This is a genomic window from Alkalimarinus alittae, from assembly GCF_026016465.1.
Taxonomy (GTDB): Bacteria; Pseudomonadota; Gammaproteobacteria; order Pseudomonadales; family Oleiphilaceae; genus Alkalimarinus; species Alkalimarinus alittae.
The window spans coordinates 1,145,343-1,260,685 of the sequence record NZ_CP100390.1 but is presented as its reverse complement, the minus strand read 5'-3'; the positions used below and the strand labels follow the sequence as shown (position 1 = coordinate 1,260,685).

At 42.2% G+C, this 115,343-nt stretch carries 103 protein-coding genes and 1 pseudogene (1 of these 104 only partly in view); 27 read left to right on the top strand and 77 right to left on the bottom strand.

The genetic code is table 11. From position 1 onward, the window contains the following. Window positions 1-175: 175 nt before the first annotated feature. From NKI27_RS05590 to NKI27_RS05570, 5 genes are all read right to left on the bottom strand, one after another. Window positions 176-991 (bottom strand): hypothetical protein, encoded by an 816-nt coding sequence (locus NKI27_RS05590; protein WP_265048701.1) that lies wholly within the window; start codon window positions 989-991, stop codon window positions 176-178. Continuing rightward, window positions 991-2,394: a MotA/TolQ/ExbB proton channel family protein gene (locus tag NKI27_RS05585; protein WP_265048700.1), complete on the bottom strand. Its 1,404-nt coding sequence runs from the start codon at window positions 2,392-2,394 to the stop codon at window positions 991-993. Before NKI27_RS05585 ends, NKI27_RS05590 begins: the two co-directional genes overlap by 1 nt. 8 nt (window positions 2,395-2,402) lie before the next feature. Then, a complete protein-coding gene (locus NKI27_RS05580) occupies window positions 2,403-3,203 on the bottom strand; it encodes a hypothetical protein (RefSeq protein ID WP_265048699.1) in 801 nt (266 codons plus the stop codon). Next, window positions 3,200-4,582: a hypothetical protein gene (locus NKI27_RS05575; protein ID WP_265048698.1), complete on the bottom strand. Its 1,383-nt coding sequence runs from the start codon at window positions 4,580-4,582 to the stop codon at window positions 3,200-3,202. The genes NKI27_RS05580 and NKI27_RS05575 overlap by 4 nt, the downstream gene beginning before the upstream one ends. Window positions 4,583-5,014: 432 nt before the next feature. Next, on the bottom strand, window positions 5,015-5,281 hold the full coding sequence (locus NKI27_RS05570; protein ID WP_265048697.1) for a transposase: 267 nt from the start codon (window positions 5,279-5,281) through the stop codon (window positions 5,015-5,017). A 472-nt stretch (window positions 5,282-5,753) separates the two neighbouring features. Between NKI27_RS05570 and NKI27_RS05565 the strand changes: the two genes are divergently transcribed. From NKI27_RS05565 to tnpC (NKI27_RS05550), 4 genes are all read left to right on the top strand, one after another. Then, window positions 5,754-6,218: a hypothetical protein gene (locus NKI27_RS05565; RefSeq protein WP_265048696.1), complete on the top strand. Its 465-nt coding sequence runs from the start codon at window positions 5,754-5,756 to the stop codon at window positions 6,216-6,218. A 76-nt stretch (window positions 6,219-6,294) separates the two neighbouring features. Continuing rightward, a complete protein-coding gene (gene tnpA / locus NKI27_RS05560) occupies window positions 6,295-6,606 on the top strand; it encodes an IS66 family insertion sequence element accessory protein TnpA (protein ID WP_265048695.1) in 312 nt (103 codons plus the stop codon). Continuing rightward, complete coding sequence (gene tnpB, locus NKI27_RS05555; protein WP_265048694.1) at window positions 6,603-6,962, top strand: IS66 family insertion sequence element accessory protein TnpB; 360 nt, start codon at window positions 6,603-6,605, stop codon at window positions 6,960-6,962. Before tnpA (NKI27_RS05560) ends, tnpB (NKI27_RS05555) begins: the two co-directional genes overlap by 4 nt. 24 nt (window positions 6,963-6,986) lie before the next feature. After that, window positions 6,987-8,582: an IS66 family transposase gene (gene tnpC / locus NKI27_RS05550; RefSeq protein ID WP_265048693.1), complete on the top strand. Its 1,596-nt coding sequence runs from the start codon at window positions 6,987-6,989 to the stop codon at window positions 8,580-8,582. 161 nt (window positions 8,583-8,743) lie between these two features. On the opposite strand, the gene NKI27_RS05545 is transcribed toward tnpC (NKI27_RS05550), so the two are convergent. From NKI27_RS05545 to NKI27_RS05495, 12 genes are all read right to left on the bottom strand, one after another. Further along, complete coding sequence (locus tag NKI27_RS05545) at window positions 8,744-9,235, bottom strand: GNAT family N-acetyltransferase (protein WP_265048692.1); 492 nt, start codon at window positions 9,233-9,235, stop codon at window positions 8,744-8,746. A gap of 105 nt (window positions 9,236-9,340) precedes the next feature. Further along, window positions 9,341-9,658 (bottom strand): hypothetical protein, encoded by a 318-nt coding sequence (locus NKI27_RS05540; RefSeq protein ID WP_265048691.1) that lies wholly within the window; start codon window positions 9,656-9,658, stop codon window positions 9,341-9,343. Between the two features lie 114 nt (window positions 9,659-9,772). Next, complete coding sequence (locus NKI27_RS05535; protein WP_265048654.1) at window positions 9,773-10,048, bottom strand: hypothetical protein; 276 nt, start codon at window positions 10,046-10,048, stop codon at window positions 9,773-9,775. Window positions 10,049-10,158: 110 nt separating this feature from the next. Then, complete coding sequence (locus NKI27_RS05530) at window positions 10,159-10,590, bottom strand: hypothetical protein (protein WP_265048690.1); 432 nt, start codon at window positions 10,588-10,590, stop codon at window positions 10,159-10,161. Between the two features lie 1,172 nt (window positions 10,591-11,762). Then, window positions 11,763-11,972, bottom strand: coding sequence for a hypothetical protein (locus NKI27_RS05525; RefSeq protein WP_265048689.1), 210 nt, complete (start codon window positions 11,970-11,972; stop codon window positions 11,763-11,765). Between the two features lie 3,441 nt (window positions 11,973-15,413). After that, complete coding sequence (locus NKI27_RS19390) at window positions 15,414-15,758, bottom strand: GFA family protein (RefSeq protein WP_455168460.1); 345 nt, start codon at window positions 15,756-15,758, stop codon at window positions 15,414-15,416. 545 nt (window positions 15,759-16,303) lie between these two features. Further along, window positions 16,304-16,705, bottom strand: a complete 402-nt coding sequence (locus NKI27_RS05520; protein WP_265048688.1) for a GFA family protein — start codon at window positions 16,703-16,705, stop codon at window positions 16,304-16,306. A 911-nt stretch (window positions 16,706-17,616) separates the two neighbouring features. Continuing rightward, a complete protein-coding gene (locus NKI27_RS05515) occupies window positions 17,617-18,189 on the bottom strand; it encodes a hypothetical protein (RefSeq protein WP_265048687.1) in 573 nt (190 codons plus the stop codon). A 138-nt stretch (window positions 18,190-18,327) separates the two neighbouring features. Then, the gene (locus tag NKI27_RS05510) at window positions 18,328-18,672 is read right to left on the bottom strand and encodes a hypothetical protein (RefSeq protein ID WP_265048686.1); all 345 of its coding nucleotides are present in this window, start codon (window positions 18,670-18,672) and stop codon (window positions 18,328-18,330) included. 142 nt (window positions 18,673-18,814) lie between these two features. After that, complete coding sequence (locus NKI27_RS05505; RefSeq protein WP_265048661.1) at window positions 18,815-19,180, bottom strand: hypothetical protein; 366 nt, start codon at window positions 19,178-19,180, stop codon at window positions 18,815-18,817. Between the two features lie 459 nt (window positions 19,181-19,639). Then, entirely contained in the window at window positions 19,640-19,975 is a 336-nt protein-coding gene (locus tag NKI27_RS05500; protein ID WP_265048685.1) for a hypothetical protein, read from the bottom strand. 99 nt (window positions 19,976-20,074) lie between these two features. Beyond that, window positions 20,075-20,320, bottom strand: coding sequence for a hypothetical protein (locus tag NKI27_RS05495; RefSeq protein WP_265048684.1), 246 nt, complete (start codon window positions 20,318-20,320; stop codon window positions 20,075-20,077). 157 nt (window positions 20,321-20,477) lie between these two features. Between NKI27_RS05495 and tnpA (NKI27_RS05490) the strand changes: the two genes are divergently transcribed. From tnpA (NKI27_RS05490) to tnpC (NKI27_RS05480), 3 genes are read left to right on the top strand one after another with little or no spacing between them, the layout of a single operon-like run. Continuing rightward, window positions 20,478-20,789: an IS66 family insertion sequence element accessory protein TnpA gene (gene tnpA, locus NKI27_RS05490; RefSeq protein WP_265048683.1), complete on the top strand. Its 312-nt coding sequence runs from the start codon at window positions 20,478-20,480 to the stop codon at window positions 20,787-20,789. After that, window positions 20,786-21,145 (top strand): IS66 family insertion sequence element accessory protein TnpB, encoded by a 360-nt coding sequence (gene tnpB, locus NKI27_RS05485; RefSeq protein ID WP_265048682.1) that lies wholly within the window; start codon window positions 20,786-20,788, stop codon window positions 21,143-21,145. Before tnpA (NKI27_RS05490) ends, tnpB (NKI27_RS05485) begins: the two co-directional genes overlap by 4 nt. Before the next feature lie 24 nt (window positions 21,146-21,169). Beyond that, complete coding sequence (gene tnpC, locus NKI27_RS05480; RefSeq protein WP_265048681.1) at window positions 21,170-22,765, top strand: IS66 family transposase; 1,596 nt, start codon at window positions 21,170-21,172, stop codon at window positions 22,763-22,765. A 1,002-nt stretch (window positions 22,766-23,767) separates the two neighbouring features. Here the strand turns inward: tnpC (NKI27_RS05480) and NKI27_RS05475 are convergent. The 11 genes from NKI27_RS05475 to NKI27_RS05430 form a co-directional block, all read right to left on the bottom strand. Further along, window positions 23,768-24,076, bottom strand: a complete 309-nt coding sequence (locus NKI27_RS05475; protein ID WP_406802932.1) for a DUF6980 family protein — start codon at window positions 24,074-24,076, stop codon at window positions 23,768-23,770. Between the two features lie 153 nt (window positions 24,077-24,229). Beyond that, a complete protein-coding gene (locus NKI27_RS05470; RefSeq protein WP_265048679.1) occupies window positions 24,230-24,958 on the bottom strand; it encodes a hypothetical protein in 729 nt (242 codons plus the stop codon). A gap of 159 nt (window positions 24,959-25,117) precedes the next feature. Further along, window positions 25,118-25,450: a hypothetical protein gene (locus NKI27_RS05465; RefSeq protein WP_265048678.1), complete on the bottom strand. Its 333-nt coding sequence runs from the start codon at window positions 25,448-25,450 to the stop codon at window positions 25,118-25,120. A 519-nt stretch (window positions 25,451-25,969) separates the two neighbouring features. Beyond that, window positions 25,970-26,368, bottom strand: coding sequence for a GFA family protein (locus tag NKI27_RS19385; protein WP_406802929.1), 399 nt, complete (start codon window positions 26,366-26,368; stop codon window positions 25,970-25,972). Between the two features lie 130 nt (window positions 26,369-26,498). Further along, window positions 26,499-26,900: a hypothetical protein gene (locus tag NKI27_RS05460; RefSeq protein ID WP_265048677.1), complete on the bottom strand. Its 402-nt coding sequence runs from the start codon at window positions 26,898-26,900 to the stop codon at window positions 26,499-26,501. 75 nt (window positions 26,901-26,975) lie between these two features. Then, entirely contained in the window at window positions 26,976-27,398 is a 423-nt protein-coding gene (locus tag NKI27_RS05455) for a hypothetical protein (protein ID WP_265048676.1), read from the bottom strand. Between the two features lie 266 nt (window positions 27,399-27,664). Next, a complete protein-coding gene (locus NKI27_RS05450; RefSeq protein WP_265048675.1) occupies window positions 27,665-28,126 on the bottom strand; it encodes a hypothetical protein in 462 nt (153 codons plus the stop codon). A 1,030-nt stretch (window positions 28,127-29,156) separates the two neighbouring features. Further along, on the bottom strand, window positions 29,157-29,594 hold the full coding sequence (locus tag NKI27_RS05445) for a hypothetical protein (protein ID WP_265048674.1): 438 nt from the start codon (window positions 29,592-29,594) through the stop codon (window positions 29,157-29,159). A gap of 102 nt (window positions 29,595-29,696) precedes the next feature. Beyond that, complete coding sequence (locus NKI27_RS05440; protein WP_265048673.1) at window positions 29,697-30,089, bottom strand: hypothetical protein; 393 nt, start codon at window positions 30,087-30,089, stop codon at window positions 29,697-29,699. Window positions 30,090-30,202: 113 nt separating this feature from the next. Beyond that, window positions 30,203-30,703, bottom strand: a complete 501-nt coding sequence (locus tag NKI27_RS05435) for a hypothetical protein (protein WP_265048672.1) — start codon at window positions 30,701-30,703, stop codon at window positions 30,203-30,205. Between the two features lie 891 nt (window positions 30,704-31,594). Beyond that, a complete protein-coding gene (locus tag NKI27_RS05430) occupies window positions 31,595-32,116 on the bottom strand; it encodes an SMI1/KNR4 family protein (protein WP_265048671.1) in 522 nt (173 codons plus the stop codon). 741 nt (window positions 32,117-32,857) lie between these two features. Between NKI27_RS05430 and NKI27_RS05425 the strand changes: the two genes are divergently transcribed. Continuing rightward, complete coding sequence (locus NKI27_RS05425) at window positions 32,858-32,998, top strand: hypothetical protein (RefSeq protein WP_265048670.1); 141 nt, start codon at window positions 32,858-32,860, stop codon at window positions 32,996-32,998. Between the two features lie 8 nt (window positions 32,999-33,006). Here the strand turns inward: NKI27_RS05425 and NKI27_RS05420 are convergent, their stop codons facing one another. From NKI27_RS05420 to NKI27_RS05385, 8 genes are all read right to left on the bottom strand, one after another. Beyond that, on the bottom strand, window positions 33,007-33,378 hold the full coding sequence (locus tag NKI27_RS05420; RefSeq protein WP_265048669.1) for a hypothetical protein: 372 nt from the start codon (window positions 33,376-33,378) through the stop codon (window positions 33,007-33,009). Window positions 33,379-33,516: 138 nt separating this feature from the next. After that, window positions 33,517-33,846, bottom strand: a complete 330-nt coding sequence (locus NKI27_RS05415; protein WP_265048668.1) for a hypothetical protein — start codon at window positions 33,844-33,846, stop codon at window positions 33,517-33,519. Window positions 33,847-34,667: 821 nt separating this feature from the next. Next, window positions 34,668-35,204, bottom strand: a complete 537-nt coding sequence (locus NKI27_RS05410; RefSeq protein ID WP_265048667.1) for a TFIIB-type zinc ribbon-containing protein — start codon at window positions 35,202-35,204, stop codon at window positions 34,668-34,670. 860 nt (window positions 35,205-36,064) lie between these two features. Next, window positions 36,065-36,625, bottom strand: coding sequence for a hypothetical protein (locus NKI27_RS05405; protein WP_265048666.1), 561 nt, complete (start codon window positions 36,623-36,625; stop codon window positions 36,065-36,067). A 120-nt stretch (window positions 36,626-36,745) separates the two neighbouring features. After that, complete coding sequence (locus NKI27_RS05400) at window positions 36,746-37,117, bottom strand: hypothetical protein (protein ID WP_265048665.1); 372 nt, start codon at window positions 37,115-37,117, stop codon at window positions 36,746-36,748. A gap of 123 nt (window positions 37,118-37,240) precedes the next feature. Further along, window positions 37,241-37,630 carry a hypothetical protein gene (locus tag NKI27_RS05395; protein ID WP_265048664.1) on the bottom strand — a complete coding sequence of 130 codons (390 nt, stop codon included), beginning with the start codon at window positions 37,628-37,630 and terminating at the stop codon, window positions 37,241-37,243. A 17-nt stretch (window positions 37,631-37,647) separates the two neighbouring features. Next, the gene (locus tag NKI27_RS05390; RefSeq protein ID WP_265048663.1) at window positions 37,648-37,788 is read right to left on the bottom strand and encodes a hypothetical protein; all 141 of its coding nucleotides are present in this window, start codon (window positions 37,786-37,788) and stop codon (window positions 37,648-37,650) included. Beyond that, window positions 37,781-38,194, bottom strand: a complete 414-nt coding sequence (locus tag NKI27_RS05385; RefSeq protein ID WP_265048662.1) for a hypothetical protein — start codon at window positions 38,192-38,194, stop codon at window positions 37,781-37,783. The genes NKI27_RS05390 and NKI27_RS05385 overlap by 8 nt, the downstream gene beginning before the upstream one ends. Before the next feature lie 602 nt (window positions 38,195-38,796). On the opposite strand from NKI27_RS05385, the pseudogene NKI27_RS05380 reads away from it, so the two are divergent. After that, window positions 38,797-39,955, top strand: a pseudogene (locus tag NKI27_RS05380) (IS3 family transposase). 471 nt (window positions 39,956-40,426) lie between these two features. Here NKI27_RS05380 and NKI27_RS05375 read toward each other — a convergent pair. Continuing rightward, on the bottom strand, window positions 40,427-40,792 hold the full coding sequence (locus tag NKI27_RS05375) for a hypothetical protein (RefSeq protein WP_265048661.1): 366 nt from the start codon (window positions 40,790-40,792) through the stop codon (window positions 40,427-40,429). A gap of 99 nt (window positions 40,793-40,891) precedes the next feature. Beyond that, window positions 40,892-41,164 (bottom strand): DUF4282 domain-containing protein, encoded by a 273-nt coding sequence (locus tag NKI27_RS05370; RefSeq protein WP_265048660.1) that lies wholly within the window; start codon window positions 41,162-41,164, stop codon window positions 40,892-40,894. Between the two features lie 408 nt (window positions 41,165-41,572). On the opposite strand from NKI27_RS05370, the gene NKI27_RS05365 reads away from it, so the two are divergent. After that, complete coding sequence (locus NKI27_RS05365; RefSeq protein WP_265048659.1) at window positions 41,573-41,896, top strand: hypothetical protein; 324 nt, start codon at window positions 41,573-41,575, stop codon at window positions 41,894-41,896. Between the two features lie 1,007 nt (window positions 41,897-42,903). Continuing rightward, window positions 42,904-43,164, top strand: a complete 261-nt coding sequence (locus NKI27_RS05360) for a hypothetical protein (protein WP_265048658.1) — start codon at window positions 42,904-42,906, stop codon at window positions 43,162-43,164. A 281-nt stretch (window positions 43,165-43,445) separates the two neighbouring features. Here the strand turns inward: NKI27_RS05360 and NKI27_RS05355 are convergent, their stop codons facing one another. Next, window positions 43,446-43,811, bottom strand: a complete 366-nt coding sequence (locus NKI27_RS05355) for a VOC family protein (RefSeq protein ID WP_265048657.1) — start codon at window positions 43,809-43,811, stop codon at window positions 43,446-43,448. A gap of 1,509 nt (window positions 43,812-45,320) precedes the next feature. On the opposite strand from NKI27_RS05355, the gene NKI27_RS05350 reads away from it, so the two are divergent. Further along, entirely contained in the window at window positions 45,321-45,674 is a 354-nt protein-coding gene (locus tag NKI27_RS05350) for a hypothetical protein (protein ID WP_265048656.1), read from the top strand. Between the two features lie 465 nt (window positions 45,675-46,139). On the opposite strand, the gene NKI27_RS05345 is transcribed toward NKI27_RS05350, so the two are convergent. From NKI27_RS05345 to NKI27_RS05315, 7 genes are all read right to left on the bottom strand, one after another. After that, entirely contained in the window at window positions 46,140-46,925 is a 786-nt protein-coding gene (locus tag NKI27_RS05345) for a nuclease-related domain-containing protein (RefSeq protein WP_265048655.1), read from the bottom strand. A gap of 118 nt (window positions 46,926-47,043) precedes the next feature. Next, entirely contained in the window at window positions 47,044-47,319 is a 276-nt protein-coding gene (locus NKI27_RS05340) for a hypothetical protein (RefSeq protein WP_265048654.1), read from the bottom strand. A 108-nt stretch (window positions 47,320-47,427) separates the two neighbouring features. After that, window positions 47,428-47,817 (bottom strand): DUF3465 domain-containing protein, encoded by a 390-nt coding sequence (locus tag NKI27_RS05335; protein WP_265048653.1) that lies wholly within the window; start codon window positions 47,815-47,817, stop codon window positions 47,428-47,430. A 144-nt stretch (window positions 47,818-47,961) separates the two neighbouring features. Next, window positions 47,962-48,225 (bottom strand): Txe/YoeB family addiction module toxin, encoded by a 264-nt coding sequence (locus tag NKI27_RS05330; RefSeq protein ID WP_265048652.1) that lies wholly within the window; start codon window positions 48,223-48,225, stop codon window positions 47,962-47,964. After that, complete coding sequence (locus NKI27_RS05325; protein WP_015486388.1) at window positions 48,218-48,472, bottom strand: type II toxin-antitoxin system Phd/YefM family antitoxin; 255 nt, start codon at window positions 48,470-48,472, stop codon at window positions 48,218-48,220. The genes NKI27_RS05330 and NKI27_RS05325 overlap by 8 nt, the downstream gene beginning before the upstream one ends. A gap of 180 nt (window positions 48,473-48,652) precedes the next feature. Then, a complete protein-coding gene (locus NKI27_RS05320) occupies window positions 48,653-49,192 on the bottom strand; it encodes a DUF4124 domain-containing protein (RefSeq protein ID WP_265049473.1) in 540 nt (179 codons plus the stop codon). A gap of 549 nt (window positions 49,193-49,741) precedes the next feature. Continuing rightward, window positions 49,742-50,281: a manganese efflux pump MntP gene (locus NKI27_RS05315; RefSeq protein WP_265048651.1), complete on the bottom strand. Its 540-nt coding sequence runs from the start codon at window positions 50,279-50,281 to the stop codon at window positions 49,742-49,744. Between the two features lie 372 nt (window positions 50,282-50,653). Between NKI27_RS05315 and NKI27_RS05310 the strand changes: the two genes are divergently transcribed. Next, window positions 50,654-51,637, top strand: a complete 984-nt coding sequence (locus NKI27_RS05310) for an integron integrase (RefSeq protein WP_265048650.1) — start codon at window positions 50,654-50,656, stop codon at window positions 51,635-51,637. A 46-nt stretch (window positions 51,638-51,683) separates the two neighbouring features. On the opposite strand, the gene NKI27_RS05305 is transcribed toward NKI27_RS05310, so the two are convergent. Continuing rightward, window positions 51,684-53,459: a sodium:solute symporter family protein gene (locus NKI27_RS05305; RefSeq protein ID WP_265048649.1), complete on the bottom strand. Its 1,776-nt coding sequence runs from the start codon at window positions 53,457-53,459 to the stop codon at window positions 51,684-51,686. Between the two features lie 14 nt (window positions 53,460-53,473). Then, a complete protein-coding gene (locus NKI27_RS05300; RefSeq protein WP_265048648.1) occupies window positions 53,474-53,737 on the bottom strand; it encodes a DUF4212 domain-containing protein in 264 nt (87 codons plus the stop codon). A gap of 267 nt (window positions 53,738-54,004) precedes the next feature. Between NKI27_RS05300 and NKI27_RS05295 the strand changes: the two genes are divergently transcribed. Beyond that, on the top strand, window positions 54,005-57,553 hold the full coding sequence (locus NKI27_RS05295; protein ID WP_265048647.1) for a PAS domain-containing hybrid sensor histidine kinase/response regulator: 3,549 nt from the start codon (window positions 54,005-54,007) through the stop codon (window positions 57,551-57,553). A gap of 17 nt (window positions 57,554-57,570) precedes the next feature. Here NKI27_RS05295 and NKI27_RS05290 read toward each other — a convergent pair whose 3' ends face one another. Together NKI27_RS05290 and NKI27_RS05285 are read right to left on the bottom strand one after the other, a co-directional pair. Continuing rightward, window positions 57,571-58,587: a DUF748 domain-containing protein gene (locus NKI27_RS05290; protein ID WP_265048646.1), complete on the bottom strand. Its 1,017-nt coding sequence runs from the start codon at window positions 58,585-58,587 to the stop codon at window positions 57,571-57,573. Further along, the gene (locus tag NKI27_RS05285) at window positions 58,503-59,015 is read right to left on the bottom strand and encodes a hypothetical protein (protein ID WP_265048645.1); all 513 of its coding nucleotides are present in this window, start codon (window positions 59,013-59,015) and stop codon (window positions 58,503-58,505) included. Before NKI27_RS05285 ends, NKI27_RS05290 begins: the two co-directional genes overlap by 85 nt. Window positions 59,016-59,331: 316 nt before the next feature. On the opposite strand from NKI27_RS05285, the gene NKI27_RS05280 reads away from it, so the two are divergent. After that, complete coding sequence (locus NKI27_RS05280) at window positions 59,332-61,584, top strand: sensor domain-containing phosphodiesterase (protein ID WP_265048644.1); 2,253 nt, start codon at window positions 59,332-59,334, stop codon at window positions 61,582-61,584. A gap of 48 nt (window positions 61,585-61,632) precedes the next feature. Here NKI27_RS05280 and NKI27_RS05275 read toward each other — a convergent pair whose 3' ends face one another. From NKI27_RS05275 to NKI27_RS05250, 6 genes are all read right to left on the bottom strand, one after another. Continuing rightward, entirely contained in the window at window positions 61,633-62,691 is a 1,059-nt protein-coding gene (locus NKI27_RS05275; protein ID WP_265048643.1) for a saccharopine dehydrogenase family protein, read from the bottom strand. A gap of 59 nt (window positions 62,692-62,750) precedes the next feature. Beyond that, window positions 62,751-63,515: an SDR family oxidoreductase gene (locus NKI27_RS05270; RefSeq protein ID WP_265048642.1), complete on the bottom strand. Its 765-nt coding sequence runs from the start codon at window positions 63,513-63,515 to the stop codon at window positions 62,751-62,753. Between the two features lie 125 nt (window positions 63,516-63,640). After that, window positions 63,641-64,333: a histidine phosphatase family protein gene (locus tag NKI27_RS05265; RefSeq protein ID WP_265048641.1), complete on the bottom strand. Its 693-nt coding sequence runs from the start codon at window positions 64,331-64,333 to the stop codon at window positions 63,641-63,643. After that, window positions 64,333-65,397, bottom strand: coding sequence for a phosphotransferase family protein (locus tag NKI27_RS05260; RefSeq protein ID WP_265048640.1), 1,065 nt, complete (start codon window positions 65,395-65,397; stop codon window positions 64,333-64,335). Before NKI27_RS05260 ends, NKI27_RS05265 begins: the two co-directional genes overlap by 1 nt. A gap of 39 nt (window positions 65,398-65,436) precedes the next feature. Continuing rightward, window positions 65,437-66,243, bottom strand: coding sequence for an SDR family oxidoreductase (locus NKI27_RS05255; protein WP_265048639.1), 807 nt, complete (start codon window positions 66,241-66,243; stop codon window positions 65,437-65,439). An 18-nt stretch (window positions 66,244-66,261) separates the two neighbouring features. After that, complete coding sequence (locus NKI27_RS05250) at window positions 66,262-67,482, bottom strand: acyl-CoA dehydrogenase family protein (protein WP_265048638.1); 1,221 nt, start codon at window positions 67,480-67,482, stop codon at window positions 66,262-66,264. Between the two features lie 212 nt (window positions 67,483-67,694). On the opposite strand from NKI27_RS05250, the gene NKI27_RS05245 reads away from it, so the two are divergent. Together NKI27_RS05245 and NKI27_RS05240 are read left to right on the top strand one after the other, a co-directional pair. Further along, window positions 67,695-68,591 carry a LysR family transcriptional regulator gene (locus tag NKI27_RS05245; RefSeq protein ID WP_265048637.1) on the top strand — a complete coding sequence of 299 codons (897 nt, stop codon included), beginning with the start codon at window positions 67,695-67,697 and terminating at the stop codon, window positions 68,589-68,591. Between the two features lie 140 nt (window positions 68,592-68,731). After that, window positions 68,732-69,916 (top strand): GGDEF domain-containing protein, encoded by a 1,185-nt coding sequence (locus NKI27_RS05240; protein WP_265048636.1) that lies wholly within the window; start codon window positions 68,732-68,734, stop codon window positions 69,914-69,916. Here the strand turns inward: NKI27_RS05240 and NKI27_RS05235 are convergent. The 5 genes from NKI27_RS05235 to NKI27_RS05215 form a co-directional block, all read right to left on the bottom strand. Then, window positions 69,877-70,533 carry a response regulator transcription factor gene (locus tag NKI27_RS05235; protein WP_265048635.1) on the bottom strand — a complete coding sequence of 219 codons (657 nt, stop codon included), beginning with the start codon at window positions 70,531-70,533 and terminating at the stop codon, window positions 69,877-69,879. The genes NKI27_RS05240 and NKI27_RS05235 overlap by 40 nt on opposite strands. Before the next feature lies 1 nt (window position 70,534). After that, window positions 70,535-72,481, bottom strand: coding sequence for an acetate--CoA ligase (gene acs / locus NKI27_RS05230; protein ID WP_265048634.1), 1,947 nt, complete (start codon window positions 72,479-72,481; stop codon window positions 70,535-70,537). A 414-nt stretch (window positions 72,482-72,895) separates the two neighbouring features. After that, complete coding sequence (locus NKI27_RS05225) at window positions 72,896-74,479, bottom strand: fatty acyl-CoA reductase (protein WP_265048633.1); 1,584 nt, start codon at window positions 74,477-74,479, stop codon at window positions 72,896-72,898. A 403-nt stretch (window positions 74,480-74,882) separates the two neighbouring features. Beyond that, window positions 74,883-75,755, bottom strand: a complete 873-nt coding sequence (locus NKI27_RS05220; protein WP_265048632.1) for an alpha/beta hydrolase — start codon at window positions 75,753-75,755, stop codon at window positions 74,883-74,885. A 22-nt stretch (window positions 75,756-75,777) separates the two neighbouring features. Continuing rightward, the gene (locus NKI27_RS05215) at window positions 75,778-77,238 is read right to left on the bottom strand and encodes a MinD/ParA family protein (RefSeq protein ID WP_265048631.1); all 1,461 of its coding nucleotides are present in this window, start codon (window positions 77,236-77,238) and stop codon (window positions 75,778-75,780) included. Window positions 77,239-77,765: 527 nt separating this feature from the next. Here NKI27_RS05215 and NKI27_RS05210 point away from each other — a divergent pair. From NKI27_RS05210 to NKI27_RS05195, 4 genes are all read left to right on the top strand, one after another. Beyond that, window positions 77,766-79,883 (top strand): HDOD domain-containing protein, encoded by a 2,118-nt coding sequence (locus NKI27_RS05210; RefSeq protein ID WP_265048630.1) that lies wholly within the window; start codon window positions 77,766-77,768, stop codon window positions 79,881-79,883. A 130-nt stretch (window positions 79,884-80,013) separates the two neighbouring features. After that, complete coding sequence (locus tag NKI27_RS05205) at window positions 80,014-82,185, top strand: EAL domain-containing protein (RefSeq protein WP_265048629.1); 2,172 nt, start codon at window positions 80,014-80,016, stop codon at window positions 82,183-82,185. Between the two features lie 434 nt (window positions 82,186-82,619). Continuing rightward, entirely contained in the window at window positions 82,620-83,273 is a 654-nt protein-coding gene (locus NKI27_RS05200) for a class I SAM-dependent methyltransferase (protein ID WP_265048628.1), read from the top strand. Window positions 83,274-83,347: 74 nt separating this feature from the next. Beyond that, window positions 83,348-84,355: a DUF2156 domain-containing protein gene (locus tag NKI27_RS05195; protein ID WP_265048627.1), complete on the top strand. Its 1,008-nt coding sequence runs from the start codon at window positions 83,348-83,350 to the stop codon at window positions 84,353-84,355. Window positions 84,356-84,478: 123 nt separating this feature from the next. Here NKI27_RS05195 and NKI27_RS05190 read toward each other — a convergent pair whose 3' ends face one another. The 5 genes from NKI27_RS05190 to NKI27_RS05170 form a co-directional block, all read right to left on the bottom strand. Further along, window positions 84,479-85,264: a substrate-binding periplasmic protein gene (locus NKI27_RS05190; RefSeq protein WP_265048626.1), complete on the bottom strand. Its 786-nt coding sequence runs from the start codon at window positions 85,262-85,264 to the stop codon at window positions 84,479-84,481. A 109-nt stretch (window positions 85,265-85,373) separates the two neighbouring features. Continuing rightward, entirely contained in the window at window positions 85,374-86,219 is an 846-nt protein-coding gene (murI, locus tag NKI27_RS05185; protein WP_265048625.1) for a glutamate racemase, read from the bottom strand. After that, the gene (locus tag NKI27_RS05180) at window positions 86,209-88,107 is read right to left on the bottom strand and encodes a GldG family protein (RefSeq protein WP_265048624.1); all 1,899 of its coding nucleotides are present in this window, start codon (window positions 88,105-88,107) and stop codon (window positions 86,209-86,211) included. The genes murI and NKI27_RS05180 overlap by 11 nt, the downstream gene beginning before the upstream one ends. A gap of 17 nt (window positions 88,108-88,124) precedes the next feature. Beyond that, window positions 88,125-88,859, bottom strand: a complete 735-nt coding sequence (locus tag NKI27_RS05175) for an ABC transporter permease (protein WP_265048623.1) — start codon at window positions 88,857-88,859, stop codon at window positions 88,125-88,127. After that, a complete protein-coding gene (locus tag NKI27_RS05170; protein ID WP_265048622.1) occupies window positions 88,856-89,782 on the bottom strand; it encodes an ABC transporter ATP-binding protein in 927 nt (308 codons plus the stop codon). Before NKI27_RS05170 ends, NKI27_RS05175 begins: the two co-directional genes overlap by 4 nt. A 245-nt stretch (window positions 89,783-90,027) precedes the next feature. Between NKI27_RS05170 and plsB the strand changes: the two genes are divergently transcribed. Then, entirely contained in the window at window positions 90,028-92,505 is a 2,478-nt protein-coding gene (plsB, locus tag NKI27_RS05165; RefSeq protein ID WP_265048621.1) for a glycerol-3-phosphate 1-O-acyltransferase PlsB, read from the top strand. A gap of 155 nt (window positions 92,506-92,660) precedes the next feature. Here plsB and NKI27_RS05160 read toward each other — a convergent pair whose 3' ends face one another. From NKI27_RS05160 to ppc, 7 genes are all read right to left on the bottom strand, one after another. Next, window positions 92,661-93,476: a class I SAM-dependent methyltransferase gene (locus NKI27_RS05160; RefSeq protein WP_265048620.1), complete on the bottom strand. Its 816-nt coding sequence runs from the start codon at window positions 93,474-93,476 to the stop codon at window positions 92,661-92,663. Window positions 93,477-93,490: 14 nt separating this feature from the next. After that, window positions 93,491-93,820 carry a hypothetical protein gene (locus NKI27_RS05155; RefSeq protein ID WP_265048619.1) on the bottom strand — a complete coding sequence of 110 codons (330 nt, stop codon included), beginning with the start codon at window positions 93,818-93,820 and terminating at the stop codon, window positions 93,491-93,493. 42 nt (window positions 93,821-93,862) lie between these two features. Then, a complete protein-coding gene (locus NKI27_RS05150) occupies window positions 93,863-94,663 on the bottom strand; it encodes an undecaprenyl-diphosphate phosphatase (RefSeq protein ID WP_265048618.1) in 801 nt (266 codons plus the stop codon). Window positions 94,664-94,839: 176 nt separating this feature from the next. Beyond that, window positions 94,840-95,574 carry a tRNA (adenosine(37)-N6)-threonylcarbamoyltransferase complex dimerization subunit type 1 TsaB gene (gene tsaB, locus NKI27_RS05145; protein ID WP_265048617.1) on the bottom strand — a complete coding sequence of 245 codons (735 nt, stop codon included), beginning with the start codon at window positions 95,572-95,574 and terminating at the stop codon, window positions 94,840-94,842. Between the two features lie 139 nt (window positions 95,575-95,713). After that, window positions 95,714-96,370, bottom strand: coding sequence for an adenylate kinase (adk, locus tag NKI27_RS05140; protein WP_265048616.1), 657 nt, complete (start codon window positions 96,368-96,370; stop codon window positions 95,714-95,716). A gap of 395 nt (window positions 96,371-96,765) precedes the next feature. Beyond that, window positions 96,766-98,163, bottom strand: a complete 1,398-nt coding sequence (locus NKI27_RS05135) for an HDOD domain-containing protein (protein ID WP_265048615.1) — start codon at window positions 98,161-98,163, stop codon at window positions 96,766-96,768. Window positions 98,164-98,291: 128 nt separating this feature from the next. Then, window positions 98,292-100,949, bottom strand: coding sequence for a phosphoenolpyruvate carboxylase (gene ppc / locus NKI27_RS05130; protein WP_265048614.1), 2,658 nt, complete (start codon window positions 100,947-100,949; stop codon window positions 98,292-98,294). Between the two features lie 223 nt (window positions 100,950-101,172). Between ppc and NKI27_RS05125 the strand changes: the two genes are divergently transcribed. The 4 genes from NKI27_RS05125 to NKI27_RS05110 all read left to right on the top strand — a co-directional run bounded on the left by NKI27_RS05125 (window position 101,173) and on the right by NKI27_RS05110 (window position 107,276). Next, a complete protein-coding gene (locus NKI27_RS05125; RefSeq protein WP_265048613.1) occupies window positions 101,173-101,697 on the top strand; it encodes a YfiR family protein in 525 nt (174 codons plus the stop codon). Window positions 101,698-101,708: 11 nt separating this feature from the next. Then, window positions 101,709-103,244 (top strand): ATP-binding protein, encoded by a 1,536-nt coding sequence (locus NKI27_RS05120; RefSeq protein ID WP_265048612.1) that lies wholly within the window; start codon window positions 101,709-101,711, stop codon window positions 103,242-103,244. A gap of 162 nt (window positions 103,245-103,406) precedes the next feature. Continuing rightward, window positions 103,407-105,086 carry an EAL domain-containing protein gene (locus tag NKI27_RS05115; protein ID WP_265048611.1) on the top strand — a complete coding sequence of 560 codons (1,680 nt, stop codon included), beginning with the start codon at window positions 103,407-103,409 and terminating at the stop codon, window positions 105,084-105,086. Between the two features lie 39 nt (window positions 105,087-105,125). Then, window positions 105,126-107,276 (top strand): TonB-dependent receptor plug domain-containing protein, encoded by a 2,151-nt coding sequence (locus NKI27_RS05110; protein WP_265048610.1) that lies wholly within the window; start codon window positions 105,126-105,128, stop codon window positions 107,274-107,276. Window positions 107,277-107,320: 44 nt separating this feature from the next. On the opposite strand, the gene mazG is transcribed toward NKI27_RS05110, so the two are convergent. The 4 genes from mazG to cysM all read right to left on the bottom strand — a co-directional run bounded on the left by mazG (window position 107,321) and on the right by cysM (window position 112,918). After that, on the bottom strand, window positions 107,321-108,226 hold the full coding sequence (mazG, locus tag NKI27_RS05105; RefSeq protein ID WP_265048609.1) for a nucleoside triphosphate pyrophosphohydrolase: 906 nt from the start codon (window positions 108,224-108,226) through the stop codon (window positions 107,321-107,323). Window positions 108,227-108,238: 12 nt separating this feature from the next. Further along, window positions 108,239-110,512, bottom strand: coding sequence for a GTP diphosphokinase (gene relA / locus NKI27_RS05100; RefSeq protein WP_265048608.1), 2,274 nt, complete (start codon window positions 110,510-110,512; stop codon window positions 108,239-108,241). A gap of 34 nt (window positions 110,513-110,546) precedes the next feature. Further along, window positions 110,547-111,884 (bottom strand): 23S rRNA (uracil(1939)-C(5))-methyltransferase RlmD, encoded by a 1,338-nt coding sequence (rlmD, locus tag NKI27_RS05095; RefSeq protein WP_265048607.1) that lies wholly within the window; start codon window positions 111,882-111,884, stop codon window positions 110,547-110,549. A 146-nt stretch (window positions 111,885-112,030) separates the two neighbouring features. After that, complete coding sequence (gene cysM, locus NKI27_RS05090; RefSeq protein WP_265048606.1) at window positions 112,031-112,918, bottom strand: cysteine synthase CysM; 888 nt, start codon at window positions 112,916-112,918, stop codon at window positions 112,031-112,033. Window positions 112,919-113,131: 213 nt separating this feature from the next. Here cysM and NKI27_RS05085 point away from each other — a divergent pair, with 213 nt between their 5' ends. Next, on the top strand, window positions 113,132-115,343 hold the 5' portion of the coding sequence (locus tag NKI27_RS05085) for a response regulator (RefSeq protein WP_265048605.1). The gene runs 656 nt beyond the window's last position; 2,212 of the gene's 2,868 nt are visible here — the first part of the coding sequence; it begins with the start codon at window positions 113,132-113,134; its stop codon lies off the right edge, out of view.

The following is a 115,343-nucleotide window of genomic DNA, read 5'->3' as shown; positions in this document are numbered from 1 at the left end:
TTTACACCAATCTCAATTTTTTCCTTTTTTATCAGACCACAGAGAACGTATCCGTGAAAAAATACTACCTTCAGCAATTGTTTTTTGCTGCTGATCTGTCTGTTTTCGAGCTAACTTATTCACCAGATCATCTGAACAAGTTAGAAAATCTTGTCGCTTGATAGACAAAATATCATCAGAGTCTTTCATATCGCTGTCTACTCAAAAACTTATAGAAATGATTTTCAATTCCGAGCAGGTAAGACTTAAACGCCCTCTTTGAATCAGCATGGTCATATACTTTTACGAAGTGCCGACACTTTGCTGCAATAGATTCCTCATAAAGACCTTGGCTTTTAACCCAAAGATCTTTGTTTAAATTATATACGCCAGGTATAGAGGATATGTTCCGGTTATTAATTGCTTGGGCGTGTCTAGATTCTGGCCAACCAGGATGAAAATGCACATTTTCTTCATTAATAACAACATCAAATAAATACTGTATGTTTCCAGTGATAGGATCAGCCCAGCAAGGCGGGTGATCAAGGCCGTTACCTAATTGTGTGATTTTCTTCCTAAGATTGAGGTTTTGCCCCTTAGTATCTTGGTGCAGCTGGACTATCCTTTCTAGTAATTCCTCAGATGAGCTATCCTCGAATCCTGAGTCCTTACCTACCTGTTCTATTGTTTTAGTCAGAGATTCAAACTCCATTAATTTTTTAGAAGTACTTTCAGCTTTACCTTTCTCTATAGATAGCTCTTTAAATAAAGCAGCTGGGTCAAAGGGTTCTTCTAACCCTGCAAGCTTAGCAGCCTCTTTCATTCCACTTGTTAAATCGCTAAGTTGCATTTCAAGATTTGCTTGAGCAGCGTTTTTCTCATCTAACATTTTGTCAAATTCGGTGAATTTCCATGCCGAGAAAATAAGCAGTATAAAAAAGAATATGAAAGCTAATTCAGTTAAAGATGTTTCTACAATTGGCTGCGAGCGCTCCTCTTGCATGGAAGACATTAAGTTCTCTCACCTAAACTCTTCAGCTGCTCCGCGAGCGAACCATAAACCTTAGCAATATCGGATGCTACTTGATGTGAAGCTTGCTCTGTAGAATTAGCCGAGGACTCTATTTTTATATTTGCTGCCTGGCCTATTTTAATGGTTTCCGTGAGGTGATTATTAAGTTCTCGTATGGTAGAAACTACATTTGTCACGGTCTCGTTCAGTTGCCCTGTTGCTCCAAGGCTTTCACTAAAATCCACTGTAGCCTCTTTAAGTCTAGAGGCACCAGAACTCATATGATTCGCATTGATAGTAACAAGATCTGTAATCTCATCGAAGTTTTGAAGCGAGCTTGATAATGATTCATTCCAGAGGTTTATTGTATCAGTAAACTCCAAAATTTCGCCTTTTAGGCTTTCCAAGTCAGAAGTAACCGAAGATTTCAAATCCATTTTCACATCCTTTACATCTCCCAAGCCACTTAAAATTGATGATGAGATCTCTTCCAAATTCTTTTGATAAGATTTAGATTGGCTATCAACAACCTTTGCAAGTTCAGACTCAAAAGCAGAAATGTGACCGGTGATAATTGTACTAGACTGAGACAACTGTTTTGATAAATCATTGTTCGAGTTTATCATTTTCAGGTTAAGGGCATGATAACTTCCCTTATGTTCTTCAATAGTAGAGACCAAACCAGCTAGAGCGGACTCAAGCGGGCTTGAGATAATATCTGGATCAACCTTAATTTTATTTATCCGTTCAGTGAGGCCATCAAACGCTAATTTAACACTTTCCGCCCCGCCTTCCATAGAGGATTTAAACAACTCAGCAACCTGTGCATTAATGCTCTGATAGTCTGATAGTACACCTTTTAAAGTAGACTCTGTCTCAGAGTGCACTTTTGTTAGAGAGTTTGTTGATATGCTTGTCAATATATCTAACTGCTCAGTAAACTGAGTCAGAGATTTTTCCATTTCTGTCTCTAAGCGCTCTATCCTCACTTTAGTCTCAATTGAAAAAGCAGTAACCCACAAACGAGCAACCAACCCAACAATAGTGGTTCCCAGTGCAGCACCAAAACTACCAATAATTGAGTTCATGTTGATGGAATCACTAGCTGAAAGCGAAAATAAAGAAACAACCAGTGATATTAGTGTGAGAATGAAACCTAAATAGTAATAACTATCCCCTATTGTAGATTTAGGAAGATCAGGCGCTTCGTTATTTACAAGCACGATGTAACCTATCATAACCAGTGGAGGTACGGCCATACTGAAAATAATTGAATTAAACAGAATCCCAAGAACGATACAGAACGCGCCGATTACGACAGCAATAAGAAAAGCATGCTTGACAGAAACCCTTTCTGCGATTAACTTTCTTCTTCCACTTATATAATTATTTTCGTTTTTCATACTATGCTCTAGTTTATAGTTTCTACTTTAATAACTTGTCCGCCCCCATCACTGACATACTCTTCCCAAAAACGGATATGCCCTCTATTTTGGTGCGCCATACTCTTTGATCTTTGAACATAAAAAATAGTGATGCTCACATTTCCTAGGTAAGGCCTAACCTCTGATCCATAGGGTTTTCCCTTTAGAGTTTTAAATACAGGGTTATCTCTGTAATGAGAGAATTTATCATTATGGTGGAGCATATCAGACACTATCACCAGCCTTCTTTGGTCGGAAGGGGAATCAATCATTGTGTTCACGGAAGCAAATTTAATCATTTCCATTATTGGAGATGATGTAGATGTATAGTCGCCGATCAGTTGATCAAGAGATACTTCTATTTTATCAACAAAGCTTTCCTTCCAAGAGCTATATAATTTTCTCTTATTTGCAATAAGTTCACTTTTATCTTGGCCATCACCTGGATTACAAACAGAGAGCTTAGGACTAAAACCACCTACAAGGTCGCTCAATACGTAAACAGTAAAACGTTCGTCAATCTTTGAGTTTTCTACAAGACGCTTGATACGTTTTTTAATTACAAGGGCTTGTGTCTCAGAGAGGCTGTCAGTTGCGTCAAAAACTAAAACAGTTTCTCGAGAAACAACACCATCACTTCGGCACAAACTAATTTCATCTCTAGCAACAAAACTGTCTTTAATAAAATAATATCCAACGAACAGTGAACAAAAAACAGTCGCGCAAACAGTTAAAATTAAGAACCCCTGAAGGTCTTTTGTTTTTTTTCTTCTAGATCGCCGACTCAAAGCTTAGCAACCTCATCTATTTTCTGGTGATACTCTTCTTTAAAGTTAAGCATGTAAGCTTTTTTAGCTGGCAAGCTATCAGCGAGCCCTTCAAGTAAGCGTGCAATCTCATAACGTTTATCATCGTAGTCAGAACTCACTTCATCAAGGTCAAATTCTGCATTGTACTTGCTGTCAAAGTAAGCTGGAGGTGGGGCAGTTCTTTCTGAAGTATTTATATCTCTATATGTGGCAATTATATAATTAAGATTACTTCGAAGGTTTTTTATGTATGATCGATATATGCCCATTTGATATTCAAATGAACTTATGAATCCATTTAAAAGTTTTTGTCGTCTTTGAAGATCAACATATTTGATCTCAATAATTTCCAAATGATATTGGTGCAACTCATCTAGATCATCAATCATCTCTTTTCGCAATTCATCTAAATCACCCAAAAGTCTATTTCTTTTTCTAGACATTTTACCATACCCTGGGTAGGGATCATCCATGCTATAACCTTTATAAACAGCGAGACTGAAGAAAACAATGCCTATCATAAATAGAAGCCATGATTCCACATCAGTTATAGAAAGCAATCCGTCTTGGAACGAAGATACCGCTAGTGTCGCTGCGTGCTCTGGGTCTACCCCTAAAGCTTCTCGGTAATGGGCAACCAATAAATTAAAAACAATAGATACAACCACGGTTGAAATAAACAAGATTGTTGAACAATAAACCCATTTTCTAGATATATGGTTTTTATACCTAAACACCCACCACCCACTTAAATATCCTATAGAGATATTTAGCAATGAAACAATAAGAGCAATACTAACCCCTCCAACAAGGCCAAAATCACTACCTTTTGCAAAGAAAAAGCCATTCAGTAGAGATTCGATCAATAACGCAAAAACCAGAATACCTAAAGTAAGAACATGACTTTCAGGGTAGTCAGCAGACCTTCGTAATTTATTTACTTTTTTAAAATCACTTAAATCATCTTCAGCAGCTATAACATCACCTCTTACAGCTGCCAACTCTGTTAAGAGAGGAGTAAACTCAGCAGACACCTTGTTTTTGAACTCTTTCTCAACATTTTCGACATCAGTTATTTCTTTATTAATACTTGTAGATGTTATATTATTACGGAGGTCTTCAGTTAACTGTTTTACCTTAATGGTCGCTTGGTGAGCATAGGTCTCTATCTTATGATGAAAGTCTAGTTCGTTTGCATCCTCACCTTTGTAATTCATATCAGGTCGATTTTCTCTAGCCGCATTTTTTGCCAATTCGGCCACATTAAATCTATATGTTAGATCTTCATTGTCCAGTACTGGAAATTCAATAGGCTCGTACGGAGCAACTATCGTTTTAGTTTTGATAAAATCAAACATAATAGTGACACTTAAAATTTAGTTTAAACTCTTCGAGTTATATAAAAGCTGGCGCATAAAGGATATTAAAAAGCTTTCTGGTAGGCATTTTACCTATATTTAAACATGGTGAAAGCTCTTTGAGAAAACAAGGGAATTTAATTGTTAATCGATAGAAACAATTAATACTACGTTTATTTCATCTATACCGCTACTTCCCACCAATCACACCCCCATTAAACCTTATACTTCAGTGTTACATCAATATTTTTTATATCTATTAGGAGATACTTAAATTAATAACTTTTAAAGCGGGCTCCCCCCCCCACGCATCACTTCTAACAGATTCAGCAATATAATTTAAAACTGCTGGCTAGCGCTTCAATTACATCACCCCAACAACTCGAACCGTAACCGTTCAAACTGAGACGTGCTACACTCTCAGCGATTCCCCTAGCCAAGATCCTTGATAGGAGCGGCTATCCCGGCCGGGATTTTCCACTGACGACCGCCTTCGGTTTGGACAATAATCGTCTTGCGGTTCATTTTAATGACCGTCCCAAAAATAGGCCCTTTCTGGCTATCAAAATGCACTTGCTGTCCTAAACGTAGATTTTTTAGCGCATCGAGGTCTTGTTGTGCTCGCACTTCTTCAATTCGAGCACAGATCATCTCATTCAGCTCCAGTAATTGGTCCAAGTTCATCTCGTCTATTAACATCCGCTTGCCTTCTTATCGACTACCTTTTTATTGGCTGGCAGGATGCTAACTTACTCTTGAAATTCCAATTGAAGATTAAGCCATGATGAGTCCGAAAGGAGACGCTTGCGTTTTCAAACAAAGGTAAGTATTCGCTCTTGTAGGTATCCCTGAAACTTTAATATTTGACGAATATCTTCTCTCATTAAAGTGACCGGTTCCATTAGACCAGAACATCCATTGTATTTGTTGCTTATGTTGTTACAACGAAAGATCACCTTATTGTCTTTTCTACATCAGGTATTTAAACCCTATATACCATTGACTTATATAGTAATATAAAAATATTCCTGTAAGTTTCCCCCTAACCTAAGAACTCAACCCCTATACATTAAAGTGCATGTTTTTTAAGTAATTAGTAGGGGGTGAATTAAGTGAAGGGCTTGAATAGTATTCGTAAAAAGCTTAATACCAGACATGAAGGGCAGCCAGTATGAATGAAGGCCAGATAAATAAAGTGTTCCATGTTTTCGGTTCTAAATCTAGGGAAATTGTAAATCAGTTCAAGATGAGCAATAAAAGTAGATTTTATTTTGATTACAAATTAGCAGGTGATCGTCATTGTGATTTTATAATCATTGATGCAAGTGAAATAAAAGGTGGGAATATAACCAAGTGGATTGAAGGAATGACGCTGATAACGCGTCCTATTATTTTTATAGTGGATGCCAAACAATATTTCTCGGTCGATTCTTTGCTTACTTTTACTTTGAAATTAGAGGCTAAATTCGGAACACACTGCGTATCCAGTTTAAAAAGCCACAGAGAGCTTGTCAGTGTTCTTGAAGGTGTATATGAACTACTTAATGGTTTTTCTACTGTGTGTTTAGACTTCGCAGATTTCGCTTGTTTTTTATCGAAAGGACAATATTACTGGAGCGAAACAGTTTATTCGTAAGCGCTCAATAATCCCCACCTAACATCTGCGAAGTTATTCAAATACGCTCAAGCTTCATTCATTATGAGGCAAAATCATGAGCAAATCAGCACTCACAAAAAAACAAGCCTACTGGCTCAACCACATACAGCAGTGCGAGCAGAAGAAGCTAACCGCTCCCGCTTACTGTGATCAACATGACCTGAAAGTATCACAGCTTTACAGCTATAAACACGAACTTCGCCGCAAAGGTTTTCTCCAAACGGAATCTACAACGGCTTTTGCAAAAGCCACCGTTAAACCACCACAAAAAACGACGACGGTTAGGGTGCACCCTGTCGCTTTCTCTTTGTCCGTTGCCTGGGGTAAGTTCCGCTTACAAATGACGACGGGTGGTCCGTTGTCATGATGAGGCCTGATGACTTATCGATTACCGTCTACTTGCATAAAGCTCCTGTAGACTTCCGAAAATCGATTAACGGCTTGGCCATCTTGGTCGAAGCGGAGATGGAACTGAACCCTTTCGAGAAAGCGCTATTCGCTTTCTGTAACCGTCAGCGTGATAAAATCAAGGTACTGTATTGGGAGCGCAATGGTTTTTGTCTCTGGTATAAACGCTTAGATAAAGAACGGTTTAAGTGGCCAAATAAACAAGCGTCTGATGTTATTACCCTGACGACTCAGGAACTAAACTGGCTATTGGATGGCTTTGATTTATGGAGTAATAAACCTCACCAAACCCTGAATTATCAGTCGGTTATCTAAGCGTAATCAGGTATAATACAGGCCATGAAAATCAACCCAAACAACCTACCTAACGATGTTGAAAGCCTTAAAGCTTTAGTCCAAAAGCAGCAAAACCTGTTGGATGAAAAGCAAGCTGAGGTCGATAAGAAGCAGGCTCGCGTAGAGCAATTAGAAGAGCAGTGGCGTCTGTTCCTGCATCGTAAATTTGCCTCGCAAAGCGAGAAAGCGCCAGGTCAGGGTGAACTCTTCAATGAAACGGAAGAAACCGCAGAAGACCCCATTCTTGAGTTGGATGCGGAAGCTATACTCAGTCCTGAGACAAAGACCAAAGCCAAGACTCGTGGCCGTAAGCCATTACCGTCTGAGCTACCTCGCGTTAAAGTCATCCATGATCTTCCTGAGTCTGAGCGTCAATGCCCTTGCGGCTGCCAACTCTCGGAAATAGGTGAAGAAACCTCCGAACAGCTGGACATCATTCCTGCCAAAATACGTGTACTTCAGCATATCCAAAAGAAGTATGCCTGCAAGGCCTGCGAAGATAAGGTCAAAACGGCATTCAAACCTGCTCAGCCCATTCCAAAGAGTAATGCCAGTGCGGGTTTGTTAGCTCATATTGCGGTATCGAAGTATCAAGATGCATTACCGCTATACAGACAGGAAGGAATGTTCAAACGCGTAGGCATTCACCTTCCACGGCAAACACTGGCTAACTGGGTGATCCGCTCCAGCGAGTTGCTACAACCGCTTATCAACCTGATGCGTGATCAGCTACTGGCAAGCCCCGTTATTCATTGCGATGAAACGGTCGTTAAGGTGCTGAAAGAGCCCGATAAACCGGCCAGTAGCCAATCCTATATGTGGGTTCAGGTGGCAGGGCCACCGCAACAACGCATTATCTTGTTCGATTATGATCAGGGTCGTTCCGGTCAGGTACCCCTGCGCCTGTTGTCTGGCTATCAAGGCTATCTGCAAACGGATGGTTATGAAGGCTATAACGCGGTGGCATCACAACCAGGCGTTACTCAACTCTGCTGTATGGCTCACGCTCGGCGTAAGTTTATGGAGGCTAAAAAAGCACAACCTAAAGCTAAAGCCAAAACGCGCAGTAAGGTTGATGTCGCTATCGACATGATTGGCAAGCTGTATGGGTTAGAGCGAGCTTATCAAGATGCGACACCAGAAAACCGTTATCAAATGCGGCAAGAGAAGGCGAAACCCGTGCTCGAAAAGCTGAGACACTGGCTGGATAAAACCTTGCCTGCTGTCCCACCAACCACATTATTGGGAAAGGCCCTGAATTATCTGCACAAATACTGGTCACGTCTGACGACTTACTTGGAAGATGGCCGCTTGAATATCGATAACAACATAGCGGAGAATGCTATCCGACCGTTCGTAATCGGTCGTAAGAACTGGTTGTTTAGTGATACACCGAGAGGGGCTCACGCCAGTGCAAGGATCTATAGCGTTATTGAATCAGCTAAAGCTAATGGGCTGGAGCCTTACGCATATCTCAAGCAGTTGTTTACCGAGCTACCGCGCGTGAATAGTGTCGATGACGTAGAGGCGTTGTTGCCTTGGAATCAGAACCTGACAACCTTGCTCATGAATGAAACACTGCCGCAAGATGGGGTTTAATTACCGCTTACGTATCTGGATCAAGTACATCATCCTTAACTAACTCGAAGAACATTAGAGCATGAATAGTGGCTTTAGCTAGATGTTCCATAATCCCCTCTTCGGCATTTAACGCCTACGTAACAGGCGCGAATTTATGAACGTCCTTGTTGACGCACTTGTTATGTTTTTTCTAACCATTTGAACATCACCAATGCATCAACGTAACCTAAATTGGGGTGGTTAAATGCATTGGGTAAACGGCCAACAGTATCAAAGCCTAGTTTGCTCCACAAACGAACTGCACCTTCATTACTTGATGCTACAAAATTAAATTGCATTGCTTTATAGCCAAGCTCAGATGCAACTTTTTGAGAGTGTTCGCACATTGTTGTAGCTAACCCTTTGCCTCGTGCCTTTGATGAAACCATATACCCACAGTTGCAAACATGGCTACCCGGCCCAGCTTGGTTTGTTTTTATATAGTATGTGCCGAATATTTGACCCGCCTCTTCAAAAACATATGTCTTACGGGGTGCATCTAGCCAGATTTTCTCTGCCTGTTCCTTCGTGGTTTCAACATCGTATGCATAAGTTTCTCCGGCTTTAACAATTTCATGAAAAATAGGCCAGATTGCATTCCAATCTTCTCTTATTACTTCTCTAATATTCATGCGAAATTCTCTGTGAAAACATAACGCCGCAATAAAGGGCCGAACGCAGTGAGGTCCAGCCCACGTGTTTTTGTGGGCGATCTTTGATTGCCTTGTTATGCACTTTTACCATTTGTGCCTTGCTGGATCAGTTTTTTCACGAAATTCATCTGTTAGTTTTGAAACTAACTCTTCGTCAGCTAAACCTTCGCCGCGTATAGCTATTAGTTGTATCCAAGCCTTTGAACGACTATGCCCATCGAAGAGCAAACTCATTTGCTTATTTCGGTTTTCGACTAACTTGTAATTGAGTAAATACCTTGAATGAACATGCTCACTTTCATCATCAATGGCCTCTCGAAACTCAGCAAGACAAAGTGAACAAAATTGTTCAATAGCATTCTCTTTTATTTGCTTAAATATTTTCCAATCTGATTCATTCATGCTCTATCTCTAGTGCGCATAACGCTTTGCTAATGGGCAAATGTTTGATGGCGGTTTTTATGCGTGTTTTTGCATAAAAAGTGACAGCGAATATTTGTCCTATTGAGCTTTTTGTTAGGTATTTACTTGCACTACAATTCCGCCCATATAAGCTTCATCTGCATAGCATTTTATTCCATCAATGTAACAGGTGTGAGAATCTCGCCTTTCATTAGTATCAGTGTAAACCGCAACAAAACCTCCATGCATGCCTTCATTAAAAAAGCTTAAGGCTCGGCCGTCTTCATCTGCGACCTTTAAAGCACATCGAGAACAAACATAATTTGGATAACGTGAATAAAAATCCAAATCAGTTTTACAAATTGGGCAACAATAGTCATTTTCACGCATCTTAATATCCTGAATACCTAACGCCTTGCACACAGGCGACTAATAACAGTGGCCGGCTCTTTGGCCGCTTTTATTAATTGTCCTGTGCTGCGTCTGGTTAGCTGTGATTTCTATACCTGCTCTTGGTATATTTCGACATTCCATGATTCTGCTTGCTCTACTTTTTTAAAAACATCCAAAGCTTGGACATGCTCAAAATACTTTTCAAGGCTTGGGTATTCCTCTGCCCATAAACTTGCTTCTAGGTTAGCCAGCATAACAGCAGGCTTGCATGTAAATTCAACATGAAGTTGTTCCATATGTGAATATTCACCATTTTCCTCGATACAAAATTGCCTTACGAAATCAAGATAAAAAAGAGATTCACCCGTAAAATCGAAAACGCCAAATTGCAATAAAACATCATCTTCCATGCACTCAACAGGCAATGAACAAAACTCTTTGAAAGCACCAAACGCAACCAAGGGGAGTGGTTTTTTTACGCTAAACCCGTGCTCAACTAACAACTCATTTAGTTTTTCAATTGATTTTTCAACTTCCATTTGATGTTCTCATTTTACAGCTAACGCCTTGCACATGGGCAACAGCAAAAGTGGCCGGCTCCTTGGCCGTTTTTGTTGTTGTCCTATGCTGCTATTGGTTAGGTGTGGAAGTCACTTCGGACTTTGATGCTTAATCCAAAGTTCCTCATTCCCGTGATCCATACCTTCTAACATTTACTCCACTTCATCCATTTTTCACGAAGACTGAAGCGAAGAATTTTAAACGCTAATTTCAATCGTTAATGTGGGATGCCCCACAACTCAAACGTATTAAAGTACGGTATTTTCAATGCTTAACTTTTGCACTGTTTTTGGATCGAAACCGTACACGCTTTAAAACAAAAACACTATTAATACAGCTTGGTAGCACACCTAACGCCTTGCACATGGGAAATTAATAAACGTGGCCGTCTTTTTGGCCGCTTTTATTAATTTTCCTATGATGCTTATTGTTAGGTGTGGACGTCACTTCGGACTTTGACCTTTATTCCAAAGGCTCTTATTCCCGTGATCCACACCATTAATTTTTACTCCACACTTGCGTGCTTGCACGAAGACCGAAGCGAAGAACTTTTAACGCTTAATCCAATCGTTAATGTGGGATGCCCCACAACTAAAGCCTTTAACTATAAGGCACTTTCAGCACTTAACTTTTGCACTGAATTTGGTGCGAATGCCTACAATCCTTTGAAATATAAACCATAAATACAAGACTTAGCACACCTAACGCCTTGCACATGGGCAACAATGAAAGTGGCCGTCTTTTTGGCCGCTTTTGTTGTTGTCCCTTGCTGCGACTTGTTAGGTGTGGAAGTCACTTCGGACTTTGATATTGGCTCCAAAGTCTCTTATTCCCGTGACTCACACCCTTTAATATTTACTTCACTTCATCCTTTTTGCACGAAGACTGAAGCGAAGACGTTTAAATTCTAAACTCACCGTTGATGCGGGCTGCCCCACAACTCAAGCGTATTAAAGTACGATACTTTCAACGCTTAACTTTTGCACTGTTTTTTGATCGAAACCGCACACTCTTTAAAACAAAAACACTATAAATACAGTCTGGTAGCACACCTAACGCCGCGATAAAGGGCCGGAAAAGCCGTAGGCTTTGGAGGTCCAGCCCACGTATTTTGTGGGCGATCTTTGATTGCCTTGTTATATTTCAAATTCTATTTCTCAAACCATTTTTCGACTTCATCTGGGTTTGATTTTATATACTTATGAATGAAAAAGCCCACAGCTAAATAAAAGCCAGTGAGTATAAGTGACCCGACGAAACTTAGATCGTCAAAGGCACCTTGAAAATATATGCTGATAGTACCTGTAATGCAAAAGCCAATAAAAGTAGACCAAAATGCTATTCTTTGGTTTTTATTCATGTTTTATTTCCCTTTAAAACACTTGTGGCACATAGTTGATATTTAGTTCAACCAAATTATTACACTAATTATTAATACGTAAAAAATAAGCCCTGTTATGTAGGCAGTACTTAATTCTTTATTTCCCTGTTTCTTTTCTTTGTTGAAGACTCCAAAACTAAATATGGGTTTTCTCAATAAACCGAATGAAATAACTCTCAGAATTAATGCGCCCGTAGTATAAAAAATAAACGCGAATATCAAATCCCAGAATAACCAGCCTAATACTTCAAATACGATACCCAATTAATTCACCTTTCCATGGTAATGCGAAAAAAATATAACGCCTTGCACATGGGCAACAGCAAAAGTGGCCGGCTCTTTGGCCGCTTTTGTTGTTGTCCCTTGCTGCGACTTGTTAGGGGTTTAATTCACTTCGGACTTTAATATGTTATTCCGAAGTTTCTCATTCCACTAACACTCTTTTTATTTAACTTCGGATATTGATACTTGCTCCGAAGATTCGTATTCCACTAACACGCTTTAATGCTTATTCCGCTTTATCCATTTTGCACGATGACCTAAGCGAAGAACATTGACTATTAATTTTAATCCTTCAAGTGGGCAGCCCCACAACTAAAGCGTATTAATTTACGGCACTTTCACACATTAACTTTTGCTTTAAACATGGGTTAATTCTAGCCGTTTTGCTTCACTGCGGCGTACTCTTTTTGACGCTTAGGCTGACGTAACTATATGGCTTTAAGACCCCTAACGCCTTGCACATGGGAAATTAATAAACGTGGCCGTCTTTTTGGCCGCTTTTATTAATTTTCCTATGATGCTTATTGTTAGGTGTGGACGTCACTTCGGACTTTGACCTTGATTCCAAAGGCTCTTATTCCCGTGACCCACACCTTTAATTTTTACTCCACTCTAGCGTGCTTGCACGAAGACCGAAGCGAAGAATTTTAAACGCTTAATCCAACCGTTAATGTGGGATGCCCCACAACTAAAGCCTTTAACTATACGGTATTTTCAGTTCTTCACTTTTGCACTGAATTTGGTTAAAACACCTACAACCCTTTGAAATTTACACTACAAATACAAGAATTTAGCACACCTAACGCTTTGCACATGGGCAACAACAAAAACGGCCAGTTTTTTCTCTTTGGCCGCTTTTGTTGTTGTCCTATGCTGCTATTGGTTAGGTGTGGAAGTCACTTCGGACTTTGATATTGGCTCCAAAGTTCCTCACTCCCGTGACTCACACCTTCTAATTTTTATTCCACTTCATCCATCTTGCACGAAGAGTGAAGCGAAGAATTTTGATTTCTATTTTCAATAGCTAGTGTGGGCGGCCCCACAACACAAGCGTATTAATGCACGGTACTTTCAACGCTTAATTTTTGCACTGGTTTTGGATCGATACCGCACACTCTTTAAAACAAAAACACCATAAATACAGCCTGGTAGCACACCTAACGCCTAGCACATGGGCAACAATGAAAGTGGCCGGCTCTTTGGCCGCTTTTGTTGTTGTCCTATGATGTGACTTGTTAGGTGCTGAAATCACTTCGGACTTTGACTCGTTTCTCCGAAGTTTATTATTTTAACCCTAACACTCTTTAATTTTTACTCAGTCCTTTTAATTTTGCACATTGAACTGAGCGAAGAATTTTAATTTATTGATGCAGTTTTTAATGCGAGTTGCCCCACAACCTAAGCGGCTATTTTTACTCGCTACTACGGTGTTTCACTTTTGCTTTGATACTTAACTGCGGCGTACCCTTATTGACGCTCAAGCTACCGTAGCCATAGACCTTTAGAGCACCTAACGCTTTGCACATGGGCAACAACAAAAGTGGCCGGCTTTTTCTTTTTGGCCGCTTTTGTTGTTGTCCTATGCTGCTACTGGTTAGGTGTGGACGACACTTCGGACTTTGACCTTTATTCAAAAGGCTCTTATTCCCGTGACTTACACCCTTAATTTTTACTCCACTTCATCCATCTTGCACGAAGATTGAAGAGAAGAATTTTAAACGCTTAATCTAACCGTTAATGTGGGATGCCCCACAACTAAAGCCTTCAACTATACGCTACTTTCAGCTCTTAACTTTTGCACTGAATTTGGTTAAAACACCTACAACCCTTTGAAACTTAAACTACAAATAGAAGGATTTAGCACACCTAACGCCTTGCACATGGGCAACAATGAAAGTGGCCGTCTTTTTGGCCGCTTTTGTTGTTGTCCTATGCTGCTATTGGTTAGGTGTGGAAGTCACTTCGGACTTTGATACTTACTCCAAAGTCTCTTATTCCCGTGATCCATACCTTTTAATATTGCTCCACTTCATCCTTTTTGCACGAAGACTGAAACGAAGACGTTTAAATTCTAAATTCACCGTTGATGCGGGCTGCCCCACAACTCAAGCGTATTAAAGTACGATACTTTCAACGCTTAACTTTTGCACTGTTTTTTGATCGGAACCGCACACGCTTTAAACCAAAACCGCCATAAATACTGACTGGTAGCACACCTAACGCTCAAATTTATGGCAGGTTTGTGGAACGGCGTAGCCGTGGAGCAAAGCTGTCCTTAACATTTACTTGTTATAGCAATATGCCCTCTATGGCCACTCAATTTAATGGCTACCCTGATTCTTTTAATGCTTTTTCAAGTGTAACCGTAGTAACTATTTTTACTCACAGCACTCACTACGCTTCGACATAGTATTTTAATTAAATACTATTAAGCCAAGTACAAAGATCAGTTGAACAAAAACTAATATCAAATATCTTGCTGTCTGAGACAAACTAAAAAGATTAATTGGTTTTATCAATGGCGTATATATCAATTCGACAATTACTATTGTTAGTAAAAGAGCAACAATAAACCAGTCTTGAAAATAGGACAGCAGCCAAATAAACGCAAATAACGTAAAAGGAAGCATGCCTAGCCCCTTAATATATGTATTATTTACGTTTATGTTCATATTTACCTTAAGCTATAACGCTTTGCACATGGGCAACAACAAAAACGGCCGGCTTTTTCTCTTTGGCCGCTTTTGTTGTTGTCCTATGCTGCTACTGGTTAGGTGTGGACGTCACTTCGGACTTTGATATTGACTTCAAGGGCTCTTATTCCCGTGACTCACACCCTTAATTTTTACTCCACTTCATCCATCTTGCACGATGATTGAAACGAAGAATTTTAAACGCTAAGTACAATCGTAAATGTGGGCTACCCCACAACTCAAGCTTAATAAATTACGGTGCTTTCAGCACTTAACTTTTGCACTGAATTTGGTTCGAATGCCTACAATCCTTTGAAATATACAATACAAATACAAGGATTCAGCACACCTAACGCTTTGCTAATGGGCAAATGTTTGATGGCGGTTTTTATGCGTGTTTTTGCATAAAAAGTGACAGCGAATATTTGTCCTATTGAGCTATTGGTTATGCTTTATTTTGTTCATAGTTTGGTCTTTCAGTATTTGTACTAAACCAGCCTGATTTTGATTCACAATATATTTCGTAGTTTGGCACAGGTATATGACCCTCCGTTACTGTACCAAGCCTTAACCTTATTGTTTCAGGCATGTCAGTTCTTTGGCTATACAACGGACTGCCACAGTTACCACAAAATACACGCTTTTTATTTGGACTTGAGAAGAACGTTTTTAAAGAACTAGAACCATTGGTAAAAGTAAATTTTTCAAGCTCTATTGGAGCATTGGTGACGAACGGTGTTCCCTGTGCTCGCTTACATTGGCTGCAATGGCAAACTGCAACTTCATTGATTCAACCATCGTATCGATACTTAACCTCTTCACAGAGACAACTTCCTTTTATCATACTATCCTCGATTTACTTTTAGAGCATAACGCTTTGCACATGGGCAACAACAAAAACGGCCAGTTTTTTCTCTTTGGCCGCTTTTGTTGTTGTCCTATGCTGCTATTGGTTAGGTGTGGAAGTCACTTCGGACTTTGATATTGGCTCCAAAGTTCCTCACTCCCGTGACTCACACCTTCTAATTTTTATTCCACTTCATCCATCTTGCACGAAGAGTGAAGCGAAGAATTTTGATTTCTATTTTCAATAGCTAGTGTGGGCGGCCCCACAACACAAGCGTATTAATGCACGGTACTTTCAACGCTTAATTTTTGCACTGGTTTTGGATCGATACCGCACACTCTTTAAAACAAAAACACCATAAATACAGCCTGGTAGCACACCTAACGCCTTGCTCTGCGGTTGGGTAAAACTGGCGGCTTTTTTGCCAGCGAAGCGAGGCGAAAAAGGTGCCAGTTTTACCCAATCCGCAGGAGCCACTTGTTATGTGTTTATTCTGGTAGTTGTTCATAAGAAATTACTCTCTCCAGATTTTGTGCCCAGGCAGCTGAACTAGAGGTAAAAATATGAGCTGTTGGCTTTATAGAGATAGCTTGATCTAAACTGCCTGCCGGCACTACAACTAATTGATTATTCATTTGTAAACTTGGTAGTGCCGAACCACAATTTGAGCAAAAACATTTTACATGCCTAGTTGAAGGTAGCTTATAAGTTTTTACTCTGTCTTCGCCCGTTTTCCATATCAACTTTGCAGAAGAAGAAAACAGGTTTGAAGCATGTACTGAGCCTGTATCTTTTTGGCAGCGATTACAATGACATAAATATAGGCTTTCGAATTCTCCACTCACTTCAAAGCTTACTGCACCACATAAACATGATCCTGTAATACTCATTCTATATACCTGCTGCTGTCTGATTCACATAACGCCCTGCTCAACGGTGTAGTATTTTTGGCAGTTTTTATGCGGCTCTTTGCATAAAAAGTGACAAAAATGCGGAATCCGTTGCAGCTAATGGTTAGGTGTGGACGTCACTTCGGACTTTGATATTGACTCCAAAGGATCTTATTCCCGTGACTCACACCCTTTAATTTTTATTCCACTTCATCCATCTTGCACGAAGATTGAAACGAAGAATGTTAACCGCTTAATCCAACCGTTAATGTGGGCTGCCCCACAACTCAAGCGTGTAAATTTGCGGTATTTTCAGCACTTCACTTTTGCACTGAATTTGGTTCGATTACCTACAAACCTTTGAAATATACATCATAAATACAAGGATTTAGCACACCTAACGCCTAGCACACGTGCTTAGTAATTGGAGGGACTTTTGCGTTCCTGTGCAAAAGGCGCGACGATTACTAAGTCCCGTGGTGCTTATGGTTATAAGGCAAACCGTTGAGTTTAAGCGAAGTCACTGACTGAAGCGTAGCGAAAGCGCACTCTTTAATTCACCGATTAAAATATTAACGTTTCAATCCCACGGAGTTTAAACAAACCACCAGAGAACAAAACCCTTTAACTTGAAATTTGTGATGAAGTCTCAAACAAAAAGCCACAAACGAAATCAGTGAAAGTGGTGTTTAGCTGAACTTTATTAAGCCACCTGAACAAAATGTTGAGGTGCCACATACCAATGAAAAACAAACAAACCGATTAAGAAAACTAAGCAGCTTAGACCCACAAAACCAAACAGGAAGCTTTAAGCTTTTGCCGTATAACGCCTGCAGCATGTGCGGCAAAAAGTGTAGTGAGGAACGAACGTAGCTTTTTGACGTCCCATGCCTGCACTGGTTATAAGCCGTTTAGCACTGAGGTTCAAATTTAAATACCTCACCATCGAAAGATGGTTCTTTGAATGTTGTTGTATCTATGAATTCATTAGACACCGCTAAGGCTTCTTCAATTGAATTTGGTTTTGGAAACAAATTATCTCTTCGAATAATAAAATTTGTAAAAGGAACCGTTAAATCAACTGTAATTGGCATGGATGAATTCTCATCGCCACCGTAGTAGCCCGAAAACTCTGCATTGGCCATTAATTTAAGATTGAACAAGTTTCTTTCTACTCGCTTCAACTCGATATGCACATCATTGCACCAATCATGTGTTGTGAGATAGAACGTTGTTTCGTTCATTTCTTTTACAATTTCGTTTTGAAAATCAATTGACTCTAACTCGTGCCAACTCTTACCTTTAAATGGTATCCACTCTGAAGCTAAAGAACATTCCCACTCATTATCCCCATATTTAATTGGCTCGAAGTCAATTTCTATTGATATGAACAGACCCCTTTTCAAACCGACATTCGGGTTTTCAAAAATAAACCCAGAGATTGAGCCTGATTTCGCTTTTAACTCCTGATGTGGAAACTCCATTTCACTTCCTTACGACTTATAACGCCTTGCTAAGCGGTTGTGGTGAATTGGCGGTTTGTTTGCGGTTCTTTGCAAACAAGGTGTCAATTTACCACAATCCGACTTGAGCAACTTGTTATATGGTTTATTGCTTTGAACTTAAAGTCCTTCAGGTGGCTCGAAGGATTTGAAGCCAACAAATCGACGCACAATACCAAGAACAGCCTCTAAGTTAGGAGAAGATTCTCGTGAAGGCCACAAGCTTCGCCATTCTTTCTCGCACTCGTCTCTGACCTCAATTACATATTGCTTTGTGAGACCCTCGTATTTGATATCCCAGTGGTCTGGATGCTCTTCCGCGTCGCTAAGAAGGTTGCGCGCAGCAAACCAGATGGAAACCCAGTGAAGCAATGGATCTTCCGGATGTCGATTTCGCAGAGGGAGAACAATCTGGGGCTCCCACTTGCCTTCTTCGAAAAGATCTTTTTCCGCAATATATTTCATAATAGACTCTTAAAGTTTGGTGCGTTCACTCGGCCATATAACGCTGCGATAAAGGGCCGGAACTGCGTAGCAGTGGAGGTCCAGCCCTGTAAGGGCGATCTTTGATTGCCTGGTTATACGATTATTCATTCCAGAGTTAATATTAGCCTATTAATTTCGGTATAAAAATAATAGGTAAAGCAATGACTATGACGATCAATAGAAGATAGAACAATGCTTTTCCTGTTTTCACAGTTCCAGATTTAAAGCCAAAAAAACGGAAAAAGTATACAGGTACACCTATTATTGGAAATACCGCACAAAAAACTTTATAACCACCAATTTTTCGTAACTCATTTTCCTTAGCATGCCGGCCGCACCAAATAAAAACACAAACAGCAATAAATATTGAGTGGGCCACAGTTATAGCTTGCTGGTCTGAAATACTAAAGCTAAAAATACCTTCTACTATCCCACTCACTAGAAAGCTAATAAGTATAACAATGAGTACAAAATTTGATTTATTCATAATGTTCTTTTACGTATAACGCCTAGCACATGGGCAACAATGAAAGTGGCCGGCTCTTTGGCCGCTTTTGTTGTTGTCCTATGATGTGACTTGTTAGGTGCTGAAATCACTTCGGACTTTGACTCGTTTCTCCGAAGTTTATTATTTTAACCCTAACACTCTTTAATTTTTACTCAGTCCTTTTAATTTTGCACATTGAACTGAGCGAAGAATTTTAATTTATTGATGCAGTTTTTAATGCGAGTTGCCCCACAACCTAAGCGGCTATTTTTACTCGCTACTACGGTGTTTCACTTTTGCTTTGATACTTAACTGCGGCGTACCCTTATTGACGCTCAAGCTACCGTAGCCATAGACCTTTAGAGCACCTAACGCTTACATAAAGGGCCGGAACTGCGTAGCAGTGGAGGTCCAGCCAGCTTGTCTGGCGATCTTTGATGTTCTAGTTAAGAGTTTTATTCATCCGCCGTTTGCCGCGTCTATTGCTGGTAATATTGAATAAAATAGTATGGTAAAACAAATAACTATACTACCTATTGCTACCAGTATTGGAACAAATTTAGTTTGGACTGAACCAACCCTAAAGAGACCAATTACTGATGGAACAAAGCTCAATAAAGCCACAACGAAGAAAAAAACAAGAATGAGAAATAATGCAATAAATGTAAAGCCTGAATCAGCAGGCCCTCTAATAACATTTTCGTTACCAAGGCCAAAATACTGGTAAAAACCAAAGAAAATTAGCAATGACGTTATTACTATTGCTGAGATTAGGGATATTCTGATTGCTTGCATTTATTGACTCTTAACGCCTTTAGCTGCGGCGAGCGATAGCGAGTCCAGCCCCGGGGCTTTTTCCGGGGCGAGGCAGGCTAAACTTGTTAAATGCTTTGATCACTGAACGACAGCCCCATAAAGGAAGAACAAAGCCATAATTACTATTTGATGGTAAATCATGCGCCGACGATAAACCAAACCTTCGGGTTTAAATTTGTTGCGATGAAAAACCATCGCTTGAAGCAAGACTTCCATGCGCGGCCCCTGATAATAAGTGGCCGCCATTGCCCAGCAATAAACATAAGATAGATTAAAGACAATAAATGCTGTTGCGATTAATGTGATTTGCAGTTCCGTTGACACCTTGAGCTTAGCCTTTAGCAATTAATTAGAAATAACCACTACCTGGATTTGACGGAGTGTCATCGTGCCCGCGCTTTGTAAGCGCTCAATAATCCCCACCTAACATCTGCGAAGTTATTCAAATACGCTCAAGCTTCATTCATTATGAGGCAAAATCATGAGCAAATCAGCACTCACAAAAAAACAAGCCTACTGGCTCAACCACATACAGCAGTGCGAGCAGAAGAAGCTAACCGCTCCCGCTTACTGTGATCAACATGACCTGAAAGTATCACAGCTTTACAGCTATAAACACGAACTTCGCCGCAAAGGTTTTCTGCAAACCGAATCTACAACGGCTTTTGCAAAAGCCCTCGTTACACCATCACAAAAAACGGCGACGGTTAGGGCGCACCCTGTCGCTTTCTCTTTGTCCGTTGCCTGGGGTAAGTTCCGCTTACAAATGACGACGGGTGGTCCGTTGTCATGATGAGGCCTGATGACTTATCGATTACCGTCTACCTGCATAAAGACCCCGTGGACTTTAGAAAGTCGATTAACGGCTTGGCCATCCTGGTCGAAGCGGAGATGGAACTGAACCCTTTCGAGAAAGCGCTATTCGCTTTCTGTAACCGTCAGCGTGATAAAATCAAGGTACTGTATTGGGAGCGCAATGGTTTTTGTCTCTGGTATAAACGCTTAGATAAAGAACGGTTTAAGTGGCCAAATAAACAAGCGTCTGATGTTATTACCCTGACGACTCAGGAACTAAACTGGCTATTGGATGGCTTTGATTTATGGAGTAATAAACCTCACCAAACCCTGAATTATCAGTCGGTTATCTAAGCGTAATCAGGTATAATACAGGCCATGAAAATCAACCCAAACAACCTACCTAACGATGTTGAAAGCCTTAAAGCTTTAGTCCAAAAGCAGCAAAACCTGTTGGATGAAAAGCAAGCTGAGGTCGATAAGAAGCAGGCTCGCGTAGAGCAATTAGAAGAGCAGTGGCGTCTGTTCCTGCATCGTAAATTTGCCTCGCAAAGCGAGAAAGCGCCAGGTCAGGGTGAACTCTTCAATGAAACGGAAGAAACCGCAGAAGACCCCATTCTTGAGTTGGATGCGGAAGCTATACTCAGTCCTGAGACAAAGACCAAAGCCAAGACTCGTGGCCGTAAGCCATTACCGTCTGAGCTACCTCGCGTTAAAGTCATCCATGATCTTCCTGAGTCTGAGCGTCAATGCCCTTGCGGCTGCCAACTCTCGGAAATAGGTGAAGAAACCTCCGAACAGCTGGACATCATTCCTGCCAAAATACGTGTACTTCAGCATATCCAAAAGAAGTATGCCTGCAAGGCCTGCGAAGATAAGGTCAAAACGGCATTCAAACCTGCTCAGCCCATTCCAAAGAGTAATGCCAGTGCGGGTTTGTTAGCTCATATTGCGGTATCGAAGTATCAAGATGCATTACCGCTATACAGACAGGAAGGAATGTTCAAACGCGTAGGCATTCACCTTCCACGGCAAACACTGGCTAACTGGGTGATCCGCTCCAGCGAGTTGCTACAACCGCTTATCAACCTGATGCGTGATCAGCTACTGGCAAGCCCCGTTATTCATTGCGATGAAACGGTCGTTAAGGTGCTGAAAGAGCCCGATAAACCGGCCAGTAGCCAATCCTATATGTGGGTTCAAGTGGCAGGGCCGCCGCAACAGCGCATTATTTTGTTTGATTATGATCAGAGTCGTTCCGGTCAGGTACCCCTGCGCCTGCTGTCTGGCTATCAAGGCTATCTGCAAACGGATGGTTATGAAGGCTATAACGCGGTGGCATCACAACCAGGCGTTACTCAACTCTGCTGTATGGCTCACGCTCGGCGTAAGTTTATGGAGGCTAAAAAAGCACAACCTAAAGCTAAAGCCAAAACGCGCAGTAAGGTTGATGTCGCTATCGACATGATTGGCAAGCTGTATGGGTTAGAGCGAGCTTATCAAGATGCGACACCAGAAAACCGTTATCAAATGCGGCAAGAGAAGGCGAAACCCGTGCTCGAAAAGCTGAGACACTGGCTGGATAAAACCTTGCCTGCTGTCCCACCAACCACATTATTGGGAAAGGCCCTGAATTATCTGCACAAATACTGGTCACGTCTGACGACTTACTTGGAAGATGGCCGCTTGAATATCGATAACAACATCGCGGAGAATGCTATCCGACCGTTCGTAATCGGTCGTAAGAACTGGTTGTTTAGTGATACACCGAGAGGGGCTCACGCCAGTGCAAGAATCTATAGCGTTATTGAAACGGCTAAAGCGAATGGGCTGGAGCCTTATGCTTATCTTAAGCAGTTGTTTACCGAACTACCGCGCGTGAGTAGTGTTGATGACGTAGAGGCGTTGCTGCCTTGGAATCAGAACCTGACAACCTTGCTCATGAATGAAACACTGCCGCAAGGTGGGGTTTAATTACCGCTTACCGCGCTTTTTGTAGTGCTTATAGATGAAAACCCCAATAGCAAGAAACATGAGTATAGGGATAACAACTGACTCAATTTTATTGGCTGACTCCATATCACTGAGCACAAACAATAAAATGATGATTAGAGCATTGATTGTCTGTTTCATATTGGCATTTAACGCTTTGCACATGGGCAATAGCAAAGGTGGCCGGCTTTTTCTCTTTGGCCGCTTTTGTTGTTGTCCTATGCTGCTACTGGTTAGGTGTGGACGTCACTTCAGACTTTGACCTTTATTCCAAAGGCTCTTATTCCCGTAATCCAAACCCTTAATTTGTACTCTACTCTAGCGTGCTTGCACGAAGATTGAAGCGAAGAATTTTAAATGCTTATCTCAATCGCTAATGTGGGCTGCCCCACTACTAAAGCCTTTAATTATACGGTACTTTCAGCACTTCACTTTTGCACTGGTTTTGGATCGTAATCACACACTGTTAAAACCAAATACACCATAAATACAGTCTGGTAGCACACCTAACGCCTTGCACATGGGCAACAACAAAAGCGGCCGTCTCTTTGGCCGATTTTGTTGTTGTCCTATGCTGCTTTTGGTTAGGTGTGGAAGTCACTTCGGACTTTGGTACTTGCTCCAAAGTCTCTTATTCCCGTGACCCATACCTTTTAATATTTACTTCGCTCTATCCATTTTTCACGAAGACTGAAGCGAAGACGTTTAGATTCTAAATTCACCGTTGATGTGGCCTGCCCCACAACTCAAGCGTATTCAAATACGATACTTTCAACGCTTAACTTTTGCACTGTTTTTTGATCGAAACCGTACACGCTTTAAAACAAAAACACTATTAATACAGCTTGGTAGCACACCTAACGCCGTGTTAATGGGATTGGGTGAGATGGCGACTTTTTTGAGTGTTTTTTCAAAAAAGGTGACAGCTTGCCCAATTCCCAATTGAACACCTTGTTATGTGATTGTCGCACTTCATAATTGATGCTAGGTGCTTTCATACCAATCTCTGCTATTAAATTGTTCAGGAATTTCTTGTTCTGCTGGGTCATCAAACCCCATACTTTCGAGCGTGTCGAACCACAAGTCTCTTTTTGACTCGGGCATTTTGGTGCCACAAAAAGGACAATATTGGATCAATAGTGAACTATTGCCGCCATCATGGATTATTAACCCGTACTCATCGAATTTATCAGAGTAATTGATTAAGACATCTGGGCAAGAATACTCATCTGTGTGTTGGTCACAATTTAAAGTTAATGAGTTTTCCATATCTGAGCAACAGTGATTATTCATATCTATTTACACACATAACGCCGCGTTAATGGGCAGGCACTGCGGAGGAATTTTTGGTGTAAAATGGCGCGAAGCGACATACACCAAAAAGGCCGCAGTAGTGACTGTCCAAGCCAACTTGTTGGCTGATCATTGAACGCCTTGTTAGCAATTTTATGGTATTGAACCAATATCATTAAAAATAGTTTCTTTAAATTCAATGCTTTGAATGCTTATTTCTTGCTCTTCTTTTGATAAACCATCGATTTTTAGGTTAAATTTTCTATCAGTGGAAGGAGTTGGATGATTAAAGACTAACTCGTAACAACTCCATAGCCCTGTTCTAGCTAATGATATTTTTAGATCTTCGTTAATATCGAGGCTTTGTTCTTCTTGTTTCATTACTGAAAAAACATAACCCTCTTGGACTTTTTCTTTTAATATTTCCTCGCTCCAGTCTTCTGGGAATCCAATATTTTTGTCTGGGAAATAATGGATAGGTCCTTCTATTTTTACTGGGCTTATCGTTTTATCATCTATTCTCAGTTCAATGTTGTTAGGGTAAAGCTGATAGCCTTTAGACTCTGGCATAATTGCTAACAAAATACGGAATTCTTTTTCTCTATTGTATGGTTCGCGCTTTCTGAGATAACTTATTTTTGGTTTATCCTCAAAGCTCAAATATACTGGAATTACGGTAATGAGAAAGTGTTCGTAGGTTTGAACATCATTTAACAGTCGTACATGTAAAGAAAAATCCGGATATTTGATCTGTGAATATGTGATATTTTTACCAGAAGCTCGAACGGGAATATTAACATTATACACTTCGCTTATTGCACATCCCGAGAGAACTAGTGTTAGTACGGTTAAATTGAATAATTTGATAAAATATTTTGTCATAATTTAGTTTGCTAACGCCTTGCTCAACGGAGTAGTATTTTTGGCGCTATTTTTGCGGTTCTTTGCAAAAAAAGTGACAAAAATACGGAATCCGTTGCAGCTACTTGTTATGGCTAGATGTTAGCTACTGGCATTGAATTTAGTTGCTAGCACCATGCTCTAATTTGTTTTTTGGTTTTGTCTGTATTTTTTAACGATCAGCACACTTAATACATATGCGACTAAAATCATTATATACAAAAATACTTTTATCATTATTGGGGTTTCGATAGCACCCCATAACCTTAATGTGTCATTTACGAGCAAAATAGCAATTGCAGTAATAACCATTGTTGTTTTAAAGAAGGCCGTACCTCCTTCCTTTGTACTAAGTGCTGATAGTAGCAATGCAATTAACGATAGCAATAACCCAAATAATGAGACTGCACCTGGCATCAAATTTGGTAACAAAGCTAAAACAGCTATAATCACTATAAACCAACTAATGATCACAATTGACTCCTTTCAATGACCATAACGCTTTGCACATGGGCAACAACAAAAACGGCCGGCTTTTTCTCTTTGGCCGCTTTTGTTGTTGTCCTATGCTGCTACTTGTTAGGTGTGGACGTCACTTCAGACTTTGACCTTTATTCCAAAGGCTCTTATTCCCGTGTTCCACACCTTCTAATTTTTATTCCACTTCATCCATCTTGCACGAAGATTGAAGCGAAGAATCTTAAACACTATTTTCAACCGTTAATGTGGGCTGCCCCACAACTCAAAGGTAGTAAAGTACGGTACTTTCAATGCTTCACTTTTGCACTGGTTTTGGATCGCAATCGCACACTGTTAAAACCAAATACACCATAAATACAGTCTGGTAGCACACCTAACGCCGCGTTAATGGGCAGGCACTGCGGAGGACTTTTTGGTGTAAACTGGCGCGAAGCGACATACACCAAAAAGGCCGCAGTAGTGACTGTCCAGCCCAACTTGTTGGGCGATCATTGAACGCCTTGTTATGTGATTTCATCTCCCTGGTTCCCACTCATCGTAAGTAGGCATTGCTGAGGTGTAGTTTAACCAAGGAACTTCATGTGAAGACCAAATTCTGAGCTCTGGTATTTTACCAGGATCTTCATCAAGAGTTGCCACCCTCAAGACTAGAACTGAACTTCCCTCCTTCTCTTTAATCAAGTGAGTTCCGCACTTTGAACAAAAACACCTTATTTTTCCCGGTGATGATTCAAATTTAGAAAGCAATGATTCACCTTTTAACCATCGGAAATTACTACGTTGAACTCCTGATGCCGTATTGAACGCCGCAGCATGTGCTTTCCTGCACGTATTACAAGAACAATGCTGAATCGGTGAATCTAGTTCACTGACTTCATATTCTATTCCGCCGCAGAGACAACTACCTTTCATGATGTTTCCTCAGTACTTTTCACATAACGCCTGAATTTGCGGCTTGGGTGAATTGGCGGCTTTTGTGCGTATTTTTGCACAAAAGGTGACAGTTTACCCAAGTCCGGCAAGATGCACTGGTTAAGCATTTTTACCACCATTTCGCGAAACTCTCTATGTGGGCTATATATTGATGTATTAGTTCTGGGTCGAAATCTTTCTTGAATTCCATATAACCAGAACCCATTTCGCTATGTATTCGATGAACCGACAATTGGATTTCTTGATTTGTAATTGTAAGCAATAGCTCTCTATCCATATCGTAAAACTCAGCCTTGCTAGCTTGCCCACTTTTAATCTTTTTTAGTTGCGCCAAAAACTCATCAAGTATTGCGCACTCAAACCACATATCAGTTGCAGAGTATGTAAAGCTACCTCGGGGCAACTCTAATTTTAGTTCAACCTCACAACCAAGAGACGGAAGCTTATCTTCAGTTTCTTTGATTTTGATGCCCAGCCAAAATGGGTTTGGGAACTCTATATCGTAGCTCATATTATTTAGTGCTTAACGCTTTGGTAACGGGTGGCAACGGAGCGCAGCGTAGTTGGCATCCCGTTGACCAACTTGTTAACTAAATACACCGAAAAGAACCACAACGACTAGCATAAAATTAAGCCCTATCAGTGTACTTAGTCCAGATTCTAGACGCGAAATCTTACTGTAGAGGGATTTTGGGACCTCATACACATTAGTCGTGAAGTGCCTCGAGGTTACTCCATGCACGAAGAAGTTGACAGCCAACGGTATTGCAAACAAAGCACTTATAACTTCAAAAATAAAAAGGAAGGAGTCGAAGTAGTCTTTATCGGCTTTCTCTTCATCATCAAGAAGATTTTTCGGCGAATCAAACTTCGCGCTGAACTCCAATTCGGACTCACCGTTTTCGATAAGGTCTATAATAAGTGCCTGATTCATCTTAATATGATTTTGAGCAGCCATAATCTGCCCAAACTTCATATTTAGGTCTTTTTCGTCCAGCTCATCAGACATTGTCTTCAGCTGTTGAACCATGACCAAAAGCACTGAAGAACAAAATAACAAAGATATTGATTGAAAAATATATACCCAAGGCTTCAGTGGTTTCCTTGAGAAGAAAGATACAATCAAAATAAAAAGGGGAACAACGTAAAGCCCTATTAATGCGATCGTTTTTATTAGTGCGATTGAGTTCATATTTTTTTAGTTAACGCCCTAATTTTAGGCAGGTTTGTGGAACGGCGAAGCCGTGGAGCAAAGCTGTCCTAAACATTTGCTGGTTAAGGTTGGTTTCTTCTACGAATTTCTTCATAGATTCCATAGATAATAGCAACTTCCATTTCTTTTTCATCATAACTATCGAAGTCATGCCGCTCTAGCCTAGCAAATAGTTCAGGAGTGACACTCTGTTGAAACCAAGCCTCTAAAAACAGCGCAAAGTCTTTTTCTTCATCACTCATTAATGCTGGAGAATAATTATAAGGAAGTAAATTTTGACTACGCATATAGAACAGGGGAAATTTACCAACGTCTGTATGAAGATCACCAATAATCCCAAAACGGAATTCTTCCCCATTAGAGTCTACAAATGAAGCAATTAAAGAGCCTCCATCAGACATAGCCCATACTTCTCCAATCACTACAGGAGGTTTCAATTTTGGGATTGAAGTAACGTAAGAATAAGCACCTAGCAATATAAGCCCTCCGAAGAGGGCTAAAGCTAGAACTGTTTTCTTAATCATATATAAACCTTAAGCCAAGACATGCACTCCGGCTGGAAATACTCCATCTAGATTTGGTAAGAACTTTTTCAATAAATCCCCAATAGCTAAACACGCAACAGCAAGCCCTACCAAGATACAAGAAACTATTGCTAATTCCACCTTACCCTCCGGACATATAACGCCTTGCACATGGGCAACAACAAAGGCGGCCGTCTTTTTGGCCGGTTTTGTTGTTGTCCCTTGCTGCGACTTGTTAGGTGTGGAAGTCACTTCGGACTTTGATATTGGCTCCAAAGTCTCTTACTCCCGTGACTCACACCCTTTAATATTTACTTCACTTCAACCTTTTTGCACGAAGACTGAAGCGAAGACGTTTAAATTCTAAGCTCACCGTTGATGCGGGCTGCCCCACAACTCAAGCGTATTAAAGTACGATACTTTCAACGCTTAACTTTTGCACTGTTTTTGGATCGAAACCGCACACTCTTTAAAACAAAAACACCAAAAATACAGCTTGGTAGCACACCTAACGCTTTGCACATGGGCAACAGCAAAAGTGGCCGGCCTTTTCTTTTAGGCCGCTTTTGTTGTTGTCCTATGATGCTACTTGTTAGGGGTTTATTTCACTTCGGACTTTACTATGTTATTCCGAAGTTACTCATTCCCCCCAACGATTTTTTAATTATCTTCGGACGTTGATACTTACTCCGAAGTCTCGTATTCCACTAACACTTTTTAATGTTTATTCCGCTTTATCCACTTTGCACGATGACCTAAGCGAAGAACATTATTTCTCAACTTCAATCCTTTAAGTGGGTTGCCCCACAACTAAAGCGTATTAGTTTACGTCAAATTCACATGCAAACTTTTGCTTTTAACACGGGCTAACCTTTGCAGCTTTGCTTCACTGCGGCGTACTCTTTTTGACGCTTAGGCTGACGTAACTATATGGCTTTAAGACCCCTAACGCTTAAATTTTGGGCAAATAATGTGGAGTGCCGTAGGCGCGTAGCATTATTTGTCCTAAACATTTTCTGGTTATATTTCTTTACGGTATTTTTGCATCACAATGTGCACATCGACCGGTAAGGTTTGGTGAAAATTTATTACGTAAAGCTGCTTGATTACAGTTAAGACACTTATAGTTTAACAGCCTTGATAGATAATAATTACCTAAGAAATAAACGAAAATTAGAATTGGTGTTGCTAACACGTGATTACCAGTTCCGACTGTTATAAAAAAAATAGAAACAAGGCTAACAACTAAAACAATTACTGCAACATAGTATTTTTTTCTTGTGCTGCGAAATATAGACTCGATATTTTGACTCTGATCATTACTTTTATTTGTATATTCAGCACTGTACTTCCTCAAAGTTATTTCTTCTTTTAAGGTCTCAAAGTTAGCAGGGTATTTTAGCCTATCAATTGAACTAAATGCTTCTGCAAGTTCTTTATCAGAGTACGTTGAATAGTCAGGGCTCAATTATTAACCTCAAATATAACGCCAACATAAAGGGCCGGAACTGCGCAGCAGTGGAGGTCCAGCCAGCTTGTCTGGCGATCTTTGATGTTCTGGTTAGGCACTTTATATTTTTGGCCTGATTTCTGGCTTGGCACCATACCTTAATAATAAATTAGCAACTTCTGAAACTTCGTAAGCAACGGCATAATCATATGCCCGCCAGTTGTTCATCGCCACGCGATTTGGATTGCCACCATGCTTTAAAAGCAAATCAATTATGGTAAGTATGAGACTACCATTTATTGCTTTTTCAACTTGATACTCGTGCAACAGATACAAAAAATAATCAGATAGCGCGTCTTTAGAGTTTGGCTGCGCACCGGCTCTAAGGAGCTTTTCTATTACTTCAAAATCCTTCTTATGAAGGTAATTTTCTAGATAAGAAAAAAGCTCATCTTTCCTTTCCGGAAAGAATTCTATCTCTTCAATAGTGTCTAATAATTCTTGTCGTTCCATGAGTGCCTAACGCCGCGTTAACCGGAGGAGTAATGATGGCAGTTTTTGTGCGTTTTTTTTGCACAAAAGGTGACAGCATTACGGAGTCCGTGTTGAACGCCTGGTTAACCATTTTAATCATAACGTAACCAAGTTGTGCCGACGACAATAGACGTGAATTTAATTCCTTGATCTGTGACTTCCATTTCATATGGTGGGTCAACGGCTGTGCTTGAGACCTTTTTGCCATCTAATGTATATAAGAAACAATCAAGTTCACCTGTTTCAAGAACATAATTATTCTGCCGAGTTAGCGCCCAAAACAGACAAACATGTTCTAGGCCGATAAGCTTACTAGCTATAGTCGAAACTCTTGCGCTAATAGAGCCACACCCTAAAAATAACACTTCTGTTTCTGGAACATAAAGGACATCAAAAAACTCGGCTGAAGAAAATGACTCCCAGAATACGAATATTTTTAGACGATCATTAAAAGTCAGCGTAGTTAATGTATTGTTATCAGAGCTATTAGACTCAATAAATATTTCTTTATCGCGACATAAATTAGGATCAGAACACTTTTCATGTTCGATCTTGATTTCTGCACTCTGATTTGAAACTTTGTTCGATATCATATTAGTGGTTAACGCCGCTAACAATGGCGGAGCAAATTGGCGGGCTTTTTGGAACAAAAAGCGTGACAGTTTGCGGAGTCCATTGCTTAGCCTGGTTAGTGCTGTAGCTCTAGGATGTTGATTGGAACTGCCCTAGCTCTAGGTACTAACGGTTTAAATATTGATGGCTTGAATTAGTTCCAGATAGCCTTCGATACCTTTAATTTTGTACCGCCAGATTATGACGATTTACCCAGCCAAACGAAACGTACATATTTAAAAAATGTCGATTGGCTCAACTTAACTTGCCGCAAGCGTTCGCTTATAAACTGAACCCGAAACACCTGCGGTTTAGCTACCCAAAGCTAGGAAGCTTTAAACAACTGACCACTTAAAAATATGCGGTTTGGAACCACTAACGCCGCTAACAATGGCGGAGCAAACTGGCGGGCTTTTTGGAACAAAAAGCGTGACAGTTTGCGGAGTCCATTGCTTAGCCTGGTTAGTGCTGTAGCCCTAGGATGTTGATTAGAACTGCCCTAGTTCTAGGTACTAACGGTTTAAATATTGATGGCTTGAATTAGTTCCAGTTAGCCATCACTACCTTTAATTTTGTACCGCCAGATTATGACGATTTACCCAGCCAAACGAAACGTACACATTTAAAAAATGCCGATTGGCTCAACTTAACTTACCGCAAGCGTTCGTTTAAGAACTGAATTCAAAACACCTGCGATTTAGCGCCCCAAAACTAGGACGCTTTAAACAACTGACCACTTAAAAATATGCGATTTGGAACCACTAACGCCCAGCTCACCGCGCGTAGTAATGTTGGCGACTTTACTGCGTATTTTTGCAGGAAAGGTGCAAACATTACGGAGTCCGGTGGAGCTGTTTGTTATGTTTTTTGTTTTAATCGAAGGCCTCATCATTAACTAACCCTTTAATGAATTCTTCGAAGCTGCTTGCTAAAAAGGTAATTTTATAATCATCTTCTTGATCTACGTGAACCACCTGTGGTTCTCCATTTTTGCCGCAGGCTCTATAGTCTAGGCAAAACATATCATGACCAGCTGATGGGCAATCGCCGAAGTAAATACCAATATCAGGATATTCCCATTCATCTATCATGAACTTACTGCCAACCTCACCACAAAGAGAATAGGTTTTCTCTCTACCTATTCCCAGAATGCCGTGAATTGCTACGTGATCATCTGCCCAAGACGTAGCCTCATTTGTTGGGAAGCATGTATTTATAGGGATACCGCCATTTTGGCTTTGCATTAACTCGACATAAGAATCAGGGAGTTTGTATCCAAGCTCTTTTTCTATTTCTTTAACCAATTCAGCACTTGGCGTTTCGTTTATATACTCTTCTCTTGCATAGTCACTATCTTTCCAAAAAGTAGATATATCTTTGAAATAATTACTCATATTCCCCCTTTTGGGCGATTAGAAAACATAACGCTTTGCACATGGGCAACAACAAAAACGGCCAGCTTTTTCTCTTTGGCCGCTTTTGTTGTTGTCCTATGCTGCTACTGGTTAGGTGTGGAAGTCACTTCGGACTTTGACCTTTATTCCAAAGGCTCTTATTCCCGTGTTCCACACCTTCTAATTTTTATTCCACTTCATCCATCTTGCACGAAGATTGAAGCGAAGAATTTTAAACACTATTTTCAACCGTTAATGTGGGCTGCCCCACAACTCAAGCAGGTAACTTTACGGTATTCTCAACACTTAAATTTTGCACTGCTTTTAGGACTAAACCGCACACGTTTTAAGAAAAAAACACCATAAATGCAGTCTGGTAGCACACCTAACGCCTGCATTTGCGGCAGTTTTGTGAAGCGGCGAAGCCGCGTAGCAAAGCTGTCCAAGCCACGCAGTGGCTGATGCAACATGCACTGGTTATACAAGCTTAACCCCACAATGAGGACACTTTCCAGTTGTTGCTGATTTATATGATTTTGAAGCTAAATAAACCTGTTTTTTACATTGAGGACAACAAAATTCAGATAGTTTTGAATCTATGTGGAGATTTACTATTAGTGCAACAATTAGAAACGGCACAATCAATGACCATACTTCTAATGCCACAATGGTGAAAAACAATATTGCTAATATAGCACTCCCAACAAAAAGTAGAAGTCTTGCATGTGTAAGATGCTTAGTATGAGTCATATTTTTTCGTATAACGCCGCGTTAATGGGCAGGCACTGCGGAGGAATTTTTGGTGTAAAATGGCGCGAAGCGACATACACCAAAAAGGCCGCAGTAGTGACTGTCCAAGCCAACTTGTTGGCTGATCATTGAACGCCTTGTTAGAGGTTCAATTGTCCGATTATTACGGACACAGAAACCAACCCCAACACTACTGCAATTAAGCTTCGACTAATGAGCTTAATCATATTATCTTGCTTTATTGAGAATGGAGCAGTCCAAATATAGATAGCTTCAATTAGAATTGCCATTACAATATATGTTCCTATAAGGCTATATTCACTGCCACTTTTTATAGTGGTCCATACGTAAAAAATTAGCGTAAAGTGCATTAGTAAATTTAAAAATGAAGCACCAAATTCAACGCTAGATTGCTTTCCACAACTAGTGCAAACAGCACCAATATCAGGTGACGAATCGATTACGTGCAATAATGGAATCGACTTTTCTTCACAATGTGGACACTTTTTCATAATGCTTCCTTTTACCTAAAGACCTCTAACGCCTAGCACAACGGCGTAATAATTTGGCGGGGCTTTTTGCGTTTCTTTGCAAAAACCGCGACAGATTATGGAGTCCGTTGGTGCTTTTGGTTATGAGCATAGTTGCGGTCATTGCACGAGCATTGATGACAAAACACCAATGACAGCTATGCAAATAGCCATACAAATTAATACCCAAATAACCCCATAAGTTAAACGTAAAAACCTAGGCCAGTTTTTAATAAATTTACGATCTAAACCTAAGTTACCTAAACCCTCAGCAGCACAATAAAGAGGTAAGCCCATTAAAACAATACCTACCCAAAATACGGCGGAATAAGTAATAACAGGAAAGAAGTAGGCCCAAACTGAAACCCCAATTACGAAAGAGACTATCAGTAAAACTGTGGCCTTGGTTGACCTTGATGATTTCTCTTCGAAGTTCCACTCTTCATTCATACTTACAGCTCATAACGCCTTGCACATGGGAAATTAATAAACGTGGCCGTCTTTTTGGCCGCTTTTATTAATTTTCCTATGATGCTTATTGTTAGGTGTGGACGCCACTTCGGACTTTGACCTTTATTCCAAAGGCTCTTATTCCCGTGATCCACACCCTTAATTTTTATTCCACTTCATCCATCTTGCACGAAGATTGAAGCGAAGAATTTTGATTTCTATTTTCAATCGCTAATGTGGGCTGCCCCACAACTAAAGCGTAGTAAATTACGGTATTTTCAGCACTTAACTTTTACACTGAATTTGGTTCGAACACCTACAATCCTTTGGAATTTACATCACAAATACAAGGACTTAGCACACATAACGCCTTGCACATGGGCAACAACAAAAGCGGCCGTCTCTTTGGCCGATTTTGTTGTTGTCCTATGCTGCTTTTGGTTAGGTGTGGAAGTCACTTCGGACTTTGGTACTTGCTCCAAAGTCTCTTATTCCCGTGATCCATACCTTTTAATATTTACTTCGCTCTATCCATTTTTCACGAAGACTGAAGCGAAGACGTTTAGATTCTAAATTCACCGTTGATGTGGCCTGCCCCACAACTCAAGCGTATTCAAATACGATACTTTCAACGCTTAACTTTTGCACTGTTTTTTGATCGAAACCGTACACGCTTTAAAACAAAAACACTATTAATACAGCTTGGTAGCACACCTAACGCTTTGCTAAACGGCAAATGTTTGATGGCGGTTTTTATGCGTGTTTTTGCATAAAAAGTGACAGCGAATATTTGTCCGTTTGAGCTTCTGGTTAGAATTTATTTACTCCGAACCTATGAACTGAACAATTGGCACTTTTTTCTCGTGGTTTTTAAGCCAATCTCTTATCTCTACGGCTTTAGCTGTATCACTTTCCCCAACTAGCTTTTTCAACCGCTCAACTTTCATAGTTTCCATTTTTTGCCCTCGTACATTTCTTTGCCATTGGTCTGTAAAAACCTTTGGAAGCTTATGGGCAAGCTCTAAAGACTTTAGTAGCTTCCATTCACTACCGTCCAGCCATGCTTCATCACAGAAACCACAGAGGTCAATACGGTTTTTGTGATCGCTAGATATGGAGTACTTTGTCATTAATTTACTGCACTTTGGGCAAGAAAGTGCTGTTTTAGCATCGCTTTCAACAGTTACATCAGCATCAATTTTATCACTCTGCTCTATTGGCTCATTTCTTTCCGCCCAATCGCGATAGTAGAGTAATGACAGCAAAGAGCCCTCGCACTCAGGGCACCCCATAACGGGAAGCCCTTCTTCCATTTTCGTAGGCTTCAAATCTATATTTCTACATTTTGGGCACTGCATAATGCTTCCTTATTTTAAAATTCTAACGCCTTGCACATGGGAAATTAATAAACGTGGCCGTCTTTTTGGCCGCTTTTATTAATTTTCCTATGATGCTTATTGTTAGGTGTGGACGTCACTTCAGATTTTGACCTTTACTCCAAAGGCTATTATTCCCGTGACTCACACCCTTTAATTTTTACTCCACTCTAGCGTGTTTGCACGAAGACCGAAGCGAAGAATTTTGATTTCTATTTTCAAACGCTAATGTGGGCTGCCCCACAACTCAAGCGTAATAAATTACGGTATTTACAGCACTTAACTTTTGCAATGATTTTGGTTCGAACACCTACAACCCTTCGAAATATTCACTACAAATACAATAATTTAGCACACCTAACGCCTTGCACATGGGCAACAACAAAGGCGGCCGTCTTTTTGGCCGGTTTTGTTGTTGTCCTATGCTGCTTATTGTTAGGTGTGGATGTCACTTAAGACGTTGACCTTTGCACCAAAGGCTCTTATTCCCGTGACCTACACCCTTTAATTTTCACTCCACTCTATCCTGATTGCACGAAGACCGAAGCGAAGAATTTTAAACTCTATTTCCAATCGCTAATGTGGGCTATCCCACGACTCAAACGCATTAACGTACGATACTTTCAATGCTTAACTTTTGCACTGTTTTTGGTTCGCAACCGCACACAATTTAAAGCCAAAAACATCATAAATACAGTCTGGTAGCACACCTAACGCTGCCAACAACGGCAGACTTGTAGTTGTGATTTTTGTGCAATAATGGCGTAGCCATGCACAAAAATCGCGGCTGCAAGGCTGTCCAAACCACGAAGTGGTTGATGTTGCTTGGCCTTGTTAGCTGATTATTCCCATGGGAAAGACTCTAATTCAACCATTTCCTCAATCCAAGCAGCTTGGCCATGAATAACTGGCGCTATAGAGTCACCCGAAAAACTTGCAATTAACTTTACCGTAAGACTAATACTAAATTTTGAGCCATGTAAATTTGAAATGTAAACTAAGCCATTTAACGCTACATCCTTTTTCTGCCCCTCAAGGAATGCCGACTTATTAAGTTCTATATCAAATTTCAATGGAAATGAACTATTTATAGCGATAACTCTTTGGCCCTCAGGTCTAGCTGTAATTTCTTGAGCTTTTTTTCCTGTTGTATTAGTTGATAACGCAAAAAAATAAAGTTGCGACCTTCCTGTATTTTTTATTAGAAGAGTTCCAGTGCTGAATATATATTGCAAATCAATACTTGGAGTTAGATCAATTGCACTTAGTGATTTCTGAATTTTATTGATTATTTTGGTTTCACGATATTGAAAAATGGCAAGTACAAATATCGCCACGGTTGTTAAAGATGAAACCCAATTTGACCAATTTACTTTCGATAATAATTCAATCCATTCGCACATTTATAGAATTTCCATAATTTACAGCTAACGCTTTGCTAATGGGCAAATGTTTGATGGCGGTTTTTGTGCGTGTTTTTGCACAAAAAGTGACAGCGAATATTTGTCCTATTGAGCTACTTGTTATAGGTTTAATTGTCCGATTATTACGGATACAGACAACAACCCCAATACTATTGCAATTAAGCTTCGGCTAATGAGTTTAATCATATTGTCTGGCTTTATTGAAAATGGAGCAGTCCAAATATAAACAGCTTCAATTAGAATTGCCATTACAATATATGTTCCTATAAGGCTGTATTCACTGCCACTTTTTATAGTTGTCCATACGTAAAATATTAGCGTGAAGTGCATTAGTAAATTCAGAAATGAAGCACCAAATTCAACGCTAGATTGCTTTCCACAGCCAGTGCAAACGGCACCAATTTCTGGTGACGAGTCGATTACGTGCAATAATGGAATCGCCTTTTCTTCACAATGTGGACACTTTTTCATATTACTTCCTTTTGCCTAAAGACCAACCTCTAACGCTTAGCTCAACGGCAAAATTTGTTGGCAGTTTTTTTGCGTTTCTTTGCAAAAAAGGTGACAGCACATTTTGTCCGCTGCAGCAACTTGTTAGCTTTTGAACTGCACATTGGCAAGACCTCCATCACACCACTGATCATAATCAAATTTTGATGGATTACTCATAAGTTCTTTAGCATGCTCTACAAACTTTAATAAGTAAACATTACCGGTTTTACTTGCTTGCTTCAGAAAATTACTAACGTCTTCTCTAGTTTCAGTGTGGTAATCAGTTCTTACCGCATCACCTACGATCAAATAAGCACATTTTAGGAAGAAGCGTTGCTTGGGACAGCTGTTATCAGATGCCAACTCTATAATAATATCCGAAAGATATAGTTCGCCTACTGCTAGATCAAAGTCTTGTGTAGGCCAAAGCGAATCAGCATCATATGCCCACTCTCTAAGCTCTTCATTAATTGGATTCCATGGATCTTTCATAAAACTCTCAGAGAAAGCTAACGCTGCCAACAACGGCAGACTTGTAGTTGTGATTTTTGTGCAATAATGGCGAAGCCATGCACAAAAAGCGCGGCTGCAAGGCTGTCCAAGCCACGTAGTGGCTGATGTTGCTTGGCCTTGTTAACTGTTTTATACATTTATTCTCAGCTGCACTGCAAGTTCAGTTGAAATGATTCCAATCGATTCTGAAATTGACAGCAATTCATTAATACAAACAGAATTTTCATTATTTTTTAAATCAAAAATATGAAAGTCATTTGTTTCTGATGAATAATGTATAGGGTTATGAGCAATAAGGTGCCTAATATTAGCTGCCTTTTTCATATGAACTAGGAGTTCGGAAATGGTGTCTCCGTTTTTTAATGACCGCCTTGCAACACCAATTGATTTATCAAAACGGCTTAGATACGCATCTTTGTGATATACCCTATCAGGCAACCACTTCTCATAGAGTCGAATTAATTCATACTCTACACGTGAGCAGGCTAATATCAGTTTACCAATTGCTGCTTCCCATTTTTCAAAGTCTAGTTCGTCGTCCATGCCTACCTACAGTTAACGCCTTGCACATGGGCAACAACAAAAGCGGCCGGCTCTTTGGCCGCTTTTGTTGTTGTCCTATGCTGCTATTGGTTAGGTGTGGAAGTCACTTCGGACTTTGATACTTTCTCCAAAGTCTCTTATTCCCGTGATCCATACCTTCTAATATTTACTCCACTTCATCCTTTTTGCACGAAGACTGAAGCGAAGAATTTTAAACGCTAATTTCAATCGTTAATGTGGGATGCCCCACAACTCAAGCGTATTAAAGTACGGTACTTTCAATGCTTCACTTTTGCACTGGTTTTGGTTCGAAACCGCACACGCTTTAAACCAAAACCGCCATAAATACTGACTGGTAGCACACCTAACGCTTTGCACATGGGCAACAGCAAAAGTGGCCAGCCTTTTCTTTTTGGCCGCTTTTGTTGTTGTCCTATGATGCTACTTGTTAGGGGTTTATTTCACTTCGGACTTTAATATGTTATTCCGAAGTTACTCATTCCCCCAACGCTTTTTTATTTATCTTCGGACATTGATACTTGTTGTGTTTGAATTAACAGGACACTTTAATAATGGAATATAATCCTATTATTGAGGTGAATATGACTAAACGAACAAATAAAAGTTATCCAGACGAGTTTAAACAAGAAGCAGTTGCTTTAGTGCTCGAACAAAATTATACCGTTGTAGAGGCTGCCGCATCATTAGGCGTCACTGACAAAATCTTATATAACTGGGTCGTAAAACACAAAAAGCAGGCTTCAGGTGAAATGCTGTCAGTTGATGAACGAGCAGAACTGATTCAGCTTAGAAAAGATAATAAGCGCTTACAAATGGAGCGTGAGATATTAAAAAAGGCCAGCGCCTTCTTTGCGAAAGAAATGAAATAAAATATTCATTTATCAGTAAGCTTGGTACAAAGTACACCATATCAATAGCGTGCCAAGCAATGCAGGTTAGTTCATCCGCTTATTATGCTTGGTTAAAAAAACCAGGTGAATTAATAAACGATGAAACACTGCGCTTGTATCGACGTACTAAAGTTTTGTTTCAAGCAAGTCGAAACAGCTTGGGTAGTCGAGAGCTTGTTAAGGTATTACGCAAAGAAGGCTTTAAAGTAACGCGTTATCGCGTAATTAAATTAATGAAAAAACTGAAGTTAGTTGTGACCCAGCGTATTGCTTATAAAGTCACAACAAAACGAAAACATAGCGATAGTGTTGCAGACAACCTGCTAAACATGAACTTTAACCCTGTTGGGCCAAATCAAGTATGGGCTGGCGATGTAAGTTACTTAAAGACAGGTGAAGGCTGGCTTTATCTAGCCATTGTGATGGATTTATATTCACGCCGTATTGTTGGCTGGCATATATCTAAGCGCATGACGCGTAATCTAGTGGAGAAAGCACTAACAAAAGCACATCACTTGCGAAAACCTCCAAAAGGGGTGGTATTCCACAGTGATCGCGGCTCTCAATACACAAGTAATGGCTTTGTAGGCGTTTATTGAAAAGGTTAAATTGTCGTGCGAGCATGGGTGATGTTGGAGCGTGCTGGGATAACGCTGTTGTTGAACGTTTTTTCGGTAGTTTAAAACATGATTGGTTGCTTAAAGTGCCGCAACCAACGCGTGAACATATGCAAGAAGACGTAACAAAATACATGAAATATTATAATGTTGATCGACTACATTCAGCTAATGCTGATCAGTCGCCAATTGAGTTTGAGAATTCCTTTAGGAAAGTGTCCGGCTGGAGTTGACCAGAACACACACCTAACGCCTTGCACATGGGAAATTAATAAACGTGGCCGTCTTTTTGGCCGCTTTTATTAATTTTCCTATGATGCTTATTGTTAGGTGTGGACGTCACTTCAGACTTTGACCTTTATTCCAAAGGCTCTTATTCCCGTGATCCACACCCTTAATTTTTACTCCACTTCATCCATCTTGCACTAAGATAGAAGCGAAGAATTTTAAACGCTTAATCCAACCGTTAATGTGGGATGCCCCACAACTAAAGCCTTTAACTTTACGGCACTTTCAACACTTAACTTTTGCAATGAATTTGGTTAAAAAAACCTACACCACTTTGAAATATACACTACAAATACAAGGATTTAGCACACCTAACGCTGCGATAAAGGGCCGGAACTGCGTAGCAGTGGAGGTCCAGCCCTGTAAGGGCGATCTTTGATTGCCTGGTTATACGATTATTCATTCCAGAGTTAATTTTAGCCTATTAATTTCGGTATAAAAATAATAGGTAAAGCAATGACTATGACGATCAATAGAAGATAGAACAATGCTTTTCCTGTTTTCACAGTTCCAGATTTAAAGCCAAAAAAACGGAAAAAGTATACAGGTACACCTATTATTGGAAATACCGCACAAAAAACTTTATAACCACCAATTTTTCGTAACTCATTTTCCTTAGCATGCCGGCCGCACCAAATAAAAACACAAACAGCAATAAATATTGAGTGGGCCACAGTTATAGCTTGCTGGTCTGAAATACTAAAGCTAAAAATACCTTCTACTATCCCACTCACTAGAAAGCTAATAAGTATAACAATGAGTACAAAATTTGATTTATTCATAATGTTCTTTTACGTATAACGCCAAGCACATAGGCGGCCAATATGGAGCACGAAGTGCGTAGTATTGGGCGTCCTATGCTGCTACTGGTTAAGTTGGATTCAACCTTTATCTTGCAAGGTTTCAGATAATTTTAAAGTTTCAACAGTTTTAAGGCTCTCATTAATTCTGAACAATACAATTAATAGTTCGCAGCCAATTCTAATACTGATAAATCCAAAAATGAAAGAAGCAATCCCTGCAAATAAACCAACACCGCCAAACATAGATGCAATTTTAAACGCGCCAATTGCGTTGGCAATCAAACCAAGCCAGTAAAAAATAGGAATGATTTTTGGGGTGATCAGTGTCTTAAAAGTGAACAATGATGTCATTGTATTCTCCTTGTTTGTTAAAACGACTTAAAAAACTTAACGCTTTGCACATGGGCAACAACAAAAACGGCCAGCTTTTTCTCTTTGGCCGCTTTTGTTGTTGTCCTATGCTGCTACTGGTTAGGTGTGGAAGTCACCTCGGACTTTGACCTTTACTCCAAAGTCTCTTATTCCCGTGACTCACACCTTCTAATTTTTATTCCACTTCATCCATCTTGCACGAAGATTGAAACGAAGAATTTTAAACGCTAAGTACAATCGTTAATGAGGGCTACCCCACAACTCAAGCGTGTAACTTTACGGTATACACAACACTTAACTTTTGCACTGTTTTTTGATCGAAACCGCACACGCTTTAAACCAAAAACGCCATAAATACTGACTGGTAGCACACCTAACGCTTTGCACATGGGCAACAACAAAACGGCCAGTTTTTTCTCTTTGGCCGCTTTTGTTGTTGTCCTATGCTGCTACTGGTTAGGTGTGGACGCCACTTCGGACTTTGATATTGACTCCAAAGGCTCTTATTCCCGTGACTCACACCTTCTAATTTTTATTCCACTTCATCCATCTTGCACGATGATTGAACCGAAGAATTTTAAACGCTATTTTCAACCGTTAATGTGGGCTGCCCCACAACTCAAGCGTGTAAATTTACGGCACTTTCAGCACTTAACTTTTGCACTGAATTTGGATCGAAACCGCACATTATTTAAAACAAAAACACCATAAATACAGTCTGGTAGCACACCTAACGCCTTGCACATGGGCAACAACAAAAGCGGCCGGCTCTTTGGCCGCTTTTGTTGTTGTCCTATGCTGCTATTGGTTAGGTGTGGAAGTCACTTCGGACTTTGATACTTTCTCCAAAGTCTCTTATTCCCGTGATCCATACCTTCTAATATTTACTCCACTTCATCCTTTTTGCACGAAGACTGAAGCGAAGAATTTTAAACGCTAATTTCAATCGTTAATGTGGGATGCCCCACAACTCAAGCGTATTAAAGTACGGTACTTTCAATGCTTCACTTTTGCACTGGTTTTGGTTCGAAACCGCACACGCTTTAAACCAAAACCGCCATAAATACTGACTGGTAGCACACCTAACGCCCAGCTAATGGGCAAATGTTTGATGGCGGTTTTTATGCGGCTCTTTGCATAAAAAGTGACAGCGAATATTTGTCCTTTTGAGCTTTTTGTTAGGTGTTCAATTCACTTCGGACTTTGATATTTCCCCGAAGTTCCTCACTCCCCCTAACAACACTTTAATCTTTATTCCGCTCTATCCATTTTGCACGACGAACTGAGCGAAGAATTTTAAACTCAAAATACTAACGTTAATGCGAGAGGCCCCACAACCCAAGTGGATTACTGAGCGGCACTTTCGGTGCTTAACTTTTGCACTAATTATTATGGCAAACGTACACTTTTTTCAATCCGAAACACCGTCGCCACTGAACTTTAAGACACCTAACGCTTTGCACATGGGCAACAATAAAAGTGGCCGGCTCTTTGGCCGCTTTTGTTGTTGTCCTATGATGCTTTTTGTTAGGTGTGGACGCCACTTCGGACTTTGATACTTGCTCCAAAGGCTCTTATTCCCGTGACTCACACCGTTTAATATTTACTCCACTTTATCCATTTTGCACAAAGACTGAAGCGAAGAATTTTGAACTCTATTTTTAATCGCTAATGTGGGCTGCCCCACAACTAAAGCGTAGTAAAGTACGGTACTTTCAATGCTTAACTTTTGCACTGAGTTTGGTTCGAATACCTACAAACATTTAAAATATACACTACAAATACAAGGATTTAGCACACCTAACGCTGCCAACAACGGCAGACTTGTAGTTGTGATTTTTGTGCAACAATGGCGAAGCCATGCACAAAAAGCACGACTGCAAGGCTGTCCAAGCCATGAAATGGCTGATGTTGCTTGGCCTTGTTATATTTCAGTTGAACAACCATTTACCTTCTTTAACGTATATTTCTCAAAATAGTGAAGAATAACAAGACCTACCACCACTATAACTAGGTATACCAAAACTGGTGACCAACTGCTTTCAAAAAATGAATAAATAGCTATTGGTAGAGGTAAATAACGAGCTAGTAATTTGAAAGGAATAGCAATAACTGGGTAAATAAGTGCTATCCATGATGGCTCCCCTTCCTTCAATTTATGCTCCTATTAAAAAATATAACGCTTTGCACATGGGCAACAACAAAAACGGCCGGCTTTTTCTCTTTGGCCGCTTTTGTTGTTGTCCCTTGCTGCTGATTGTTATGTGTTTGATAGTTCATTAAAAAGTAACTTATTAGAACATGGATCGATAACAGTGAAAGTCCGACTGCCCCATGGAGCTAACTCTACTGAAGGCTTGTTGTATTTATACTTTCGGGAAGTTATTTCTTTGAATAGTGAGTCAAAGTCACTGACATTTAAAAAGACTTTGCCTCCTGGTGTGCAATCACCAGAATGCTCACTAAGATGTAATACTAAATTACCTTTTGATACCTGCATATAAATTGGGGCACCTTTTTCAAAGCGATGCTCCCAATCCAAGGTCATGCCAAGAAACTCTAGGTAGAATTCATTAGCCTTTTCTACATCAAATATTCGTAAAACCGGGATCGTTTGGAATTCCATATCTCAATACTCTACTTACACATAACGCTTTGCACATGGGCAACAACAAAAACGGCCAGCTTTTTCTCTTTGGCCGCTTTTGTTGTTGTCCTATGCTGCTACTTGTTAGGTGTGGACGCCACTTCAGACTTTGACCTTTATTCCAAAGGCTCTTATTCCCGTGATCCACACCTTAAATTTTTACTCCACTCTAGCGTGCTTGCACGAAGACCGAAGCGAAGAACTTTAAACGCTTAATCCAACCGTTAATGTGGGTTGCCCCACAACTAAAGCGTAGTAAAGTACGGTACTTTCAATGCTTCACTTTTGCACTGGTTTTGGGTCGCAATCGCACAATGTTAAAACCAAAAACACCATAAATACAGTCTGGTAGCACACCTAACGCCTTGCACATGGGCAACAACAAAAGCGGCCGGCTCTTTGGCCGCTTTTGTTGTTGTCCTATGCTGCTATTGGTTAGGTGTGGAAGTCACTTCGGACTTTGATACTTTCTCCAAAGTCTCTTATTCCCGTGATCCATACCTTCTAATATTTACTCCACTTCATCCTTTTTGCACGAAGACTGAAGCGAAGAATTTTAAACGCTAATTTCAATCGTTAATGTGGGATGCCCCACAACTCAAGCGTATTAAAGTACGGTACTTTCAATGCTTCACTTTTGCACTGGTTTTGGTTCGAAACCGCACACGCTTTAAACCAAAACCGCCATAAATACTGACTGGTAGCACACCTAACGCTTTGCACATGGGCAACAACAAAAACGGCCAGCTTTTTCTCTTTGGCCGCTTTTGTTGTTGTCCTATGCTGCTACTGGTTAGGTGTGGAAGTCACTTCGGGCTTTGACCTTTACTCCAAAGTCTCTTATTCCCGTGACTCACACCTTCTAATTTTTATTCCACTTCATCCATCTTGCACGAAGACTGAAGCGAAGAATTTTAAACGCTATTTTCAACCGTTAATGTGGGATGCCCCACAACTAAAGCCTTTAATTATACGGTACTTTCAGCACTTCACTTTTGCACTGGTTTTGGATCGTAATCGCACACTGTTAAAACCAAATACACCATAAATACAGTCTGGTAGCACACCTAACGCTTTGCACATGGGCAACAGCAAAAGTGGCCGGCCTTTTCTTTTTGGCCGCTTTTGTTGTTGTCCTATGATGCTACTTGTTAGGGGGTTATTTCACTTCGGACTTTACTATGTTATTCCGAAGTTACTCATTCCCCCAACGCTTTTTTATTTATCTTCGGACGTTGATACTTACTCCGAAGTCTCGTATTCCACTCACACGCTTTAATACTTATTCCGCTTTATCCATTTTGCACGATGACCTAAGCGAAGAACATTGGCTTTTAATTTCAATCCTTCAAGTGGGCTGCCCTACAACTAAGGAGATTAATTTACCTTTAAATTCAGAGCTTAACTTTTGCTTTTAACACAGGCTGACCTTTGCAGCGTTGCTACACTGCGGCGTACTCTTTTTGACGCTTAGACTGACGTGACTATATGGCTTTAAGACCCCTAACGCTTTGCACATGGGCAACAACAAAAACGGCCAGCTTTTTCTCTTTGGCCGCTTTTGTTGTTGTCCTATGCTGCTACTGGTTAGGTGTGGAAGTCACTTCGGGCTTTGACCTTTACTCCAAAGTCTCTTATTCCCGTGACTCACACCTTCTAATTTTTATTCCACTTCATCCATCTTGCACGAAGACTGAAGCGAAGAACTTTAAACGCTATTTTCAACCGTTAATGTGGGATGCCCCACAACTAAAGCCTTTAATTATACGGTACTTTCAGCACTTCACTTTTGCACTGGTTTTGGATCGTAATCGCACACTGTTAAAACCAAATACACCATAAATACAGTCTGGTAGCACACCTAACGCCTTGCACATGGGCAACAACAAAAGCGGCCGGCTCTTTGGCCGCTTTTGTTGTTGTCCTATGCTGCTATTGGTTAGGTGTGGAAGTCACTTCGGACTTTGATACTTTCTCCAAAGTCTCTTATTCCCGTGATCCATACCTTCTAATATTTACTCCACTTCATCCTTTTTGCACGAAGACTGAAGCGAAGAATTTTAAACGCTAATTTCAATCGTTAATGTGGGATGCCCCACAACTCAAGCGTATTAAAGTACGGTACTTTCAATGCTTCACTTTTGCACTGGTTTTGGTTCGAAACCGCACACGCTTTAAACCAAAACCGCCATAAATACTGACTGGTAGCACACCTAACGCTTTGCTAAACGGCTAAATTTGATGGCGTTTTATTTGCGTGTTTTTGCAAAAAAAATGACAGCATATTTTGTCCGTTTGAGCTGTTGGTTAGGTGATGTTAACGATTTTTCTACATTTAGGAAATGACGAACAACCCCAAAATTTATTCCCTGCATTAGCTCCTTTTTTTGATTCCCTCAGAATCATTTCAGAACCGCATTTGGGGCAAGAGTTTTCTTGTTCTTTTTTCTCTTTAGAGCTAATAATTTCTTTAACATGAGCAACATGCTCTCTATTTGTTTTTATGCTTCGTTGAAGTCTACCACCTTCAATTTTCTCAACTATTTCAGCGGTTTCTTTTTGTGTTAATACCTCAATATTTTTTGATTTGATGTATTGGACACAACCTCTAGCATAAGTGACATATTCAGGCATTTGAGTTTTAAATGTACTGTCACCAATAAAGACAATAACCGAGTAAAGGTATTCCTGATTAATACCCAAACAGCTTTCGAGAGTTTTAATATGTTTGTAATTTTGATGTATTGGATTTTGAAACTTACTTGAGTGTTTAAATATTTTTTGAGTCCATTGTTTTTGATTAGAAGAACCAAATATCCAGCCTTTCATGTTCTTTGTTTCAATGACAAATACACCATATTTTGAAACCAAAATATGGTGTATTTGTGTAGTTCCATTCTCTGTCGGTAATGTGGCATTTTTTATAAGGTGATAGTTCTCTTTAGGCAAAAATAGTTTTAACAATAAATTAACCTGAAACTCTCCAAGAACACCTTTGAACCACGGTGTTTTGATGACAGTAAGAACAACAAAAAATGGCACCAAGTACCATACAGCACTGTATATTTGATTTAACATTGGAGTGAAATCCATGCTTCGATAGTTCCTTTTTCACCTAACGCTTTGCTAATGGGCAAATGTTTGATGGCGGTTTTTATGCGTGTTTTTGCATAAAAAGTGACAGCGAATATTTGTCCTATTGAGCTTTTTGTTAGGTATTTACTTGCACTACAATTCCGCCCATATAAGCTTCATCTGCATAGCATTTTATTCCATCAATGTAACAGGTGTGAGAATCTCGCCTTTCATTAGTATCAGTGTAAACCGCAACAAAACCTCCATGCATGCCTTCATTAAAAAAGCTTAAGGCTCGTCCGTCTTCATCTGCGACCTTTAAAGCACATCGAGAACAAACATAATTTGGATAACGTGAATAAAAATCCAAATCAGTTTTACAAATTGGGCAACAATAGTCATTTTCACGCATCTTAATATCCTGAATACCTAACGCTTTGCACATGGGCAACAATGAAAGTGGCCGGCATTTTCTTTTGGCCGCTTTTGTTGTTGTCCTATGCTGCTGTTGGTTATAGGGCTATTTGTATACAACCCCATTATGTTTAAGCCAACCACCTTCATGCCGAGCCGCGGGATCATGATGTGTCCAATGAACTACACCACCTTTAGCGTTCCACTCATACTCTCCATAAAATTCAATAGAGTCACCCGTCTTGATTGAGTTTATCTTAGGAGCTAAATCAATATTATGGGCTATTAAAACAGTCTGCCCTGATGGTAGCTTAAGTATAAATTTTTGATGACGGGAACCTTTATCATCATCGGGTAGAACTTTAACGACTATTCCAGTGTTGCTAACTTGTACATTACTAGTTCTGGTTTCGTAAGCAGAGGAAATTGACTGACCACCTGCAAAACCGGCAAGAGAGAAAGTGGATAAAATTAATACTATGAGTAAATGCTTCATATTTAACTATTTCTCATGACCTATAACGCCTAGCTTACCGGTGGAATAATTTGACGCGGCTTTTTGCGTTTCTTTGCAAAAACCGCGATAAATTATGGAATCCGGTAGAGCGCCTTGTTAGCAGTTTTATTTGGTGCATACACATTAGTAATGATACCTGCACGATATTATGGTTAGCGTTTTATCATCAACGGCATAAACTAAACGATTGGAGTCATCAATTCGGCGTGACCAGAAACCTGACAAATTTTCTTTAAGAGGTTCAGGCTTACCAATACCCTCAAATGGTGAACGCTTAGTGTCACTGATTAATTTGTTTATACGCTTTAATGTCTTTTTGTCCTGACCTTGCCAGTAAACGTAATCATTCCAAGCTTCATCAGTCCAACAAAGTAGCCTACTACTCATCGACTATATCTCTTTGCGTAGTTTTACCACTTTTATATTGAGCTATTGATTTGTTTAAATGTTCTGCATTTGCAGGAGACTTTAATAAATGAACTGTTTCCATCAAACTATTGTAATAATCTAATGACATCACTACCGCATCTTCTGAATCTCGACGCGTTATAACAGTGGTGTCTGCATCATTAACGACAGAGTCTAAAACAGCTTTTAATCCATTTCTTGCTTCAGTAAAAGATACAACTCTCATAAATCACCTATATGTACAATTTATTGAACAACTATAACTCAGTTATTTTATATGCACAATATACGGTACATGTATTTTTGCTGCTAACGCCCGGATCACCGAGCAAATTTTTGATGGCGGCTTTTGTGCGTGTTTTTGCACAAAAGGTGACAGCGGAAATTTGTCCGGTGCAGCCGTTGGTTAACCGCTGTATACCATTGCCAGTGATTTAAGAGCTTGAATAGATTCTTTGCACTTGCCCTTAGGGTCTCTTTTATGCTCTTTCCTGAGACCTACCAACATATCATCTAATCCTTTTGTTAACTGTTGCCCCGTATGTTTGAATCGTTTTTGGCCAAGCTGAAGATCATACCCATCTCTGTAGTAAATTTTACCAAGTGCGATACTGTTCTTGGCTTTGCGCTTATAAGTATTCATTGCGTTTATTAATGACTGATTATTTGGGCAAAACTCTAAAGATACACCATATACTTTTGTAAACGCATAAGCTTTTCCAGCATTGGTAACAAGGAATGCTTCTGCTGCTTGCAACATTTTAGGATCGTTAGGATCTAACTTTTTACCGTATGCTTTAGCAAGAATTTCGATTAGTTCTTTTTTATTTGGGGTAGCTGAGGATTCCTGAGATTTTTCCAGTTTAATTTCTTTCATAGTTTCATCCTTTGCACACGGCCTATCTTGGAAAGATACTTGGCCAGCATTATCTGTGCACTTAAACATTGCATGTGCGTTTGTTGTAATAATTGCACTAAGAATAAATAAGGCTACTTTAAAAAGGTTATTTGACTGCATTTTTCTCTCATCTGAAAACGGTTAACGCTTTGCACATGGGCAACAATAAAAGTGGCCGGCTCTTTGGCCGCTTTTGTTGTTGTCCTATGATGCTTTTTGTTAGGTGTGGACGCCACTTCGGACTTTGATACTTGCTCCAAAGGCTCTTATTCCCGTGACTCACACCGTTTAATATTTACTCCACTTTATCCATTTTGCACAAAGACTGAAGCGAAGAATTTTGAACTCTATTTTTAATCGCTAATGTGGGCTGCCCCACAACTAAAGCGTAGTAAAGTACGGTACTTTCAATGCTTAACTTTTGCACTGAGTTTGGTTCGAATACCTACAAACATTTAAAATATACACTACAAATACAAGGATTTAGCACACCTAACGCCCGCAGCACGCGCGGCTTTGTAGTGGAGGCGAAGCCGCAACGAAAAAGCCGTCGCTGTGACTGCGATTGTTATGTGTTTTTGGCTTCACTGCAGAGTCTCAAAATACCAGAAATTTCAACCCAATTAGAATGAGTATTATACCGCCCAAAAGCTCTGCCTTGCTTTCTAGCCATGTCCCACTTCTAGCACCAATAAACACACCAACCAAGCTGAATATAAATGTCGTAACACCAATGATTCCGCAAGCAATTATCGGGTTGACTTCGAGTAGATTTAATGTAAACCCAGCAGCCATTGCATCTATGCTCGTAGCAATAGCTAAAATAAGCATCACTTTATGAGTGATTTGTGCAATATCTTCTTCAACACCCTCGCTAATGGCTTCATAAATCATCTTTCCTCCAACTGTTATAAGAAGGAAGAATGCAATCCAATGTGCATAATTCTCAACCCAGCCGAGCACACCTTTTCCACCAAAGTAGCCTATAAATGGCATTAGCGCTTGGAATAACCCGAAATATATTGCAGCAATTATAGCTAGCGACTTTGTCTTCTTGACCCGCTTTGATCCAAGCCCTATAGAAACCGCAAATGCGTCCATGCTCAGTGCTACTGCCAAAATTAAGACTTCAATCATTAAAATATCTCACAAATATACTCGGGTGTTTATTGCTGACGAAACATAACAGCTAATTCTACGACATTATGTCGTAGATCACTTTGTGGTTATGATATCGTCTAAAAATCAATCATTTCAATACAAATCAGCTCTTTGGCCAAATAATAAATAATTTAATTTCTCAAATTGCGACATAGTGTCGCAAAGTAAAAAGTAGTGACACCTCTAAACAAACTTATTTATTCAACAAATCCAGCTATTTACCCAAGATTCAATCTCAAATTACGACATGATGTCGTATATCCTGAAAGCTGGTCGGTTTAATGTAGATATTTTAGCTGTATTCATGTACAGTAAAATACTTGATTGATTAACACGGAGGTTTAATTAATGCTGGATATACCCGCGCCATTACCTGCTCAGCCTGTGCGTTTTATAGATAAGTTTCGGTTCTATATTCGCAAAAGGGGCTTAGCTTACAAAACTGAAAAAACCTACGTAAGCTGGGTCATCAGATATATACGATTTCATAATAAACAACACCCATCACTGCTTTCTGAAGCGCATATTGAAATGTACCTTGACCATTTAGGGGTTCAGCTCAATGCGGCTAAAAATACACAGAGAACCGCTTTAAATGCTCTTGTGTTTTTATATCGTGAATTTCTAGGCACCGAACTGAAAGACTTGAAATTTTCTCATGCTAAGAAGTCACGTAAGTTACCTGTGGTTTTTTCTCATGATGAAGCTATGCGTGTCATTAGTGAATTACAAGGGCCTTATAAACTTATGGCGCAGTTAATGTTTGGTTCTGGCCTTCGTATCTCTGAATGCATTAGGCTCAGAATTAAAGACCTTGATTTCGGCATGAGTGTTCTTATTGTGCGTGACGGTAAAGGAGGAAAGGATCGTTCAACGGTATTACCTTCAGTGCTACATGCGGCATTAAGAAAGCAAATTACGTTGGTTAATTTAATTCATCAACAAGATGTCGAAGATGGGTTTGGAGAGGTATATATGCCAGATCGATTAGCGTATAAATATCCTACATCAGCATCGTCTCTCGAATGGAAGTACCTTTTCCCCTCAAGTAATTATTCTGTTGATCCTCGTTCAGATAAAACGAGACGACACCACGTTATGGATCGTTCCGTTCAGAGAGCGGTTAAAGCGGCTATTGCTAAAGCAGGCATTCATAAGCATGCAAGCTGCCATACGTTTAGACACAGCTTTGCGACGTCTTTATTACAGCAGGGCTACGATATTAGAACAATTCAGAAACTACTTGGGCACTCTAATGTAGAGACCACCGAAATTTATACCCATGTATTAGGACAGGGTGCAAATGGAGTTATAAGCCCATTAGAACGCTAAGCGAAATGCGCGTCAGTCTCCTGACGCGCTTAATGCTTTCTTATGATTAGTGTTCCGCTACCGGCGCTGCTGCACCGCGAGGTACACGTATATCTTCTACCAAATGCTGAATATGCTCGGGTGGTGGCGGTGTTACTTTAGAGACTGCAAACGATACCGCGAAGTTCAATAACATCCCCAATGTTCCGATGCCTTCTGGTGAGATACCGAAGAACCAGTTATCAGGCGTGTTTGCCGCTGGGTTTACGAACTTAAAGTAGATGATGTATGCAAAGGTGAACACCAAGCCTGACACCATACCGGCTATCGCGCCTTCTTTGTTCATTCTCTTATAGAATATACCCATCAAGATGGCGGGAAAGAAGGAGGATGCGGCGAGTCCGAATGCAAAGGCGACTACTTGGGCCACGAAACCTGGCGGGTTAATGCCAAAGTAACCGGCGACACATATTGCAGCCGCGGCGGCAAAACGTGCGGCGAGAAGTTCTTTTTTCTCATCTATATCGGGCATCAAGTTGCTCTTCAACAAATCGTGCGAGATAGATGTCGAGATCACCAGTAACAGTCCTGCGGCGGTTGAGAGTGCTGCGGCTAAGCCACCAGCAGCCATCAATGCAATAACCCAACCGGGTAGTTGTGCTATTTCAGGGTTGGCCAGTACCATAATATCGCGATCAACATAAAGCTCGTTGGCGTTATCTGTTGGTGTGTTAGTCACTACGCGCTCTTGACTAGCGCCTCGAATGTTATCATCAAAGGTTGGCTTACCCGCAAATGGAGCACCTGCGACATATTGGATTTTTCCATCTGAATTTTTATCTTGCCATGCGAGTAGCCCCGCATTTTCCCAGCTTTCAAACCACTCTGGTAGTTCATCATATTCTGCTTCGCTTACCGTTTCTAGTAAGTTAACACGCGCAAATGAAGCAACCGCTGGCGCTGTTGTATAAAGAATGGCAATAAACAGTAGTGCGTAGCCGGCTGACTTACGTGCGTCGCTTACTTTAGGTACCGTGAAGAAACGAACAATGACGTGAGGTAACCCTGCAGTACCCACCATTAGTGCCATGGTAATAAAGAACATATCAATGGTGGATTTGCTACCGGCGGTATATTGTGCAAACCCCAGCTCCTGAGACAGGCCATCTAGTTTATCGAGCAAGAATACATCGCTGCCACTGAGCGTGCTACCAAACCCTAATTGGGGGATGGGGTTGCCGGTCACTAACATAGATATATATATGGCCGGGATCATATATGCGAAGATCATCACACAGTACTGTGCCACTTGCGTATAGGTAATACCTTTCATGCCGCCTAGTACGGCATAGAAAAATACAATCGCCATGCCGATCAATACGCCAGAATTGATATCAACTTCAAGGTAACGAGAGAACACGATACCAACACCGCGCATCTGGCCTGCGACGTAAGTGAAGGAGATAAAAATTACACAGATAATCGCAACCACACGGGCTGCTTGGGAGTAGTAACGCTCACCAATAAATTCCGGTACGGTAAACTTACCAAACTTTCTTAGATAAGGCGCCAGACACATAGCTAGCAATACATAGCCGCCAGTCCAACCCATCAGATAAACCGCGCCATCACGCCCAACAAAGGAAATAATACCGGCCATAGAAATAAACGAAGCAGCTGACATCCAGTCTGCGCCTGTTGCCATACCATTTGCAATGGGGTGCACACCACCACTTGCTACATAGTATTCACTGGTAGAACCTGCTCGAGACCAGATCGCGATGCCAATGTAGAGCGCAAAAGTGGCGCCTACAAATATATATATGAGTGTTTGGGTATCCATTGTTTGCCTACCTCTTATTCTTCATGAAAATCATATTTACGATCGAGGGTGTTCATTCGAGCCGTATATACGAAAATTAAAACAACGAAGGTATAGATAGACCCCTGCTGAGCAAACCAAAACCCAAGTGGAAATCCACCGATTTTGATTGTATCCAAAGCATCTACAAATAGAATGCCGCATCCATATGAAACTGCAAACCAAATTGCTAAGAGTATTAGCAATAATCTGACGTTTTCTTTCCAATAAGCTTGTGCTGCTTGTTTGTTATCTGACATAAGACTCCTCCACGATTAGACCACTTATTATTTTTTTAGTGGTCTATCAAAGATAGGCGTCAATTGCTTGCGAGGAAATAAGACTTTAGTCTATCGAATTTTTAACCCTAAAAATCAATCGCTTAGTAAATATATATTAATTATTAAGGGGCAGTTGTTGTATATTTTATGTCGAAGGTTATGCTTTATAAATACGCATAATTAACCCCTACAGTCTTAATCGCTGTAATTTTTTTCATTTACATTTTTTCATGCAAGAGGCTAAAGATGGTTCAGGGCTGGATACTGATCGCCTGTTCTTTTATCTATATTAGTGCGCTTTTCGGAATCGCCTATTATGGAGACCGTCATTCATCGCTATATAATAATCGGTTTATTCGCCCTCAAATATACAGTTTGTCGATGGCGGTTTACTTTACCTCTTGGACGTTTTATGGCGCCGTCGGCAGAGCCTCAACAGAGGGCTTGGGCTATTTACCTATTTACTTAGGCCCGCTGCTGACATTCTTCTTTTTTGGCCCGATTATCGACCGAATTATTCGTATTAGTAAAAAACAAAGTACGACGTCAATTGCTGACTTTATTGCTGCACGGTATGGCAAGTCTCAGCTGATTTCTGTTCTGGTTACAGCGATCGCGGTAGTGGGTATTATTCCGTATATTGCACTGCAACTTAAAGCGGTTTCGATGGGATTTAGTATTTTAACCACCGGTGATATGGCCCAAGACACCAGTAGTATTAGCTTATTTAAAGACACTGCGTGGTGGGTTGCTCTCCTGATGGCTCTCTTTACGATTATATTTGGTACACGCCATCTTGATGCGACGGAACATCACCAAGGCATGATGCAAGCCGTTGCATTTGAGTCGGTGATCAAAATGGTCGCATTTGTATTCGTAGGGCTCTTTGTTTGCTACAGCATGTTTAACGGTATTGACGACATATTTACTCGAATAAACCAATCATCAGGGCTTGAGAAGTTTAGTCTCGGCGGATTTAGCAATAGTGATTTTATCGCTCAGACTATCATTTCAATGTGCGCCATTATCTGTCTACCAAGGCAGTTTCATGTCACCGTTGTGGAGAACTACCATCGAAGCGATTTTCAAGTCGCTCGGGTGATGATGCCGCTTTACCTGATTATTGCGAGTGTATTTGTACTCCCGATAGCCGGTGCAGGCTGGCTTATGTTTGAACCGGGTACGGTTAATGCAGACACACTGCTACTCAATTTGCCCATTATTGCCGATCAAAAATGGCTAACTATTTTAGCGTTTTTAGGCGGTGGTTCTGCGGCAACGGCCATGGTCATTGTGTCTTCGGTGACCCTAAGTACCATGGTGTGCAATGAGATTGTTATTCCCTCTATATTTAAATTATTTCAAATTAAGCTCAGCCAACAGCAAAACTTAAGTCGCTTATTCCTCAACATTCGTCGTGTCACCATTGTTTTATTATTGTTACTTGCTTACGGCTTTTACCGACTTACGGCGCGAGACTTCAGCCTCACCTCTTTCGGCTTACTTTCGTTCGTTGCTGTCGCACAGTTTGCCCCTTCTTTAGTGGGCGGAGTCATGTGGCGTAGAGGCAATTTCCACGGTGCGGTCATTGGTTTAACCAGTGGTTTTTTGATTTGGATTTACACCTTATTACTGCCCACTCTCGCTCGTAATAATTGGATCTCTTCAGATATTATTGATAAAGGAATATTTAATAGTGATTGGCTAGTCCCTACTGCCTTATTCGGCAGTGATATGGGATTAATTACTCACGGTATCGTTTGGAGCTTAGGCACCAATATTTTTCTCTATATTGTTGTGTCGCTGTTCACTCGTCAACGAGTCAGAGAAAAAATACAAGCCGCTGCATTCTTTCACGAAGTGGATAGTTCACATCAAGACTCACTCGCAGATCAACGAAAAAGCAACGCCACTATTGATGACCTTAAAGCACTCACTGAACGTTTTATGGGGCCCGAAAAAGCAGACGCGATCTTTATGATTTACGAAACCCGTTACAACGAGAAGTTATCGCCTGGTCGTCATGCTACCCCCAATTTAATGAACTTTATTGAAAAACAGCTCGCGAGTGTTATCGGCTCTTCAACCGCCAAAGTCGTTTTAGACTCAACGATTAAGGGTCGCGACATGCACCTTGATGATGTCGTAAGTATTGTTGATGAAGCCTCGCAGGTCATGCAGTTTAACCGTGATCTATTACAGTCGGCGATCGAGAATATATCACTCGGTGTTAGCGTTATTGATGAGCAGCAGCGAATTGTTGCTTGGAATCAGCGATACCTAAGCCTGTTTAATTACCCAAAAGGGTTTGTAAAAGTCGGGCGACCAATCGCCGACTTAGTGAGGCTAAACCTTATTGCGGCTAATCTACCACCTAAAAAAATCGAAGTATTGATTAAAGATCGCTTGAAACTGATGCAGGACGGTACGCCCCATGAATATGAACGCGAACGCCCCGATGGTTCAGTGCTCCTAATTCAAGGCATCCCTACACCAAGCGGCGGCTTTGTGACCACATTTGCAGATATTACAGACTTAAGAAAAACCACCCAGGCGCTAAAAGAGACCAACACCTATCTTGAGCAACGAGTTGAAGAAAGAACACAAGAGCTCTCGGTGCTCAATGACCAACTATTACAAGCCAAGTCAGTCGCTGAACAAGCCAACCAGAGTAAAACGCGTTTTCTTGCGTCTGCGAGTCATGACTTACTCCAACCCCTTAATGCTGCAAGACTGTTCACCTCTGCCCTGCACCAGCAGCATCAAGAGCAAGATAAAGACCGCTCACTCATTGAGAATATAGACGACTCATTAGCCGCAGCAGAAGAAATCCTCAGCACGTTACTAGATATATCAAAGCTCGATGCAGGTGTGCTCGAGACTCACCTCAGTGACTTTTGTATTCAAGATATTCTTAAACAGTTAAATGCTGAGTTTACCGTCATTGCAGAAGACCAAAACCTAACCCTCAAAACGGTGCCTTGCTATCAAACCGTTCATTCAGACTCTCAACTTCTTCGCAGGGTCATTCAAAACTTCTTATCCAACGCGATTCGCTACACACCTCACGGCAAAATACTTCTGGGTTGTCGTCGGTTAAAAGGATTTGTGCGTATTGAAGTATGGGATACGGGCCCCGGTATTTCTGACAGTGACATTAAGTTAATTTTTGAAGAGTTTAAGCGTCTCCCCCATCACGGGAAAGAGAAGAAAGGATTAGGTTTAGGGCTCGCCATAGTCGACAGAATAAGTCATATGCTTGGCCACCCGATTAAGGTTACGTCTACATTGGGTAAAGGCAGTGTTTTTTCTATTACCGTCCCTATCGGTCAAAGTAAATCCGCACACGTATCAAATGAACGAACGCCAGTTTCAACGCGTAAAGTGGGCGGTCTTGAAGGCTTAAATGTACTCTGCATTGATAACGACCCGATCATTTTAGAGGGTATGGCCACGCTATTAAGAGGTTGGAGCTGCAAGGTTATTGCCGCGCATAGTCTAGAAGACGCGCAGCAAAAGAGTGCGAATAAACGACCTGAAATTATTTTGGCCGATTATCAACTAGACAATGACGAAAACGGGCTTGATACGATGGATGAACTACAATCATTTTTTGCCCCTTTAGCTCCTGGCGGGCGTATTCCCGGCGTGTTAGTAACCGCACAAACAGGGCAAACACTCATAGAAGAAGTACACCAAAGAGGTTATCAAATACTGCATAAGCCTGTTAAACCCGCAGGCTTAAGGGCCATGATGACTAAGCTCATTAAAAGCCAGGCCAAGAATCACCCATAACCCTATTTTAACGCAGACTATGTCGAGAATGTTAAGCTCGGCTTAGCATCTTTGCTTGAGTTAATTTGCGGGGTACAAAGTAGCAGCCTAGATGAACTAATCCCCTCTTCATCAACCATGTAATCTTTAAAGTTCTCGACACGTTGATTTGAGATAGCGTTCAGTTGCTCGATATCGGATGCTTCCGTCATTTTAGTACCTGCAGGCTTATCGATATCGGCGGCGACGGCAACAGCACATAGCTTAAGGCTGACATCCTCTTTATCTTTCATTAAGGCCGAAAACTCCTCCAAAAACACGTCATGTTCGGGTTGCAATGCCACTTCACCTGCGGGGTAAACCAAATCATTAACCCGCACTTTAAGTGCAAACTCACCTGCAACAATCGCCACTTTAACCACGCTAGCGTAAGGTACAAAGGTGGTCATTAAATAATCTTTTGCGGCAGAAAGCGTAGCCTGCTGAATCACCAATGTCATAAACCCGGAAAGACCAAATGACGGACTATTAATATCACCTAAAAGCGGAAGAGATAATTCAACATTACCATCACCATCTTTAAGCAAACCGAGCGCCATATTAAACGGCACCGATGTTTGGTCGTTAATGGAACCCGCTTCGTGATCATCGGCAGCCGTTAGCTCTATCCCTCTTAACAAAACATCGGCTTCGCCATCAATAATGTCTCCTGTTAAGGTCACATCTAAGCCCAAGTCTAATTGACCACTTTGGATTTCATACCGAAGCGCCTCTTTTATATAGGCAGATATCCCCGGCAAACTGACTTCGTGAAAAAAACCATTAAGATGATAAAAGGGCGTTGCTGAAAACGGTTTTGCGCGACCAGAAAAATTAAAACTAGCATATTTGTCGCTTTTCCCCACCACGGTATAAAGGCTTTCATCGTCAGGCCGCTGAGTATCAAACGGGCCCGCATTAAGGGTTGTCACTATAAAGTGCCGTTTATAAGCAGGGCTAACACCATTATCAGTAAAATATATATGCGCATCATTTTTAAGGTTAAACGCGCCCAAAGCAACTGCAAAGGCTTCACGATTCTTTGCAGGTGGTTGCGATATACGTTCAACCGAGGCCAAGCAACCGTAATGCTATCCGCCCCCAACTCAATAACATGTTGCCCGTGATAGCTCGCCTGCCCTTCAAGTTCCGTTATGTTGTCAGGCAAAAAGTGTTTGAATCGAGCTATATCTATTTTGGTTAGCCCCACGTCTACCATGACGTTTCCGGTCCCTGCGTTTAAGTCTGCCTTAATTTCAAGAGAGAGTGATGACTGATTAATCTCGCTATCAATAGCTAACAATAAGCGCTGAGCGGCTAATGTGGCATTAAGATCGCTAATAACAAACGAGTTAAGTTTGAGTTCATGAAGCGCTTCATCAATTGCTAACTCAATGGCCGAGTTTTTCAGCGTCAGGGTGGGTATAACGAATTGAAGCATCACTGGATAACACAAGCTGTTGTTGTTCTAAATAGTCAGACAAGAAATGTCGAATCTCTGTGGGAGATAAAGCCCAAACCAGCAAATATAACAAGATAAAAAATAACAGCGTATAGGTTATTATTTTTTTAAACGTACGCAACATTATGATTCCTCACCTTAAACGTGCTTATTCAGAATAACAGATTGAAAATAATAGCATTCAGGCCAAATAAACACGACCGGCATCCATGACTTCCAGCCCCAATGTTCTATACTCTATTAAGTCATGCTCGTTAAAGACCTAAATATTAATTGAATTAGCAGGAACCTGATTTCAATGAACCAACAACTACTCTCTTCTTTACTAGACGCGCAGCAAAACGTTATAGAAAAGATCGCATTAAGCGCGCCACTAGAAGAGTGTTTAAACAGCATTTGTGAGCAAATCGAAAGTGTTATTGATTCAGCTAACGCGAAAAGCTCAATTCTTATTCTAGACGGAAATCAGCTTCTTCATGGCGCAGCCCCCCATTTGCCTCAAGCCTATTGTGACGCAATTGATGGCGTGACGATTGGGCCTTCAGTGGGTTCATGTGGAACAGCTGTCTACCGAAAAGAACAGGTTATCGTGAATGATATAGAGCATGACCCACTATGGGCCGACTATAAAGACATTGCATTACAACACGGCCTCAAAGCCTGTTGGTCAACCCCTATCATCTCATCCAAACATGAAGTGTTGGGCAGCTTTGCTATCTATTACACCCAAGTAAAAAAGCCAAGCGCCATTCACTTAGAACTTATCGAAAAGTTTTCTCACCTCTCAAGCCTAGCAATCGAAAAAGAAAAAGCTCACCAAAGAGAGCAAGCACTCACATCAGAACTGAAGTTTACTAACGAAAAGCTACAAGCATTAACGAGTGTTATGCCCGATATGGCAATAGTGATTGATGAGAAAGGGATGTATGTTGATGTTTATGGGTCAGAAAGCCAACTACTAATTATCTCGCCTGAAACACTAATAGGTAAGTACATCAACGATGTTATTCCCGATCAGAACGCTCAATCAATGATGACCATTATTGATAAAACGCTTGACTCGGAAGAGATACAAATTTTTGAATACGACCTTGATGTTCAGGGGGGGGCCTGCACATTTGAAGGACGTACTGCCGTTATCAACAACTACCAACCTGACCAGCCGAACAAACGTCACGTTTTATGGATAGCGAGGGATATAACAGCTCGAAAAATAGCAGAAGAGCAGGTGCAACAATTAGCGTTCTTTGATCCGATAACTGCACTACCTAATCGAAGATTTCTCACCGAGCGGCTACAGACGACTATAGAAAGAGTCATACAAAACCGTGAAGTTGGGGCTTTGCTCATTCTTGATTTAGATAACTTTAAACGCATTAATGATTCATTAGGGCACAATGTAGGCGATCAACTTTTAAAAATGGTCGCCGCTAGATTAACCCCTGTTTTAAAAGATGCTGACACCATTGGCCGTATTGCGGGTGACGATTTTATCATTATGTTAGAAGCATTAGATAAAGATAGAAACATTACAGCCAGTAACGCGACCATCGTTGCAGAAAAGCTAATCACCAGTATGTCTCAACCCTTTAAGCTCGATAATGAAGAGTATAAAATCAGGTGTAGTATTGGTATTAGCTTGATTGAAGGCAACGAAATAACCGCTGACGAAGCACTTAAACGTGTTGAAACCGCCATGTACCGCTCTAAAAAGCTTGGGGGTAACAGTTACTCATTTTACGAACCTGCATTACAAGAAATTATTGATCAACGCTTACAAATTGAGCGAGAAATTATCAGTTCCATTAAGAAAGATGAGTTTTCAGCATATTTCCAGCCGCAATTAGACCGCAAGGGAAACATCATTGGCGCTGAAGCGCTCATACGCTGGAACCACCCTGAAAAAGGCCTAATATCCCCGTTCCATTTTATACCCGTGGCAGAACAGTCAGGGCTAATCCATCAACTTCAACATATCGTTTTAAGAGATGCCTGCCTATTATTCAGGAGTTTAGGCAATCGTTACATCAATGATAACCAATTCACGCTGGCTATTAATATCAGCGCGTGCCAGTTTAGAACCGAACTAAACCAGAGTTTGCTCGGCACATTAGAAGAGTACGGACTATCGCCTCAAAAAATTAAGTTAGAAATTACAGAAAGCATGCTAATGATCGATAGAGACCATACCATTGATCAAATAAAACAACTCAAGAAAGAAGGTTTTTGGGTGTCTATTGATGATTTTGGCACAGGCTATTCGTCGTTATCTTACCTCCACTCATTTCCTGTCGATGAATTAAAAATTGACCGAAGTTTTATCGATAATATGCATGATGGTGAAGGTGGAACGGCTATCGTAGACACCATTATCGATCTCGCCGAGAACCTAGGCTTTACCGTAATGGCTGAAGGCGTTGAAACTCAGAAACAAATGGATGTGTTAAATCAACGAAACATTAGAGGGATGCAAGGATTCTTCCTTTCACACCCCCTACCCGCAGATAATTTTACTAAGTGGGTTAATAGTCACACGACAAAGGTGCAATAGAACAATCAACGCTTATTTCTACTTTACTCGTTTCAACGGTGCTCGTTTCTACTGCAGACGAATCTCCGTCGTGTCGGGCAAGGTCGAAACAAAATGACTTCCCATCATTAACGACGGTGTCAAACTCCCTACTTTATCGTTTTTTCCATTTATAAAGTGGTCAACTATAGCGAGCGGCCCCAGTACCGTCACATCGTATCCGTTCGGTGTTTCAAGGTAGGCTGTTTTAACCTGACCTGAACGATTACGGACTTCTCCCCAAACTGAAGAGCGATATTTACGCCTAATAGACTCATCAGGACCGGCTATTTTTTTATCTATCTGCTTTTTCAAGAAATCCTGAATAAAGCTTAATCTCAATGCAGGTCTCAATAGCGCGGCAACCTTAACCATGCGAATAGTCTTTTTAGAGGCAGGTATATAGACTTCGATATTTGGGATACCCGTCGAGTAAAAAGCAGTACTTACATCCCCCCACGCAATGTTCATCGCTTTTCGGGGGCCTTTACCAAAATCAATCGTTCGGGTGTTAACACCCGACGAGACGATGTCACCATCAATACGCACTTTATTGCCATTCGCTAAACCTTCTACTGAGCTTTTTGCCGTACCAGGGCTTAATGCCGAACCACCAGAGAAACCTAACGTTAAGTGCGTTGCATCAGGCATCGCTTCAGAGAGTACCCGAGCAACACAGTCTGTGGGTATCACATCAAAACCAATACCTGGACAAACCACAATCCCGGCGGCTTTTGCGCGCCCATTAACCACATCACTATGTGCATACTCAAATACTTCGATTTCGCCCGTTATATCAAAATAGTGAGTCGAAGACAGAATACAGGCTTCAATCATCTGTTTACTGGTATGAGCAAACGGGCCAGCGCAGTGAATAACCATAGCAACATCAGCCAACTGCTCAGCAACGGTTTGAGGGTTATCAAGGTCAAACACTCGATAGTCGAAATTTAAACGCGTCGCAACGGCTTTAACCTTAGCTTCATTTCTGCCTGCCAAAATGGGCGTTAACCCTCTTTGCTTTGCCTCTTGCGCGATTAACTGCGCACTGTAACCATAGGCCCCATAAATTAACCAAGATTGACTCATTTTTACACCCTTATTTCGTTGTTTCGTACTACCAAGCTTAAACTACGCTGACTAACCGATTAACCTAACAAGTAACCACCATCAACATTCAAGCAGGTACCTGTAGTGTAGCTCGCCGCATCTGAAGCCAAATACAGCGCCGCGCCTGCCATTTCATCTGGGCTAGCAACTCGGTTCATGGGTACATGCTCCATCGCTTTCTTCAAGATCGCAGGATTATTGACAATAGTGGAAGCAAATTTAGTATCTGTCGCACCAGGTAGAATGGCATTCACTCTAATATTCAATGCAGCACACTCTTTAGCGAATGTTTTGGTCATTGAGATAACCGCCGCTTTAGTGATTGAATAAATGCCTTGAAAGGGCCCTGGAATAACGCCGTTAACAGAGGCGACATTTACAATAGCCCCACCGCCACTCTTTTTCATCAGTTTCGCGCCATAAGTCGACATGAAGAAGTAGCCTCTAATATTCACGTCAACTGTTTTTTGAAACGCACTCAAGTCTGTGTCTAACACATGACCAAAGTAAGGGTTGGCGGCTGCATTATTGACCAGAATATCCAACTTACCGTGTTTTTCTTCAATTTGTTTAAAAATAGACTCAACCTGCTCCATATCGCCAATATGACAAGCGATCGCTTCAGCACTTCCGCCAGCCTTTTTAATGTCATCAGCCACCTGCTGACAACCTTCTACCTTGCGGCTCGAGATAATAACGTGAGCACCATTCTCGGCCAACTGCTTAGCAATACTTTCGCCAATACCACGACTTGCGCCAGTGACTAATGCCACTTTACCTGTCAAATCAAATAAATTACTCATCCTATCCTCTCTTTCTTATCTTTATTGGTTCATTAGTCTCAACTAGAAACATTGATATTTTATAACCATAACGATGCGTTCTTTATCATCCACGCAAATGCGGAGATCCATTTTATGCCAACAATCTAACGGTAAGTCACCCAATCACTACCCGCCATTTCGAGGTGACTATGATTATTCAAATACGACATACTGATTCGGTCACCTGAAAACAGTAACTTGGTTACCCCTGTATTCACCAGCATTTCGTTAACCGATAATGTCTCTCGGTCTCCAAGCTTAAGAATCTGCTGCAAGATCACTGAAATCGGCCCGCCCGAGGTAAATATCACAATATTTTTTGCCTCAGGCGACTGTTCAATAATCGTTTTTAACGCATTATTGCACCGGTTTTGAAACTGCCGCCATGTTTCTTCATAGTCAGTATCATGATTACCCGAAACCCAACGAATCACCGCATCTGAGAACGCCTGTTGAAATGCTTTTTGGGGTATCGGTGCTTTTGCAATATCTGTCGCCATGGTATTGAAATCTTTCCACTCAGGCCGATACTTAACGAGTATTTCAACATGATTAAACTCGTTAAAGCCCGAGTGAGTAACCGTGGCTAAATGGCTACCACCAAACCCCGACATAAAATAATTCGCCGTCTGCTCATGTCGTAGTAAATTGCCTGAATAAAAACGATCAGGGTTCGCCGTTTTGCTAAACGCTTGCCCTAATATTTCTGATTGCTCACAACCTTTTTCAGACAGTTTGTCGTAATCAGCTTTGCCAAACGACGCTTGCCCATGCCTCACCAAATAAATCGCACCCATTAGAGTTCACTTTTCTCTATCAGTTTCAAGCAACGCTGCTCTAAATACTGTGCAGCATGAACAAAACCCGCAAACCGCTTATCTTTAGTATGCCCATGATAGTAACGGTTATATATTTGCTGAATAATCGCCGCTAATCGGAACAGGCCATATATTTCATAAAAATCAAATGAGGCAAGTGCTAACCCTGATTTTTTCACGTAATACTCAATCACTTCTTTCCGTGTGAGCATTCCCTTTAGATGAGTCGGTTGACGTCGCATAAACTGAAACTGCGGGTCATCATCAGCTTCTACCCAATATGCAAGGGTGTTACCCAAGTCCATCAACGGGTCACCCAGGGTTGCCATTTCCCAATCGAGCACACCGATAATATCGAATGGGTTATCGGGGTTTAAAACGACATTATCAAAACGATAGTCATTATGAATAATGCAAGTACCCACATCGTCTGGCATATTTTCTTTGAGCCATGCCATTACAGTCTCAAACGAGGTGGCATCATCTGTGATGGCTTTAGTATAACGGTCACTCCAGCCTTCAATTTGACGCTTCACATAACCGCCACCTTTACCAATGCTGTCAAGGCCTGCCTTCTTGTAATCAACCTGATGAAGTTCAACCAACTTATCAATGACATTAAGGCATAGTCGACGGGTATCGTCTTCGTTTAGAGCGACTTCTTTAGGCATCTCTTTACGTGGAATAATGCCCACAAAGCGCTCCATAACGTAGAAGTCACATCCCATCACAGAGTGATCATCGCACTGCGCTAACACACCCGGTACATAGGGGTAGACCGGACGTAACGATTGCATAATATTAGATTCACGAATCATGTCATGAGCTGATTTCGCTATATGACCAAACGGAGGTCTGCGCAAGATCAAATCACGATTATGATACTGTAATAAATAAGTGAGGTTAGACGCTCCACCGGCAAACTGTTTAACCGTCAGCGGTCCTTCTAGGTCTGGTAGTACCTGTTTGAGATATTGATCAACTTTATCCAGATCAAGAGATTCTCCTTCCCTTACTTCAGATGCTTCATCTAATACTGACATTACGCCCCCTATCAACTTGCTGGTGTGATTTGTTCTTGTTTAGTTACGAAATAATTTCTTGGCTTGATGCTGCATGAGCATATTAAACCCTTTAGCTGAGAGACGTTTTACATACCACATTCGACGCTCAAACGGGTGCGTTACCACCCAGAATTCTTCTTTCATATAAGCCTGAAAAATACTGTCTGCAACATCTTCAGCGGTAATCTTTGAGCGGCTCATTAACTTATTAACTTTTGAGTGGACGCCCCCAATATGAGACCGCATCGATTCCGTTAAGTTAGTTTGAAAAAACGCGGGACAAACAACACTGGTGGTAATATTGTGAGTGCAAAGCTCTGCCAGTAGCGTTTCAGACAACGAGACAACACCGGCTTTTGTTGCATTGTAGTTGCTCATCATCGGTGCACTCAACAAGCCTGCCGCTGAGGCGATATTGACAAAGTGACCGCTCCCTTGCTGCTTAAATAGCGGCGTGAAGGTCTTACACCCTCTTACCACGCCCATCAAATTAACATCAATCACCCATTGCCAATCGGCAAGGCTAACATCTTCAATAGCCCCTGCTGTACCGGCTACACCCGCATTATTGACGACTATATCGACACCGCCCCAACGATCTTCTAGTTCAGTACGTACACTTTCAAGATGCTTTACTTTGGTCACATCACAAAATAAGTAGAGTGCATCTGGTGCGATAGCTTTCAGTTCAGTTTCTGCTTCATGGCCACGCTCATCATTCACGTCGCCTATACAGACCTTAAACCCTTCTCGGGCAAAACGCATCGCGATGGCTTTTCCGAGGCCACTTGCACCGCCGGTTATAAATATTCGTTTATCATTCATTATTCGATTGCTCTCAGATTACTTTTTCATCAAATGCTTATATTTCGCCAATTCAAACTTTGAAACCAATAGACGGTGCACTTCGTCTGGTCCGTCTGCTAACCGCAAGCATCGCGCATAGGCGAACAATTGAGTCAATGGAAAGTCTTCACTCATGCCTGCGCCGCCATGAATTTGAATAGCTTGATCAACAATGGTCTGCAATACATTAGGCGCAACCACTTTAATTTGTGAGACATCGCTTATTGCCCCCATGATGCCTTTAGTATCGAGCGTCCATGCGGCTTTAAGCGTTAACAGTCGAGCCTGCTCAATCGACATTCTGGCATTGGCAATAATATCTCGGTTACCCCCTAACTTAGCTAAAGGTTGACCAAATGCTTCTCGGCTTACCGCGCGTTTAATAAGTAACTCCAACGCACGTTCTGATGCACCAATCGCACGCATACAGTGGTGGATACGGCCTGGGCCTAAACGCCCTTGAGCGACTTCAAACCCTCGCCCAGGGCCTGCGATAATGGCACTCTTAGGCAATCTAACATTGGTAAAGCTCACTTCACCATGTCCATAAGGCTCATCTAAATCACCAAAAACAGGCAGCATTCGCTCGACTTTTACACCTGGCGTATTCATGGGTACCAACACCATTGAGTGCCGCTGATGACGATGTGCGTCAGGGTTTGTTACCCCCATAAAGATCAACACCTGGCAATCAGGATGACCTATACCGGTACTCCACCACTTGGTGCCATTCAGAACCACCTCGTCCCCTTCTACCATCGCTGTCGCAGCCATATTAGTGGCATCTGAAGACGCAACATCTGGCTCTGTCATACAAAATGCAGATCGGATCTTTCCTTCCAGTAACGGGGTTAGCCATTGTTCTTTTTGCTGTTCCGAACCATAGTGAACCAACACTTCCATATTGCCGGTGTCAGGCGCATTACAGTTGAAAATTTCAGGCGCAATAAAACTGCGTCCAGTTTGTTCTGCAATTGGGGCATATTCAGCATTGGTTAATGCAGGGCCATACCCCTCCACAGGCAAAAACATATTCCAGAGCCCTTCTGCCTTTGCCTTTTCTTTTAAGGTTTTAATAATCGGCAATACCACCCACGGATTTTCAAGCGATTTCAGCTCTCGAAAATACTCATCCTCAATAGGCAGTATCTCTTTTTCCATAAACGCTTTAACGCGTTTTAAATAATCCTGCGAACGTTCTGACAAGCTGAAATCCATAAAGGCCTCCAAAGGCTTAATCTAATATTAATAGGCTAACGCGTGAATACTATTGTTCACGTAATAATCTAATCCTAGTCTGAGAAAATTAATTAGACAAATGAATAGTTATAATGATTATCTATTAGTTGAATTAATAGTTAAGTATCGCTAACCTATTCGTATCAGCCACACACATACTGTCTATACGGCGACTAGAACCGAGCTATAACATGAGAATAGACCTTAACCTCTTTATTGTATTTGATGCGATCTATACCGAAGGGAACCTCACCCGGGCAGCAAGCGTACTGAACTTAACACAACCTGCGGTTAGTCACTCGCTGGCGCGATTACGAGACCACTTTGATGACCCGCTGTTCGTGCGCCAAAGCAATAAAATGCTCCCCACTGCAGTGGCTAAAAATGTCATATCAGATGTGCGTGAAGCATTGCATCAACTTCAGGTCGCGTTACAGCAGTCTAGACAATTTGACCCATCCACAGCACAAAAACGCTACGCCATTAGCGTGCATGACTCATTAGAAGCATCCTATTTGCCATATTTAATGGAGCATATAAATAAAGAAGCGCCCTCGGTAGACCTTACCAGCACCCGAGTTAGGCGCAGCGAGTTAGAAAACAAGCTAGCCTCTGGGGATATCGATTTTGCCATCGATATTCTGCTACCGGTGAGTGATAACATCTGTCATACCCAGCTCGAGAATGATCAACTGGTTGTGGTAGCGGCCAAAAACCATCCTGCCCTCAGCAACACGCTTGATCTTGACCATTACCTTGAGCAAAAACATGTGCTGGTTTCATCAAGAGTATCAGGGCCAGGCATGGAAGATTTTGAGCTAGGGCGGCTAGGTGTGCAACGCCAAGTCGGGTTGAGATGTCAGCATTTTTTCTCAGCGTGTCGAGTGGTTGAAAGCAGTAACATGTTATTAACCATGCCAGAAACAGCGGCCAAAATGTTTAGTAAAGTGCTGGATATTGCACTCTATTCATTACCTGTAGAGCTACCAGGCATTGATGTTCACCTTTACTGGCATGTTAATGTCGATAAGGACCCTGCCAATCGATGGTTGCGTAATAAAATTCTAATGGCCTCTTCAAGCCATTAATGCATAATCAAGCATAAATTTTGTTAAACACCCCGTCATAGTTATAAAGAATTGACACTGTTCACTATTTATAAGTGTAAAGGTGTTAATATTTTTTAAAAATAAAAACAAGTTGTACAACTATTGGTATGAGCCAGGCCATGAAAGCATATATCAACGAACAATTTATACCCAAAGCAACAAGACAGCTTTATCAAGATTTAGCCGCACGGTCTTACCCTGGCGTCATTTTTTATATGGCTATTTGGGCTGCGCTAATATTTCCTGAATATGACTTTTTCTTCGCCGACTCACGAATTAATACCACAATATTGTGGACATCTATTATTGCTATTTGTGCGTTCATTCGACTCTCTTGCATTTATATTTACCGCGCTCAACACAAAACCAATCCAGGCAGTAATAGCACCATACTGCTGTTAGGTGTCTCCGTCTCTAGTCTTGGTTGGGGGTTTTGTTCCGGTCAGCTGATTTTAGATCCATTATTCCAAGACGCTATCGCGTCAACACTTATTGCTGGAGCGGGTCTCTGCGCTGGAGGGTTGGCTTCACTCGCGCCATCTAGACGGTTCCTAATTCTATTTCTTATACCTATGCTGCTACCTCCTAGCATTACGATTTTGCTCATTGACCACCCATTCTCATCCTCATACTCGGCACTGTGTGTGCTCATGCTGGGCGGTCTTTATGGTATATCCGGCATTCAGCGTAAAGAGTATTTTATTGCACTTAATAGCCAGTATGAGCTCGAAGAAAAATCTAACCAACTGGCAGAGCTCAACACACTTGATCCTTTAACGGAGCTTAAAAACAAACGTTATTTTAATGAAAAAATGGATGAAGAATTTAACAGAGCAATGAGAGAAAAAGGCCCCTTATCCTTGATTGTTATCGATCTTGATAACTTTAAAAAGGTGAATGATATTTACGGGCACTTGATCGGTGACGAATGCTTAAAAGAAATGTCCAAAACGCTCAAAACTGAGTTCAACCGAACAATGGACACACTGGCACGAATTGGAGGTGAAGAGTTTGCCGTTCTGTTACCCACGCTTCATCAAGATCAAGCCATATTGATTGCAGATAAACTGAGACGTCAAATCGAAAAAATATCAATAGAATATGGCGACAGCGATGTAAATTTAACAGCCAGTCTCGGGGTTTCAACGCTGTATCCGACCAACAAAAATAGCTCGCAAGAGCTATTTAAGCAGGCAGACCTCGCGTTATATGAGGCTAAACGATTAGGTAGAAACAGAGTTGAAAGTGCGCCAACCTTGGTCGATTACTCGGGCGCGGCAGGTCGCTCTACTTCTAACTGCTGAACCGCTATTACCGCCTGAGTACGATTACGAACTCCTAGCTTTCTAAATACAGCGGTAATATGCGCTTTTATCGTTGCCTCTGAAACATCTAATTCATAGGCAATCTGCTTATTTAGTAGGCCTTCCATTAACATACCCAACACTCTAAATTGCTGCGGCGTAAGTGTGGCTAACTTTTCTGAAAAGTCACAGGTTTCAGGGTCAACGCCATCAATGCGGTCTTGCACATCAGCGGGCAACCACACATCACCGTTTAGCACAGCTTGAATACCCTCAGCGATCAATTTAAGTGACGTTGACTTAGGAATAAACCCCGACGCTCCATAATCAATCGCCTTACGAATCACCTGAATATCTTCTGTTCCTGAGATCATTACCACTGGCAGCCCCGGATACTGGCCGCGCATAAATACGAGCCCCGAAAAGCCGTGAGCCCCTGGCATATTAAGGTCAAGCAGCACAAGGTCTGCGTCAGAGTGTTCTAACACCGACCGCTGTAGCTCAGCGATCGTGTCAGCCTCAATCACCTCGACATCATCGACTGCCTGCCCTACCGCCTGCTTTAAGGCGGCACGAAACAGTGGATGATCGTCTGCAATAATGATCTTATAACTCATATCAGGTGTTTTCCCGGAATTCTATCAAATCTTCAACAACCGAAGGGTCTGCCAATGTTGAGGTATCACCTAGGCTATCATGCTCATTAGCGGCTATCTTGCGCAGGATTCTCCGCATAATTTTACCTGAGCGAGTTTTAGGTAAGCTAGGTGCCCACTGAATAAGATCAGGTGACGCCACAGGGCCGATTTCTTTACGCACCCACTGTACCAACTCAGTTTTCAATTCATCAGAAGGGTCTGCATCATGGTTTAACGTAACATAAACATAAATACCTTGCCCCTTGATGTCATGAGGATAGCCTACAACTGCCGCTTCTGCGACTAACGGATGAGCTACTAACGCACTCTCAATTTCAGCCGTCCCCATTCGGTGGCCAGACACGTTAAGCACATCATCAACACGCCCGGTGATCCAATAATAGCCATCTTCATCTCGTCGCGCCCCATCCCCTGTAAAGTAGGTTCCCGGATAAGTGCTGAAGTAAGTCAAAATAAAGCGTTCATGATCTCCGTAAACGGTTCTCATCTGCCCTGGCCAGCTATCTAATATAACCAAGTTACCTTCAGTTGCGCCCTCTAGCACATTGCCATCGCCATCCACTAACGCTGGTTGTACGCCAAAGAAAGGTAACGTTGCAGAACCTGGCTTAAGATCAGTCGCACCCGGTAAAGGTGAAATCAGAATACCGCCTGTTTCTGTCTGCCACCAAGTATCAACTACTGGACATCTCTGATCACCCACAACATTGTAATACCACTCCCATGCTTCAGGATTGATCGGCTCACCCACCGTACCCAATAGACGCAGGCTTTCACGCGTACTCTGCTTCATATACTGGTCGCCTTCGGCCATTAACGCACGAATCGCAGTGGGAGCGGTATAGAGAACATTAATCTTGTGCTTATCAACGACCTTACCTATACGGGAGCTGTCAGGGTAATTAGGCACCCCTTCAAACAACACCGTAGTCGCACCGTTCGCTAACGGTCCGTAAAGAATATACGAGTGCCCAGTTATCCAACCAAAATCAGCAGTACACCAATAGATATCACCTTGCTGATAATCAAAGACATACTCATGGGTCATCGAGGCATACACCATATACCCACCCGTAGTGTGCAATACACCTTTTGGTGTGCCAGTTGAGCCAGAGGTATAAAGCATGAATAATGGGTCTTCTGCATTCATTTCTACCGGTTCACATTCAGTGCTCGCATCAGCCATCAGTTCATGAAACCAAACATCGCGCCCTTCATGCCAATCAATATCGCCCGCCGTGTGCTGAACAACAATCACCTTTTCGACAGTTGTCACATCGTCATGCCTTAATGCGGCATCGACATTCTTTTTAAGCGGAACAGGACGACCACCACGCAGACCTTGGTCTGCGGTAATAACCCACTTAGCGCCGCCGTCTTTTACCCGCGCGGCGAGCGCTTCAGGCGAGAAACCACCAAACACAACAGAATGCATAGCCCCTATTCGAGCACATGCCAGCATAGCCACAGCGGTTTCAACAATCATGGGCATATAAATAGTCACGATATCGCCCTTTTTAACACCTTGCGTTTTTAAAACATTGGCAAACTTACATGTCTCTTGGTGGAGTTCTCGATAGGTAATGTGACGAGAGTTATCAGGGTCATCCCCTTCAAAAATAATTGCGGTTTGATCACCTCGCTCAGCTAAGTGACGATCTAGGCAGTTAGCACTGGCGTTAAGTGTCCCGTCTTCAAACCATTTAATGGATAAGTTATTACGGTCATATGAGGAATTTTTAACAGTCGTATAGGGTTTAATCCAGTCCAGCCTTTTGCCATGTTCACCCCAAAAAGCATTCGGATTTTCTACCGACTCTTTATACATTGCCATGTACTGCTCTTTGTCTACCAGTGCTCGGCTTTTTGCGGCCTCTTTTACTGGATACACCTTACCATCACTCATATTTTTATCCTCTTTGTTGATCCATTAACAATGACTGTCAACATATGATTTATTGTTTGTATTGAAATGATAGTTCTATTTCTACGCTTCAACTTGCCAGTTTTAAATTAGACCAAGGTATAGCGTCTCAAAAGACTGGAGATTAAATGCAGAAGCCTTTCATGGTTGGAATTTTATTCTTTTATTGGCGGTTAATGACTTCAATTAAAGCGCTATCCTCATGAAGTATAATCAATTTATTAGAAATAGACATAAAAACTGCAGTCGGCCAAGGGCCGACTCTACAATAGATCAACAAGCACTCCTCCCAGCCTATAGAAGCAATACTTTAGCGCGAAAAGAGTCAATTTAGCACCTGCCCTTGTACTAGTCGTGCCGCTTTTCATCACGCCTACAAGGGCTAGCATTGCCTTTTTATGCGGCTTTACTCTTTTTGTCTTCGACTGCAGGCTTACGCTTATATGGCTTGCGCTCTTTTAACGCATAACGATTTAAACCCGGTATATGAATTTTTCGTATATATCGCGCCCAATCTATTAACCGTGCGTCAACGGGGAATATTGAACGCTCTGTTTCATTGATACGTTGACTCAAGGCGATAAGCTGCGGGTTATGAAATCGATATTTTGGTTCGGAATAAAACGAAAAAACGGTGGATAGATTCATGGCAGTTTCAACATTATCCAAAGTTTTTACATGAATATCCTGCCCAAACCACTTGCCCACTTTATTGAGCATCATCAGTGGGAGTTTTATGGTATTCATCATACCTAAAAATAGATGCTTACTTACCATCACAAACGGGCGTTTGGGCTTGCGATAAAACAGTTTCTTGTATTGTTGATAGTTTTCGTCTGCTTCTTGTTGCACCAATTTAATCATTTCATCAATAGTCACAGGGTTAGTGCCGCTGCTACAGCATTGGTAAACCCTATGCGGAGGGTTGACGCTATTCCCTAGAAACGTTGTATCCGTTTGATCTAGCAACTCTGCAACACCAAGAATGATGCTATTTGCAACAAGGTCTGCAGGTATTATATCAATAATGCCGTTAGGATCTCCGGGGAAAAACGTCACCTTTTCTCGCGCATAAGCCATCAAAATAGCATCTGCGACTTTAACGCCCTCTATCCAGCCAGGAACAGGGCCTATCAATGTACTTTCTACAATCGCCGGGCGTAATAGGGTTAACGCAGTCTCTTGTAACGTTTTCCTTAAAATCTGCTCTCCCATCCACTTGGTAAATGTATAGGTGTCATTCCAACCCAAACGGTTCGCTTCAGCAATACCTAAGTCGATTAGTTTCTCTTGAAGTACACCCTCGGTGTAACTACTTTTAAGTGCCGCCACTTTATCCTGAAGCTCTTCTATCAAGCCTTCGACACGATAGTATCCGCGATGGTCATACGGAATGAGTCCGCTCGCGGGTTCAACATTTTCTTCTGCTAAATCACCTTGGTTAAACCCATTGACATAGCAAGTTGAGACCTGAAGAACAGGGATACGTCCCGCTAAACGTGAAAACTCAGCAATATTATAAAGAGACAACGCATTAATCGAGAGCGCTTGATCAAGCGGTTCTCTAAAATTGACACTGGCAGCAGAGTTCACCACAACATCAACTTTATTAATAAGCAGATTAAACTCTGCGGTATTTAACCCAAAATGTCGTTCCGTTATTTCGCCCGTAATGCAATGTATATTTTGATCACAAAAGCGCTGAAAAGCTTCGGGGTCATCGGCATTCATTTTTTCAAAAACCGAAGCGCTAGCGATTTCGTGCTTAAATCTACCTTGTGCCGTTGGGTACTTTGAATTCCCTCGAATAAGCAAATGAATCCCGCCAATTTCAGGGACGTCACGCATCAACTTTTCGATAATAACTTTGCCAACAAAGCCCGTTGTACCTGTCACAAGAACGTGTTTACCTTTAAGCGCATTAATTACTGATATGCCGGTATTTTTGAGTGCTTTAACACTTAACTTATTCGCAACCATAACTCACCTGTGCCTAAATTATTGTAAGCATTTCCTTATGCGTTATATATTTAACCGAGTTTGATTCGAACTCAGTTAAACAATATTTATGCCTTTCATCTGGACTCAACAACACAGCTCGTTAGCGTTATATTTATTCTTCAGTTTGAACTGATTTAAGCAACATTGTGAGCCCAATCAATACAAACTTCCAGCGCCTTCTAAGATGCGATTGTTATATACAGCTTTACAGATCGTTACACGTGGAATAGTGAACCAGGACTCGTTTTTTAGGATTTCAAGAACGCGCGTGAGGTATCGTGAACAGACTCACAGAGCAGTCAGGACGTACTTTGCAGAACAATTATGGATTGTAGAACAACCGAATTTAGAGGGCGGCTATACTATTGAAAACAACAAACTATCAGAGATGAATATCAAACCATTGCTTGGCAAGATCATGAATTTTATCTTTCTGGTAATCCAAATGGCCGACATGACCGCTGCGGGGAATAATATTGAGTTGTTTTTGTGCGCGAAGTTTTTTGTATAAGAGGCGAGCCGACTTAGGCGGGTCAACCTGATCGTCTTCGCCATGAATAACACACACAGGAATAGTAATTTTATCGACGCGATCAAGCGTATCAATCACCACACTTTCAATAGCGCCAGGTAACGGGTAAGCACTATAGCCCGCCTTAAAATAAGGGTCGTCAAAAAACGTCTGACTAACGTCGGGATTACAAGACACTGGCACCCGAATAGCCATTTCATACAAAGAGAGCTTAATATCCTCTCCTGATATTTTTTGTTTTAATGCGCCAACTTTCGACACAGATTTGAAAAAAGCGACCTCAAGAGGGTTAATCACATTTCTTACTGTCGCATCGAGTGTCACTAACGCGTTTAATCGAGACTGTTGTGCAGCCGCTTCAAGAACTGCAGTTCCGCCTGATGAGAAGCCAAGCGCCCCAATACGGGATGCATCAATTTCAGGATGAGCCGCCAGCACATCGATGGCAGCATTAACGTCAGGCACCCACTCAGCCATCTTAACGTGGTACCTTCCACCCTCACTTTCACCGTGGCCATGCATATCTAGCGCAAGGGTGGCATACCCATTTTCTGCCAGAAACATCGCAAAACCAAAGAAGTGCTCTTTGTAATCAACCGCACCGTGACAAATAATAACGGCGGGTAATAATGCCGCATTGGCTGATTGTTTATTTTCGGGGATAAACAACATGCCCGTTAGGCTGTCGCCCAACGAATTAAATTGTAGCGTTTCCTTTCTCATACTGAGTCCATTCTTAAAAAGTCTATGATTCTACTAGTGATGCATATTTAATTGATTCTAATAAGTGATCTAACGAAACCTGCCCTTTAGAGGCTCTAATCTTTTCAATCAGCCGATCTTGGCTGCCAAACCCTGTTTCATCATACTGGTGTTTTTGTACAGGTGCATCGACCGCGGACGACAAGGTCTCTGTGATCTCCCCATCGTCTGGCTTATTCTCAGGGACCTGCTTCAATCTTGCTAGGTTTTCTATCACTAAGCATCTATCTTCATCACTTAATGTGGCAGGGTCTATAACGTGAAGCAATCCATGTAGTAGATCACTCGCCGCACGCCCTAATTGATCACCATAACTAAAGATACAACTCGATAAAAGAGTGGTGACCTGCTCAGGCGTGGTGTCATCATTTTTCAAAAAATGATTTAGCCTAACTCTCAGGTCAATCCACTGATCTTCAGACGATTGATGCAATGGAAGAACGCTCTCATTCGTCTTATGAGTATCACTTGCTGGGTTTTGGATTAAATGACGATCAATTGCTTTGCTTTCAGCAACCGTAGCATCTTCAGTGCTTACCGGTGCTGAAGACACGCTTGCCCTCTTTTTGCTTGAACGTTCAACGACTTTTTCCCAGTAGGTACTAAACGAAACACGGGGGACTTTTCCACGGTTATATGCGTTGTCTAAACTGTCGGCTAATCGATAAAAGCTTTTACAAGAGGGGTCGCTCTCAGGCAACAATGAAACCGGCCTTTGGAGTGTGACCGATGCACGGATACTTTCATCCATCCAGACATAACCTAAATACTCCGTACCTAAGCCTATGTATTTTTTTACAGCCGCATCAAAACGACGATATAGGCTCTCTGCCTTAACAGCACTTTTAGCCATATTCACCACTACCTGGGGAATTCGCTTATAGCCACGTCTCCGCAGTACCTTCAACAGAGAAAACGCATCTGTTAGTGAGGTTGGTTCAGGTGTAATGACAATCGCAGCCATTTGGGCGGCAGCAACAAAATGCAGTACAGTCGAAGAAATACCCGCGGAGGTATCAATAATTAAATAGTCATACTTGGGCTCGAGATACTGTAACGCTGACACCAATCGCTGTTGTTGTACGCCTTCAAGGTCAACGCATTTAGAAAAACCAGACGCACCAGGGATAATATCCAGACCTGCCGGCCCGGTGACCACAATGTCTTCGATCGATTTTTCATCAGTAAACAAGTGTTCTAGTGTATAGGCAGGAGTAATACCAAGCATGATATTGACGTTAGCCATACCCATGTCTGCATCAAATAGACAGACTTTAGAGCCTGATCGCGCAAGGGCAAGTGCTAGGTTTACAGAAAGACTGGTTTTACCCACGCCACCCTTGCCGCTAGTAAACGCAATAACCCGCGTCTTTTTAGCCTCACACCTTTTAGGTAAAGCCGGTGAGACAGGTACAACTGAAGAAGTATTACTCTTTATAGCCATTAATTAATACTGCCGGGATTTTCATTCTTATTTTTTATTGGGGCTAATTAAAGAACCCTAATCCCTACTCATAGGTTATAACGTATGCCTCATTCTATAACGATTAATGATGATAAAGAACAAAAAATAATGACTACAATCTCATTTTTTATCTTGGCAATCCTATAAATAACCTAAATAAACACCAACAACCCTTTAATTTTTAACGAATATTCTTTAGTATCTAACCATTAAGCTGTTTAATAAATGAACTAAAGATAAAAGTTTTTATACAAAAATTGACCTAAATTATTGTTATATAAGGTTAGAAACCTGACGCTGTACCTATTATTTTTTTGGTTCAAACATGACAAGCAAGGCGTGTTTGTAGCCAAAAAGAGGCTACTTAGTAGGAAAGTAGCATTGTTTTATTAAAAAAAACTGAAGCAGTTAACTGCGAATGTTTACTAAAAATTAAATAATAAAGAGTGTCCTCACCGTTTTAAGTAATGAGTGATCACTTAATAATAATATAAAGAAGTAAATAGATGACAAATAAGCCGGATGCCATTTTTGAGGCACTTAAGGTAAATAAGCTACCTTCTCTGCCTCATATATTGGTCGATATGTTGGTCGCTTGCCAAAGTAGTACCGCCAATTTCCAGCAGGTATCCGATATTATTAGTCGTGACGCTGCAATTTCTGCGCGCGTCATTTCTCTTGCCAATTCATCGTTCTACTCCAGAGGAGGCAACATAAACTCTCTGGAAAGAGCCTTATTAGTACTCGGCACAGAAACTATAAAAACGGTTGTTATCACCGCGTCAGTGCAACAGTTTTTTTCTGGTTTTAATACGACCCATACTCAATATTTGAAACACTTCTGGCGGCGCTCTCTCTCATGCGCCCTATTGGCTAAAGCGCTGGCGACTTTAACGAGCTATCAGCAACCAGAACAAGCTTACCTAACTGGGCTTTTGCATAATATTGGCGAATTAGTGCTTGAGACAAATTACCCCGATCAATACAGCCAGCTGATTCAGAATGAAGCAAATGAACACACCCGCATAGAAATTGAGCACACACTATTTCTAACCCATCATTCTGACGTAGGTGCTTGGCTCATTGATGAATGGAACCTTGGCACATTTGCCTCAGATGCTATTCGCTTCCACCACGCCCCCGTTAATGCAGTGCTCGATGCTCACCACCTCGTCAAACTCATATTTTTATCTAGCCAACTGAGTAAAGAAAACGCACTCGATGAGCCCGAAAGTTTTGAAATAGCAGAAAGCATGTTTGGTCTCTCGGCTGCATTAACGTCAGAGATAGTCGCTCAGATTCAAAACGAAGTGGTTAAAATTGCTAAATCACTCAAGATCGATATTGATAGTCGCCCTGGTAATGACCTTGAATCCGAAACCGATAAGAAGAAACAGGTGGCGTTGGCCGAACAAGTCAGAAATATAGGCTTATTGCAATCGGCCAATAATCATCTTTCACAATCAACATCGCTCCCCCAACTATTTCAAGGCATTCAGGAAGCCGCTGAACTGCTGTTTGGGTATAAGGGTTCGCAAGTATTATTAATTGATCCTACTGATGGTATTCTAAAATATCAGCATTTTTCAGACTTGGATCACTCAGCTTCCGAAACAACGCTTTCAATCTCGCTTCAGCCAGCCAGATGCTTAATCGCCCGTTCCGTCACTAGCAAAACCATTATCCACTCTGCAAACCAAACTCTTTTTCCCGAAGCGCTACCCGCTATTGACCAACACTTCGTTAAGATCACCCAAAACCGTCACATTGTATCTGTCCCCATGACCATTAATGGCTGTGTTATGGGTGTGTTAGTGATGGGAACATCCTCTGAAAAAAGCATCACCCCAAACACCTTACACCTACTTGATTGCTTTTCATCAGAGGTAGCCAATGCGTGCGAACGACTCAATAACACGATTACCGAGTCTTCAACTTCATTAACAGAAGAAGAACTTCAACTAAAAATAAATGATGCAGTACATGAAGCCAGCAATCCGCTCAGCATCGTCAGAAACTACCTTGAAGGGCTTGCCCTAAAGCTCGGTAATGCGCATGAAATACAGTCTGAAATTGATATTCTAAAAGAAGAAATTGACCGCGCGGGCCAAATCATCCTAAGACTACGAGACCTCCAACACACAGAAGCAGATCAAGCGCCAGGTGTAGACATTAACCGGGAAATTATGGATCTCAATAAGCTGTTTCAAGGGTCACTATATTTAAGTCATGCAATCAATTGCCACGTATCATTAGACAACAAATTAAAACGCCAGAAAGGCAACCGAAACCCGATTCGACAAGTACTCACAAACCTGATCAAAAACGCCTCAGAGGCGATGGAGTCAGGGGGTGACATCTACTTAAAAACCTCCCATAACGTGAATGTAAATGGTCGGGACTTCATAGAAATAGTCGTGACTGATAAAGGCCCTGGAATACCTGACGACATACTCAGTAATCTATTCCAACCTGTTACCACCACTAAAGGACAGAGGCATTCAGGGCTTGGTTTAAGTATTACAAAAAACTTAGTCACAGAAATGGGTGGCACTATTAGCTGTAGAAGCAATCAAACGGGTACAAAAATACAAATACTCATACCTGTGAGAAATATCGATTAAATTAAAAAAGGGTGTTAGTTGCTGCTAACCAATAGCGCAACTAGTCTGGCGAAGAGCCAAAGGACATTAATGTAAGTTAAGGAGGACAACTCATGATAATAATGAAACTTGAGTAGGTCATAAGTGCAGTATGAACGCTGATATTAAAGACATTGACCTGTCTATAAATATAAATAAAGCGCGCCTTCTTGTTGTTGACGATGAAGAGCGACTATTAACCAGCCTTAAAGAGCTATTAATTGCTAACCACTATCAGGTGGATACAGCACTTGGCGGCAAAAATGCCTGTTTGCAACTCAGTAAACAACAGTATGATCTTGTATTACTAGACTTGCGCATGGGTGACTTTAGCGGGCATCAGGTCATGGATTTCATGTCTGAAAAGCAAATCAACACAGCCACTATAGTGGTGAGTGGTGAATCTTCCTTTTCAGCTGTCAGCAAAGCGCTTCGTCGTGGAGCTTATGACTACCTTAAAAAACCTTATGTGCCTGAAGAGTTATTAGCAACAGTCGAAAATGCGTTGCAAAAAAAGCTATTAGAAAAAGCGCATAACGCCATGCAAATTCGCCTTAAAAAGTCTGAAGAACTGCATCGATACATCGTAAATAGCTCTCCCGATATCGTTTTTATGCTTGACCGTGAAGGTCGATTTACCTTTATTAATAATAAGGTTGAGTCTGTTCTGGGCTATCAAAAGCAAGAATTACTTGGCCAGCACTATGAACTCATTATAAATAACAAAGATGCTGAGCGTGCAGGCTACATTTTTAAAGATAACGAACAGAGTGGCCGCACTACGAGAACCATTGAGTTACACCTTAAGTCTCGTGGAGATAGTCGAGCTCAACGCTATTTTGAAGTAACGGTATTTCCCATTGAAAGCAGTACATCTAGTGTAAGTAACACACCAGGCAGCAGCCTTAAACAACTAATAGGCACTTATGGTACCGCTCGAGACATCACAGAAAGAAAAGAAGCCGAAGAGTTTATCAATTTTCAGGCTTATCACGACCTTTTAACACGCCTCCCTAACCGAGCCCTTTTTAAAGATCGACTAAGCCTAGCTATCACGCATGCCAAGCGAAACACGCAAAGTCTTGCGGTGATGTTTTTGGATCTTGATCGTTTCAAGGTTGTGAATGACACTCTGGGGCACGCTATGGGCGACCGCTTACTTCAGTCAGTCTCTATGCGCCTCGAAAACTGCTTACGAGAAGGCGATACACTATCCCGCTTTGGTGGAGACGAATTCACACTCCTGCTACCCGATATTTCATCAAAAGAAGACGCTCGCAAAATTGCTCGAAAAGTAATTAACGTACTTAAAGAGCCCTTTATACTGGGCGAGCATGAAGTCTTTGTGGGCGTCAGCGTAGGCATCGCAATGTATAGTGAAGCCGGTAACAGCGTCGAGCAACTTATTCAAAATGCTGACATTGCCATGTATCACGTTAAAGGCAGAGGAAAGGATGGTTACAAGTTTTACTCTGACACAATGAATGTAACGTGTTCAAACCGACTTAAAATTGAACGAGACATGCGTAACGCACTCGATAACAAAGAATTCAGGGTTTATTATCAGCCGCAGATTAATGCAAAAACCGACGAAATTATCGGAGTTGAAGCGCTCATTCGGTGGCATCACCCAGAACGCGGCATTATTTATCCATCAGAATTTATTCCGTTAGCTGAAGAAACCAAGCTCATCGTAGATATCAGCGAATGGGTACTTGCAACAGCCTGTGCTGAAGTTAAAAGTTGGATCGACACAGGCCATAAAGATATACGACTAGCGGTGAACTTTTCGCCATCTCAAGTCGAACACCCTCGCTTTGTAGATATGCTCTTCCAACAACTTGAAGAGCATAATTTTCCACCCGAGAACTTAGAAATTGAGCTCACTGAAAACGTTATCATGAATGACCTCGAGCACATGATTCAAAAACTAAGTAAGTTAGCCGATCATGGGATCACCATCGCTATTGATGATTTCGGAACAGGATACTCATCACTGAACTATCTCCATAAGCTTCCAATTCATACTTTGAAGGTCGATCAATCGTTTGTGCATGATATTCAGAGCTCAGACAATGATGCCTGTATTGTTAATGCGATTGTTGCTATGGCACATGGGTTAAAGCTCAATATCGTTGCTGAGGGCGTCGAAACCGCAAGCCAACTCGAATATCTCAAAAGCTTAGGCTGTCATGAAATACAAGGGTTCTTCTTTGGCAAAGCCAGACCGGCAGATGAAACCATTCAACTAATCAATCATGGTGCTCAATCAAAAGCCAGTTAACCCAATAAGCAAGTAGCAGCAATGGATTCAAGTGTATTGCCAGGGGGGCTAAAGCGTTTACCAAATCATCCATAAGCACCCACCTCCTCTCCTGTTAAAGTAGGAACTAACAAACTCGTCCTTTTCATACCGTATAGGCTCCAAGACTTACACCTACCAGCCTAAAACCCAGTAATAATGCGACTCTAAAGCCGATTTTTAATTGTCTAACAATCCAAAAAATCTTGTCTAACACTCAGATTTTTTCACTGTTTTTTTTGCAATATTTTACGTTTTGTTAAGTTTTGCAAACAAAAATGAGTGTTGCCTCACAGCTTTTGAGAGGTCGCTTCTTTACCATGATTCCATCAAAAGCTGATCAGTTCTAAAGCTGAAAAAGCAACCGACAATAATTTAATGCGACGGACTTGCAGTAAAACAACAAGAGATTGAGCATGAAAGATAAGTATAAGTTTATTGGTCCTGCATACGACCTCCTCAGTAGTATTTATGGCGGAGAGTCTATCCATAACTGTAAAAGAGCAATGCTCGATGCAGAACACGTTAAGCCTGGCGACAAAATTCTGATCGCCGGTGTCGGACATGGTAAGGATGCCATTAAAGCAGCCGAGCTAGGTGCCGATGTAACGGTCGTTGATTTATCAGAAACCATGCTTCGTAAATTTAAAGAGGCCGTTGATAAACACCCTGACAACCTCACCATCAGACAGGTTCACAGCGACATTCTTAAATTTGAAGAGTTTGAGAAGTACGACATGGTCGTTGCTAACTTCTTCTTAAATGTGTTCAGTGAAGAGATGATGCTTGAAATCCTGCGTCACCTAATGAAGTGCGCCAAGCCTAAAGCAAAAGTTGTGATCGGTGACTTTGAATACCCGTCAGGCAACATTATTAACCGTACACTGCAAAAAGCATACTGGTACGGTGCTGTAACGATCTTCTGGGTCGCTGCTAATAATGCAATGCACAATATTTATAACTATCCCGAAATCATGAAAGAACTGGGTCTTACCATTAAAGACCAAAAGCAGTTCAGGTTTTTAGGGCTAAATTGCTACTGGTCCATTATGGGTCAGAAACAAGCCTAATTAAGAAAGCTCAACATAAATAACAAATAAATAACAAAAATAAAAAATAGAAAAACCCGATAGGAGACACTGGAATGAATAATCAAGCATTAGTTCATAACGGATTAAACATTACGAGCGAGAATAGCTTTACGTTCTCTGAAAGGGTTGAGTACCTTAAAAAGTACGGCACCCATTCCCAGTCGTTCTCTACGCTACAGCCTGGCATGCAGTATTTTGACATCCCAAACGTTGGCTACATCGGATATATGAAACAGTGGGGGGCAACCTTTGTGTTGTCTGACCCCGTTTCAGACAAAAAAGATTTCGAGCTTATCGTCACGGCTTTTCACAAAAAGTTCCCTAATGCTAGCTATATCCAGATCAGCAAGCCTGTTGTGGACATTCTTCATGAAAAGTTCGGCCTTTACGGGACACAATTTGGTTCTGAATCAACCATCGATTTAAAGAATTGGTCTCTAAAGGGTAAAAAGAAGCAGGTTCTTCGTACAGCCATTAACCAGGCCGAAAAGAATGGCATCACCGTTAAAGAACGCTTTAGTGATGACCACACACGTGAAATATCAGACGCGTGGATCAAGACACGCAAGTGTAAAAGTAACGAGATTAGCTTTTTGATTCGTCCAATGAAGATGGATTATAAAGAAAACGAGCGACATTTTTATGCGTATGAAGGCGACAAAGCGGTTGGCTTTGTCTACTTTGATCCCATTTATCGCAACAATGAGATCATTAGCTACGTACCCAATATCTCACGTGCAAATGCGGAGTTTAAACAGGGTATTTTTTATACGCTAATGACTCATGCGATGGAAGTATTCAAAGAAGAAGGCGTACCTTACCTTGATCTTGGCCTAATACCGTTGATGCTGGCTGATGAAATAGAACCTCAAGAATCAAAGATATTACGTAGCATTAGTAACCTAGTTTATGAAAAAGGTAACTCGCTCTATAACTTTAAAGGGCTCGTCTTCACTAAAGGGCGTTTTAGAGGCGATATTAAGAAAACTTATTGCGCACACAAAGGTGCATTACCCCTTAGAGCCTTTATCTCAATATTTAAGCTCACTAAGGTTATCTAAATACTTAGAGTAAGTCTTGTACGAGTAGAATTTAGACTAACAATAATAAAAATAGCTAGAACATTAAAGGCGGATTTCTGAAATGATCCGCCTTTTTTTATGATTGCAATAAACCTTAGGCGCTTATACGCCAGGTTCAGATAATACAACGGATACGGGTATCCATTTGCTTATCGTTGACGTTAAAAAACCATTCTCTTTCCAGCGTTCTAATGTGGTATTAAGCTCTTTCTGAAGCGATTCGTTACCCGTTTTTACAGCCCATGCTAAATACTCGTCTGTTAGCGGGGTATAAAGACCAAATAACCGCTCATCGGTCGGGTACGAACTCGTTAGCTGCCAAACCGTTGGTGCGTCATGCACAAAGTAGTCAATGTTATTATTGATCAAACCTTCTATTCCTTCTTGAGTCGTGGCAAAACTCACGTGTTCTGAATTTTTCAGCTTATTGGTCACAAATTGCTGACCCGTTGTATTCAATGAGTAACCGACACGGTGATTGCCAGACATCAACTCGATTGTGGATGATAGGTGCCCAGCGTCATCAGCTCTGATAATCGCCATCTGCCCTGTTTCCATATAAGGCTCAGAGAACATCACCATGCCTTTGCGCTTCTCAGTCATAGATACACCAGACATTACAACATCTACTTCTCCAGAGTCCAAAGCCTCAAGCAGATCTTCCCAAGCATACGTTTTTATATTAATAGAGGCATTAAGCGACTCGCCCAGCGCATTGGCAAAGTCAACTTCCATACCTTGTACTTTTCCATCTTTCTCAAAAGCCAGTGGTGCATAGTTCGTCGCCATACCCACATTAATGACTCTGCCAAAATCGCCAAAACTTGCACAGCCCGCTACAATCAATGCAACCAAGCCTAGCACTGCACCTAAATACCATTTTTTCATTATTATCCCCTAACAATTTTCATTGACGGTTAACATTCAGATCATTCTGGACGTTAGTATTATTGGTAATGCAACTTATGGCTATAAGCGATTTCCACTAAGCAGCACTTTAGTTTATATATTCTTGAATTTCAAAATCCTGAAAACCCAATGACGAAAGCCGCTGATTAAAGTGTTCATTGGCAACCGCCTCACCCGTAAAGCGAACTTGATGGACCGGCTTGACGGAGGCGTCTATTGTTAAGTTTGCTGACTCAAATAGGCCTTTGACACGCTTAGCAATAGCGCTACCTGAGTCTACCCATTCAACCTGCTGAGGCGCACAATTGTTCAACTGCGATTTCAGCAACGGAAAGTGTGTGCAGCCCAACACAATTTTATCCACTGGTTGAGCTAATGTTTCACAAAAAAAGTCCGCTAAAATGCTCGCTAATTCTGCCTCATTAATCTCCTCCCCCCTTAGATAAAGTTCTGCCATTTCAACCAATCGACTGCTTCCCACCCGAATAACATCACAATGAGAAGCAAAGTCGGCGACTAACTGATTAGTATAGTGCCGCTGAACTGTTGCTGAAGTGGCCAGAAGACCAATAGCCCCCGTTTGCGTTGACTCTGCCGCAGGCTTAATAGCGGGCACAACACCGACCACAGGGATGCTTAGCATTGCTCTCAAGTCAGAGAGCACTAAGGTACTCGCTGTGTTACAGGCAATCACCAGCATATCGGGCTGATAGCGTTTACACTGTGCTGACAAAACAGTCGTAATTCTACTTCGAAGATAATCTTCTGATTTAGTGCCATAAGGAAACGACGCATTATCCGCTATATAGATAATGCGAACGCCAGGGCACAAAGAAAGGATTGATTCACAGACGCTTAGACCGCCTACACCTGAATCGAACACCATGACAGTGGGAGACCGCGCTGCGGCCTCCTTTAAAGTGCTAAGCGACACGCTTTCTGATAAACCTCATAAGCACTAACAATAATGTTAGAAGTAATGGAACCAAGAAAATATTGATCATTTTTAACTCTGTACCCAATGATTCAATATCCCTATCCAATTGATGCTGTACATCACGAAGCTCTTTTCTTATTTTGATTTTCTCATCCTGAAAACGTGCAAGCTCTAATGCCTGCTCTTCAGACAAAATCGCGCTGTCGCCGCCTCCGCGTATCTGCTCCATCTCAAGCAGCTTCGCTTCGGTCTGCTCTAACTGCTCTTGTAGCACTTGCTGCTGCGCTAAGAATTGCTCTTCAGCATGTCTTCGTAGTTCCTCGACCTTTGTAAAAGGCCTCGAAAAACGACCGCGGCTACGAATATTTATGAGGTCTTCATTACCGGCTAGGTTTTCAAGTGCGTTGATCAAAAATCCTGCATTATCAGCCCACGGCGACACAACGCGCTGACCAAAAAACTGTTGCACTTGAACCCATAGTCGATCGCTAAGTATATCGGTATCGGCCACTACAATAACGTTTATATTATCGTTTTTGAGCACATCTGGAACCAATAATCGCTTAACCATTACAGGTTCTGCCTCAGGTACACCGGGCTCTTCTTCTACCACCTGCCGTTCTTCTACTTCCACACCTTCAGGAAAAGCCGAATTGGCAGCCCCTGTTATTCTAGCCGCTAATGTATACTGCTTACCCGTTGGCGTAAATGACTCCATTAACGATTCTGGATTTTGTAACGCTTTTAAGCGATCAGCTTCCAGAGGCTGAGACTCAATACTTGACTGTATTAACGGTACAACCTGAGTAGTAGCGCCTTCAACAGTATCTAGAATGCCGACTGATGAAAGATTAATACTTTCTAACCCTGCCATCACCACGTCTTGATCATTAAACGCACCTAAATCAAGACCTAGTAGCCCAATATGACGAACCGGATTACGCCCTCCCCCCATATTCACCACGAGTGAGTTAATAAAATCCCCTACAATATGTGCGTCTTGAAGCGCAATACCCCATTCGGCAAATAGAGGTGATAAATCAGAGCGTCGACTTGCCGTTGCGGCCATCGGCGCGGGTGGTATGTCCGCTTCAGCAAACGGATCAACAAACACCAATGTACGCCCCCCCTTCATCACGAATTGATCAATAGCAAACAGCGTCTGTTCAGAGAGATCTTTAGGGTGTACCAATAATAGAATGTCAACCTCAGCATCAATGGCGTCAATATCTTCTGCCAGTGGTCGCACATCAAACAGGTCTTCCATTTGTTGCATCACCACCCAAGCAGGTTGGCGCTGCTGAGTCATATAATCAAAGCCGCCGTTAATGTTCACACCACTAATAATACCTACGACCGGTAGCTCAGGGTTAGATAAGTTATAAATTAGTTTGGTGAGTTCATACTCTACAAACTGCTCTTTATCGGGCTGAAAGAAGCTAATAACCTCTTCCCCGTCACTGTCATTAGTGCCTACTAGACCAAAGAATATCTCATCCCCTCGAATCCCCACTGGAACCCCCTGAAGACCTGCTGCCGAGGCTTCATCTTCTTCTTCAGAGAATGGGATGGGGTCAACAAACGAAACGGTTAGTTTACCGTCAGCCAAAGTCGCATACTCATCTAGCAGTTCTTTGATTCTATGAGCATACGTTCTTAGCCCTGGCAATTCGGCTGTCGCTTTTTCAGAAAAATAAAGTTTTAACGTGACCGGTGAGTCGAGTTCACTCAGTATTTTTTGTGTTTCATCTGTCAGCGTGTACAGCTGCCCTTCTGTTAAATCAAAACGCACCCCGTTAAACAGTCGAGCGCTCAGTAACGAAAAGACAATAAATATGGCCAGAATAACAATCAGGCCAGTTTTAGAATGCATGATATTTTTCATTAATCTAATTCCCTACCCTAATCTGCTTTTTTAATGTTGATAACAATCGTGGTTGCCGTTAACCAGCACACCGTCATTATTAAGAAATAAAGCAAATCACGAAGGTCAATGACACCTCTTGAAACTGCATCAAAATGGGTTAAAAAGCTTAGCGAAGAGATACCGTCAATCAGCCAGAGTGGCGCCCATTCAGTAAAGGCATCCAAAACCATTGGAAAACCAGCCGCAACAAATACAAAGCAAATAACCAGCGTTAAAATAAACGCGACCACCTGACTTTTAGTCGCTGCTGAAACACATGATCCTATGGCCAAGAAGCCACCCGCCATTAGCCAACTGCCTAAGTAGCTCGCTAATATAACGCCATTGTCTGGCTCGCCAAGATAGTTCACCGTCACCCAAACAGGAAACGTTAACATCAATGCGACACCAATAAATAACCATGCCGCGAGAAACTTCCCTAATACCGCTTGCACAACAGTAATAGGCAATGTCATCAACAATTCTATCGTCCCGCTTTTACGTTCTTCAGACCATAATCGCATCGCGATAGCAGGCACCAGAATAAGGTAGAGCCAAGGTATAAAATTGAAAAATGAGATTAAGTCAGCCTGACCCCGCTCAAAAAATCGCCCCAAATAAAAGGTGAACACACCCGACATCATCAAAAATATGACGATAAATATATATGCTAAAGGTGTCGTGAAATAGCTAGCTAGCTCACGCCTCATAATGATCTGAGTTCCCATCATGCAATCTCCCCTACGGTTACCTGACGAAACACATCATCAAGCCGGCCCTTTTCAACATGAAACTCTTCAACCTCCCAATCTTGTGCGTGGATCAGCTCATTCACCTGTTTAAGCACCGACTTACCGGTTTCAGGAAAGACCGTAATCAGGCCACTTTCATCATCGCATTCAATACCGTAAACGTTAACGAGCGATTCAAGTTTTTGCTTTACTTCGTAAGGGTGGGTGAACTTTACGGTGACAGCATTATGGTATTTTGATTTAGCTGCTAACTCGGCGGGTGTTCCGTCAAACACAATATTGCCTGAAGAAATAATCAAAGCCCGGCTACACACGGCGCTTACTTCTTCAAGAATATGTGTTGATATAATGACTATTTTATCTTTAGACAAGTTCCGAATAAGTTCTCTAACTTGATGCTTTTGGTTAGGGTCGAGCCCATCTGTTGGTTCATCCAGAATCAATACCTGAGGATCATGAATAATGGCTTGAGCAATGCCGACCCGACGCTTAAACCCTTTTGATAAGGTTTCGATACGCTGATTAAGCACCTCTGATAAAGCGACCTGCCCAACCACTTTGTTAATACGTTGATCTAACGCTTCACCACTAAAACCCCGAACCTTGCCAATAAAGCGTAAGAAGTTCAGAACAGTCATATCCCCATAAGAAGGCGCTCCTTCAGGCAAATACCCCATCTGTTTTTGAGCGTTCATTGGGTTTTTAGCAACATTTTGTCCCATTACCGTCACCTGCCCCGAGGTCGGCGCTAAAAAACCGGTAATCATCTTCATGGTAGTTGATTTGCCCGCACCATTAGGGCCTAAAAAGCCTAGTACTTCGCCTAGTTTAACATTAAAGCTGACCTTATTTACGGCTGTAAATGGGCCAAACCTTCGCGTTAATTCTGAAATTTGGATCATGACGAGTGAATAACTCCCTCTTTTCTATTTATATATACGTATCAATGACACTTCTATACGTCTATCTAGCACTCAAAATATATGAACAGTTTATATGCTTTTCAAGCGCTTAAATAGGTGAAATCATAGACAAAAAGAAATATCTCTTATACTTTTTGGTAATGTTATTGAAAGGTTTCGGCTTTACTACCTTGAGCCTTAACAGATAAACTTACCATTACTATTCAACCACGCAAGATGAGACTATGAGCCACTTTTTAGGATTAAGCTCCTTTTTCTTCACTATTTTGAGAAAGATACTTTTTTTCTGGGTTAAAACTGAAGTTGTCGGTAACGATAAAGCGTTTTTGCAATTAGACCCCGATAAGCCTGTTTGCTATGTATTGCAGTACAGTTCATTTTCTAGTCGTCTGGTGCTAGAGCAAGAGTGCCTCGCAGCTGACCTTCCCTCTTCACAAGCACCACTTCCCATTGGCGACAAAGATATTCGCCGCTCATTCTTCTTTCTATATTCACGACAGGGACAATGGTTTCGAAAGCGCCAAAGCCCAACAGTAACAGAACGTTTGAAGCAAATGGTGCACGAAGCGGGCCTCAATCCTGAAATAGATGTTCAAATTGTACCTGTTTCATTGCTATGGGGCCGAGAGCCGGAGAAACAGAAGTCGATGTTTAAAATGCTTTTGTCTGATAGCTGGTCGGTAGCCGGTCGTTTACAAAAGTTTTTAATCATTTTGATTCATGGGCGAAGTACCTTTGTACAATTCAGTAAGCCTATATCATTGCAGGCCATCGTTAATGATAAAAAAAGCGACACTGAAAATAACGAAGAAATCGCTACACGTAAGCTGGCAAGAATATTACGCGTACATTTCCGCCGCACCCGGCAAGCTATTCTTGGCCCTGATTTATCCCACCGTCGCACATTAGTTCAGTCACTCATCCACAGCACGGCCGTTAAAGACGTTATCCGGGAAACCGCTAAAGAAGAAGATATTTCACCTGAGAAGGTAAAAGCGCGAGCCATTAAGTACGGTGACGAAATAGCGTCTAACCTCTCCATGACGGTGATTCGTTTTTTATCTCGAATCCTATCTTGGGTATGGAATAAAATTTACAACGGGGTCAATATTCGAAATATTGAAACGGTTCAGGAGATCGCAAAAGAAAACACGGTAATCTACGTACCCTGTCACAGAAGCCACATCGATTATCTCCTGCTTTCATACGTACTATACAAGCACGGTGTCATGGTGCCTCACATCGCGGCGGGCATTAACCTCAACATGCCTATCATTGGACCATTACTTCGCCGTGGCGGTGCTTTCTTTATGCGCCGAAGCTTTAAAGATAACAAGCTCTATGCCGCAATCTTTAACGAATACCTCTATCAAATGTTTTCAAAAGGCTACTCTGTTGAGTACTTTGTAGAAGGAGGTCGAAGCCGCACCGGTAGAATGTTGCAGCCTCGCCCAGGCATGATCGCCATGACCGTGCGAAGTTACTTGCGAAACAGCAGCAAACCTATCGCCTTTATGCCTGTTTATGTAGGCTATGAAAAAGTACTCGAAGGACGAACGTACTTAGGTGAACTGCGCGGCAAAAAGAAAGAGAAAGAATCCGTTTTTGGGCTATTTAGATCACTTTCAAACCTCCGAAAGTCATTCGGTAAAGTAAATGTGAACTTTGGCGAGCCGATCTATTTAACTGAGTTTTTAAACCAGCAGCAGCCTCAATGGAAAGATCAAGCCTATGATGCAGAGTATCGTCCAAAATGGCTCAACGCGGTTGTAAACGACCTCGCAGATGAGATCACGACTCGTATCAATGATGCGTCATCAATTAACCCAATCAACATGACAGGGTTAATTCTTCTATCGACGGCCAAACAATCGATGGATGAGAAAATTTTAGCAAGCCAGATGGACACATTTAGTAATCTTCTAAAACAGATGCCATACAGCCCTCATATATCGTACCCCGATGGCTGCGGCAAAGATTGGTTAGAATATGCTGAAGAAATGGGCTTGATCTCACGACAGAAGCAAAGTTTAGGTGACATCATCACCTTAGAGGGAAATAACGCAACACTGATGACGTATTACCGAAACAATATTCTTCATTTGTATGCAGTGCCCGCGCTTGTCGCTAGCCTTTTTCAGAACAACCCAATGATGAAAAGGGAAAAAGTCGTATTCTTAGTCAGCTCTATTTATCCCTATATAAAAGCGGAGCTATTCATACACTGGAGCAAAGACGAAATTGATGATGTCATCGAACAATGGATAGACATATTGATCAGCAACGACCTGCTGCACGTTGAAGGTGATAGTCTTTGTCGCCCAAGCACCGGGTCGGCTAACTTTGTATTACTCAGCGTATTGGCGCGCTTTATTATTCAAACCATCGAGCGCTATTACATTAGTATTGCGGTACTGCGTAATCAAGGGCCTGGGGTTATCGATGCAACGGAGCTTGAAGAACAAAGTACTCAGATGGCTCAACGGATGTCGATTCTTTATGGACTCAATGCGCCTGAGTTTTTTGATAAGTCGCTATTCAGACACTTTATTGCGAATTTGAAAGAAAACAACATCATCACCGAAGATGAAGACGGTAAGCTAGTGTACACTGATAAATTAGCCGCCGTTGTAGAAGACGCTAAGCTCGTTTTGAATGCAGAAATGCGACAAAGTGTATTGCAGGTGACGACGCTGAGCTAAGGGTTGTTAAAACCCTGATTCCGCTTCGCTGCATCAAGGCTACAAGGGCTGCGTTAATGGTGTTTGTGTCGCTCTGGTGTTTAGTGTCATCCCCGCGAAGGTGGGGATGACAACAGAGGACAGCCGGCTTTAGGTTACCAATAAACCGTATTTTATTATCCCCCTTTCAGTCCATCTAATGACTTCAACGTATAAACATCATAACGACTGCTTTTACCCTCTAGCTTCAAAGTAGGCTTAATACCTTCAATCTCAGGTGCTTTACGAGGTCGTTTAACCACAACACGGTAGCGCGCTTTTTCTAACGCGGCCTTAAGTAGCTCAGCAGCGTCTAAGTCGCCACCCACCAATGGCTTAAACAGCCGCATTTCTTTTTTAACGAGTGATGATTTGTCACGATCAGGAAACATCGGGTCAAGATAAATAACATCCGCCACAGGCTCTGTTTGAGCCGTTAGCCATTCAATGCTGTCGGCATTAATTAAGGTCATTAACGACGCAATCGGGGCTACATCGTAAGATAAACGGGCACGTTCAAGCCCAGCCGATAAAAGCTCAGCCACTACAGGCGATCGTTCTAAAAGTGTCATCTGGCAGCCTAGACTAGCTAATACAAACGCGTCTCGACCTAGGCCGGCGGTTGCGTCTAACACCTGTGGTGTGATGCCTGACTTTAGGCCTACGGCTTTGGCGATCATCTGACCTTTGCCGCCTCCAAATTTGCGTCTATGATCAACCTTACCTGAAACAAAATCAGCATTAACAGGCCCGGGTGCCCCTTTTCCGGTTTCCACCAAAGAAGGACCCGTTGAGTCATAAATCATCAAAAAAGGAAAACGACGCTCTTTTGAGGGTTTCACCTCACCGAGTACTTCTAACCCTAAGCGTTGTGCAAAATCGTTAGCCGCGGCCTGATCGCCGCCCGCACTTACGGACACCGCTAGAGTTTCTTTGATATCAATTGGATTCATTTGAAGACATTCATCTAAGCAAACAGGTCGATACCGACTAATACGCCACCTTCGAACTCTTGTGCGGCTATTTCTGTTTGCTGGTAAGTATTAAGCGCTTGCTGAGTATTTAAAGATAAAGACTCATTAGATTTAAAGCGACTAACATCAATCGCCTGAGAGGCTTGTTTCTGCTCTACCCTGCGCTGCAATTCAGCAGGGTCAATAGTATCTCGGTTGACGCGATCAGCACGACGCTCTCTTCCTGCTTCAGACACCTCATTCGTTTGAGGCAGCCGAGTATTAACCCCCTCATTAAGAGGACGATTAACATTTACAGGAATAATCGCGTTATTTATATCCAACCTTAACCTACCGTATTTCGCCTATTGATCTAAACCGATGCATCACAGCAATAAATATAGCCCTAAAACCGCACCGAGTAAAAGGCGGTAAATGACAAAAGGTGTAAAGCCAATGCGCTCAAGAAAACTCAGAAACAAATGAATACAGGCATAAGCGCTTAAAAAGGCCGCAACCGTACCCACGCCAATCATGGTCCACTGTGCATCCGTACCGGTTTGAACAAGCTCAACACTTTTTAACAAGCCCGCTGCAGCAATCAACGGAATTGACAGTAAAAATGAGTAACGTGCAGCCGCATCACGACTAAAGCCTATTAACAAAGCAGCGGTCATGGTGATACCTGATCGAGAGGTTCCGGGTATTAGCGCCAACGCTTGAGAGAAACCGATGATGAGGGCGTCTTTCCAATTGATTGCTTTTAACGAACGTTCGCGGCTACCGTTGAAATCTGACCACCATAACACCACTCCAAACAATACAGTCGTAGTGGCAATAACAGCCGCCGATCGTAGATTCTCTTCAATAAAATCATCCAGCAATAGCCCTGCGATTCCTGCGGGGATGGTGGCTAAGACAATCAACCAAGCCAAACGACTTTCATCACTATTTTTGCGTTTAACCACACTGTCGACCCAAGAAAGAGTCAGACTAATAACATCTCGTCTAAAATATAGCACCACTGCAAGTAACGTTCCCACATGAACAGCTACATCAAATGCAAGCCCTTGGTCTTGCCATCCCAGCACTTGTGAAGGCAAAATCAAATGGGCAGAGCTTGATACGGGCAAAAACTCCGTTAGCCCCTGTATTAATGCCAGCGCTAATGTTTGAAACCAATCCATTTTTGTTCCTTGTGCTTATCTGTATGTAAGTCGTTGATGAAGTATGTTGTCATCCTTGCGGAGGCCGATATCTGATTTATAAGGTGCCTAATAGCAATGGATTCCTGCCTTCGCGGGAATGACAGCAACTGCTTTAGTGACAGCTCTTTAGTAACAGTAATGCCTATTGTGATTTTTTATTCCCGCCCTGGCAGTTTTTTCCAAGTCACCGTATCACGTAAATAAACCGGTATAGCGAATTCTGCCGAAACAATATCATCTGAAGCCCCGCCTGATGCGCTAAATTTACTGTCCGCGATTTTAGCAATATATTCTGCTTTCGCCATTAACGCTTCGTCGACTACAGCCACTCTATTTTGCACCGTCTCAGGCATTCGCTGAATAAACGACCAGCCACTCCCTACCCCCGAAAACTGACCAACGCTTGCACTACCAACCCCGTCAAAACGGCCTTCAGCAAGCGCTACCTGCTCTGGTTTAGAAACACACTCGGGTTGAATTGCAATCACCTTATTGTCGGCAATTTCAAACGCCCCCCAATACACTTCATCCATACGGGCATCTATAGCGGTTACCACTTGCTGGTGTCCGCCAACCATAAACGCCTCGAGCGCCATAGCCTCAAGAGTCGATACTGGCACTACTTTAATGCCGAGCCCATAGGCTAAACCTTGAGTCACCCCAGCCGCAATACGCAACCCCGTAAAAGAGCCTGGCCCTCGGCCAAAGGCAATAGCATCAAGCTCGTCTGCTCGGGTGCCACTATCTTTTAGCACTTGCTGAATCATCGGAATAATTTTACGCGTATGGTCACGTGGCACGACTTCGTAGGCGCTGGTCACGTGGCCTTCTTTAATGAGGGCCGCAGAGCAACCTTCAGACGACGTATCGAGCGCCAGTATACAAGCCATTGTTCTATCTCTCAGGTTGACGTAAAAACCAAATATCAGGTCATTTCAAAATAAGGTGTTCAAAAAAAAAGCTGTACCGGTAATCGGATACAGCCCTTTCAGAGGGCATCCCCTCTCATATAACGATCGCTAGTAGGTATTAACCTTCTAAGCCAGCAATAACTTTTGCACGAATATCGTCAACGGTGCCTACACCTTTAACTGCAACATACACTGGCGCATTTTCTGCGTCGTCTTTTGCCCAGCCTTGGTAGTACTCAATTAATGGCGCTGTTTGAGCATGATATACGTCCAAACGCTTACGAACAGTTGCTTCAGAATCGTCTTCACGCTGGATCAATGGCTCGCCCGTTTCATCATCTTTACCTTCAACCTTTGGTGCATTGTGCTGAATATGGTAAATACGGCCGCTCGCTTCATGAACTCGACGCCCACTTAAACGTCCAATAATTTCTTCATCATCAACACTAATCTCTACGACAGAATCAATTTTAATGCCGTTGTTTTTTAGTGCTTCTGCTTGTGGGATCGTACGAGGAAACCCATCAAACAAGAAACCATTTTCGCAATCTTTGTCTTTAATACGCTCTTGAATCAATGCGATGATAGTTTCATCAGACACTAAGCCACCAGATGCCATGACTTCTTTTACTTTGATTCCCAAAGGAGTGCCGGCCTTAACTGCTGCACGCAACATATCACCCGTTGAAATTTGAGGAATATCGTACTTCTCTGAGATAAATTGCGCCTGTGTGCCTTTACCCGCGCCCGGTGCGCCTAATAAAATGACTCGCATTGCTGGATTGCTCCCATAGTTTTATAAATAAAATGTTTAAAATACGTTTTCGTCTTACAGTTTTACGTTAATTGACGTGTGGCCTTATATTTCTGCTATATCACTCGATCCTGATCAAGAAATCAAACCCTCGCAATACGACCTTGTACTGAAAGATTCAAACGGTTTAATCAATCTTGTTTAGCTAATAACCACTACCAAGCCACAACTGTAAGTCATTCCATTAACTGCAACTCCCTTGCTAATTCAATGAATTATCAAATAGTTACGTCAAAAAAGACAGGTATTAGATTTGCTTTTTATCAAGCACCTGCAATGACGAGCCGGACATTATACGAAGTTGAGGTAATAAAAGGCAACAGAAAGGAAAAAGGAGATAGTTCAGAGTTCAAAGATTAAGCTGCCATTTCGGCCGCCATTGCATCTAAATCGCCACAGCACGCCATGACAGCTTCAGTCACTTCATTCGCGTGTTCAACCGTTAACCCAAGCGCTTCTATTAACGGTTCTGGGTCTTGTTCATTGAGTTCATCACCAATGCCAAAAGGTTTAAGTAGGCAATTTGCTAGTTGCACCAACTGCACATAATTTTGGCAGTCACCTTCATAGCCAATCGTCTGGTGCATCGCTGCTGATTTCACCACCTCTTCGGGCAGGTTCCACATTCTCAGAAGAATCCCACCTATGGTGCCATGTCCTAATGCTATTAAGTCTTGCGCGCCCCCCATACCGAATACCTGCTGTTCGACAGCCTCCATCGATTGTTCAGGACTGGCCTCTCTTAACTTATTTAGCATACAGAACTCAGGTGGAAACAAATGCCCTACAAGCAATAAGCCAAAATTATGAAGTAAGCCAACAAGGTACGCTAAACCACGGTCAACACCCGCCTCTGCTGGGAGCTTGGGCGCCAATTGCTGGCATAAGTTTGCGGTATAAAGCGTGTGTTTCCAAAATGCATCAAGGCCTAACGGGCCTTCTTTTGGTATCTCAAATGCTTTAGAGGCCGCCACACCCATCGCGATATGAGCCACACGTTCGAAGCCAAGCACGATATTAACAGCGTCTTGCACGCTTCTGATGTCACCCTGATAGTTAAACAAGGCAGAGCGCGCATAACGCATAATTTGTGCGGCTAGACTGGGGTCACACTCAATGACATCGGCTAACTCTCCAACCGATGAGTCTGGGTCAGTAACAAGATGAAGGATTTTTACCGCTATTGCCGGCATCGGTGGCAGGCGATAAAGCTTTTCTAATTTTTTAGCGACATCATCAATCGAGATATTGCCATTCGTTAACAATGGAGCACTGAGTGTGCCTTCTTTCCATGTTGCAATTGCGCCTTTAGCTGCCCCTGCAATAGCCAGCCTGAATGATCGACCATCCATCTGCAGCATTGTGGTATTACATCCGCTCTGAAGATAAAACAGATCTTGTTCTAATAATGAGTCATCTATAATCATCGGTATGCCGTAAGCGCCGCCCACGGGAGGCTGTGCGCCAGTCTCACAGTCTGTGAATAGTTTATCAGACTGCTCCGACGTCAACGGTTGAAGGTTTCGCCCCAATACTTGATTAACGGCATCAATATTTAAATCAGTAGGGAAAGGGCAAACAGCCATTACAACCCCCTTAACATCAATCAGCAAAACTGACTTTAAGGTGGCCTCAGGCGTTACATGGGCTTTACTGATTGCACAATCAAGAGACACCGCTCGCTCATGAGAAATTTCATGAACAAACACGTTTTGACGAACAAGATACTGATTCAACCTAACGGCTATTGGCACAAAAACACCACCTCAACTAAAGAATGTCGCTAGTTTAGCGCGTCAAACTTTGACTACATGACGACGAGGTCACAAATCCCTGTAGCCAAAGTTTACGTTTTGTAAAGATATGATAAGAGGCGGGTAACCTACCCTGTATTCCTCATACCTGCGGCAATACCAGCCATCGTGACTTTTAACGCTCGCTCGACGGTTTCAATACTCACATCATCCTCTGATCTCACTCTTTTTAGCAATTCAGCCTGAAGATAATGCAACGGATCGGTATAGGGGTTCCGCACGATCATCGAATGCTTAAATACAGGGTTATCTCGCAGCAATGAATCTTGCTGCTTCAATTCATTCACCCATAACACAGTATCTTTTAGCCTCTGCCTTAATAGCCTACCTAGAGGCTTTAAATCATCAGAGACTAAGCGATAGTCATAGTAGCGCGCTATGCGAGTGTCGGCCTTAGCGACGACCATCTCTAGCATATCAATATGGGTTTTAAAGAAAGGCCACTCTTCTATCATTGTTCGTAAAGTAGCGGTTTTACCTGCATCCAATGCCGCCTTGATAGCTTCATCACCCCCTAGCCAAGCAGGTAGCATTAAGCGGGTTTGCGTCCAGGCAAAAATCCACGGTATAGCCCGCAAGCTTTCAACCCCACCGGTTGCCTTTCGTTTCGCCGGACGGCTACCCAAGGCAAGCTTACCAAGCTCTTGCTCAGGTGTTCCCGATCGAAAGTAGCTTACAAAATCAGGGTGCTCTCGTACGATATGACGATATGAGGCCAATGATCGCTCGGTTAGCCAATCCATCATCTCTCGCCACTCATCTTTAGGCTGAGGCGGCGGCAATAGTGATGCTTCAATCACAGCAGTGGTGTAAACCGCTAAACTTTGCTCTGCCACTTTAGGCAAACCAAATTTAAAACGGATCATTTCGCCCTGCTCGGTAATTCTAAAGGTGCCATTAACCGATCCTGGCGGTTGTGAGCGAATAGCACGGTTAGCTGGGCCACCGCCTCGCCCCACGGTGCCGCCGCGACCATGAAAGAGCGTTAAGCGTACACCATGCTCTCCTGCTGTGACGACGAGCTTTTCTTGCGCTTGATACTGTGCCCACGCAGCCATCATCTGTCCTGCATCTTTAGCTGAGTCTGAGTAACCAATCATCACTTCTTGATGCCCTTGGGTGTACGCCTTATACCAGTCATTAGAGAGCAACCGGTCTATACACTCCGGAGCGTAGCGTAGGTCATCGAGTGTTTCAAACAACGGTACAATGCGCATAGGATGCGTCATACCGCATTCTCTGAGTAGTAAAATAACAGTCAAAACATCAGACGGCAGGCCAGCCATCGATATAACGTAAGAGCCTAGCGCCTCTGGCGGCTGCTGAGCGATAACACGGCAAGTTGATAATACTTCAGCTACCTCATCCGAAGCCGGCCATTTTTGGGGAATTAACGGACGGTTACCCTGTAACTCTTTGACTAAAAACGCTACTTTTTCGTCTTCACTCCACTCAGAAAACGCACCCAAACCTAAATATTGAGTGACTTCATTTAAAACATTTCGATGACGTTCAGAGTCTTGGCGAATATCGAGTTTTACTAATTCCAAACCAAAACAGTGCACGCGTCTAATGGTATCTAACAACTGCCCATTCGCGATGGTATGCAGGCCTTTTTCAATAAGTGAGCGATAACACATTAATAAGGGCTCAACTAAACGACTGTTTTCGAGCAGCACCTCGGGGGCTGGAGCCAGTAGGTCTGAGTGCCCTTGTTTAAGCCACTCTATCGCCTGTTCTGCCCACTGCCGAGTCGCCATTAGCTGCTTGCGTAAACGCCCTAACACCTCACGATAAGGTTCTCGGCTTTCGCCCGCCTGCTGATGCAGCTCTTCGCTGGCATCCCACATCGATAATTCGTTTCTTAAAATATTTATATCGCGAAGATATAGGTCTGCGGCCATCCACCGACTTAATAGCATCACTTCTTGCGTAACCGGCGCCGTCACGTTGGGGTTCCCATCTCGATCACCGCCCATCCATGAAGCAATACGGATAGGACAAGCATCAATAGAAAGCCCTTCATCGAATTCATTAGTAAGCGCCTGATCCATACGCTTAAGAAATTTAGGCACCGCATGCCAAAGGCTATTTTCGATGACTGCAAACCCCCATTTAGCCTCATCAACAGAAGTTGGACGGTCATGCCGTATTTCATCCGTGTGCCAAGCTTCTGCCACTAATATTCGTAACCGTTCGACAATTGCTTGCTTTTCACCAACTGATAAATCGGTTTGATCGAGTGACGCTAAACAATCAGCAATTGATTCATACTTCATAATCAATGTACGGCGCGTAACTTCGGTTGGATGAGCCGTGAGCACAAACTCAACTTTTAACTCTCCCATAAGCTTACGAATGTCATCATGGCTAACACCCGCTGCTTTTAACCGAGTTAACAACTCTGCAACTGACTCAACATCATCAACCGAGTCACTCTCGCGATGGCGTCGAATACCGTGATACTGCTCTGCAATATTGGCAAGGTTCAAAAACTGGTTAAATGCACGCGTTACCGGAACAAGCTCAGAATCCTTCATCTCAGAAAGCGTTTTTAGTAGCGCAGGGCTCGATTCACCCATGCGTCCACGGTCATCTTTAGCCGCTGCTCGGATGGCTTCAATTTTATTTAAGAAGTCCTCTCCGAGGTGTTCTTCAATGCTCCCGCCAAGAAGCTCCCCTAGCATCCTCACATTGTCTCTTAACGATGGATGTAGCTCAGACATATGTTTCCCTCTAATCGAAAAAGCAACAGTAACCCGTGATAGTAAGTAGGCTAACCTTAAAATGTTGAACGTTATAATGGTAGGTCTACACCTAATTGACTAAAAAGACAATTTTTTAAGCATAACCATAATCAATTTAGCGCTTTACAGCCTTGGTATAGCCGCCTAAAATTTACCTCAAATTAAGTATAAAAAAAATTCAACTTAGATTATCAAGGGATTAATGCTAAGCCAACGAGGAAAAAGCGTTGTACAAATAGCTATTTTACTGCTTTTAACCCTAAGCGCGACGGTACAAGCTCGTTCTGAAAATGACGTTAAAGCAGTTTACCTTTATAACTTCATAAAATTTATTACCTGGCCTGAAGAACCCACCAATAGCAGCATCAATATCTGTATCTATGGCGATAACCCCTTTGGCATTCAGTCTCAAAAACTTAATACACTCAAAGTCCGAAACCGGCCACTTCAGATAATTTATCCGAATAAAATAGACTTACCAAACTGCACAGTAGTGTTTATTGCACCGTCTGAAGAAGTATTCACCGGCGAACTGCTCGCTAGAATCAACAACAGTCCGATCTTAACGATCAGCGATATTGAAAACTTTACTGAGAAAGGCGGCATGATTGGTTTTATCAAACTCGGAAATGTGGTCAAGTTTGACATCAATTTAAAAAAAGCCCGCGAAACTAATATCCAAATCAGTTCTAAATTATTAGAGCTTGCTAACCATGTTATTCAATAGAGGGGGCAGATATGTTTAGAACTCAATACCTGTCCATCAAGAAAAAGCTGACCATGATCATCATGACATCAACCTTATTGACGGTCGTGTTATTGAGTTCAGTGTTTATTGCATACGAGTATGTATCCCTGCGTAATAACATGGTCAAAGAGTTTTCAACCACATCTAAAATCATTGCTAACCGAAGCCATGCCGCGATACTGTTTAACGATACGGTTGCGCTACAAGAAAACGTAGATAGCCTAAGCATCCATGATGATATCGAGACTACGTGTATCTATAGCGAGTCTGACGACATTCTTGCATCATTCGACAAGACGCAACAAGATAGCCCGCAAAAAAACACCTCTAGCACTGGCTGTCCCGATCACCCTAGTCGCAACCTAAGTCATTTTAATGAAGGTTACTACCAGCTCTCCCAACCGATTGTTCTTGATGGTGAAACCGTCGGTCTGCTATTCGTGCGCGTATCCCTAAACAACTTAAACACACATCTTTCCACCTACGTTATTGCAACGGGCGTCTTTTCATTATTGGTCATTCTCGCTGTATTCATCATTTCATCATTTTTGCAAAACTACATCACCACCCCCTTAACACTATTGAAAGACACGGCTCGCCAAGTTACCAACAAGAAGGATTACTCACTTAGAGCGACCAAAGAAAGCTATGACGAGATCGGTGACCTAGTCGATGCGTTTAATACGATGCTTTCAACCATACAAGAACAAAACCATGTAATCACTGAAAACTCAGAAGGGCTTGAGCTAAAAGTGAATGAACGAACCAAAGAGCTCGCAATGGCCAACAAAGAGCTTGAAGCCTTTAGCTATTCGGTATCACATGATTTGCGCGCCCCTCTTCGCGCCATCGATGGATTCAGTAAAGCACTGTTAGAAGACTTCGGGGCAGAACTGGAACCAACCGCACATGACTACCTAAAGCGTGTCAGAGCCGCCAGCCAAAAAATGGGTGTGCTTATCAGCAGCTTACTGCAACTCTCTCGCGTTACCCGTAAGCAAATTAAAGATACTCATTTTGATCTTACAGACATGGTTAACCACGCGTTTTATCAACTTCAGCAACAAGAACCCGATCGAATTATTAACATTAAAGTTCAACCTGAAATGTATATCATGGGCGACCCACAACTAATCGAAGTCGCAATTGATAACCTCATCGGCAATGCTTGGAAATACACCAAATATGAAAAACTTCCAAGAATAGAAGTGGGCTATTATGTCGAAAACGGCCACACCATCTACTTTATTAAAGATAACGGCGCAGGCTTTGATGAACGCTACGCAACAAACTTATTCACTGCATTCCAGCGCTTACACTCGCCAGAGCAATTTGACGGAACCGGTATCGGCTTGGCAACGGTTTACCGTATTATACACCGGCACCATGGCGATATTTGGGCAAAATCGACCTTGGGTGAAGGTGCTACATTTTATTTTACCCTGCATGACAACCGGCCACCTGAAGACGAAGTAATATCTTATAGGAGCGGCCATAATCCTGATCAGTCTGCGCCAAAAAAATAAGTCTGGCAGAACGCCACCATTTAACTAGACTTTAGACTAGACCAAAGCAAAGTAAAAACAGGCCTTACGCGCTGCACCTGGCTGACATGACTAATGTGTGTATTTTGCAAAAGTATTAGCCCCTTTTAAATGCCTCAAGAGAACGTAATAAACGTGGAAAATGTGCTTCATATATTAATAATCGATGACTCAGAAGATGATGCGCTGTTAATCATTCGAGCACTCCGTAAAGGCGGACTCAAGACTGAGTTCCTTCAGGTGGAGGGTGAGGAATCACTCCGCAAAGCCCTCACTATGCACGACTGGGATGTTGTAATATCTGATCACAATATGCCTGGGCTCACGTCTCAAGATACCATTAAAATCATCAAGGCAATCACCCCCGATATGCCGGTCATCGTGGTCTCAGGAACCATTGAAGAACAAGTCGGCGTAGAGGCAATGAAAACAGGCGCTCAAGATTACGTAATGAAAGACAATCTTGCTCGCTTAGTACCGGTCATACAGCGGGAACTAAAAGCAACAGCAGGCCAACAAGCACGCAAAGAGGCCGAGCAGAATCTTCACTATCTTTCATTTCATGACACACTCACAAACCTGCTTAATCGTAAAGAGTTTGAGCGAAGACTTAGGGCTGCCGTAGACGATAGTAAACGCTTTGGCCAACCTAATGTACTGATGTATCTCGACCTTGATCAATTTAAGATCGTTAATGATACATGCGGGCATGTCGCTGGCGATGAACTACTCAAACAAGTCACGCGATCGCTACAGCTTCACATCCGAGAATCTGACACCCTCGCACGGTTAGGCGGTGATGAATTCGGTATCCTACTCGAGAACACCTCCAAAGAGCGCGCGCTAACACTAGCCGAGCGTATTCGCCAAGACATCAAAGACTTACGCTTTTCATGGCAAGATAAGCCCTTTGCTATCAGTATCAGTATTGGCATGGTTGCCATCAACCAAGACACCACCTCCATACATGAATTACTGAGCTGTGCCGACATGGCTTGCTATGCGGCTAAAGACAAAGGTCGCGACGGCATCCAGTGGTACAGTGAAGACGACGCAGAATACAACCAACGCCGTAATGAAATGCAATGGGCGAGCAAAATAAAAAAAGCCTTAGAAGAAGATCGTTTCATACTTTATTTTCAACCCATGAAGGCGCTACAGCCAAGCTGTAAAGGTGAACATGGGGAGTTTTTGGTAAGACTTTATGAAGAAGGAGGCTTAGTGCCTCCTGGTGCATTTATTCCTGCCGCAGAACGCTATAACCTGATGCCACTTATTGACCGCTGGGTCGTTAAGAACGTTTTTCAATATTTATCGGAGTCAGGGTTAGGCAAAAAAGATGAAGGCACATTCTTTATCAATTTATCCGGAACCTCTCTAAGCGATAATGCATTCTTTGATGATATTCGAAAGCTATTAAAAGATTACGATTTAAAGCCCAATCGGATCTGTCTCGAAATTACCGAAACGGCTGCAATAAACAACCTCACCGAGGCTGTCGAATTTATTACTGAAATTCGCGACGAAGGGTTTAAATTTGCACTCGATGACTTTGGCGTTGGCATGAGTTCGTTCTCGTATCTCAAAACCATACCGGTTGATTATCTTAAAGTAGACGGTAGTTTCGTACAAAATCTACTTAATGACCCTATTGATAAAGGTATCGTCGAAGCCTGTAATCGCATCAGCCATGCAGCGGGACTACAAACCATTGCCGAGTTTGTCGAAAACCAGGAAACTGAAGATGCACTTAAAGCCATGGGCGTAGATTTTGGCCAAGGCTTTGGCATCGCAAAACCAGGACCTTTAAAAAGAGGACGATAAAATGCGTCAAATGCCTACTTTGTGTGTAGCGGTGTAGCAATGATTAAAAAGTCTGTAAATCCCTCTATTCGTCAGGCGCCCTCTTCTTATATTTCATCTTCACCTTTTTCGGGTCTACTAGCGGTTTCGATCGCCTTAGGCAGTGGATCGGTGTTAGCTGATGAAGAGCCGTTGGGCGGCAGTGATAGTTTATGGGATATACCGCTTGAAGAGTTAGGACAGGTTCGAGTTACTAGCCTTGCAACGGGAACTGAGACTCCGCTGGATAAAGCCGCAGCTGTTGCGACGGTAATCACAGAAGAAGACATCGTTGCCATGGGCGCCACTGATCTGGATGAAATACTGGAAACCGTGCCAGGTGTTCATGTTGGCCGCTCAGACCAAGCTTACTTCCCTAAATACAATATTCGAGGCATTACTTCTCAATACAATTCTCAAACCTTAGTACTTATTAATGGAATCCCAGTAACACAGTTAGCTTTTGGCAATCGAGGGAACGCATGGGCCGGAATGCCGGTAAAATCAATTAGTCGCGTTGAAGTAATTCGAGGACCAGGATCAGCCATGCACGGCGCGGACGCATTTGCCGGCGTAATAAATATCGTAACAAAAACAGGTAAAGATATAGACGGTACAAAAGTCGGAGCGCGAGCCGGTAGTTTTAATACACAAGCAGGCTGGGTGGAACATGGAGGTAACTACAACGGTTTTGATATCGGATTTACGTTTGAATACGAAACCACTGACGGCTGGCGTGAAAAAATACAACATGACGCCCAAACCAACTGGGATGCCTTATTCATGACCAATGCGTCTTTAGCACCTGGCGCAGTAAACACTATGACAGACATGATCGACTCAAGACTTGATATCGCTTATGACAATTCAAGATTACGTGTTGGGTTTCAAGGCAGGAGCAACGTAGGTAGTGGCCCAGGGATTGCTCAAGCCTTAGACCCTAACGGTCGCTTTGGTAGCGACCGTTTCAATGCAGATTACACACACACCTTAGAAGATCTAACACCCAATTGGGGTATAGAAAGCCGCGTAAGTTACTACAGGGGTACACTAGACGTCGAAGAAAACATATTGCTATTCCCTTCTGGCGCATTTGGTGGAGCCTACCCTGACGGATTTATCGGTAACCCTGAAACGAAAGAAGAAAATGCTCGATTTGATTTCAGCAGCGTTTACCGCGGATTTAACAGCCATATTGTGCGTCTTGGCACTGGCGCATATTGGGGCGATGTGTTTGAAGTCACGGAATCAAAGAACTTTTATCCAAATGGATTACCCAGACCAGGAATAGAAGATGTCAGCGATACGGCTGAAGTGTTTCTCCCTGAGAAAGACCGAACAAGCTATTACATTTTTGCCCAAGATGAGTGGCAACTAGCAGACAACTGGCAACTTACATCAGGGATACGCTACGATCATTACTCTGACTTTGGAGATACAACTAACCCAAGGCTTGCATTGGTATGGGCTACAACCGACAGTATCACAACCAAGTTACTTTATGGTCGAGCCTTTAGAGCGCCATCCGTTGCTGAGTTATATATTACCAGCAACCCTATCGCGAAAGGCAACCCAGAACTTGACCCAGAAACGATAGACACCTATGAATTTGCATTCTCCCAGCAACTCTCATCTCAATTACGTTATAGCGCCAATATATTCTATTACCAAATAGACGACTATATTACATTCATAAACGACGGCCCCAACACGGCACAAGCACAAAATGCAGGTAAAAGAACGGGCTATGGAACAGAGCTAGAAGTAGACTATGAACCCATTAACACTCTTCGGTTGCTTGCAAACTACGCCTACCAAAAATCTGAGGATGACAAAACAAATACAGATGTAGGTGATGCACCCAATCACCAAATATACGGACGCAGTGAATGGGAATTCATCACCCATTGGCACTTTGATGCCCAAATCAACTGGGTGGGCGAACAAAAAAGGGCTTTTGGCGACAGCAGAAAACCGGTAGACGACTATACAACCGTTGACCTCACCCTTCGTAAAAAGAAAGTTTGGAATAGTTTAGAACTGGCTTTTTCGATTCGCAATGCATTTGATGAGTCTGTCTATGAAGCGAGTGCTGGACCCGTTGCGGGGATTCCGGGTGACTTTCCAATGGCTGGGCGCTCTATTTACGGCGAAGCGTCATATACGTTTTAGACGCTTAACCTTATACAGCAAAACCGAATTAGGGCGCTCAGCTATCACGACAGTGAGCGTGTAAGCGGTTTCTGAAAAGAACCTTTGGCTTCATCCCAAAGGGCATCCAACTCATCTAGCGGGACATCACCTAAAACCTTTCCCTGCTGAAGGAGTGACTTTTCAATGTATTGAAAGCGATTAATAAACTTTTGATTGGTCGACCTGAGTGCAGTATCTGAATTCACCTTTATAACACGTGCTAAATTGACGCAGCAAAATAGCACATCACCCATTTCATCTATGAGGTGTTGTTGCTGCATTATCGCATCACTTTCTGGGTGTGCTAGCACATCTTTCAGTTCTTTTAGCTCTTCTTGTATTTTGTCGAACACGGGTTCAACCGAGGGCCAGTCAAAAGCATAGTGAGCAGCTCGTTTTTGCAGTTTCTCTGCACGAGCTAACGATGGCAAGTTAGCGGGTATATCATCTAACACACTGGTAAATGGAGCTTCTTTCCTCTTCTTTTCTAACGCAATAAGCGCTTCTTTTTTCGCTTTTAATGCTCTTTCCTCAGCTTTAATGCGCTCCCAGTTTTGCTTTATTTCTGCTTCAGAGATGGTCTCACCATCGGCCAATTCGCTTACTAAGGTGCCATCAGGAAACACATGAGGATGACGTCGAACGAGCTTTGTGACTAAGTTTGAAACGATGTCAGAAAAGTCAAAATACGCGCTTTCTTTACCCATTTGGGCATAAAATATCACCTGAAACAGCAAATCACCTAGCTCATCTTTTAGGTGCTCATAGTCCTTTTTTTCTATGGCATCAGCCACTTCATAGGCTTCTTCAAGAGTATGAGGCAGTATTGAATCAAACGTTTGCTTGATGTCCCACGGGCAACCCTTTTCAGGGTCACGCAGGCGATTCATTAGGTATAGTAGATCTTCGATGCCGTAGCGCTCACTCATAAACTCAACTCCTTAACTATCCCGTTTACGTCGTGCTTCTATGACATTCGGTAGCTGTTTTATTTTCGATAACAAGCGCCCCAAGCTATCGAGGCTATCAATTTCAACCTTTAGTATCAATGTTGCAGTACTGTTCATGCGGTCTGTATAAGTGTTCATCCCGATCACATTGACCCGTTCATTCGCCAATATAATCGTTACATCCCGTATTAAACCCTCCCGATCATACGCCTGTATTTCAACATCAACGGCATAAGTCGATTCAGGGGTTTTACCCCAAGATACCTCGATAATACGATTAGGATCTTTGTCTTGTAGCTGCAGCAGGTTAATGCAATCATCTCGATGAATCGATACCCCTCGCCCAACGGTAATATAACCGATGATAGAATCCCCCGGCACCGGTTGGCAGCAGTTGGCGATAGTGGTTAATAGCTTACCCACACCTCGTATCTGAATATCCGAATCTGTCGATTTATCTTCTTTATAGACATTAAGCTGCAGACTTAGCTGCTCTTCTTCATGAGGACCAAGCAGCTTTTGAGCGACATTAGCCACATGCATGGGCCTGAGATCACCAGCACCAATAGCGGCAAACATATCGGCTGCCGATTTATAATTCACTTTTTCAGCGAGTTCATTAAGCTCAATATCGCCGACAGACAACCGCTTAAATTCATCTTCAAGCACTGCACGACCATCAATAATGTTTTGTTCTCGGTTTTGCTCTTTAAACCAGTGTGCCACTTTGGCTCTGGCGCGCGAAGTTTGAATATACCCTAACCCTGAGTTTAACCAGTCACGGCTTGGTGCAGGGTTGTTTGAGGTCAGTATGCTAACTTGTTCGCCAGTTTTTAAAGGGTATGTTAACGGTACTATGCGACCATTTACTTTCGCACCACGGCAACTATGTCCTACCTCTGTATGCACACGATAAGCAAAATCAACCGGCGTTGCGCCTTGCCTTAAGTCGACTACATGACCTTCGGGTGTAAACACGTATACCCGGTCGGTGCTAGCTTCTGTTGAAAGCTGATCAACCAGCCCCGAAACATCACCGATTTCTTCTTGCCACTCAAGCACCTGCCTTAACCAGCTAATTTTATCTTCATAACCGGTCGATTTAGTCTTAACATCAGTGCCTTTGTATAACCAATGAGCACAGACGCCTAACTCAGCCTCTTCGTGCATTTCATGGGTACGAATTTGTACTTCCATTACTTTACCCTGAGGGCCTACAACGGCGGTATGCAGCGAGCGATAGCCATTACCTTTGGGGTTAGCAATATAATCATCGAATTCGTGAGGAATATGCCGCCATAATGAGTGTACGATGCCCAATACCGCGTAACAGTCCCTAACTTCAGGCACTAAGATACGAAAGGCTCGAATATCATAGATTTGTGAGAAATCTAAATTCTTTCGATGCATCTTCCGCCAAATGCTGTAAATATGCTTTGATCTTCCGGTAATTTCGGCCTTTAGACCAAACCTTGCCACTTCACTTTCTAACGTATCGAGTACAGTTCGAATAAATTCATCCCGATCGACACGCCTTTCTCGAAGCTGCTTAGCAATTTTTTTGTATGCAGTATCATGAAGATAACGGAACGAAAGATCTTCTAGTTCCCACTTAACATGACCGATACCCAACCGATGCGCTAAAGGCGCATATATATCAAAAACTTCTCGAGCAACGCGTTGACGCTTCTCTGCTTGAGCGTTTTTAACCGCTCGAATAGCACAGGTACGCTCTGCTAGCTTAATTAGCACCACTCGCACATCATCAATCATGGTGATAAGCATCTTACGTACATTATCGAGCTGGCCTTGGCTTTGACCTAATACTGAGCCCTTATACGGGGTATGAATAGCAGAAATCGCCGCCATTTGCTGAACACCGTCAATCAGCTTAGCGACCTCTTCACCGAACTTTTTCTTAACAGCGTCGAGGCTTAATCGCTCCTCCCTTACCGCACGGTAAAGAATTGCAGCAACCAGTGATTGCTGATCAAGATTCAGTTCTGCCAGAATTTGAGCCATTTCAAGACCGGTCTCAAAACTGCTATGACCTTGCGCCCATAGCCGATCTTCCCTTACTGCCTCTTTTTCAATTTCGAGGCTTAGCTCGCACGCATCCCGAATGACATCTACGTCATCAAGTTTTGTTTGCACTGAGATGTGCTGAATCCAGCCTTCTATATCAACGTGGCCTTCTGCTGATAGATGATGATCTTCTCTAACCTTAACCATACCTAGTCCAAGCGTTAGTTCGCTAATGTTCAAGTAGCCGCCCTATTATGGCGCGCACCTGATACGATTATTTTTCAAACAGTGCAATTGACTCAACATGTGTAGTGTGCGGAAACATGTCCATAACGCCCGCCTTAACCATACGGTAACCATGTTCAACCAATACACCCGCATCCCGCGATAATGTTGCAGGGTTGCACGAAACATAAACAATTTTCTTCGCACCAAACTTAGGCAAATATCGAACCATATCTAACGCGCCTGAGCGAGGTGGATCAATTAATAGTTTATCAAAACCTTCTTTAGCCCATTCTGACTGAGTAAAATCGGCTTGCAAGTCTGCGCCATAAAATTTCACGTTGCGCAAGTCATTATATTCGGCATTTTCTCGACCCCGTAACACCATCGCCTCAGTGCCTTCTACACCGACTACCTCTCGTGCCTTTCGAGCGAGAGGTAATGTAAAGTTGCCTAACCCGCAAAACAGGTCGAGTACTCTATCTTCTGAGTTCACTTGCAACCAGTCAACCGCACGGCTCACCATCTGATGATTAATATCAGCATTGACCTGTGTAAAATCTAGCGGATGGAACTTCATGTTTAAATCAAAATCATCCAATCGATAAGTTAAACGCTCTTCGCCGGTCTTAGGATGAATTCGGTACGTCGAACCCGCATCTTGAGGCTGCAAATAAATATGAAAATAATGCGAATCACCAAACGCAATAAGCTTATCGATATCCTCATTATTTAAAGGCGACATATGACGAAAAACAAGTGCAACCTCTGCATCCCCAGCCGCCACTTCTACATGCGTAATAGCTCGAAATACACTCAGGCTACGAATAACCGCACGTAACGCATCAATATGCTTAGCGATACGATCATCCATCACTAAGCACTGGTTAATATTGGTAATAGAACTGCTACGCTTTTCACGAAACCCCAATAGCATTTCGTCACACTTACCCACATAGCGAACCCCTAGCCGTGCCTTACGGCGATAGCCTGACGAAGGGCCCGTCATAGGGGGAAGGAACGATTCAACTGTTATGTCGCCAAAATGACGAAACTGCCCCTGTAATACAGTCTGCTTAAAGCGTATCTGGGCTTCACTGTCGATATATTGCAAACTGCAGCCCCCGCAGAGTGAGGCATGGGGGCAAGGCGGTGTGAGACGGTCTTCTGAAGCAACCAAGATCTCTTCAGCGACCAATTCATCAAATTTACTACGCGTATCGGTATAACGGGCTCGCACCGTTTCACCCACGAGCGCGCCTTCTACAAATTGGGTTTTACCCTCTCGACGAGCAACGCCTCGACCATCATGAGTTAACGCATTAATGGTTAGCTCAACCAACCCTGCGGGTAGTTTTTTCTTTTTATGCTGAGGTCTTCTTGCCATTGATGATTACAGCCTTGTCTACGCGACCTTAACTAAGCATGGCCACGAATAAAGTAAGTGTAATAATGCCTAATAACTCAGCAGAATACGCGATTTTGAGGTCAATAACCGCTGCAAATTTGTAACTACTTAACGCATCAGTATAACTATTTAAACACGCCAGTAGAAAGGTACCGGTCTCCTCGGTCACAGATAATGGCGACGATTACTGCATTTTCAACCCTTTTCGATAAACGAAGTGCACCTGCAACAGCGCCACCAGACGAAACCCCACAAAAAATACCTTCTTGTTGAGCAAGCGCTTTCATTGTTTCTTCCGCTTCCTCCTGCCCCATATTGATGGTTTCATCCACACTGGAAGCATTAAAAATGCGAGGCAAATAAGCTTCTGGCCAGCGTCTAATACCCGGAATCGACGCACCTTCACTCGGCTGCAGCCCTACAATTTGTATTGCTGGGTTTTTCTCTTTCAGGTAGCGAGAGGTGCCCATGATCGTACCGGTGGTTCCCATCGAACTAACAAAGTGAGTCACCGTACCGCCCGTTTGCTGCCAGATCTCTGGCCCTGTTGTATGGTAATGAGCCAGCAAGTTATCTTCGTTAGAAAATTGATCAAGCACTCGACCCTTACCTTCAGCTTGCATCTGAAGCGCTAGGTCACGGGCGAACTCCATACCCTGCTCTTTGCTAACCGTTATAAGCTCGGCACCGTAAGCTGACATAGACGCGCGTCGCTCTTCGCTCATATTTCCCGGCATGATTAAAACCATCTTATAACCTTTAATCGCCGCAACCATGGCTAACGCAATACCTGTATTACCACTGGTTGCCTCAATTAACGTGTCACCGGGTTTTATCTCACCTCGGTTTTCTGCTGCTTGTATCATACTTAACGCGGGTCGGTCTTTAACTGAGCCGGCAGGGTTATTGCCTTCCAATTTAACTAGTATTGTATTGGTTGTGTCGCCAGGGAGTCGTTGTAATCGAACTAACGGCGTATGACCAACAAGCGACTCTATAGTAGGAAATTCCATGAATGATCTCTAAGAAATGCTAACAGATGTAAAAATTTCAATGACGCTTATGATAGACTGCCAAAACGGTTATTAGTTCTGTGCTTGCTTACGCCAAAGCACTAATATACGTGCTCTCACTTTAAACGTGTAGCTAAACATATAGCATAGATTTAGATATTTATATAACGTTTAGAAATAAGTCACTTTACACACAGCATGACAGGGCTTCCAATGAGAAAATGGGGAGTTAAAACCCGAGTAATGGTATTGGCGCTTTTCCCTGCCATCACCATCGCGCTTACATTGGGTATTGTGTTTACCTACACCCAGATCAGCAGCATTCAAAACTTGCTACATGAGCGAGGCCTTTCTCTTGGGCGGCAATTGACGACCGCCAGTGAGTACGGTGTTATTACCAGTAACCGCCCTCTTCTTTTGAGTCTAACGAATGCAACTCTCGAAGAAAAAGACGTTCGCTCTATCATAATTTTAGATAGCTACCATAGAAGCCTGGTACATTCTGGGCCGAAAATGCTATCAACCATAAACCCCGCTAAGTTACCTAAGGACAGAGTCGTCATTCAAGAAACCGATGACTCCACACTGTTTATTACCCCAATACAATCTCAACCGCTCGTGACAGATCATTCCCTCGATAAGACGCAACCCCAGCATATTAATGCCGACAACAAAAGTAATGTGGGCTGGGTTGCCTTGGAGCTTTCTCATGCGAACTCAACCGTTGCTCAGTATCAAGCGATACTCACCAGCTGTCTGATTATCTTTTTGGGCATTTTCGTTAACTGGCTGATCGCATTAAAAATGACTCGCGGTGTTATTCGGCCGATTGAAAAAGTCACTCGCGCCGTAACTGAAATAAAAGAAGGCAAGCTCGACACACGTGTATATAGTGGCGGTGGAGAAGAGCTTATGCTGTTAGAGGCGGGCATTAACTCTATGGCTGAAACACTCAGTAAAGCCCACAACGAAATGCAGCACAATATAGACCAGGCAACCGAAGACCTGCGTGAAACACTCGAAACAATTGAAATACAAAATATCGAACTTGATATCGCGCGAAAAGAAGCCCTTGAAGCGAGCCGCATTAAATCTGAATTTTTGGCAAATATGAGCCACGAGATACGCACACCGCTTAACGGTATTCTAGGCTTCACTAACCTATTAATGAAAGGGAGCCTATCACAGCATCAAAAAGACCATTTAACCACGATTAAAAAGTCTTCTGAGATTCTACTCACGATTATTAATGACATCCTCGACTTTTCTAAAATCGAAGCAGGCAAACTCATACTTGACCGAACACCGTTAAAATTGAGAGAAATCATCGAAGATGTCATGACAATGTTAGCCCCCACCGCTCACAGTAAAGGGCTAGATTTAGTGCCGCTAATTTATAGCGACGTGCCTAACAATGTTTTGGGTGACCCCTTAAGAATCAAACAAATCATCACAAACTTAGTCAACAACGCCATTAAATTCACCCAAAGTGGTGAAGTCGTGCTTCGGGCAATGCTAGAGGCTCAAAAAGACAACAGCATTAAGATTAAGATCAGCGTATCAGATACCGGCGTTGGGCTATCTAGGGTTCAGCAACAATCATTATTTAATGCATTTGCACAAGCTGATGCATCTACAGCAAGACAGTATGGCGGCACCGGTTTAGGTTTGGTTATTTCGAAGCGATTAATCGAAGAAATGGGCGGAGAAATCGGGCTCGAGAGCGAACTAGGTAAAGGTTCTATCTTTTGGTTTACCCTCGCCACTGAAATCGCAAGTAATGCCAGCCCTGAACCCACATTAGAAGCGCTCTCGGGAGAGCGTATTGTATATCTAGAAAACCAGGCTACAACCGGTCTTGCCGTTCAGCACATGCTCAGCAACTTAGGCGTTCATGTTAAGCACGTCGATTCACCCTCTGCTTTAATTAGTACGGTTATAAAGGCACAAGAAAAACGTAAAGGGTTTGCCGTAGCCATCATCGGTATCAACCGACACTTAATGGGGTCAAACCAATACAAACAACTGCTCAGCGAGCTAGAGTATAACCGTGGCTGCCGAACGCTTTTGCTTACACCTACTCTAGATCACCACCAACACTCAATACTCGATATAGCCAGCACCCACCTGACTAAACCGGTTATCTATCAGCGCCTCTATGGTACACTACACGCGCTTGTTAACGGTGATACTGTCGAACCTAAACCCCGCTTAGCTGAACTCCCCAACCCTATCCATACACTACCTGGGACAACAAAATCACTCGCCCCCACCATACTAGCGGTTGACGACAATGACGCCAATCTGAAGCTAGTAGAGGTACTTATTAAAGAGCTTGGGATCAATGTCGTCACTGCCGCCAGCGGGTTTGAAGCCCTAACCAAGTGGAAGCTACAAAAATTTGATCTAATTTTTATGGATGTAC

Bases quoted from the DNA above. Each gene is read 5' to 3' on its own strand.
- NKI27_RS05590 (WP_265048701.1), bottom strand. From the start codon at position 991: ATGTCTTCCATGCAAGAGGAGCGCTCGCAGCCAATTGTAGAAACATCT.
- NKI27_RS05585 (WP_265048700.1), bottom strand. From the start codon at position 2,394: ATGAAAAACGAAAATAATTATATAAGTGGAAGAAGAAAGTTAATCGCA.
- NKI27_RS05575 (WP_265048698.1), bottom strand. From the start codon at position 4,582: ATGTTTGATTTTATCAAAACTAAAACGATAGTTGCTCCGTACGAGCCT.
- NKI27_RS05570 (WP_265048697.1), bottom strand. From the start codon at position 5,281: ATGTTAATAGACGAGATGAACTTGGACCAATTACTGGAGCTGAATGAG.
- NKI27_RS05565 (WP_265048696.1), top strand. From the start codon at position 5,754: ATGAATGAAGGCCAGATAAATAAAGTGTTCCATGTTTTCGGTTCTAAA.
- tnpA (WP_265048695.1), top strand. From the start codon at position 6,295: ATGAGCAAATCAGCACTCACAAAAAAACAAGCCTACTGGCTCAACCAC.
- tnpB (WP_265048694.1), top strand. From the start codon at position 6,603: ATGATGAGGCCTGATGACTTATCGATTACCGTCTACTTGCATAAAGCT.
- tnpC (WP_265048693.1), top strand. From the start codon at position 6,987: ATGAAAATCAACCCAAACAACCTACCTAACGATGTTGAAAGCCTTAAA.
- NKI27_RS05545 (WP_265048692.1), bottom strand. From the start codon at position 9,235: ATGAATATTAGAGAAGTAATAAGAGAAGATTGGAATGCAATCTGGCCT.
- NKI27_RS05540 (WP_265048691.1), bottom strand. From the start codon at position 9,658: ATGAATGAATCAGATTGGAAAATATTTAAGCAAATAAAAGAGAATGCT.
- NKI27_RS05535 (WP_265048654.1), bottom strand. From the start codon at position 10,048: ATGCGTGAAAATGACTATTGTTGCCCAATTTGTAAAACTGATTTGGAT.
- NKI27_RS05530 (WP_265048690.1), bottom strand. From the start codon at position 10,590: ATGGAAGTTGAAAAATCAATTGAAAAACTAAATGAGTTGTTAGTTGAG.
- NKI27_RS05525 (WP_265048689.1), bottom strand. From the start codon at position 11,972: ATGAATAAAAACCAAAGAATAGCATTTTGGTCTACTTTTATTGGCTTT.
- NKI27_RS05520 (WP_265048688.1), bottom strand. From the start codon at position 16,705: ATGAGTATTACAGGATCATGTTTATGTGGTGCAGTAAGCTTTGAAGTG.
- NKI27_RS05515 (WP_265048687.1), bottom strand. From the start codon at position 18,189: ATGGAGTTTCCACATCAGGAGTTAAAAGCGAAATCAGGCTCAATCTCT.
- NKI27_RS05510 (WP_265048686.1), bottom strand. From the start codon at position 18,672: ATGAAATATATTGCGGAAAAAGATCTTTTCGAAGAAGGCAAGTGGGAG.
- NKI27_RS05505 (WP_265048661.1), bottom strand. From the start codon at position 19,180: ATGAATAAATCAAATTTTGTACTCATTGTTATACTTATTAGCTTTCTA.
- NKI27_RS05500 (WP_265048685.1), bottom strand. From the start codon at position 19,975: ATGCAAGCAATCAGAATATCCCTAATCTCAGCAATAGTAATAACGTCA.
- tnpA (WP_265048683.1), top strand. From the start codon at position 20,478: ATGAGCAAATCAGCACTCACAAAAAAACAAGCCTACTGGCTCAACCAC.
- tnpB (WP_265048682.1), top strand. From the start codon at position 20,786: ATGATGAGGCCTGATGACTTATCGATTACCGTCTACCTGCATAAAGAC.
- tnpC (WP_265048681.1), top strand. From the start codon at position 21,170: ATGAAAATCAACCCAAACAACCTACCTAACGATGTTGAAAGCCTTAAA.
- NKI27_RS05475 (WP_406802932.1), bottom strand. From the start codon at position 24,076: ATGAATAATCACTGTTGCTCAGATATGGAAAACTCATTAACTTTAAAT.
- NKI27_RS05470 (WP_265048679.1), bottom strand. From the start codon at position 24,958: ATGACAAAATATTTTATCAAATTATTCAATTTAACCGTACTAACACTA.
- NKI27_RS19385 (WP_406802929.1), bottom strand. From the start codon at position 26,368: ATGAAAGGTAGTTGTCTCTGCGGCGGAATAGAATATGAAGTCAGTGAA.
- NKI27_RS05460 (WP_265048677.1), bottom strand. From the start codon at position 26,900: ATGAGCTACGATATAGAGTTCCCAAACCCATTTTGGCTGGGCATCAAA.
- NKI27_RS05455 (WP_265048676.1), bottom strand. From the start codon at position 27,398: ATGTCTGATGAGCTGGACGAAAAAGACCTAAATATGAAGTTTGGGCAG.
- NKI27_RS05450 (WP_265048675.1), bottom strand. From the start codon at position 28,126: ATGATTAAGAAAACAGTTCTAGCTTTAGCCCTCTTCGGAGGGCTTATA.
- NKI27_RS05440 (WP_265048673.1), bottom strand. From the start codon at position 30,089: ATGGAACGACAAGAATTATTAGACACTATTGAAGAGATAGAATTCTTT.
- NKI27_RS05435 (WP_265048672.1), bottom strand. From the start codon at position 30,703: ATGATATCGAACAAAGTTTCAAATCAGAGTGCAGAAATCAAGATCGAA.
- NKI27_RS05430 (WP_265048671.1), bottom strand. From the start codon at position 32,116: ATGAGTAATTATTTCAAAGATATATCTACTTTTTGGAAAGATAGTGAC.
- NKI27_RS05425 (WP_265048670.1), top strand. From the start codon at position 32,858: ATGAGTCATATTTTTTCGTATAACGCCGCGTTAATGGGCAGGCACTGC.
- NKI27_RS05420 (WP_265048669.1), bottom strand. From the start codon at position 33,378: ATGAAAAAGTGTCCACATTGTGAAGAAAAGTCGATTCCATTATTGCAC.
- NKI27_RS05415 (WP_265048668.1), bottom strand. From the start codon at position 33,846: ATGAATGAAGAGTGGAACTTCGAAGAGAAATCATCAAGGTCAACCAAG.
- NKI27_RS05410 (WP_265048667.1), bottom strand. From the start codon at position 35,204: ATGCAGTGCCCAAAATGTAGAAATATAGATTTGAAGCCTACGAAAATG.
- NKI27_RS05405 (WP_265048666.1), bottom strand. From the start codon at position 36,625: ATGTGCGAATGGATTGAATTATTATCGAAAGTAAATTGGTCAAATTGG.
- NKI27_RS05400 (WP_265048665.1), bottom strand. From the start codon at position 37,117: ATGAAAAAGTGTCCACATTGTGAAGAAAAGGCGATTCCATTATTGCAC.
- NKI27_RS05395 (WP_265048664.1), bottom strand. From the start codon at position 37,630: ATGAAAGATCCATGGAATCCAATTAATGAAGAGCTTAGAGAGTGGGCA.
- NKI27_RS05390 (WP_265048663.1), bottom strand. From the start codon at position 37,788: ATGTATAAAACAGTTAACAAGGCCAAGCAACATCAGCCACTACGTGGC.
- NKI27_RS05385 (WP_265048662.1), bottom strand. From the start codon at position 38,194: ATGGACGACGAACTAGACTTTGAAAAATGGGAAGCAGCAATTGGTAAA.
- NKI27_RS05375 (WP_265048661.1), bottom strand. From the start codon at position 40,792: ATGAATAAATCAAATTTTGTACTCATTGTTATACTTATTAGCTTTCTA.
- NKI27_RS05370 (WP_265048660.1), bottom strand. From the start codon at position 41,164: ATGACATCATTGTTCACTTTTAAGACACTGATCACCCCAAAAATCATT.
- NKI27_RS05365 (WP_265048659.1), top strand. From the start codon at position 41,573: ATGGGCAACAACAAAACGGCCAGTTTTTTCTCTTTGGCCGCTTTTGTT.
- NKI27_RS05360 (WP_265048658.1), top strand. From the start codon at position 42,904: ATGCTTAACTTTTGCACTGAGTTTGGTTCGAATACCTACAAACATTTA.
- NKI27_RS05355 (WP_265048657.1), bottom strand. From the start codon at position 43,811: ATGGAATTCCAAACGATCCCGGTTTTACGAATATTTGATGTAGAAAAG.
- NKI27_RS05350 (WP_265048656.1), top strand. From the start codon at position 45,321: ATGGCTTTAAGACCCCTAACGCTTTGCACATGGGCAACAACAAAAACG.
- NKI27_RS05345 (WP_265048655.1), bottom strand. From the start codon at position 46,925: ATGGATTTCACTCCAATGTTAAATCAAATATACAGTGCTGTATGGTAC.
- NKI27_RS05340 (WP_265048654.1), bottom strand. From the start codon at position 47,319: ATGCGTGAAAATGACTATTGTTGCCCAATTTGTAAAACTGATTTGGAT.
- NKI27_RS05335 (WP_265048653.1), bottom strand. From the start codon at position 47,817: ATGAAGCATTTACTCATAGTATTAATTTTATCCACTTTCTCTCTTGCC.
- NKI27_RS05330 (WP_265048652.1), bottom strand. From the start codon at position 48,225: ATGAGTAGTAGGCTACTTTGTTGGACTGATGAAGCTTGGAATGATTAC.
- NKI27_RS05325 (WP_015486388.1), bottom strand. From the start codon at position 48,472: ATGAGAGTTGTATCTTTTACTGAAGCAAGAAATGGATTAAAAGCTGTT.
- NKI27_RS05320 (WP_265049473.1), bottom strand. From the start codon at position 49,192: ATGTTTAAGTGCACAGATAATGCTGGCCAAGTATCTTTCCAAGATAGG.
- NKI27_RS05315 (WP_265048651.1), bottom strand. From the start codon at position 50,281: ATGATTGAAGTCTTAATTTTGGCAGTAGCACTGAGCATGGACGCATTT.
- NKI27_RS05310 (WP_265048650.1), top strand. From the start codon at position 50,654: ATGCTGGATATACCCGCGCCATTACCTGCTCAGCCTGTGCGTTTTATA.
- NKI27_RS05305 (WP_265048649.1), bottom strand. From the start codon at position 53,459: ATGGATACCCAAACACTCATATATATATTTGTAGGCGCCACTTTTGCG.
- NKI27_RS05300 (WP_265048648.1), bottom strand. From the start codon at position 53,737: ATGTCAGATAACAAACAAGCAGCACAAGCTTATTGGAAAGAAAACGTC.
- NKI27_RS05295 (WP_265048647.1), top strand. From the start codon at position 54,005: ATGGTTCAGGGCTGGATACTGATCGCCTGTTCTTTTATCTATATTAGT.
- NKI27_RS05280 (WP_265048644.1), top strand. From the start codon at position 59,332: ATGAACCAACAACTACTCTCTTCTTTACTAGACGCGCAGCAAAACGTT.
- NKI27_RS05275 (WP_265048643.1), bottom strand. From the start codon at position 62,691: ATGAGTCAATCTTGGTTAATTTATGGGGCCTATGGTTACAGTGCGCAG.
- NKI27_RS05270 (WP_265048642.1), bottom strand. From the start codon at position 63,515: ATGAGTAATTTATTTGATTTGACAGGTAAAGTGGCATTAGTCACTGGC.
- NKI27_RS05265 (WP_265048641.1), bottom strand. From the start codon at position 64,333: ATGGGTGCGATTTATTTGGTGAGGCATGGGCAAGCGTCGTTTGGCAAA.
- NKI27_RS05260 (WP_265048640.1), bottom strand. From the start codon at position 65,397: ATGTCAGTATTAGATGAAGCATCTGAAGTAAGGGAAGGAGAATCTCTT.
- NKI27_RS05255 (WP_265048639.1), bottom strand. From the start codon at position 66,243: ATGAATGATAAACGAATATTTATAACCGGCGGTGCAAGTGGCCTCGGA.
- NKI27_RS05250 (WP_265048638.1), bottom strand. From the start codon at position 67,482: ATGGATTTCAGCTTGTCAGAACGTTCGCAGGATTATTTAAAACGCGTT.
- NKI27_RS05245 (WP_265048637.1), top strand. From the start codon at position 67,695: ATGAGAATAGACCTTAACCTCTTTATTGTATTTGATGCGATCTATACC.
- NKI27_RS05240 (WP_265048636.1), top strand. From the start codon at position 68,732: ATGAAAGCATATATCAACGAACAATTTATACCCAAAGCAACAAGACAG.
- NKI27_RS05235 (WP_265048635.1), bottom strand. From the start codon at position 70,533: ATGAGTTATAAGATCATTATTGCAGACGATCATCCACTGTTTCGTGCC.
- acs (WP_265048634.1), bottom strand. From the start codon at position 72,481: ATGAGTGATGGTAAGGTGTATCCAGTAAAAGAGGCCGCAAAAAGCCGA.
- NKI27_RS05225 (WP_265048633.1), bottom strand. From the start codon at position 74,479: ATGGTTGCGAATAAGTTAAGTGTTAAAGCACTCAAAAATACCGGCATA.
- NKI27_RS05220 (WP_265048632.1), bottom strand. From the start codon at position 75,755: ATGAGAAAGGAAACGCTACAATTTAATTCGTTGGGCGACAGCCTAACG.
- NKI27_RS05215 (WP_265048631.1), bottom strand. From the start codon at position 77,238: ATGGCTATAAAGAGTAATACTTCTTCAGTTGTACCTGTCTCACCGGCT.
- NKI27_RS05210 (WP_265048630.1), top strand. From the start codon at position 77,766: ATGACAAATAAGCCGGATGCCATTTTTGAGGCACTTAAGGTAAATAAG.
- NKI27_RS05205 (WP_265048629.1), top strand. From the start codon at position 80,014: ATGAACGCTGATATTAAAGACATTGACCTGTCTATAAATATAAATAAA.
- NKI27_RS05200 (WP_265048628.1), top strand. From the start codon at position 82,620: ATGAAAGATAAGTATAAGTTTATTGGTCCTGCATACGACCTCCTCAGT.
- NKI27_RS05195 (WP_265048627.1), top strand. From the start codon at position 83,348: ATGAATAATCAAGCATTAGTTCATAACGGATTAAACATTACGAGCGAG.
- NKI27_RS05190 (WP_265048626.1), bottom strand. From the start codon at position 85,264: ATGAAAAAATGGTATTTAGGTGCAGTGCTAGGCTTGGTTGCATTGATT.
- NKI27_RS05180 (WP_265048624.1), bottom strand. From the start codon at position 88,107: ATGAAAAATATCATGCATTCTAAAACTGGCCTGATTGTTATTCTGGCC.
- NKI27_RS05175 (WP_265048623.1), bottom strand. From the start codon at position 88,859: ATGATGGGAACTCAGATCATTATGAGGCGTGAGCTAGCTAGCTATTTC.
- NKI27_RS05170 (WP_265048622.1), bottom strand. From the start codon at position 89,782: ATGATCCAAATTTCAGAATTAACGCGAAGGTTTGGCCCATTTACAGCC.
- plsB (WP_265048621.1), top strand. From the start codon at position 90,028: ATGAGCCACTTTTTAGGATTAAGCTCCTTTTTCTTCACTATTTTGAGA.
- NKI27_RS05160 (WP_265048620.1), bottom strand. From the start codon at position 93,476: ATGAATCCAATTGATATCAAAGAAACTCTAGCGGTGTCCGTAAGTGCG.
- NKI27_RS05150 (WP_265048618.1), bottom strand. From the start codon at position 94,663: ATGGATTGGTTTCAAACATTAGCGCTGGCATTAATACAGGGGCTAACG.
- tsaB (WP_265048617.1), bottom strand. From the start codon at position 95,574: ATGGCTTGTATACTGGCGCTCGATACGTCGTCTGAAGGTTGCTCTGCG.
- adk (WP_265048616.1), bottom strand. From the start codon at position 96,370: ATGCGAGTCATTTTATTAGGCGCACCGGGCGCGGGTAAAGGCACACAG.
- ppc (WP_265048614.1), bottom strand. From the start codon at position 100,949: ATGTCTGAGCTACATCCATCGTTAAGAGACAATGTGAGGATGCTAGGG.
- NKI27_RS05125 (WP_265048613.1), top strand. From the start codon at position 101,173: ATGCTAAGCCAACGAGGAAAAAGCGTTGTACAAATAGCTATTTTACTG.
- NKI27_RS05120 (WP_265048612.1), top strand. From the start codon at position 101,709: ATGTTTAGAACTCAATACCTGTCCATCAAGAAAAAGCTGACCATGATC.
- NKI27_RS05110 (WP_265048610.1), top strand. From the start codon at position 105,126: ATGATTAAAAAGTCTGTAAATCCCTCTATTCGTCAGGCGCCCTCTTCT.
- mazG (WP_265048609.1), bottom strand. From the start codon at position 108,226: ATGAGTGAGCGCTACGGCATCGAAGATCTACTATACCTAATGAATCGC.
- rlmD (WP_265048607.1), bottom strand. From the start codon at position 111,884: ATGGCAAGAAGACCTCAGCATAAAAAGAAAAAACTACCCGCAGGGTTG.
- cysM (WP_265048606.1), bottom strand. From the start codon at position 112,918: ATGGAATTTCCTACTATAGAGTCGCTTGTTGGTCATACGCCGTTAGTT.